Here is an 84644-nt window from a genome sequence, read left to right as displayed (position 1 = left end):
CAATAAATTTATACAACCAAATAAGATTACATTTATCTTTAGACTTTAAAACACCAAATATGGTATATAAATTATCAGCTTAAATTAATTATTAACCTGTAGCCATATTTCAGGACGAGACATTATCAGAAACCGCTAATCAATGATAAAATTCTTTAGAAAAATTAGACAAAACTTGCTTTTAGAAGGCAAAATTGGAAAATACCTTAAATATGCAATCGGTGAAATTATACTTGTTGTTCTAGGGATTTTAATTGCCCTACAACTTAACAACCTCAATGATGAACGGAAAACTGAAAATTTAAGGCAAGTTTATTATAAACAATTACTACAAGATTTTGAGAACGACAAAGCATATATAAAAGAGCATTCTTCAAGAATAGATTCTAATATGGTAAAATTTAGAACTTTTAAAGACATCTATAATCAGCCAAACTTACCAATAAACAAAATAATTTCTAAAGTTAGAAATTTAGCTTGGCCACTTTATAATGTTCAATTCAAATCTAACACGATACATACTTTGCAAAATACAGGTGACATCAAATTAATGCCACCTATCATTAGAGAACAATTAATCAGTTTAGAAAAATATATAGAAGAAACAGAAAAAGTTTCTAAATACAACAATGATAAATCTGGTGAAGGGACATCTGCGGCAGCTAATAAATTTGGAAGTGAAGAGTTTGCCTTTAAAAATATACAAAATCAGCCCAAACTATTGGAATATGTATTTGAAGAAAAAAACTTAATAGAGCTTCTTATTAAATTAGAGTTTAGTCAATATATGAAGGTGGAATCGGAACAAGGAAGTCTTATAAGATTTAAGAATATTCTATCGGATATGGAAGAAATTGAAATTCTTATTAATAAGGAATTAAAAAAATAACGAAAGCCCAACAAAGAACTGAGGTAAAAACAAATAAAAAGTCTATTAATTTTTCACCAAAGTACTTTTGTAATTATCATCGTAAGAAATTCCATTTTTTACTATAGAAAATGCTTGTTTTAACATTTTGTTAGACACTCATTTTTTTTACATAAAAATTAGTATCTTTAAACCAATACTTATTTTTATGAAACAATTTTCATGGACAATTACACCTACAATTTTGTTTCCTAAAAAACTTAACTTAAATAAGTTACCTGTTGAAAAACTTTATTAAATCACTAAAACACCTTCCAAAAATATGGGCAGCGTTAAGCTATTCTGCTTTGTTGGTATTCTCATTATTTCTATTTTTTGGTAGAAGTATTCCTGAAATTAGAATAGCATCACTTTTAAAAGTATTTCCAGATTTCTATAAACATGTATCAAACTTTTCCTTAACTTTAATAGTTTTTGTATCCATAGGATATATTGGACTAATGGTAGGTTTAAAATTAAAACATATAACAATTATTGGAATTGTTTTTGGAATTATAAATATGATTTTCGAATTTTTTATTTCAATTTTAAATACACCTGACAAAACTGATGCCGTTTATGGAGTAAGTAGTGTAATTTTAGGATTACTATTTTTATATACCGTAAAGAAAAGTGGATTACAAAAAAATAAATTATAACAATAAAAACTACACAAGTACAACTATTTTTTAACAACTAAATAGCACTTTTTTTTGCCACTTTTGGTAATTGAATATAATCTTGAACTAGCTTCACTTAATGGTCTTAAGTGTTTAACTAGTATAACTTAGGCTAAAAAATAAAAAAAAGCAATAAATTTATATAATCAAATAAGATTACACTTATCTTTAAACTTTAAAACACCAAATAGGATATATAAATTAGCAACCTAAATTCAATTTTAACCTGTACATATTTCTGAAGACATTCAAATGAATTCATCAAATATTATCTATATAAAAAATATGGTTTGTCCACGTTGTATTGATGTGGTTAAAACTATTTATGAAGAATTGGATATTCCAATAAAACATATTCAATTGGGTAAAGTAGAAAGTTATAAAGAAATAAGTGATGATGTAAAATCTAAACTAGCCAATAACTTAATAGAAAGAGGGTTTGAATTACTTCAAGATAAAAACAAAAAAATTATAGAACAAATTAAAACCATAATTGTAACACAAATACACCATTCAAAAGAACAATTAACTTCTAATTTTTCAGTATATATTTCTGAAAAATTGCATCATGAATATTCATCACTTAGCCGACTCTTCTCATCTGTAGAAGGTATTACCATTGAGCGTTTTATACTCAAACAAAAAATTGAACGCGTAAAAGAACTCCTTTTCTATAAAGAATATACCCTTTCAGAAATAGCCTTTCAAATGAACTATAGTAGTGTAGCTCACCTTTCTGCCCAGTTCAAAAAAGAAACTGGAATGTCTCCTTCTGAGTTTAAAAAACTAAAAGATCCAAATTATCAAGCTATAGATTCTATTTAGATAAAAAAATTAGACGAATCATAATTCTATAACTAATAGTCATAATTATGTAATAGTGTCTGTAAACAGTTGCTATATCTTTGTTCTATCAAAAAATGGTATAGTATGAAAGAACAATATAAAATAGTAGGAATGACGTGTGCAACATGTGCCATTAGTGTAGAATCCTATTTAAAACCTCAAGAAGGTATTATTGATGTTACTGTGAATTATCCAAATCAAACTGTACTACTAGAATATGACCATAGTAAAGTAACACTTGAAAACATTCAACAAAAAATAAAAGAAATAGGTTATACAATTGTAGTAGGAAACACACAAGACAGCCAAAAGATATTTAAAAAATTAGAAGAAAACAGGTTACGTTCTCTTAAATTTAAGCTGATTTTCTCAACTTTATTTTCAATACCCATCTTTATTATGTCAATGTTTTTGATGGGAAAAATACCTTATGAAAATTGGATTATGATGGTACTTTCCATTCCCGTTATATTTGTTAGTGGTGCTGAATTTTACACTATTGCTTGGAAAAAGTTGAAGCACTTTTCTGCCAATATGGATACACTTGTAGCACTTAGTACAGGCATTGCGTTTTTATTTAGTGTATTTAACACAGTATATCCTCATTATTTTATAAGTAAAGGGATTAACCCACATGTTTATTTTGAATCTGCCGTAATTATTATTACTCTAATACTTTTGGGGCGTTTTTTAGAAGAAAAAGCAAAAAGTAAAACATCTTCTGCTATAAAAAAACTAATGAGTTTAACCCCTAAAAAGGTAACTGCTATTAGAAATGGAGAAGAAGTAATTATATCCTATGATGAAATTCTTAAAGGAGAACTTATTATTTTAAAACCCGGAGATAAAGTACCAGTTGATGGCAAAGTAAAAAAAGGAAATTCGTTTATTGACGAAAGTATGATTTCTGGAGAGCCTATTCCTGTAAAAAAAATAAAAGGAAGTAAAGTATTTGCAGGTACTATTAACCAAAAAGGAGCCTTAAGAATATTGGCAGATAAAATTGGTAACGACACCTTACTCTCTCAAATTATTAAATTGGTTGAACAAGCACAATCAAGCAAACCTACCATTCAAAAAATGGCAGATAAGATAGCTGGCATATTTGTTCCCGTTGTAATTGGACTTTCAGTCTTAGCTTTTATTATATGGTATTTACTAGGGCCAGAGCCCTCTTCAACTTACGCTACGCTTGCCTTAATAACAGTTTTAATCATTGCTTGTCCGTGTGCATTAGGTTTAGCAACACCAACCGCTTTAATGGTAGGTATTGGAAAGGGTGCTGAGCAAGGAATTCTTATTAAAGATGCTCAATCTCTTGAGACTGCTTATAAAATTGACACATTAATTCTTGATAAGACAGGGACTATAACAGAAGGAAAACCACAAGTGATCGATATTATTTGGGATAAAAATATAGTATCAACTACACTAGAAAAAGTAGTTTTAACGATAGAGTCTCAATCAGAACATCCTATTGCAGAAGCAATTGTTCAACATCTTAAAAAAATAACTACTGAACTTATTGCTATTCAATCGTTTCAGAGTATAACAGGTCTAGGAACTGAAGCTACAGTCAATAATAAACGCTATAGAATAGGTAATGAAAACTTAATGCTTCAAAATAAGATTAATATTCCTAATACATTACAGCAAAAAGCAAAATCATTAAAATTAGAAGCAAAAACAGTAGTTTATATTAGTGAACAAGACTCTGTGGTAGGAATTATTGCTGTAGCTGATAAAGTAAAAGAAACCACTATTTCCGCCATTAGAAAACTACAAAAATTAGGAATTGACATTCACATGTTAACTGGAGACAATGAACAAACTGCAAAAGCTATTGCCCAACAAGTTGGAATTAAACATTTTCAAGCCAATGTAATGCCTTCCGAAAAAGGAAAATTTGTGGAACAATTACAAAAGCAAGGAAAAATTGTTGCTATGGCTGGAGATGGCATAAATGATTCTCTGGCTCTAGCTCAAGCTGATGTAGGTATTGCAATGGGAAGCGGAACAGACATAGCCATGGAAAGTGCAGGAATTACCTTGATGCAATCTAATTTAAAACTAATTGTTAAAGCCATTCAATTGTCCAAAGCTACCATGAAAACAATTAAACAAAATTTATTTTGGGCTTTTATTTATAACCTAATTGCTATTCCTATTGCTGCAGGTATGCTCTACCCTATCAACGGCTTTTTATTAAATCCTATGATTGCTGGAGCAGCAATGTCTATGAGTTCAATATCTGTACTTGCCAATAGTTTACGATTAAAAAATAGTACCATTTAATTCATTTAAAATCACATAAAATATGAGAATAGTAAAATATAAAACAAACATAAAATGTACAGGGTGTATTAAATCTTTAACTCCCGTATTAAATGCAATAGATAATATTGATTCTTGGAAGGTAGATCTTAATAGTTCAGATAAAGTTTTAGAAGTGGAAATTGATGACGATAATAAAGAAACAGTATTCAATGCTGTAAAAGATTTAGGTTTTGAAATTGAAGAGATTCAATAATAATTAGAAATACCTACATTATTAACTAATAAATCTGTTTTGCTATAAATAGCTTCGGCATCACGCACTGCAGTTTCAAATTGTTCTTTATCAGTTACATTAACATTTTTACAATTAACATTTGATAAATTTAAAAAATTACAAACTTTATACCAACCTACCTGCCAGTAGGCAGATTCAACTTATATTTGTTAAATTAGGTGATTTAAACTCAATCTTGATAAATTAATTAGCGAAGTTTAACCATGTACAATCACTTTGTGTATTATTTATAAAACACTCAAAACAACAATGAACACTCCTATTCTAAAAACATTTTTAACTTCCAATCTTAATATTGATGAAAAAGAAATTATATCAATAGTAGAAAATTGCACAGTTAAAAAGGTTAAAAAAGAGGAATTCTTATTAAGAAGTGGTGAACATTGTAAACACACTTTTTTTGTTGAAAGTGGATTGTTAAGACAATTTTCTATTGATCAAAAAGGCAAAGAACACATACTTTCTTTTGCTCCTGAAAATTGGTTTGTAACAGACAGAGAAAGTGCTTTTTTTAATAAACCTTCTGTATATTTTATTCAAGCCTTAGAAAATAGTGAAGTTGTTCTGATAGATGAAAATTTTGTAAAATTACTTTCTAAAAAAGTTGAAAACTTTACTGATTTTAATAACAAACTACTACATAATCATATACGACATTTACAAAACAGAATTAATTTATTATTAAGTGCAGTTGCAGAAGATAGATACTTAGAGTTTATAAAAATGTATCCAGACATACTACTGAGAGTTCCACAAACAATGGTTGCTTCTTATTTAGGTATTACACCTGAAAGTTTAAGTCGCGTTCGAAAAGAATTGGCATCTAAAAATTTTAAAAAGTAAGTTCTTATCATACATCAATGCACAGCTTTTTTTCTCGAGGTACATTTGTGCTATAAAATTATAAATTATGAAAACAAGAACTGTAGAATTAGTAGCAAGTCCAAGAGAGCCTCATTTTGTTGGTGATGGTTTTAGAGTACATAATTTTATTCCAAGTGGATATAGAATGGATATGAAGCGTATGGATCCATTTATTTTAATGGATTATAATTCAACGTATTCGTTCCCTCCTTCAGAAAAACCAAAAGGTGTTGGTGTTCATCCACATAGAGGTTTTGAAACCGTAACAATTGCTTACAAAGGCAAAGTGGCACATCATGACAGTAGTGGCGGCGGTGGCGTTATTGGAGAAGGTGATGTACAATGGATGACCGCAGCTAGTGGCGTGTTACATAAAGAGTATCACGAAAAAGAATGGAGCAAAAAAGGTGGCGATTTTCAAATGGTTCAACTTTGGGTAAACCTACCTAAAAAATATAAAATGAGTGCTCCAAAATATCAAGCAATTCAATATAAAGACATTAACCATTATATACTAAAAGATAATTCGGGTCATATAGAAGTAATTGCAGGAAATTATAAAAACACAAATGGTGTTGCTTCAACTTTTACACCTATAAACATGTTAAACGCAAAATTGAACAAAGGTAGAAAAGCCGATTTTCAATTTCCATCACATTACAATACCACGCTTCTTGTTTTAGAAGGTAATATTATAATCAATGGAAGTGAAAAAGTACCCACAGATCATTTGGCTCTTATGGCAAACGATGGTGAAGCTTTTGAAATAGAAGCAACAGACGATGCTCTTGTATTGGTATTAAGTGGAGAACCTATCAACGAACCCATTGCGGCTCACGGACCTTTTGTAATGAATACTAAAGAAGAATTGAAAGAAGCTTTTAATGATTTTAATAATGGAAAATTTGGTTATCTAGAAGATTAAACTTTATATTTATTTTAAAAAACTATGAAGTATTAACTCTACTAATTTCCGGACTTGGTATTACTTTTTTACCTGATTTTTTTGTTAGTGATTGGACTGGATTTAAAGTAAAAAAACATGATGGCCCTGTAAATTTTAGAGAAATAGGATTATCTTATGCTCCAAAAAGCTTAGAAAATTCAAAAATTTCTGAATTGATAGATTACTTTTCTAAAAACATGGATGCTTTTTTTTAATAAAAAAACTAGCTATATCAATTTATTATACTTCGTTTTTACTCACTATTTAAAAGTACTTATACCAATCTACAAACACCTAAAAAAATCAATTAGAATAGATAGGTGAGTAAAATTAAATGAGCTTACCTTTTCCCAACGCTGATTGAAAATAATACTAAAAGTTGATACAAAAATCGCAATTTATTTCTACATTTGCTAAAAATGGATCAAATGACAAGTTTCGGAAATTATATTAAGACTGAAAGAGAAAAACGAGAATGGACACAAACCGAACTCGGAACTAAAATCGGAATCAATACAAGTGCTATTTGTAGAATTGAAAATGGAAGTCAAAAATTCAGTAAATCTAAATTGAAAAAGCTTGCAGAATTATTTCAAACTGATTTACAAATTGTTACCGATTTATTTTTTGCTGACAAATTTGTAAAAGAAGCTCTAAAATATAAATGCTCTGAATCCATTTTTTCTGTAGCAGAAGATACTGCTAACTATTACAGAAATGTCAATGTAAAACAAGGAAAATTAGAATTATGAAAAAACCATTAACATATATTAGCCTATTCAGTAGTGCTGGTGTTGGATGCTATGGCTTCAAACTTAATGGTTTTGAATGCATTGCTACTAACGAACTACTTACTAAAAGACTTAAAATACAAGCTTTTAACAACAAATGTAAATACGAAAGTGGATACATTGATGGAGATATTACTAAGCAAGAAGTTAAACAAAAACTTCTTAATGAATTAAAGTTTTGGCAAGAGAAACATAAAATTAAAACGCCAGATGTTTTAATAGCAACGCCACCTTGTCAAGGTATGTCTGTTGCTAATCACAAAAAGAATGATGAAATATCAAGGAATTCTTTAGTTGTTGAATCAATAAAATTAACAAATAAGATTCTTCCAAAATATTTTGTTTTTGAGAATGTACGAGCATTTTTAAACACTACGTGTACAGACATTGATGGTGTTGTAAAACCAATAAAAGAAGCTATTAAATATAATCTTGGAGGCAATTATAATATTTTATATAAAATTGTAAACTTCAAAGAATATGGTTCCAATTCAAGCAGAACAAGAACATTAGTTATTGGAGTAAGAAAAGATATTCCAAACATAACACCTTATGATATATTTCCTAAAAAGCAAAAATCAAAAACTTTACGTCAGCTAATTGGAGATTTACCATCATTAACAGAAATGGGAGAAATTTCAAATGACATTTTTCATTCTTATCGCGAATTTGACCAAAGAATGCTTCCTTGGATTGAAAATTTAGAAGAAGGTCAATCAGCATTTGAAAATTCCGAACCTGAAAGAATTCCTCACAGAATTATTAACGGCGAAATTGTCAATAATAAGAGTAAGAATGGAGATAAATATGCTCGATGGTATTGGGATAAAGAAGGTCCTTGTGTCCATACAAGAAATGACATTTTAGCAAGTCAAAATACGGTTCATCCATCAGATAATAGAGTATTTTCAATAAGAGAATTAATGAGAATGTTATCTATTCCAGAATCTTTTGAATGGTCTCATATTAAAACTGATAAACTTAATAAGTTAACAGAATTAGAAAAAAAGGCTTTCTTAAAAAAGGAAGAACTTAATATTAGACATTGTTTAGGGGAAGCAGTGCCAACAGGAGTTTTTAAAAATATTGCTTCTAATATTAAAAAAGCAAACAAAAATGAAAGTTTGTCTTTATCTCAAATAAAATCTCTTGAAGAAGAATTCAAGCTAAACAAAACAGAGAATATCGTAAGTTTCATCAAGAATAACTTCAAAAACTATTCTTTAGATAATATTTTTTTAATAGCAGAGCATTCTAACTCGGAAAGATTAAAAACAAGTGCCTATTTTACAAGAAAAGATATTGCTTATTCTGTAATAAAAGATTTACCAGAACTAAAAAAGAAAAAGAAAATAAGAATTCTTGAACCATCTGTAGGAGTTGGTAATTTCATTCCAATGTTGTTTGAAAAATATGAAAAAAAAGACGAAGTAATTCTTGATGTTTGTGATATTGACAACAATTCATTGCAAATTTTAAAGACAATTTTGTCAAAAATTAAAGTTCCGAAAAACTTTAAAATCAACTTTAAACATACAGATTTTCTACTTTGGAATTGTAAAACAAAATACGACATCGTTGTTGGTAATCCACCATATGGAAAAGTAACAAAGAACAAAGAATTATTAGATATATATAAGTTTAAAGCACATAATTCCGACACTAATAATATATTTTCTTTTTTTATTGAAAAGTCATTGCGTTTAGGAAACTATGTTTCTTTAATTGTTCCTAAAAGCTTATTAAATGCACCTGAATTTAATAAAACAAGAGACCTTTTAAAAAGTTGTGATTTACAGAAAATATGTGACTATGGAGAAAAAGCTTTTAAGGGTGTAAAAATTGAAACTGTAAGTTTTTTATGCTCTTCTTCCGTTTCAACAAAAGATAGTGTAATAATTGAAAGTTACATCAAAAACTCGTATAAGGAAGAAAGCAAAGAATATATTTTTTCTGATGATTTTCCTTATTGGCTAATTTACAGAGATGCAAGTTTCGATAATGTCGTTTCTAAAATGAAACTTGATATTTTTAATAGTTTCAGAGATAGGCAAATCACAAAATCAATTACACAAGACAAAGGCAAAGTAAGAGTTTTAAAATCGAGAAACATTGGCAACAATGAAATAAAAAAAATTGATGGCTATGATTGTTACGTTGATGAAATTGAGGAACTTGCTGTTTCTAAATTCTACAACGAATCTGATGTAGTAATGGTTCCAAATCTAACTTATTATCCAAGAGCAAGTTTTTTACCAAAGAATACAATTACTGATGGTTCAGTTGCTTTATTGACTTTAAAAAATGGAAGTCGTTTACCTACGGAACAAGATTTAGAATTTTATAGCACAGAAGAATTTGAAAACTATTATAGAGTTGCAAGAAACTACGGAACAAGGTCTTTAAATATTGACAACAATTCCGTATTTTTCTTTGGCTTATTAAAAGAAATAACTGAATGATAGAACAACTTAACGAGCACTTTGCAAATTTTGATTTTGACGTTAGAAAATCTAAAGATGCAAGATTTATGGACCAAAAAGTTACGCCAGATGTACTTTGCATTATGGCTGACTGTGTTTTAAACTATACAGCAGACAGAGATATTGAATTTACGAAAGATGATATTTGGAACGACAGCTACTTTAATACAAACGTAAAGGCAATTTTCAATAAACCTGATGCAAAAAATGAAACAACTCGTCAAGAATATGACAAGTTTACTTCTCAACCATTAAGAACATTAGCTTATTCAGGCGTTTTGGCAATGCGAAAAGATGGAAATAAAAATCTTTATCACATAACCAATAAACCAATTCTTGAGTTCATAGCAATGAAAGAAAGAAATGCGTATTTATTTCTTTACCATTACTTGATAAAAGTATTATCAGATAGCAACGAATTAAGATATTTTGAAGAATTTAAAAGTAAATGTATTAATGGTTCAGTTGATAATGCTGACTTTCAAGATTTAAAAACTCGCTTTCAAAGATTTATTATTGGCAATACAGCTATAAATGGAACTACAGAGGTAAACAGGATTTTCCCTAAAATTCTAAATGTTTATGCTTGTCAAAATAATATTCAAGGTACTGTAAAAGGTAGACTTTCAGCTAACCAATTTTACTATACAGATTTAATGTACAATCGTCCTAATTGGAGAGATGTTGGAAAAAACAAGAATGTATCAAGAAATGAAGCTGTAGAAGAACACGAAACTTTAATGATGGCTCAAAATGAAGCATATTCAGATTATCAAGTTCAAAAAGCAATGAATATGATTCGAAAAATGTATAAAGAAAGTGAAATTAAAGACCAATGGGCAAATGGTGAAGCAACACAAATTCATCACATTTTTCCAAAATCAGAATTTCCTCAATTAGCACATTATCTTGAAAATTTAATCAAACTAACACCAACTCAACATTACGCAAAAGCTCATCCAAGTAATAAAACAGACGCTATAAATAAAGATTATCAATTAGTTTGCCTACTTGCAAAATCTGACAACATCGAAAATTCTTTGAGAAAAGGCGAATATATTTACAGAAAGGAGTCTTTTGTTTATGTTATAAACACAGGTTTATCCGAAACGTTGGAAATTGACCTTGACTTTATAGACATTAAACGAGAATTGAGTAGAATTTATAACGAAGCTTAAAAATATCAAATGGAAGTTGTATTCTAAAAAAGTACTACCCCTAAAATTTAATTAAAACAAAAAAAGTGATTCTACAATATGCACTCTTAGGGTTTTTAAATGGAATATCTATGTCGGTTATTTCATGGATTGTAGGAATGATACTCAATAGCTTATTTATGAAAACTAAGTATTATAAAAAAGCATCACACCTCAACTTTATTACTAGTAAAAAACGTAATACTATTATTGGCCTAAACTATTTTAAATGGATTGTTAAAAACACTTTTTTTAAATACTTAAATCAGAAACTTAAAGTAGAACATAAAAAAACAGATTTAACTGAAATACGAAAAGAAATGACCTTTTCTGAAATAAGTCATTTAATCGGATTTATTTTTGTAACAATTATCGCAATCTATAACTGTTTTAGTGAGCATATCGTTTTTGCACTCACCATGATGCTCGCTAATATTTTATTGAATTTATATCCCGCATTATTACAACAACAAAATAAAAGAAGAATTGATGTACTATTAAAAAAACATGTACAACCGTTGTAAATCAAGTTTATAAACTTACAATACGTTCTTCAAAAAGTAGTCCACCTTTATACATTCCTTTTAAAACTGGATGAATATCTTTACCTAATGCTGTTAAACTATATTCAACTCGTGGTGGCACTTCAGGAAAAACAGTTCTTTTAATTAAACCATCATGTTCTAATTCTTTTAGCTGTTTGGTAAGCATGCGTTCACTTATGTCAGGCATCAGTTTTACCAACTCATTATATCTTTTAGTCCCTTGAAAAAGATGTAAAATAATAGTGCCTTTTCGTTTCCCTTTTATAGCATTTATAAATGTATCTATCGGACAATAACTTTTTTTCATTTTTTTTTATGCTTTTACCCTTTGTAAACAGACAATACAGCACAAAATGTTCGTATCTGTATAAATTGTAAGTTCTTGTATACCAGTATATTTTTATCGAAATTTGATGTAAAAATAAGCAAAACAAATAAAATAACGATTATGAGTAAGCAAGCAACATACAAAGCTTTTAGAGTTGAAGAAATTGATAATACTTATGTTTCTACTATTAAAGAAATGCCATTTTCTAATGTAACCGAAGATGAACTACTTATAAAAGTAAGTTATAGTTCATTAAATTATAAAGATGCCTTATCTGCATCAGGAAATAAAGGAGTTACCAAAAAATATCCTCATACACCCGGTATTGATGCTGTAGGAACTGTTGTAGCTTCTAAGTCGCCCAAATTTAAAGTTTCAGAGCACGTAATTGTTACCAGTTATGACTTAGGTATGAATACAGATGGAGGCTTTGCAGAATACATAAAAGTACCTGCAAGTTGGGCAGTAAAACTCCCTAAAAATCTTTCAATAAAAGAAGCTATGGTTATTGGCACAGCAGGGTTAACTGCAGGTATATCTGTATTAAAATTAAGTGAGCTTGTTAAACCTGAAGATGGTCCAATAATTGTTTCTGGAGCCACTGGAGGTGTTGGTTCTATGAGTTTAAAAATTTTAAAAAAAATGGGGTATAAAACTGTTGCAATAACCGGTAAAGAAGTAGAAATTAATTTTTTAAAAGATTTAGGTGCCGATGAAATAATTATGCGAAAAGATGTTGAAAATATGGATAAAAGACCGTTACTAAAATCTATTTATGCTGGTGGTATAGATACCGTTGGAGGTGTAATTCTTGAAAATATTATAAAATCAATACAACCAATGGGTGTTGTTACTTGTTGCGGAAATGTTGCTTCTCCAAAACTAGACGTAACCGTTTTTCCGTTTATATTAAGAGGAATAACTTTAATTGGGATAGATTCTCAAAATTACCCTATGAAGTATCGAGAAAAAGTATGGGAAAAATTCGCTAGTCAATGGAAATTAGACCAATTATCTGATACAGCTACAGAAATAACGTTAGCACAATTAAAAGAAAAAATTGATTTAATGTTACAAGGCAAATTAAAAGGAAGAACTGTAGTTAATGTAAATTAATAAGGCATACTATAAAGAGTACGCTCTGCTCATGTTAGAATTAAAGCTTATAAAAAACAATTAGAATTCGTATCCAAATAAGCTGTTTTATGAACTAGTTTTTCATAAAAATCAACATAAATATCATTAAAAAAAGTTGAGACATTTTATGCTTTTATAAAATCAAAATGCTTAAATAAAAGCCGTAAAAGTACAATTATTAGTACCTTTGTAGCTGTTAAAATAGACTATAGTTTATTTTAATTTACAAACAACAATAGTTTAATGAGTTACAAACATTTAGTTGAAGAAATTAAAGAAAATAGTAAACTTTTCAAAAATAAAAATGCCGTTTACTACAAAAATAATGAATGCAATACCTGGGAAGGAATTTCTTGGATAGATTTTGATTCGAGGATAGAATTACTATCTAAAGCTCTTATAAATTACGGAATAAAAGAACAGCAAAATATTGCTATTTTTTCTGAAAACATGCCTAATTGGATTATTGCAGATTGTGCAATTATGCGTATTAGAGCTGTTACAATACCAATTTTTGCAACAAATTCAAAAAAAGAAGTTGAATATGTAATAAATGATGCCGAAGTAAGTTTACTCTTTGTTGGTGATCAAAATGAATATGATAAAGCGTATGAACTTTTAGAGTCTTCTAACTATTTAAAATGTATAGTAGCATTAACAAAAACAATTAAACTTCACCCTTCAAATAATGCTTTATATTTAGAAGATTTTATGGCATTTGAACCTTCTAAAGAAATTAATACAGAACTTCAAAAGAGATATTACGAACGAAATTTTGAAGATATTGCAAGTATTATTTATACCTCCGGAACTACTGGAGAGCCTAAAGGTGTTATGTTAGATTATACCAATTTTGGTGCTTCATTAGTTGCTCATGATTATGAATTAGATGTTACTGAAAAAGATTCATCATTAAGTTTTTTACCTTTAAGTCATATTTACGAACGCAGTTGGGTATTTTTTTGTTTAAAAAAAGGAATAGAAGTTTATTTTAATCAAAATCCTAAAAAAATTGTAGAGGTTATTAAAGAGGTAAAACCTACTTTAATGTGTACAGTACCTCGAATATTTGAGAAAATTTTTGCCGCTATTCAAGACAAAAGAAAAGAAGCTTCGCCTACTAAAATGAAATTGGCAAGTTGGGCATTAGGTATTGGGAATAATTATTATAACAAACACAAACGTTTAGAAAAGAAAATACCAATAGGCTTAAAGCTAAAATATAAAATTGCTGACAAATTGGTATTGAGTAAACTACGAGATGTTTTTGGTGGACGCATAAAATTTATGCCATGTGGAGGAGCTCCTTTAGCTGCAGATTTTGTTTCGTTTTTTCACTCTTTTGGACTCAATATTAAGTGTGGATATGGATTAACTGAAACAACAGCTACAGCTACTCTTTTTGGAGATACTCATTTTGAGTTTAATACTGCTGGTAAACCATTAAAAGGAACTGAAATTAAAATTGGTGAAAATGACGAAATTTTAATAAAAGGGCCTGGCGTAATGAAAGGCTATTATAAAAAACCAGAAGCTACTGCTGCCGTTTTTGAAGATGGATGGTTTAAAACTGGAGATGCTGGTAAAATAGATCAAAAAGGAAATTTGATAATAACAGACAGAATTAAAGATTTAATGAAAACGTCTGGAGGAAAATATATTGCACCTCAAAAATTAGAAAATGCACTAATTACAGATTCTTTTATTGAACAAATTGCTGTTATTGGAGATCAACAAAAATATGTTACAGCTTTGGCTGTTCCTAGTTTTGAGAATTTAAAGAAATATGCTTTAGAACACAAAATTCATTTTAAAGATATAGAAGATTTAATTGCAAATAATCAAATTATAGAGCTTTTTGAAAAACGATTTGAAGAACTTCAAAAGGAATTTTCTAAATTTGAAAAAATCCAAAAATTCACCTTATTACCTAAAGAATTTAGTATTGTAGCTGGTGAAATTACAGCAACTTTAAAATTAAAACGAAAAGTAATTGCAAAAAAATACAAAGAACTAATTGATAAAATGTACTCAGATTAGTTCCTTGTATAATAATCCAAATGTCTTAAAAAAACTAAATAAAACTATTTTTTAGTTTTAATACTATTATTACTTTGGTTCCCATAAACATATGTAATCTACCAACATAGATGTAGGGAAATGTTCTGGATTTGGCGGACCTGGATAGTTGCCACCAACAGCAATGTTAATAATCGGATACATTTCAATCTGACTAACAATTTCAGGATCACAAATACTCGCTACCATAACTCCGTCAAAATACCATTTTATAAACTCATCAGTTTTCCAAACACCATATCGGTGCCATTCTCCTGCTATATCTCCACCTTCAGGAAGTGTTACAGGACCTATACCTGAGGACTGATTTAACGGAGTACCATCACACTGTACAGATGTTCCTGAAGTATTATTTGGTCCTCGATATCCAGATCTTGATATTGACCATTCACCATCATTGTAATGATAAGCTATAGTAGCTTGGTCCGTATCATAAGGTCCTCCTAAAAACTCTCCACCTGGTCCTCGTACAAATTCCCAGTCAATCTCAGTTCTACTTATACCATTGGCACCTGTATCTTCAGGAGAACTATAGTATTTGTGCAATAACCAAAAAGCTCCCCAAAAGCCGTCAACATCTGGTTCATACCAAATTTTAGCTTCTATATAACCATCACGATATGGAGTAGATTCAGCACCACTTAGTACTCCTGAATAATAATCTTGTCCTGTGGCTTCTGCTTGCTCTGGTGTGTTTAAACCTGCAGTAATAATTAAATGCTCTCCATCAAAATTAAAAGGATTAGGTGCTTTATTATCTCCGTTTAAAACATCCGTATAATATTGACGTTCCTTATTTATAATTACATCTGGCCCCCAAGGAAGTCTGCTCTTCCACTTATTAGCATCTGGTAAAGTGCCTGCCGCTTGGTTAAAATTATCTTCAAATGTTATGGTATAAGTAGAATCAATATCAGCTGGAAGCCTAGGGTCTAAAGTTACAGGTTCCTCATCTGGCGTATCAGGATTATTACCCTCATTCTCTTCTATATCACCGATATGCTGATCCGTATTAAATTTATCATTAGAACAGCTGGTAAAAACTAACAAAATTGATAGCATAAATATGCTGACTACTAAAGGATGTTTTTTCATACAAATACGTTATTTGGGTTAAGCTTATCATATAAGGCGAATTGTTAATATATAGCTATCTACTCTACCTTTATATACTATTTGAAGCAAATTTAAAGAATCTAATTAATATTAAGTGTATTTTTAACAATTATTTTTATATTTAGAGGTTTACAACCAAAATTTTCTATACTACCTCAAAATATAGTTAGAAAGATGTTTCTTAATTTTATAACACCATAGATCTAAAAAGTCAAAACCCTACTTACCTATTCAGTGCCCATAAGAAATTAAGTTCGTATAAATATGACTTTTTTTAAACCTATGTTATAAGTTTAACTATAGGCATTTTAGTTTCTATAAAAAAAATATTTTTTAAAAAGCAATTAAGAAATAGCGAAAATTACTAGGAAAATTTCTAAAAGAGTAAATTAATCAAAAAAGAAAAATAGCCTTTAATTAATAATTAATTGTAAAAAAAATACCAGTAGAGCTACTTACTCTACTGGTATTTTGAACTAACCTATTAACCAATTACTAAAACTCAAATTTATAACCAACTGACAATTGATTGTTGTCTAACAAATTACGTGTTGAAAAATCAACGTAAAAATTTTTAAGTAACACTGGCAATTCAGCACCAACTATTATAGTAGAAAAAACATCTGATTGGTCATTTATTTTACCATATCCACCTCCAACACCTAAATAAGGTTTTACCTTATTATTATGTTTAGCAATTTGGTAAATAACATTTGCAGACAAGCCATAAGAAGTATCTTTTCCAATGCCAACAAATACTTCAGGCATCAATTGAAAATTTGACGACTTAACATCATAATACATTCTTGCTCCAAAATTAGCTGTTGTAACATCACCAAAACTAACACCTCCAAAAGCGGAAGTACTATTGTAATTTAAAAATGAAATAGTACTTTCTTCCTCTATTTTTTTGTTTTCAAGTACTACATTCTCAACTTTATTTTTAGTAGCAGTAATTGAATCGTTAGACTGTATATTTTCTACTTCAACAGCCACATTCTCTTTCTCAGATTCTTGAGTATTTTCAGAAACTCTTTTGGTTGATTGTTCTACAACAACAGTATCCCTAACAATTATACGTTCTTCAACGTTATTATTTTTTACCTCAACATCTATTTTATGTTCAGTAGGTTTTACTTCCTTATTTTCTAATTTTGTACTGGTTTTAGTATCTTTTATTGGAAAATGCTCATCTACATTGTTAGTTTTACCTTCAATCTTATTATTTAATTCTTCTAATTTATTTAAAATTTTAATTGACATGTCATCTTCAACAAACCCATTGTTTTCTATATCTTCATTAGATTTTTTTCTAACATTTACATCTAACAATAGTTTTTCTAACGTATCAATTCTATTATTCAAATACTTAAATTGTTCTTGCTGATTTGTACTATCAAATTGAATAATATCATTAGATTTTGTTTTAGGAGTTTCATCTAAATTATTAAGAATTCTCTCAATAAGAGATTCAAATTCTTTTGGTGTCATTTGAATTAATTTCTCTTGAGTAGTGTCAATTAAAACTCCATTATCTGAATTAGTTTTTACTTGTTCTTCTTGTATTCCCTCAACTTGTTCAACTTGTTTTAAAGATTCTGTCACCTCTTTTTTCTCTTCTAATATTTCAATTACTTTATCAACATCTTTACTTTCGTAGGCCTTTTCTAGTTCTATTTCAAGTGATTTTACCTGATTTTGATACTCACTTTTTAAGTGTTGTATTTTATCATTATTAACTGCTTGTTGAGCTTCTAATTCTTTATTTAAATTGTCTTGATATATTTTTTCTGTACTGTCAGATTTTTTACCTAAATTAAATTTTACCCCAACATTATACATTAAATGTGATTGCAAATCTTTAGGCTCATTAATATCTGTAATATCCGTACCTGAAGTTACAAGTGCTCTGGCTCCACCAGTAATAGAAACATTACTACCTAATGGAATGGTTAACCCTAACCCTGCAGATGCAAACTCTGTACCTGAAACAAATAAACTGTCTTTTCCTAAATAGTTAGAATCAGGATTTAGATATCCACCTCCTAAAATTAAATAAGGTACTACTCCATTGCCATCATTTAAGTTAGCTCTAAATTCTAAACCATACATTGATAATTTATCAAAACTAGTAGATAACTCATCATCTTCAGTTGCTTGAAAATAAAACGCTCTAAGACCAACATATTCATTGAAATCAATACCTGCATAACCACCTAACATCCAAGTGTCTCTAAATAATGAGTTGTCATCAAAAGTTAATCGATTTGCACTTGGCTCTAATACAAACTGTAGCCCTTTAAAGCCTCCTTTAAATTTATTTAAATAAGCTTGGTCTAAAGGAGACAATGTTCCAGGTTTACGTCCGCCTAAATAAAACTGTAATGACCCCATTACTGACCAGTTCATTAATCTTTCATTAGAAAAATCAGCATCTGTAACTCCAAAAAGGGTTTTATCTTCATTAGCAAGAAGGTTTTTTGCTGCATTAAATTTATATGTAGTTCCTCTACCTTCTAACGTAAATACCAACCTCTTTGCTATATTAAATTTAATTCCTAACCCTAACCCGGCATAAATCTGTTCCAATTTATCTGCATTGTCTAATTCTATAGCTTGTATACCTGTTCCAATAGTTAGATAAGGACTTAATTTTTTTGTTCCAATATTTGCTTTAAACTCTCCTCCCCATCTTGTTAATTTAACCTCTTGTTTCGTAAAAAGATTAGTATCATAATTTGCTAGCCCAAAATTTTCAAAATTTGTATTTAAATCTAAAGATTGTTGATAGATACCACGTAACTCTAAATATTCACCAAAACCAAAACCTATTTTACCTCCTACCAATACACCATCAGCCATTCCCGCTTTTTTATCCCAAAATGTATATGCTCCTGTGGGCGAAAATGTAAAACTAATGTCTTTTACTTGGGCTTTTGCTGTGAGATTATATAAAACTGCCAACAATACTACTATCTTTATTCTTTTCATTTTAACAATTTTGATTATACCTGTATAACACATGAAATTCAATAAGGTCACATCAAAAAAGAAAATATTTTATAAGATTTCTTGTGACTTTCTAACTATTGTTGTGTTACTAAGATAAATGGGAGAAGAAGAGCCAAATAATTAAAAAATACAAAATGATTAAATTTTTAACCGCATTACTTTTAATAATATTTGGATTATTAAATACTAGAACTGTTAATAGCCAAACAGTTGATAGTAGCAGTAAAATTATAATGTCTGAAGCAGATATTACTTCTTTAATTAAAACTTTAAACAAATATAAAAAAACAAATACTCAAAGCAATAAAAGTAACGAAACAAAACCATTAACTCAATCTGAAAATTTTTATAAAATTGAATATTTACGTCAACAATTAGCACAATTGGAAAAACAGCCAACCACTATAGAAGTAAATAGATATTCTGATTCTATAGTAGATTTAAAAATTCAGACAATACAAAATGAAATAGCTGAATTGAAATATTTAATAACAAACATAAAATTAAATTTAGCAACTACTAACGCCAATACTACCAATTCTGAACATCCTATTTTTGAAAGAAACAATACTGATAAAATTATTTACATAGATAGAGTTAGCCAACCTATAAATAGAGATACTTATACTAATAGTCTTAAAGAAAGAGACGATAAAATTAGAACATTAGAAAATAAATTATCTCAATTACAGTCTTTATTAGACAATCAAAAGACAACTACTACAAAAAAGGATGAAATAAAAACTGTACATACCGAAAATCCAAAAAAAGAAAATAAACCAAACATACAATACACAGTTGATGGCACTGATTATGAGTTAAAAATGGCTGAATTGACTGAATTATCAAAAACTTTAAAAGAGCAGCAGTTAAATGCTTCTAATACTACTTATATCGATTCTATTCAAAGACAACTCGCAGATTTAAAAAATTCTATGATTGCTAAAGATACTTTAGTAACGGTAACAGAACAACCCTTAAAAAAATATGATTCCTTAGCATCTGACTATGCCAATTATAGGAAACAACTTTTTTTTAAAACCAATAAAAAAGACTTGGATTTAAATCAGGTAGCTTCATTAGATGAAATTGTTTCTATTTTAGCAAACAATGATCATATTGATGTATTTATAAAAGGATTTGCCAGTAACAGTGGGAATCCTGTTTATAACGAGAACTTATCCTTACAACGAACTGAATCAGTAAAAAAAATATTAGTAGCAAAAGGGGTTCACCCTACTAGAATACTAACACAATATCATGGAATTGATTACGAGTCTAAATCTAATGATAAAGCAAGACGTGTAGACATTGATTTATTAATTAGAAAATAGTATAAAAATTAAAATTTTAGTTTTTTACACCACACATTTTAAACCTTTTTATTGAAGTTAAGTCAAATTTGAGGGTAACTCAAATAATTGAATTAATGAATAAGTTTTTTTTCTTTCTTATACTTGTTAGTATTCAATCTTGCTCTACTAGCAATAACCATATTGAATTAGAAAATAACACCCCTATTTATAAACCCACAGGATTATATACAAGTTCTTTTGGAAATGAAACAGCTTTAGCCCACCCTCAAGCAAAAGGTTCGTTAATTAGAGTAACTTGGAAAGATTTAGAACCAGCGAAAGGTCTTTATGATTTTACAGCTTTAGAAGAAAAAATATCAATAGTAAAATCATATAATAAAAAGTGGAGTTTAGCAATTATTGCTGGTAATGACAGTCCTGAATGGTTACTTACTGATATAAAAGCTGATTTCTTTGAAATTGTTGATATCAATAACACATTAAAAAAAATTCCTAAAATTTGGGACCCAAAGGTTAATGAAAGATTAGACTTATTAGCAAGACAACTTGCAGAAACCTACAATAATGATATTGATTTAACTTTAGTTTATGTGCCTCAAATGACTGTTAATGGAATAGAAGGTCATTTTAATGGCGTCACTTCATCAGAATTAATAAATGCTGGATTAACTGCTAATAGATGGGTTAGTTCAGTCAAAGAAACTGCTAAAATATTTGCGAATTACTTTTCTAATAAAGCGATAGCTGTAGAAGTTCACGATATTATGGGAGATACTTCTATTCCCAATCGAATTATTAATGATTTATGGAATGATTATTCGTTAAATAAGCGTGTAGGAGCTGCCATTTGGTGGATTTCAGGGAAAAATTCTTATCAACCCAATCTCATAGATGCTCTAACTGATTTTGAAGGAGATATATATGCACAAGCTATTGGAAGGTCTGATCAAATTGAAAGGTTCGAAAATAACGATTACCGTACACTATTTAGTCAATCAGAAACAATAGGTGTTCGATATTTAGAGCTTTGGGAATATGAATTTGTAAACAATACTTTTCCTACAACATTTGAAAGTTTTAATAAGTACACTGATTCTAATTTTAATAAACTTAAAAAATAAACACATGTTAAGGCGTTACTTATTTATATGCTCTATTTATTTAAAAAAAGTAGAATAAATAATTGAATTAACATAAATTTGAGATTCATTAGCTTATAAGATTATAAATGACCGAAGCACTAAAGAATTACGAAAAATCAATAAAGAAAAAGCATAGTTTTAATTTTACTCCAAAATTTGAACAAGAAATAAAAACTGATTTAAATGAAAAGGTAATTATTCCAATTGTCGTAAAAACTTTTGAAAAATTAGGTTGGGATTTGGTATATCATGATCAAAAAAGTGCTGAAGCAAAACGAAAAGGCGATTGGAATAGATGGACTGAAAAAATTACAGTTTCTTTTAATTATGGAAAATTAAAAATAAAAAGTAGTTCTCTAGGAAATGAGTTTTGGGACAATGGTAGAAATTCTAAAAGAGTATTATTGTTTATCCATGCTTTTTATCAAACTGAAAAAGAATTTGATAAAGAATCTTTGACCAAACTAGAACAAGAAGTTGAAAAATCAAACGATTGGGATGATTATGTAATTCCTGAAAGTTTACCTCAACCAAAAAACAGAAAAGAGCCTCAATTTTGGATTCCTATTGTTGGAGGCATAATTACTGCACTTCTATTAGGCTATAGCCTTGCTTATATATCAATTAATGGAAGGTATGTAATTGGTCTTTTTGAAATTGGTGTAGCCTTTATGATGTCATTTGCTCTTATTCAACTAGTAAAATTAAGCAACTACACACTCTATAAAAATTTACATTACTTACTCATAGGTATGGTCGTAATCACCTATGTTTCAAATCAATATTTTCAATTTCGTTTAGTATTAACTAAAAATATCTATGAAGCGTTTAGTTTCTGGAATTTTATCCAAGCAAGATTTGACGCAGGATTAACCATAAAAAGTTTAAATACTGGATGGATAGGTTTGGTACTCAGTTGGATACTACAATTGCTTTTAACTTATTTTATTACAACCTCTAGACTAGCTACAGGATTAATAGCTTATCAATTGGAAAAAGTACCTATTGAAGTAGTTGATTTTGCTTGTTATCATTTTATAAAAGATAAAACCGAGAGCCAAGTAAGATCTGAATTGGCTAAAATGGGTTGGACTAAAAAAGAAGATCAAGACGATGTTTTTGAATCTATTGGAGCAATGCAAGGAGCTTCTGAATTAAATAGAATGGGATAACTACAGTTCTCTTTAAGCACTATAACAACTCAATATTTTTAGTGGCTATTCCATTTTTATTTGTTAAATTTAGTGTCCTAAATTTTTCTGTCTTATGAAGACAAAAGTAGGAATCATTTATTCTTCCGTTGACGGGCATACACTAAAAATTTGTAAAAAATTAAATGGCTTATTTAATGAAAATCAAATAGAAACAGAACTCTTTTCTATAGATACTTTTACTGAAGAAATATCTAAATATCATACCTTAATTATTGGAGCAAGTATTAGATATGGTAACCATAAAACTAATGTTACTCAATTTATACAGACTAATAAAAATGAACTTAATAAGATAACTACAGCATTTTTTTCTGTGAATCTTGTAGCTCGAAAAAAGGAAAAAAACAGCATAAATACCAACCCTTATTTTATTAAATTTATAAAAAAAGTAAATTGGAATGCTGATTTCCAAGAAGTATTTGCGGGAAAGTTAGATTATAATTCATATTCATTTTTTGATAAGATAATGATTAAACTAATTATGAAACTAACCCATGGACCAACAAAATCAGACGTTCCAATAGAATATACAGATTGGAATAAAGTAGAACAATTTGGATTAAAAATAATTGCAAACTATAAAAATACGAATCAAAAATAGCATTTATCTTTACCCAAACAGCTCTTCACTATCTACATTCAAATTTTGAATAAAAGCAATACTATTAGCAATTGAATCATGTAATACTTCGTCTTCTTTTATAAATTGTACATCTTGTTTGTACATACTTAGAAAAGATTCTAAAAAATCAGATGTTTTTAACGGCCTTCTAAACTCAATAGCTTGAGAAGCATTTAACAACTCAATGGCTAAAATGGTTTCTAAATTATCTACAATTCTTTTGGTTTTTGTTGCCGCATTTGCTCCCATACTTACATGATCTTCTTGTCCATTACTTGAAACTATAGAATCTACAGAAGCTGGTGTTGCCAATTGCTTATTTTGACTAACAATACTGGCGGCAGTATATTGAGGAATCATCAATCCTGAATTTAATCCTGGATTAGAAACTAAAAATGCTGGCAAGCCACGCAACCCAGAAACTAACTGAAAAGTACGACGTTCAGAAATATTACCTAATTCAGACAAAGCGATTCCTAAATAATCTAAACCTAATGCCAATGGTTGACCATGAAAATTACCTCCTGAAATAATTGCATCAGATTCTACAAAAATATTAGGATTGTCTGTTACCGAATTTATTTCGGTTTCTATTGTTTTTTTTACAAAATTTAATGTGTCTCTACTGGCTCCATGCACTTGAGGAATACACCTAAATGAATAAGGGTCTTGAACGTGTTTTTTCTTTTGATTTAAAATTTCGCTTCCTTCTAAAAATTCTTCTATTTTTTTTGCTGTATGTAATTGACCGTTATGAGGTCTAATTAAATGTATTAATGCATTAAAAGGTTCTATTCTTCCATCAAAAGCATCTAAAGAAATGGCTCCAATAACATTGGCTAAATACAATAGTTTGTAGCTTTTTAATAAAATAGAAACACCATAAGCACTCATAAACTGAGTGCCATTTAACAAAGCCAACCCTTCTTTTGATTGCAATTGAATTTTACTCCACCCAAATTTTTGTAAAATTTCTTCACCAGAAAATAGCTCTCCATTATATAAAACCTCTCCTTTTCCAATCAGAGGCAATGCTAAATGAGCAAGTGGAGCTAAATCTCCCGAAGCACCTAAAGATCCTTGAGTATAAACAACTGGTAAAATATTATTATTATAAAAGTCAATTAACCTATTTACAGTTGCCAATTGAACTCCTGAATATCCATAACTTAACGACTGTATTTTTAAAAATAGCATTAGTTTTACAATGGACTCAGGTACCCTTTCACCTGTTCCACAAGCATGAGACATTACTAAATTTTCTTGGAGAACGGTTAAATTTTTATTGGAGATTTTAATATTATGCAACGCACCAAACCCCGTATTAATACCATAAATAGGATTTTTATTTTTAGCTAATTTTTGATCTAAATACGCTCTACACCTATTAATTTTATTAATAGCCGTTTGAGATAAAAATAAGTTTTTATGAGAGTTTACAATAGTGTCTATTGTAAACAAGCTTAAATATGAACCATCTATGCTATGCATTTCTACCATATCAAAAATTTAATTTTCAAATGTAAAGAAATATTTTATATGAACTTTGGGTATATCTTTATTCAAAGAAAACACACTCTCTTAACTAAATTTTAAGTATTTAATGTATAAAATATAGTATTTTTACGACCGATATAAAAAAAAATAAAAAATGCAAAAAATAGCAACTGTCTTTACAATTTTAATTCTTTTAGTTTCTTGTAAAAAAGAAATAACATCTAACAAAAATTATGCTCAACTTTCTGGTAAAATTACAAATGCACAAGATTCTATCTTAACATTAAGTAGCCAAACTTCTCAAAAAACCCTAACTCTTAACGACGATGGAACTTTTTCAGATACACTGGTTGCAAAAGAAGAGTTTTATATGCTAACCCATGGTGATACTAGAACCTTTCTAAACTTAAAAAATGGGTATAATTTAGATTTTAATTTTGATGCTAACGATTTAATTAATTCTATTAAGTTTTCAGGTCTTGGTGCTGGAACAAATAATTATATGGCAGAAAAAATGAAGTTAGAAAATGAATTTAATTTAAGTAATCCTGGAAGTTTTTTTGAATTAGAAAAAGAAGAATTTGATAAAAAATTAAATGCTGTTACAACCAAAATGGAATCGTTACTTGATAATGCTCAAGATTTAGATTCTACATTTACAGCTATGGAAAAAGATGGAAACAGTCGTTTTATTGAATATTTAACCACAAATTACGATGCACAACATGCCATTTTAGCTCCAATTGCTAAAGGAAAACCCTCTCCTACTTTCAAATATCCAAATACAAAAGGAGAACTTATTTCTTTAGAAGATTTTAAAGGAAAATATGTTTATGTTGATGTTTGGGCTACTTGGTGTGCTCCTTGCATTCAACAAATACCTGCATTAAAACAATTACATAAAGATTATGAAGGTAAAAATTTAGAAATTGTTAGTCTTTCTATTGATAAAATGGAAGATAAAGAAAAATGGAAAAACATGGTTGCGGAAAAAAACTTAACTGGAACACAAATAATGGCTGACAATGAATGGCATTCTGATTTTGTAAAAAGTTATGGAATTACAGGCATTCCTAGATTTATATTGATAGATCCAGAAGGTAATATCGTAGATAATAATGCTCCAAGACCTACTGACCCAGCATTAAGAACTCTTTTATCTGAATTAGAATTATAACATTTAAAAGTGTATTAAAGTACAAAACAATAGCTTATCGCTCCAGTAATAAACAGGTAAAATCAAAACCTCAAAGTAAAATTACTTTGAGGTTTTTTATTTAGCTATAATATCATTATTAACTATATTTACAGCTATGAATTCAAAAATTATAGCTAACGGAATCTTAAGAGCTCTTGCAATTATAATAGGCGTAGCTCTGCTACTCTATTTTTTCTATTTGATACAATCAGTTATTGTATATATTATAATCGCTGCAGTATTATCATTAATTGCTCGCCCAGTAATTTTATTTCTACGTAACAAATTAAAATTTCCTAATACGCTTGCTGTTGTTGTAACCATGATTCTTTTTTTAACATTAACCTTTGGGTTAATTTCCATGTTTATTCCATTACTCTATAAACAAGGTCAAAATTTATCACTATTAGATATAGATGCTCTCGAACGCAATATTGAACAACTACTAGTTGAAGTAAACTCTTACTTTTCAGAAATTGGTGTCAATATATTTGAACAACTAAAAAGTGTAGATGTTTTTAAAAATTTTAAAGCTGTTCCTTATTTATTAAACACATTGGTTAGTGCCGTTGGAAACATAAGTATAGGTCTGTTTTCAGTATTATTTATTTCATTCTTTTTAATGAAAGATAGTCGCTTGTTAAATAGAGGGTTACTTACATTAGTTCCTAGAAATAAAGAAAAACGCTTTCAAAAATCAATAGAAAAGATAAAAGATTTATTGTCTCGTTATTTTTTAGGCTTACTCCTACAAATTTCTATTCTTTTTATAATTTATACAACAGTATTACTAATTATTGGTGTAAACAATGCCATAGTTATAGCTTTTTTGTGTGCATTATTAAACCTAATACCATATATAGGACCTTTAATTGGGGGTGTATTAATGCTAACACTTACTATGACTAGTGATATTACCCTAGATTTTAAAACAGAAATAATTCCGAATACGGTATATGTACTAATTGGATATTTAATTGCTCAATTAATTGATAACTTTTTTAGTCAACCAAAAATTTTCTCTGAAGCTACAAAAGCACATCCTTTAGAAATTTTTTTAGTAATTATAATTGGAGGATTATTATTTGGTGTTGTAGGAATGATAGTAGCCGTGCCTGGATATACAGCAATTAAAGTTATTTTAAAAGAATTTTTATCTGATAATAAAATTGTAAAATCTCTTACAAAGGATTTATAAACAGTGAATAAAAACATATTAAATACTGAGGTACAGAGTTTTATATCAAAAAACTTAAATACAGACATTGCCAAGTTAATTTTTAAAGGTAGTCCATTTACTAATATTTCTATTCAAGAATTAGCAACCCAAATTGAGTCTAAAAAAAAAGCACAACATAAATTACCAACATGGTTTAAGACTGAAAACATTTATTATCCTAATAAATTAAATATTGAACAGACGTCATCTGAAATTACTGCCCAATACAAAGCTAATCTTATAAAAGGAAACTCACTTATTGACCTTACAGGTGGTTTTGGTGTTGATATTTGTGCTTTTGCAAATGTATTTAAGCAAGTAGTACATTGTGAAATCAATCAAAAGCTTTCCGAAATTGCAAAACATAATTTTGAAACTTTTGGCATTAAAAACATTAACATTATAACAGCGGACGGTATTACCTATTTAAATGAAACCCAACAGCAATTTGACTGGATTTATATAGATCCTTCTCGTAGAAATGATGTAAAAGGCAAAGTATTTTTACTAGAAGACTGTGAACCTAACGTTCCAAAAGATTTAGATACTTTATTCAAAAACAGTTCTCAAATTATGCTTAAGGTTTCGCCAATGTTAGATATTACATCGGCCATATCTGAATTAAATTTTGTAAAAGAAGTACATGTAATTGCTATAAAGAACGAAGTAAAAGAATTACTTTTTTTATTGGAAAAAGATTACAAAAATGAAATTGAAATTAAAACCATAAACATAAAAAATAATTCTGTTGAACGCTTTAATGCTATAAAGTATAAAAACAATGGAAATGCCAAACTAGCACCTCCATTAAATTATGTGTATGAGCCAAATTCAGCCATTTTAAAAGCTGGTCTTTTTAATGAAGTATCACATCAATTAAACATAGATAAACTTAATATTAATAGCCATTTATATACCACAAAAGAATTAATAGAATTTCCAGGAAGATGCTTTAAAATAAAAAATATTATTCCTTATAATCTTAAGCTATTAAAAAAGGATTTAAACTTAAAACAAGCAAATATTACCACTAGAAATTTTCCTGAAACTGTAGCTCAAATTCGAAAAAAAACAAAACTTAAAGAAGGTGGTAATCATTATTTATTTTTTACAAAAAATCATAAAGACCAGCTTATCGTATTAATATCTCTAAAAGTTTAACACTCACACTTTTAATTGATCTAATATTTTAGTATTTTAGTGCTGTTATGGCAAATAAGAATATCAGATCATTATCCTATAGAAAAGAATTAGACGATAACCTTTTCGAAAATATAACTGCTTTATCTAAGAAAAAAGTAAGTAGTAAAGAATTTCACAACTTAGCCAAACGATTTATGATAGATGATTCTGTTGTGATTGGTACTGCATCATTCTATGATTTTTTACGTCCAGAAAATCAAGAAAAAAAAGTTCATGTTTGTAATGGCACCGCTTGTATGGTTGCGGGTACTCAAGACCAATTAACAGAAAAACTTAGTACACTTGTAGATGCTGATAAAATAGGACATGTGCCATGTCTTGGCCATTGTCATAAAAATAATGCCTTTTTATATAATAATCATACGTACTCAGCTCATTCAATCGAAGCTCTAGAAAAAATAATTTCCGATACACCTGCTTTAGAAAACACCTACTATATTGGCTCTAGCTCCACACCTATTTTAACTTCAAAAATTGAAAATATTACAGAATTTTATACATTATTTGAATCCTATATCAAACATCCTGAAAAAGTAATAGAACAGTTAAAACAGTCTAACTTAAGAGGTCGTGGTGGTGCTGGATTTCCTTTCTACTTTAAATTAGATGCCGTTTTAAAAGAGAATGAAACTCAAAAATATATTGTTTGTAATGCGGATGAAGGTGATCCTGGAGCCTATTCTGATATGTATTTAATGGAACATCAAGCTCATAAAGTATTATTTGGAATGCTAATAGCTGGTAAAACCGTTGGAGCAAATACAGGTGTACTTTACATTAGAGGTGAATATCCTAATTCTATTAGAAAAATAAAACAAGCAATTAAACAATTAGAAGATTTAAACCTACTTCAACATTTTAGATTTAAAATTATACGCGGACAAGGAGCTTATGTTTGTGGAGAAGAAACTGCATTGTTAAATTCTATAGAAGGATTACGTCCTGAAGTACGAGTACGCCCACCCTATCCCGCTCAATATGGTCTTTTTGGAAAACCTACTGTTTTAAGTAATGTAGAAACTTTTGCAAACATCCATTGGATACTAAAACATGGAGGAGCGGCTTACGCTGCTTTAGGAAATGGAAAATCTACAGGTACAAAAATGGTTTCTTTAGATAGTTATTTTAATCGCCCAGGCATGTATGAAATTGAAATGGGAACCCCTTTAAAATCAGTAATTGAAGAATATGGAAAAGGATTTAAATCTGAGATTAAAGCCTTACAAATTGGAGGTCCTTTAGGTGGCATAGTTCCTATTCATAAAGTTAAAGACTTAACATTAGATTTTGAATCGTTTACCAATCACGGTTTTTTATTAGGACACGCAAGTATAGTTTCTATTCCTAACCATTTTCCCATAATAAAATTTATTGAACACCTATTAGAATTCACTGCAGACGAATCTTGTGGAAAATGCTATCCATGCAGAATTGGATCGCACCGAGGTTATGAAATGCTAAAAAAAGCACAAAATGAATCGTATAAAATTGACAGACAATTATTTAATGACCTTATAGAAACCTTAGAACTCGGTTCATTATGTGCTTTAGGAGGTGGTGTGCCGTTGCCTATTAAAAATGCACTACAATATTTTGAAGACGAATTAAAGGAATATTTTAAGTAGTTTACTAAAGAGTGTAAAATTATCACTAACTACCTTTACCAAACTTGTGGTTAAATAAACATATTATGAAAGCATACATAAATGACACAGCACATAGCATAATAAAAGGAGAAACCATTCTTGACTTTGTTAGAAGAGTTGAAAATAGAGAGGCTATACCCACAATGTGCCAAGACGATAGGCTTGACAATTTTGGTTCTTGTCGTGTATGCTCTGTAGAAGTTGCAAAAGAAAAAAATGGTAGTACAAAAACTTTAGCTTCATGCCACACCCCTGTTACAGAAGGTCTTTACATCTATCACAACACAGATAAAATAAAACGCTTGCGTAAAAATATTGTAGAGTTAGTTTTAACAGATTATCCTACTGATAAATTAGTTGCTCCAGAAAACAAAGCTCCAACTGAATTCCAAAAAACAATAGCTCAAATAGGAATTCCAACCATACGTTATCCTAAAGGAGATAATCATTTAACAATAGAACCTGACCGAGCACATCCTTATATCAAATCTGACTTATCACAATGTATTAACTGTTATCGTTGTGTACGAGCCTGTGAAGAAATTCAAGGTGAAATGATTTTAAACATGTCAGGGCGAGGTTTCGCAACTCGTATTATTAAAGGATTTGATACTACTTTTGATGAGTCCGCTTGCGTTTCTTGTGGTGCTTGTGTGCAAACTTGTCCTACAGAAGCTTTAACAGATAAATTTGAAACAAAAACCCTAATACCTGATAAAACTGTTCAAACAACATGTACCTATTGTGGTGTAGGATGTCAACTAGAAGTTGCTGTAATTGATAGAAAAATTAGAGGCATTCAGGCTCCTAAAACAGCAGAAGTAAATGAAGGGCACACCTGTTTAAAAGGTCGTTTCGCTTTTCAATTTTACAATCATCCTGACCGTTTACGTGAACCAATGATTAAAAAAAATGGAACTTTTGAAGTTGTAACCTGGGAAGAAGCCTATGATTTTGTAGCCAAAAAATTATTATATATAAAAAACAAATATGGTGCGAATGCAATTGGCGGTTTTTCATCATCTAGAGCTACAAACGAAGAAAATTATTTAATGCAAAAAATGATAAGAGTTGCAATTGGCACTAACAATATAGATGGTTGTGCCAGAGTTTGCCATGCACCTACTGCATTTGGCATGCAACAATCTTTTGGTACTGGAGCAGCTACTAATTCAATTGAAGACTTAAAAGAAGCAGACGCTATATTTTTATTTGGTGCCAATCCTTTAAAAGGACATCCTGTGACAGGAGCTAAATTAAAACAAGCATTTATGAAAGGGGTAACTTCTATTGTAGTAGACCCTGTAAAAACAACATTGGCAAAATTAGCTACACATTTTTTACAAATTAGACCAGGTACAAATGTGGCTATTTTAAATATGATGGCTTATTATATTATCACTGAAAATCTGGTAAAACAAGATTTTATTGATACCTATACTGAAATGTATGACGATTTTAAAAATCATGTATTAGCATTAGATATGGATGCTCTGTCTGAACTTACAGGAGTAGCCAAAACATTAGTAAAAAATGCTGCTATTGCCTATGCCAATGCAAATAGAGCTATGGAGTTTCATGGGTTGGGTGTTACAGAACATTTTCAAGGTAGTAAAACGGTTATGCTACTTTCAAATATCGCTATGATGACTGGAAATGTTGGTAGAAAAGGAGTAGGATTAAATCCGTTACGGGGTCAAAACAATGTACAAGGAGCTGCTGATATGGGGGTTCAACCACATCAAGGAGCTGGATATTTAGATGTAAATGACCCTGAAATTCAACACTATTATGCAAAAAAATATAGAATCAATAAAATGCCAGAAAAAGAAGGGTTAAAAATTCCTGATATGTTAAATGCAGCTATTGAAGGAAAACTGAAAGCCTTATACATTATGGGTGAAGACACTATAATGACTGATCCAAACACAAATCACAGTATTAAAGCATTTGAAAATTTAGAATTGATTGTGGTTCAAGAATTATTTATGACAGCTACATCAAAAATGGCAGATGTAATTTTACCTGCTTCTTCTTATTTTGAAAAAAATGGAACATTTACTAATGGCGAACGTCGTGTACAACGCGTTAATAAAGTAATTGAACCTATTGGAAATACCAAACCTGATGGTCAAATTATTATTGACATGATGCATAAATTAGGTTATACACAACCCACAGGTTTAACTTATGATGCAGCAAAAATTATTGAAGAAATTGCAGATGTTATTCCTTTTATGAAGGGATTAACTTGGGAAAGGTTAGGCACCAATGGGTTGCAATGGCCTATAAATGCCGATGGAACGGACACTAAAACACTACATGTAAATGGAGCATTTAAAAAAGGAAAAGGAACCTTCCATCATTTTGATTTTGAAGAATCTCCAGAAATTGTTGAACATGGTACAAATTATCCTTTTATTTTAACAACGGGTAGAGAGTTAGAGCATTACAATTCTGGAACCATGACCCGAAGAACCGACAATCAATATCTTTTAGCTAAAGATTATTTAGAAGTACATCCGAAAGATGCAAAAAGAAAAGGAGTTACTAATGATGATATGGTAAAAATATTTTCTGATCGTGGTAGTGTTACTATACCTGTAAAAATTTCTAAAAATGTAAAAAAAGGTGTGTTAAGAACTACTTTTCATCAACCTGAAGTATTTATAAACATAATAACTGGAAGTGTTGGAGACAAAGAAACTTTAACTCCTGAATACAAAGTGGTTGCAGTTGATTTTGAAAAAATATAACCTCACATCTATGTCCACTTTTAATTACGAAGCCTATAAAGCATTAGAAAATGATTTAAAAAAAATCAGTGACACGCTTGTTATTGAAGCTCCTTTACAAATAAATATCAATAGCGAAGCATATACTGTAGTTATGAGAACTCCAGGAAATGATTACGAGCTTATAAGAGGACTTTTATTTGCAGAAGACATCTATAAAAAACCTCAAAATTTTGATTATGAAATTTTAGAAGCCTCTACAAATGGTTTTAGTATTATAAATGTAAGCATACCGAAAAACAATTTAGGAAATGGATATTTAAACAAACGTACTTTACTATCAGTATCGTCTTGTGGCATTTGTGGAAAACAAAAAATTGATGATATTAAAGTAACGGGAAATAAAATGAGAGATGAAATTACAATAAAACCATCTCAATTACAAAGATTATTTTTTGAAATGAAACAAAAACAAGTACTTTTTAAAAAAACAGGAGGCTCACATGCTGCTGCTATTTTTAATAAAGAACATCAATTACTAACTGTAAAAGAAGATATTGGAAGACATAATGCTGTTGACAAGAGTATTGGAAACCTTTTAACAAATAATAAAATAAAAGCCGCTTCTATTTTAATAGTAAGCGGCCGTGTTTCTTACGAAATTATTTCAAAAGCTTTTATTGCAAATATTCCTGTGGTAGCTTCAGTTTCTGCAAGTTCTTCATTAGCTATTGATTTTGCAAAAGAATTTGGAATGAAACTTATTAGTTTTTGTCGTGACAAAAAAGCTACTTATTACACTTAAATACAGTTAGCTAAATAACTTTACTTAATCATTGTAAACTCCCATAGCTTCGTACTTTTCCATACGTTCTTTAATTAACTTTTTAATAGTTAATTTACTTAATTCGTTATAGGTTTTAACAATTTGTTTTTCTACAATAGCAAAAGCTTCTTCTCTATTACTATGAGCTCCACCAAAAGGTTCTTTAATAATACCATCAATTAACCCTTGTTTTTTCATGTCTTTTGCGGTTAACTTTAAGGCTTCTGCCGCCTCTTCTTTATGATCCCAGCTACGCCATAAAATTGACGAACACGACTCTGGAGAAATAACAGTATACCATGTATTTTCCATCATATATACCCTATCTCCTACTCCAATTCCAACAGCTCCACCAGAAGCACCTTCTCCAATAATAATAGAAATAATAGGAGTTTTTAAAATACTCATTTCAAAGATATTTCTAGCAATAGCTTCACCTTGCCCACGCTCTTCAGCTTCCAATCCTGGATATGCACCAGGAGTATCAATAAAAGTTACAACTGGAATACCAAATTTTTCAGCCATTTTCATCAATCGTAATGCTTTACGATATCCTTCTGGATTTGCCATTCCAAAATTTCTATATTGGCGTGTTTTGGTATTATACCCTTTTTGTTGACCGATAAACATAAAAGACTGGTCTCCAATTTTACCTAAACCACCAATCATGGCTTTATCATCTTTCACAGTTCTATCTCCATGCAATTCCATAAATGTTCCTTTGGTAATTGCTTCTATAAAATCTAAAGTGTATGGTCTAGAAGGGTGTCTTGATAATTGTACACGTTGCCAAGCCGTAAGATTCTTATATATATCGGTACGAGTTTTTTCTAACTTCTTTTCTATTTGCTCACAGGTCTCAGTAACGTCTACTTCACTCTCTTTACCAATTATCAAACATTTAGATAACTGCTCTTCTAATTCTTGTATCGGTTTTTCAAAATCTAAATACTCCATAAAATAGTTTTGGTTGATATTACAAATATATATAAACTATTTAATCATCTACAAAAGTATTAACAAATAGTTAAGATTATACAAAATTAAGTAATGCAGGACTAACAATCAGGCTATTTGTTCATTTAAAAAAGAAACTTATCCTTATCTTTGATGCTCATTAAAATAGAATTCAATGAAGCGTTCAATAATACTGAATAACACAGAAATACAACATAAAATTAGAAGAATGGCATTTCAAATTTATGAAACTAATGCCAATCAAAAAGAAGTTATTATTGCTGGTATTGCCAAAAATGGATTTGTTATAGCCCAAGAATTAAAATCTATTGTTGAAGAAATTTCTCCACTAAAAGCTACTGTTTGCGAAGTTATTATTGACAAAAAAAATCCTTTAAATGCTATTGAAACTTCATTAGATAAAAATGAATATAAAAATAAATCTCTAGTATTGGTAGATGACGTTTTAAATTCTGGCACCACTCTAATGTATGCCGTTAAGCATTTTTTAGAAGTTCCTTTAAAACAGTTTAAAACTGCTGTACTGGTTAATAGAAATCATAAAAAATATCCAATTAAGGCAGATTTTAAAGGATTGTCATTGTCTACATCTATACAAGAACATATTGCATTAGAAATAAAAGGCTCTAAAATGGTTGCGTATTTAGATTAAGTTTATGTCACTACCAACAATATTTCTTCAGCAATCTGATCCATTTTCTTATTGTCAATTAAAACATGATGCATTGCTTTCTCATAATATGGAGCCCGTTCAAACAAATGTTTGGCAATAAATTCTTTTAGGTCATCATTAGAAATTGATGCAATTAACGGTCTTGATTTTTTATTTTCTTCTTTAGATAAGGTTAAAAATGTCTGTTGCAAAGAAGATTTTAAATATATTGACGCATCAAATTGATTAACTAAATCCATATTATTGCCATAACAAGGTGTGCCTCCACCTAATGATAATATAAAATCACCATCTTTTTTTAACAATTTTTGTAAATAATAGGTTTCTTTTTTTCTAAAATAGATTTCTCCTTTCGTTTTAAATAACTCTGAAATACTTAAATTTTCCTTTTTTTCGATGTAATTATCCAAATCGATGAATAAAATATCTAGCTTTTGTGCCAAAATTTTGCCAATTGACGACTTGCCACTTGCCATATACCCTAGTAAAACTAATTTCATAAAAACTTATTTGTCTTATAATATGAGGGTTACAAATATCGTAGAAAATTTTTTAAAAAATACCTTGCAAAATAAATATTTGATATTATATTTGCAACCGCAATAACGAAGACCTGGTAGCTCAGTTGGTAGAGCATCTCCCTTTTAAGGAGAGGGTCCTGGGTTCGAGCCCCAGCCCGGTCACAACAAATATTGCTAAGCCTATCATTTTTTGATAGGCTTTTTTATTTTTAAATAATATTTTTTTCTCTTTAAAAAGTAGCTTCCACTACTCTAATTTCTATATTTTAATTTATAAAATCCCTTTATTCCAATCACTACTTTTTATAGTTTTTTGTTGGTTATTTCCTTTTGCAACTATTTCATATTTCATTAAATTTGCGAACCATTGTTTTTGTATTTATAAATTAATAATGAAAAGAGGGTGTTATTTTTTAAGACAACACCCTCTTTATTTTTTAAAACACTACATAAAATAAATTTTACTCATTTATTAGATAGTTTACAACGGTAAAGAATCCTTTTATGAGCATTAAAATAAATAAATTTGTACTTGCAATTATTACAACTATTATAATTGCATATTTTTTTCCATTATGGGGAACAGAACATAGTAATATTCCCATGAACTTGATTAGTTCTATTGGAATTTCACTTATCTTTTTCTTCTACGGACTTAAACTCAGTCCTGAAAAATTAAAAACCGGATTAAGCAATTGGAAATTGCACGTTTTAGTACAAACTTCAACATTTTTAATGTTTCCATTACTAGTTTTGTTAGTACATCCATTACTTCAACATAAAGAACAAGAACTTATTTGGCTGGCCTTCTTTTTTTTAGCCGCGTTACCGTCAACTGTATCTTCTTCGGTGGTAATGGTATCTATGGCAAAAGGTAATGTGCCTGCAGCTATTTTTAATGCCAGCATATCAGGTATTATTGGCATTGCTATTACTCCGCTATGGATGGGCTTATTTATTAATACCTCAACTGCCGATTTTAATTTTATTGAAATTTATAGCAATCTTATTATTCAAATTATTGTACCTGTAATATTAGGTTTACTATTACAACGTTATTTTGGTGAATTTGCTCGTAAACACAGCAGTAAACTAACTCTGTTTGATAAGTCTATTATTTTATTAATTATTTATAAAAGCTTTGCCAATTCTTTTTATAATGATATTTTTAGTACCGTTTCGTTTTTAGATTTACTATTACTTTTTATTGGAGTGCTAATTTTATTTGGTGTAGTATATTATTTGACTGGTTTTATTTCTAAAAAATTACATTTTAATAAAGAAGATCAAATTACAGCTCAATTTTGTGGAACTAAAAAATCTTTAGTACACGGTACTGTTTTTTCTAAAATACTTTTTGGCAATATGGCTTCTATAGGGTTATTATTATTACCCTTAATGTTATTTCATGCCATACAAATACTAATTATTAGTGTAATTGCCTCAAAAAAAGGAAGGTTAACAGAATAGTAAAATGTTTACAAAAAAATCCTAACAGAAATTGATATATAATACAATAACTGTTAGGATATTTATAAGGTTACAAGATGTGTTATTCTAAAATTTCTAACACTTCAAGTTCAAAAATAAGATCTTTACCAGCTAATGGATGATTTCCATCAACAACAATACTATCTTCACTAACTTCAACTACACGCAAATTCATTTCTCTACCATCTGGTGCTTTTGAAACTAAGCCCATACCTACTTCAGGTGTAATATCTTGAGGCAATTGTGTTCTTTCAACTTTTTGAATCAATTCTTCAATAACATCTCCGTATGCTTCTTCTTTAGCAATGGTAATGGTTTTCTTTTCATTGACTTTCATATCAATCAATCCTTTTTCAAAACCAGGTATTAGTTGTCCTTGCCCTAATGTAATTTGTAAAGGTTCTCTTCCTATTGACGTGTCAAAAACCTGACCGTCGGTTAATTTTCCAGTGTAATTTACTTTTACTGTGTTGTTTTCTTTTACTTGACTCATTCTATATTCTTTAATTTTTAAAATACCCTTTACATAATTTTTATGCAACAACTATTTTAATTTAACTTATTTTTCAAATTGCATCTAAAATCAAGCCAAAGGTTAAAATATAGAAATTATATTATAAATTAATAACCTAGCTTTTTAAAAACAAGATGTAGCCCTTTATACGTAACAAATACAACAAAAATATTCCGTTTAAAAATTTCACAAAATTCACTCTTATTTACGCCAATATGTCAGGTCATGTATCTAATCAATAAAAAATAATAATAGTTAACTTTACAAAAGTATATCATGAAATTATAATTTAATTAAAAAAACTAAAATGTTTATATTTGCAGCCAATCTAAGTTATTTTGACATCGTTTATATTAAAATAAGGTTCATAAACCGTGAGTTTTTAGTTGGTGAACTTTATAAAATTACTAAAATAGATTTGCTTTTAACCCCCAACATTTTAGTTTAATCTATTGCTAATATTTTAAAAAGTTAAGCTGTCTATGCTTGGCTTTTTTTTGATTTTTGCACATGTGGCGGAATTGGTAGACGCGTTAGCTTGAGGGGCTAATATCCACTAGGATGTGCAGGTTCAAGTCCTGTCATGTGCACATATTTCAAATTCAAAATGGCAAATTATTTATAATTTTTTTTGAAATTTGAAAATTATAAATTAATATTTTTATCATTTGGTATTCTTTTTGTAATCATTTAACAAAAATTTTACTGAATTATTAGTATCATTGCCATATGCAAAAATTAATACCCACTTTACTTGCTCTCTTTTTATGTTTCAGTGTTGTACATGGTCAAACTGAGACTGACATTACTAGAAATCAAGATTCTATTAAAATTTTAAAGGGAAGAATTATTGATGTGAATGATAAAATGCCTTTACAAAGTGCTCATATTTTTAATATGAATACGGCAGAAGGTACCATTACTAATAGCAATGGTGATTTTGAAATTCCTGCACAATCTAATGACACCTTACACATTTCGTATATTGGTTATCAATCAATAAAATTAAAAATTACCAATGACTTATTAAGAGGTAATGAATTAGAAATTGCCATACATGAAAAGACTGTAGAGATTGAAGAAGTTACAGTAAAAGTTCATAACTTAATTGGAGTTTTAGAGATTGACGCTAAAAATGTTCCTATGGACAAATTCTCTAGAATTCATATTGAAGGCTTGCCTCAAACTTATGAAATTGGTAGACCTAAAGCTAGAGAATATACTGGAGTTGGTGCGGCATTATTTAATCCTGTTGATTTTTGGTATACTAAATTTGGTAAAAAACCAAAAGAACTTAAAAAACTTAAAAAGCTTAAAGAGCAAGACAACTCCAGAGATATGATGGAAGAAAAATTCAGTAGAGAAATTCTAATGGATTATATGGATATGAGTAGAAAAGAATTGGACGATTTACTTAAGGAATGTAATTATTCAGATAGTTTTGTTAAAAAAGCCAGTGATTTACAAATTATTGAGGCTGTTTTAGAATGTTACGAAAACTATAAAGCTATAAAAGAAGGTACTGTTAGTAAAGAAAAAGTTAGAGTAAACAACGAAAACAAAAATTAAAAATATAGTTATAAAAAAGGAGGTCTGTTGACCTCCTTTTTTATAATAAATTATATCGTATTTAAAATCAATTGTTTCCTAAAATAAGAGGCAATCCATCTTTACTACTTCCAACAATAACTACTTTTGCATTAGGTGAATTAGACAATTCTAATGTAGCCTCAATACCTTTATCTTGTAATATTTTATCGGTTAAAGATGCACTTAAAATTCTATTAGCATCTGCTTTACCTTGAGCTTCAATAATTTGACGTTGAGCTTCTTTATCAGCTTTTTCTAATCTAAATTCATATTCTAAAGACTCTTGTTCTTGTCTTAATTTTCGCTCTATAGCATCTTTAATAGAAGTTGGTAATGTAACATCTCTTACTAAAATTTCATTTAGTAAAATATGTTGATCGTCGATTATTTTTTTACTTTCTTCATAAATTTCAGTCTGTATAGCATCTCTTTTACTAGAATACAACTGTTCTGGAGTATATCTACCAACAACACTTCTTGCAGCAGAACGAATTGTAGGTAATAAAATTCTATTTAAATAATCAGTTCCAATTTGTTGGTGCAATTTTCCTAATTCAGGCACTTCTGGTTGATACCAGATAGAAGTTTCTAATAAAATATCTAATCCGTTAGAAGATAAAACTTTCATTTTTTCAAATGCTTCTTGTCTTCTAATTTCATAAACATACACTTTATTCCATGGAGCTACAATATGAAACCCTTCGCCCATTGCAGGTTCATCGGTTACTACACCTCCTCCAAAGCGTTTCCATAATACCCCCGCTTCACCAGCGTCAATAGTTACAAAAGCTTTAGAAAAAAAAACAATAAATATTATTATTAAAAATAAAATTGGCAAGACTGCCTTCGGTAATTGTAATTGGTTGCTACTCATATTAATTGGTATTAGTGTTAACTACAAATTTACGATTAAAATATCATATATGCTGTACCTTTAACAACCATCTTTATATTCACAATCTTCATTACAAGATTCTATTTCTAGGGTTACATGTTCTATATCAAAATGATCATGAAGTAACTTTCGTAGTTGTTGTTTTATCTCAACAATATCATTTATAAGTACTGACGATTTTTTAAGTGAAACATGTACAGTTGCTAAATTATATTCACCATCCAAACTCCAAACATGACAATCATGTATTTCCTCTATTTCAGGTAAACTTTTCATTTCTTTACGAATAGCATCAACCGATATTTCTTTAGGAATACCTTGTAAAATTATTCGTAATGTTTCTCTAATATTCTTAAAGACATTAAATAAAATAAAAGCGGCAATTAAAAGCGATAAAATAGGGTCTAAAATAGGCACATTCCAAAATTGCATTACAATACTAGCAATTAAAACAGCTAACCAACCTAAAACGTCTTCCATTAAATGTAGTGATACAACACGTTCATTCATTGAAGTACCCTGTTTTAGTTTAAACACAGCAGCTCCATTTACAAGTACTCCTAAAATTGCCAACCACATCATCCCTTTAGCATCTGCCTGATGTGGATTTAATAATCCTGGAATAGCTTCCTTAATTATAAAAATAGAACCTACTACTAAAATTATTGAATTTATAATTGCTCCTAATAAAGAAAATCTTCGGTATCCGTATGAGTAGTTTTTTGTTGCCCCTTTATTTGATAATTTCTGAAAATACCAAGATAATCCTAAACTTAAACTATCTCCTAAATCGTGTAAAGCATCTGACATAATTGCCAAACTATTGGTATAAAGCCCTCCTATTAGCTCTATAATGGTAAAAAATAAGTTTAAAAAAAAGGCGACTTTTATATTGCCTGTACTGTGGTGATGTGAATGATTGTGTGCCATGATGTCTAATTATAGTAATACGTAACTTATTGCAAATAGATGCAATAGTTTAAATAAAAATATCAACTATGAAATAACTAGATTTTACCATAATATTTTCTTATAAACCACTCTAGTGTCAACAAAAACAACGTTAATGCTAACAACCATTGCCAATCTATTAATGCTTGTAAATGTCGTTTACTTGTCTGAATAATGCGGTATTGATTATCTTCAATTAATTGGGTAATTAATGGTTCAGTGTTGTCAATAGCAGTAGAAATACCTCCAGAAGCTTTTGCTAATAATTTCAAATCTTTCACATTAGCAGTTGCTAATTGTTGTTCAACATCATAGGTTAACACCGAAAAACTTCCATATTTTCTAATGCTTTTGTCTTTCGTTTGAACTGAAAAACTATAATCACCAGCCTCTAAATCAGAATAAACCACTTCGTAATAATTATTTTTTAAGGTAAACGGAAATATTGACTGTTCTTTTGTTGTTTTATTAGTTAATGACAATGTTAAGCTAGCATTTGTATCAAACACATAATTGGCATCAAAATATTGTGCTTTAATAATTACATTTTCATTAGCATAAACAAAAGGATTGTACTCAACTTCTAAACGGTCATACTTTTTTGTTGAAGATAAATATTGAATCAGTTTATTAAAAAACTGATCAAATTGCTGAAAAGTATTTTGTGTAACTTTACTTTGCATTCTCCATTTCCAACTATCGCTACCAGATAAAAGTGCTCCTCTCCGATTGTCTAATGTAAAGGTTGCTAACAACGGATTTTTTGTTTCAAAACTTAAAACGCGTTGATACAATACGGTTTTAAAAGGAACATTGAATACCAGTTCTCCAAAATATCCTGTTAACGGTGTAAACTCAGAAAATTGAATGTCTTCAGTAATAAACTCATTAAAATCAGGGTTGTATACAGGAAAATAACTTTCTTTTTTAGATATCGCTTTTTTAGTAAAAAATGGTTGAGCTTTATTTAAAAATCTCCAATCTGTTTTAGGTCCTGTAATAATAAAAACATTCGCTTGTTCTAACTCTATATCTTCAAAAATTTTAGCAAACTCACTTGTTGGCTGATATAATATAACCAACTGATAATCTTTATATTGATACTTTTTATTTAAATCATTGTGTAGTTCTACTTTATGTTGTTTATTAGAGAAAATAGATCTACGTATCATTCCAATATCTGGATGATTAACTGCACTTAAAATTAAAATTTTTGCTTGCTCATCAACAACTTCTATACTAAAACTTTTGGAATTATTTATAGTGTTTTTCTCATTTTCAAGTGAAGCAACCTGCACATGATAATTTTGTATTCCAATAGCATGAGCCTTTAAATTAAATTGAATTCTTTGAGATAATTTTTCTCTACTAAAAGTGAGGTTCTTTTTAAATACTACTGTATTATTTTGAGTTACAGAAATGCTTTTATTGATACTTTCCTTTCCTTTATACTGAATAAAAATTTCAACAGGAAAGTTATTATTTAAATTGGTATATGAATTTACATTTATTTGACTAATTTTTAAATCGTCGTATTGCAATGTATCTCCCACTACCACAGAATAAATAGGGTTTTTAGCTTTATAGTATGCATAACTTACCCCTTGTGTTTGATTACCATCTGTTATTAAAAGTGTTGGAGCCATTCTGTCTTTATAGAGTTCTTGAAGCTCTTGAAGGGGGGTAATAATAGTAGTTTTATGAGCATTAAAGGCAAGTGTATCTTGTACAGAAAGACGATCTGAAAAGGTATAATAATTGATGTCAAATTTCTGATTAAGAGCTGAATTCACCTTTAGGTTAGTAACAAAATTAGAAACTTTATCTTGCTCATTGGCATAAGCTATTGAAGCAGAATTATCTACCAATACATTTAAAACAGGACGAACATTTTCAATTTTATTCGATTCAATTTTTGGGTTTATTATTAAAACTAACAATGAAAAAATTGATAAAAATCGCAAAAAGAACAATAAAATATTCGTTTTACTACGGTCTTTACTTTTATAATAATACTGAAAAAAAGCCATCAGCAAAGCGATGATGGCAGCTACTACGATTAGTAAAATTACAGTTGAAGACAATTGTGTTTATTAAGTTAAAATTAATAGATAATAATAGTATTGATTTATAAACCATCAATTAGCAACTGAAATTTAGGTTAGCATACCTCCATCTACATTAATTGTTTGACCTGTAATGTAGGTTGCCATGTCAGAAGCTAAAAACACACAAGCATTTGCAATATCTTCAGGAGTTCCTCCTCGTTTTAATGGTATAGCACTACGCCATTCATTTACCGTTTCTTCTGGTAAAGCACCAGTCATTTCTGTTTCTATAAATCCAGGAGCTATAGCATTACAACGAATATTTCTAGACCCCAATTCTAAAGCTACAGACTTTGTAAACCCTAATATTCCTGCTTTTGAGGCGGCATAATTAGCTTGTCCTGCATTTCCTTTTACCCCTACTACTGAACTCATATTTATAATAGAGCCCGAACGTTGTTTCATCATAGGTTTTATAACTGCTTTGGTAAGATTAAAAACCGATTTTAAATTGACTTCTATTACTTTATCAAAATCTTCTTCTGAAATACGCAATAATAGATTGTCTTTTGTAATTCCAGCATTATTTATTAGTACGTCTATAGCTCCAAATTCATTAATAACATCAGCAGCTAATTGTTGTGCAGCTTTAAAATCTGCTGCATTGGACTGAAAACCTTTTACTTTTACTCCATAAGATTGCAATTCTTTCTCTAATGCATTAGCCGCTTCTGCTGATGCATTGTAGGTAAATGCAATATTAGAACCTTGTTTTGCAAATACTTCTGCAATTCCTTTACCAATTCCTCTAGATGCTCCTGTTATTAATGTGGTTTTATTTTCTAGTAGTTTCATTTAATAAAATTTTTAATAGCCAAATATAAGGAATTTGTTTAGCTTGAAATAAAAAAACCACCATCTAATCTCTTAGATACTGGTTTCTATAATTAGAACTTCTATTACTAAAAATAATTTCTTCAAAATAAAAAAAGCCTGTTTAAAGTTTTAAACAGGCTTCTTTCTAGTTAAACTAATACTATATAATCTAAAAAAATCTATTTTCCTAAAACTTCTGCAACTTTAAGTCCTATTTCTGCTGGAGAATCCACCACATGAATTCCATTTTCTGCTAATATTTTCATTTTTGCTTGTGCAGTATCATCACTTCCTCCAACAATAGCACCTGCATGTCCCATAGTTCTTCCTTTTGGAGCTGTTTGTCCAGCAATAAAACCAACTACAGGTTTTCTATTTCCATCTGCTTTTATCCATCTAGCCGCATCAGCCTCTAACTGACCACCTATTTCACCAATCATTACGATACATTCAGTTTCATCATCATTCATTAATAATTCTACAGCTTCTTTAGTAGTAGTTCCAATAATTGGGTCTCCACCAATACCAATAGCTGTAGTAATACCTAATCCTTGTTTTACAACTTGATCAGCAGCTTCATACGTTAATGTACCTGATTTAGAAATAATACCAACTTTCCCCTTTTTGAAAACAAAACCTGGCATAATACCAACTTTAGCTTCTCCTGGTGTTATTACACCTGGACAGTTAGGGCCAATTAATCTACAATCTCTATCCGAAATATAAGATTTTACTTTTACCATATCAGCAACCGGAATACCTTCTGTGATACATATAATCACTTTAATTCCAGCTTCAGCAGCTTCCATAATTGCATCTGCAGCAAATGCTGGTGGTACAAATATAATACTTGTATCTGCTTTTGCTTTTTCAACAGCTTCTGCAACCGTATTAAAAACAGGTCTATCTAAATGTTTTTGACCTCCTTTTCCAGGCGTTACACCACCAACGACATTGGTACCATATTCAATCATTTGAGTAGCGTGGAAAGTACCTTCACTACCTGTAAAACCTTGGACAATTATTTTCGAATCTTTATTTACTAAAACACTCATTTTTAGTTATTGGTTATTTGTTATTTTATTTATTTTTTTCGTATTTATTGTACACAAAAGTAATTCTTACAACTAACTTTAAAAAATAATTACGATTAAATCTTATTTACTTTATTAATTATTTCAGGTAAAACTTTAATTCCTGCCAATTCTCTATATTTTTTTCTAGCAACATCGCATGGTGAACCAAAATAAGCTTGCCCTCCTTCTAATGAGTTAGAAACCCCAGATTGTGCATATACTACAGCTTTTCTACCAATAGTAACTCCACTAATAACACCAACTTGCCCCCAAAGAGTTACCTCATCTTCAAGCACGGTACATCCCGCAATACCAACCTGAGAAGCTATTAAACATTTTTTACCAATAATGGTATCATGTCCAATTTGTACTTGATTGTCTATTTTAGTTCCCTCTTTAATTAGTGTATTACCAGTAACACCTCTATCAATAGTACATGCGGCACCAATATCTACATTATCTTCAATAATAATACTCCCGCATGATATGAGTTTATCAAACCCTGTTTCTCTATTTTTGTAATAGAATGCATCTGATCCTAAAGTGGTTCCTGCATGGATGGTCACATTATTTCCAATTGTACAGCCATCGTAAATAACTACATTAGGATGAATTAGACAATTTTTACCAATTGTAACATTATTACCTAAAAATACGTTTGGCTGAATAATGGTACCTTCACCTATTTCAGCAGATTCTGAAATGGATTTATCAGCTTTATTAAAAGGATTAAAATAAGTTGCCAATTTACTAAAATCCCTAAACGGATCATCTGAAATTAATAAAGTCTTGCCTTCAGGACAAGCTACTTTTTTATTAATTAAAACTACAGAAGCATCAGAATTTAAAGCTTTATCATAATACTTTGGATGATCTACAAATACGATATCTCCTTTTTCCACAACATGAATTTCATTCATTCCATAAACAGGAAAATTTTCATCACCAACAAACTCACTATCAATAAGTTGTGCTATATCTTTTAAAGTATATATTTTAGGAAATTTCATTTGCAAATAATTATTCAATTGTAAAGAATCAATTACAATTTATTATTGGATTAATAAGCTTACTTCTATTATTATGATAAATCAATCAAGTTATACTTAGTTGTTCACTTAAAAAATCCAATAGAATTGACCCTTTACAATTAAAAATATAGATTAATTAAGAGTAATGTATGTAAAATTAATCTGATATTCTTTCCTGATAAGTTCCTTTATCAGTTTCAATTCGTATTTTATCTCCTTCATTAATAAACAGTGGTACATTTACATTAGCTCCTGTTTCTACAATAGCCGGTTTTGTAGCATTGGTAGCGGTATTTCCTTTTACACCAGGTTCTGTTTTTGTTACTTCTAAAATAACACTTGCTGGCATTTCTACTGAAAGAGGCAATTCATCCTCTGCACGTACTATAATAGTAACAGTTTCTCCCTCTTTCATTAACTCTGGGCTATCTAAAATATCATGTTGAAGAGCAATTTGAGAATAATCTTCATTATTCATAAAATGATATGTTGACTCACCTTCTTTATACAAATATTGATATTTACGTGTTTCTACACGTACTTCATCAATTTTATGTCCAGCCGAAAATGTATTATCCAAGGTTCTGCCAGTAGTTAAACTTTTTAATTTTGTTCGAACAAAAGCAGGACCTTTACCTGGTTTTACATGTTGAAAATCTGTTATTTTATAAGTATCATTATTAAAAACAATACATAATCCTTTTTTAATATCTGAAGTAGTTGCCATAAAATCTATTAATTATTACTAAAATATCCTTTCATAATACCTCGTTGAGAATCTCTTATAAATTGAAGAATTTCGTCACGTTCTGGAGTTGCTTCCATTTCAGCTTCAATTATTTGACAAGCCTGTGAGTTATTATAATTCTTTTGATATAAAATTCTATATATATTTTGTATTTCTCTAATTTTTTCTGAAGAAAATCCTCTTCTACGTAAGCCTACAGAATTAATACCTACATAAGATAAAGGTTCTCTTGCTGCTTTAACAAACGGAGGTACATCTTTACGCACTAAAGACCCACCTGTTACAAAAGCATGTTGCCCAATAGAAACAAATTGATGCACAGCCACTAGACCAGCTAATATTACATTGTCACCAATAGTTACATGACCTGCTAACGTTGAATTATTAGAAAAAATACAGTTGTTTCCAACAAAACAGTCATGAGCCACATGACAATAAGCCATAATTAAACAATTTTCACCAATTACAGTTTTTAATCGGTCTGCCGTTCCTTTATTAATAGTAGCACATTCTCTAATTGTAGTATTATCTCCTATTTCAACTGTAGTTTCTTCACCTTGATATTTTAAATCTTGTGGAATTGCAGAAATAACAGCACCTGGAAAAATATTACAATTTTTCCCTATTCTGGCTCCTTCCATGATTGTAACATTAGAACCAATCCAAGTACCAGAACCAATTGTTACGTTGTTGTGAATTGTTGTAAAAGGCTCAACAACTACGTTTTTAGCAATTTTAGCCCCTGGATGAATATAAGCAAGTGGTTGGTTCATAATTAATCTGTTCTTTTTACAATTTGTGCCATTAGTTGTGCTTCAACTACTAATTTATTATTGGCATACCCATAAGCTTGCATATGGCAAATTCCTCTTCTTATAGGCTCTATCAATTCTGCTTTAAAAATTAGTGTATCACCAGGCAATACCTTTCTTTTAAATTTAACATTATCCATTTTCATGAAATAAGTTAAATAATTTTCAGGGTCTGGTACTGTACTTAACACTAAAATACCTCCTGTCTGTGCCATAGCTTCTACTTGTAAAACACCAGGCATTACAGGAGCTCCAGGAAAATGACCAACAAAAAACTTTTCGTTCATGGTCACATTCTTTACGCCAACTACGGTTTTGTCTGTTAACTCTAAAATTTTATCAATTAACAAAAACGGAGGCCTATGAGGTAAAATATTCATAATTTGATGAATATCCATAAGTGGAGGTTCATTCAAATCAAATTGAGGAACATTATTCCGTTTTTCTATTTTTATCATTTTTGCTAATTTCTTAGCAAACTGTGTATTTACACTATGTCCCGGTTTATTAGCAATAACCTTACCTTTAATTTTTACACCTACCAACGCTAAGTCACCAATTACATCTAATAACTTATGACGTGCAGCTTCATTGGGATAGTGCAATGTTAAATTGTCTAATATACCATTAGGTTTAACCGAAATTTCTTCTTTATTAAAGGCTTTTCTCAACTTCTCCATGGTTTGCGGAGAAATCTCATTATCTACATAAACAATAGCATTATTTAAATCGCCTCCTTTAATTAAGTTATTGTCTAATAACATTTCTATTTCGTGCAAAAAACTAAATGTTCTTGCCGGGGCAATTTCTTTTTTAAAATCAGAAATCTGCTTTAAAGTTGCATTTTGAGTTCCTAAAACTTTAGTACCAAAATCAACCATTGCAGTAACTTCATAGTGATCTGAAGGCATTAAGATAATTTCACTTCCTGTACTTTCATCTTTATAGGAAACAATCTCTTTTACTACATACTCTTCAACTTCAGCTTCTTGTTCTTGTAACCCTGCTTTTTCTAAAGCTTCAACAAAAAATTTAGAAGAACCATCCATAATAGGTGGTTCTGGAGCGTCTAATTCTATACAAATATTATCAATTCCCAATCCAACAACAGCTGCTAATACATGTTCACTCGTTTGAATTTTTACTCCATTCTTTTCGATATTAGTTCCTCGTTGTGTATTTACAACATAGTCCGCTCGTGCTTCAATAACTGGACTTCCCTCTAAATCTATCCTAGTAAAAGCAAAACCATAATTCTCAGGTGCAGGTTTAAAAGTTAAATTAACTTGTTTTCCTGTATGAAGCCCAACACCGGAAAGTGAAACTTCCTTTTTAATTGTTTTTTGTTTATTGCTCATTTACTTCTTTTTGTGCATTTAACATTTTTTCTAACAAATCAATTTTATCAACTAATTTCGATAAATTTTTAAAATGTACATATGATTTATTAAAGTCTGCATAAGGCAATGCAGGACTTCCTTGAACCACTTCATTATCTTTAAGGTTTCTGCTTATACCAGATTGAGCTTGAATGCTGACATTATCACCTATTTTTAGATGTCCCACAATTCCTACTTGACCTCCTATTCTACAATTTTTTCCAATTTTTGTAGAACCTGCAACACCTGTTTGAGCTGCAATTACTGTATTTTTACCTATTTCAACATTGTGAGCAATTTGAATTTGATTATCCAATTTCACTCCTTTTTTAAGAATTGTTGAGCCTAAAGTAGCTCTATCTATTGTAGTACCGGCTCCAACTTCTACATTATCTTCTAAAACAACGTTACCCGTTTGGGGCACCTTACTATATATTCCATTTTCATCAGGTACAAAACCAAAACCATCACATCCTATAGATACGCTTGGATGAATAATACATGATTTTCCAATTACACTTTCTGAATTAATTTTAACACCTGCAAAAAGAGTAGTTCCATCTCCAATGATAACATTATCACCTATATAAACATTCGGATATATTTTAACATTATCACCTATAACCACATTATTTCCTATATAAGCAAAAGCACCAACATAAACATCTTTACCTAATTTAGCAGAGTCACTTATAAAATTAGGACGTTCAATACCTGTTTTATTTAATTTTACTTGATTATAAAATTCTAATAATTTTGAGAATGCTTTATATGAATCTTCTACCTTTATTAAAGTAGCTTCAATATCTTTTTCTGGTGTAAAACTTTTATTTACAATAGCTACAGAAGCATTTGTAGAATATAAAAATGATGTATATTTAGGATTTGACAAAAAAGTTAATGACCCTTTTTCACCTTCTTCAATCTTAGAAAGTTTATAAACTTCCACTGAAGGATTACCTTCAATCTCCCCTTGGAGTATATCAGAGATTTGTTGTGCTGTAAATTTCATTGGTGCAAAAATATAAAAAAAGAATAACCTAAGGAGATTTAAAAATTACGATTTATAATATTTTGAGATTTTTTTATAAAAGATTTAGATAATAAATTAGTTTTTATTCAAATACAGTTTTTTTTATTTTAAAAAAAATACTGAATTAAGCGATTTAATTTTATACTACAACAATGAATACAAACTTTTTGGATAATAAACAAAATGCTTGACCACAGGTTTAGTTAAAGCCAATAAATTCATATGATCAGAAGCTTTCGTCAAATCTTTTATCTCTCCATTTTTATATAAAATACTAATAGAATTGTGGTGTAAATCATACGCTTGATTTTTAATAACGCCTGTATCAACAAAATATTCAATTTCTCCCTTTTTATCTGTAATGTTTAATTCTACTTTCTCAGTAATTTTCTGAAGTTGCTCTTTAGAAAATTCATTATCTTGAATTATAATTTTTGGCAATTTTCTATCTAAAATAGAGGTACACAAAGAAGCTAAGATAAAATCATCATTATTTTTCCATTGTTTAAGAGCCATTATTATGTCGTAATCATCAATTTGAGAAAAATTAGAAAACTGAATGCTGTTAAAATTTATATCATGATTATAATCTAAGAAAAATCTCAGCGGATTGCTACAAGGTAAATCCGCACCATTTAAAAATAAACTTTTAGCTCTTTTTAATATTTTAACTAACAAATAATCAGCCACTAAACTAGTTTTATGTAAATAAACCATCCAATACATTAAACGTCTGGCTACAATAAATTTTTCTACAGAATAAATTCCTTTTTCTTCAACGACTAAATTATCATCAACAACAGCAAGCATAGAAATTATACGTTCCGAATTAATATTTCCTTCAGTAACACCTGTATAGAAACTATCTCTTTTTAAATAATCCAATCGATCCATATCAAGTTGGCTTGAAATCAATTGAACTAAAAAATTTCTATGATAATCACCTTTAAATATTTTAATGGCTAAACTCAATTTTCCATTAAATTGATTATTCAGTTCCTCCATAAAAATTAGAGAAATATCTTCATGTTTAATTCCAGTAACCAAACTATGCTCTAACGTATGAGAAAAAGGCCCATGGCCAATATCATGCAATAAAATTGCAATTAAAAGTGCCTCTTCTTCTTCTTTTGATATTAAAACTCCTTTATTTTTTAATATATTTATGGTCTTTTGCATTAAATGCATAGCTCCAATGGCATGTTCAAAACGAGAATGATGTGCTCCTGGATATACGAATGACGATAATCCCATTTGGCAAATACGCCTTAACCGTTGAAAATAAGGATGTTCAATAATATCAAAAATTAATTCGCTCGGAATGTTTATAAATCCGTAAATTGGGTCGTTAAAAATTTTAAATTTGTTCAATCGAATATTTTTAAAATTACACTACAAAAATAGATGTTTAATATTTAATCAGTAAATAAAAGGAATGAATGCAATCAAAATACTTTGGGTGGACGATGAAATTGAATTACTAAAACCTCACTTATTATTTTTAAAAAAGAAAAATTATGATGTTAGCACTTGCAACAATGGTGCAGAAGCCATTGAAAGTATTGATGAGGAGAATTATGATGTTGTTTTTTTAGATGAAAATATGCCAGGCTTATCTGGTATTGAAACCTTAACAAAGATTAAAGCAAAACAACCTAATCTTCCTATTGTAATGATTACAAAAAGCGAAGAAGAATATATTATGGAAGAAGCTATTGGTTCAAAAATAGCAGATTATTTGATTAAACCTGTAAATCCGAATCAAATATTATTAAGTCTTAAAAAGAATTTAGACCATTCAAGATTGGTTTCTGAAAAAACAACTTCTACATACCAACAAGAGTTTAGGCAAATTTCATTAGACTTGGCAATGGTTAGTAATTATGAAGAATGGGTTGAACTGTATAAAAAATTAGTTCACTGGGAAATTCAACTCGAATCAATTGCTGATCCTGGAATGATTGAAATATTAGAAAGCCAAAAAGAGGAAGCAAATTCACAATTTTTTAAATTTATTCAAAAAAACTATCAAGGATGGTTTGAAGGAGAAGACAAACCTTTACTATCTCAAGATTTATTTAAACAAGTTATTGCCCCTCAAGTAGAAAAAGAAAAGACGTTACTTATTGTAATAGACAATTTACGTTACGATCAATTACGCGTGTTAGAACCTATTATTAACAATTATTATAAAAAAGAAGAAGAAATATCTTTCTATAGTATTCTACCTACCGCCACTCAATATGCTAGAAATGCAATTTTTTCTGGTTTAACACCTTTAGAAATGTCAAAAAGGCATCCTGAATATTGGAAAAATGACACTGATGAAGGTGGTAAAAACCTACATGAAAATGATTTTTTAGAAGCTCAATTAAAACGCTTGAATTTAAACATAAAACACGAGTATTTTAAAATTACAAGCATGCCAAAAGGGCGTGATTTAGCGGCAAATTTCAAATCCGTAAAAGACAATGACCTTACTGTAATAGTTTATAATTTTGTTGATATGCTCTCTCATTCACGCACAGAAATGGAAATGATAAAAGAATTGGCTAGTGATGATAAAGCATACCGATCTTTAACCTTAAGCTGGTTTAAAAATTCGCCATTGTTAGAAATGATTCAAAAAGCCCAAGAATTTGGACTAAAATTAATAATTACTACCGACCATGGTACAATAAATACTAAAAAACCAACAAAAATTGTTGGAGAGAAAAGCATTAGTTCTAATTTACGTTATAAGACCGGTAGAAGTTTAACATATACAGAAAAAGAAGTATATGCAGTAAAAAATCCGGAAGACATACAATTGCCATCAATACATATGAGTAGTTCTTTTGTTTTTGCTAAAGAAGATTACTTTTTTGCATACCCAAATAACTATAATCACTATGTTAAATATTATAAAAACACCTATCAACATGGTGGTATAAGTTTAGAGGAAATGATTATACCATGTATTATAATGGAACCAAAATAAATTATTATCATTTTAGTAAACTAGCCATTAGTATAATTACACATTTTAATTCTTAAAATGCGTTTTAAATACTATTTAACATACCCAATTGTAGAATTCTTTAAACAAAGAAGCATGTTTATTAACAAATTCTTCAATTTTGTTATCAAATTTTAAATAATTCTTAATGATTATTTACTATAAAATGCTCAAATTTGTGCTCTAAATTTACAAGATGAAAAAGCATAATTTTAGTGCAGGACCAAGCATATTAACACAAGAAGTATTACAAAAAGCTTCAGAAGCCGTATTAAATTTTAATAATGATAATTTATCAATCCTTGAAATATCGCATAGAAGCCCAGCTTTTGTTGCGGTAATGGAAAAAGCAAGAAGTTTAGTATTAGAATTATTAGACCTTGAAAACAAAGGCTACTCTGTATTATTTTTACAGGGTGGTGCCAGTTTACAGTTTTTAATGACTCCATACAACTTAATGAAAGAAAATGGAAAAGCTGCTTATTTAGATACTGGAGCATGGAGTTCTAAAGCTATTAAAGAAGCTAAATTATTTGGAGAGGTAGAAGTTGTAGCGTCTTCAAAAGATAAAAATTACAATTATATTCCTAAAAATTATACCATACCAAGTGCGGTAGACTACATTCACTGCACAAGTAACAATACTATTTATGGTACTCAAATAAAAGAATTTCCAAAATCAGATAATGTTTTGGTATGTGATATGAGTTCTGATATTTTTTCTCGCCAATTAGATTTCACACAATTTGATGTGATTTATGCTGGAGCACAAAAAAATATGGGACCAGCTGGAACAACTTTAGCTGTTGTAAAAGAATCTATTTTAGGAAAAACTGGACGTACTATTCCTTCAATGTTAGATTATCAAGTACATATCTCTAAAGATAGTATGTTTAATACACCTCCAGTTTTTGCAGTATACACCTCAATGTTAACTCTACAATGGTTAAAAGAAAAAGGTGGTATTGCAGCTATTGAAAAAATTAATAATGCAAAAGCTGAATTATTATATTCTGAGATTGATAACAATCCGTTATTTAAAGGTGTGGCCGAAAAAGAAGATAGGTCTAACATGAATGTCACTTTTGTTTTAACTGACGACAGTTTAAAAGATAAGTTTGATAGTATGTGTAAAGAAGCAGACATTAGTGGAATTAATGGTCACAGATCTGTAGGCGGGTATAGAGCAAGTATATACAATGCATTACCTCTAGAAAGTGTTCAAGTTTTAGTTAATGTAATGAAAGCATTAAAATAACAATTTTAATTTCTAGTAAAAAGAATATTTAAAAAAGGCATATTATAATATTTTCTCATGCCAACGAATAACAAATAATAAAATAAAGTTTTAGAATGATAGTATTAGCAAATGATGGTATAGCAAAAAGTGGAGTTACAGCTCTTGAAAATGCTGGTTTTAAGGTTGACTTAACAACAGTAGCACAAGAGCAATTGATTGATTACATAAATAAAAATGAAATTTCTGTTTTATTAGTACGTAGTGCTACTAAAGTAAGAAAAGACCTTATAGACGCTTGCCCTTCTTTAAAAATAATAGGCCGTGGTGGTGTTGGTATGGATAATATTGATGTAGAATATGCAAAATCTAAAGGATTACATGTAATTAACACTCCTGCTGCCAGTTCACATTCCGTAGCTGAATTAGTATTTGCTCACTTATTTGGAATGGTTCGTTTTTTATATGATTCTAATAGAAATATGCCTTTAGAAGGTGATTCTAAATTCAAAGATTTAAAAAAGGCTTACGCCAAAGGTGTTGAACTAAAAGGAAAAACATTAGGTGTATTTGGCTTTGGACGCATTGGACAAGCTACTGCTAAAATTGCATTAGGAGTAGGAATGAAAGTTGTTGCTTTTGATCCTTTTATAGAATCTGCTAATGTGAAATTAGATTTTTATGACGGACAAAGTGTTAATTTTAAAATTGACACCATTTCAAAAGAAGATCTTTTAAAACAATCAGATTTTATATCATTACACGTTCCTGCTCAAAAAGAATATATAATCTCCTCGAAAGAGTTTGAACTTATGAAAGACGGAGCTTGTATAGTAAATGCTGCTCGTGGCGGTGTTTTAGATGAGATAGCTTTAGTTAAAGCCATTGAAAATGGAAAAATTGCACATGCCGCATTAGATGTTTTTGAAAAAGAGCCTACTCCAGAAATTCAACTATTAATGAATCCTAATATTTCATTAACACCACATATTGGTGCAGCAACAAGTGAAGCTCAGGATAGAATTGGTAGTGAATTGGCAGAGCAAATTGTTAAAATTTTAGGATAAATACTTACTAATTACCTATACTTTTAATAGATTGTAATTTAATGAGTAACAAGATACTGTTTCATTCATTTTAAGGAAGTAATCACTTCCTTAAAATGAATGAAGCTTGCTTAATAAATGTTTCAATAGCACTACCCTCTTTAATTGAAAACTTATAACCATGAGTATTTCTGAAAATCTTATCAAAATAAAAAAAAGTTTACCTTCTCATGTAACCTTGGTTGCCGTATCTAAAACAAAACCAGCTTCAGACATTTTAGAAGCTTATGATGCTGGACAACGTATTTTTGGAGAAAATAAAATTCAAGAAATGGTTGAGAAATACAACAACTTACCTCAAGATATAGAGTGGCACATGATTGGTCATTTACAGCGTAATAAGGTAAAATATATGGCTCATTTTGTTAGCCTTGTTCATGGTGTAGACAGTTTAAAAACGCTAAAAGAAATTAACAAACAAGCAAAAAAACACGATCGAGTTATCAATTGCTTATTACAAGCCAAAATAGCTGAAGAAGACACCAAGTTTGGGCTTTCATTTACAGAAATAGAATCCATTTTAACTTCAGAAAATTTAAATGAATTAAGCAACATTAACATAGTTGGATTAATGGGAATGGCCACCTTTACTAGCGATACCACTCAGGTACAAGAAGAATTCTCAAAAATTAATACTTTCTTTGAAAAGATTAAATCACAAAACAAAGGTATTACTACACTGTCAATTGGCATGAGCGGAGACTATAAAATTGCTATTGAAAATGGAAGCACTATGGTAAGAGTAGGAAGTGCTATTTTTGGAAGCAGATAATTTCTGTTTTACACTTTTTTTTCTTCTCAAAACACTTTTTTTTTACAAGAAATTCAATCAACTATTTTTACTTAAAAAAAAATAACTGATTTTACATTAACCTAGTTGTTTGAAACCTTCTACTTATTAATTTACACAGACCATAAAGGTTTAAACTTTACGCAATACACTAGGTATCTTAATATTACATATTGTTAATAACTACAAACCCACTTCTTAATAACATTGTTAAAAACTTTGAGCGTACTTCTAAAACCACAAAACTAATAACTTTACAAACAACCACACAATCAACTAATTTACAATGACTTAAATACATTTTCGCTGTTTTTAAATTTTATTTATATTTTTTTTACAATACTATATACTAAAATTAATTTTTTAGAGTTATTAACAAAAACAAACACCATTTACTATATGTAGCATAAATTACTTCTAACAACCCTAATAGTTTTTTCTAAAAAAATGAAGAAGTTTAATTTATGTATTATAAGTTGCATTCTAACAATTCAACTTGGTTTTTCTCAAAACGCTACAAATAACAATCAAATTATTTCTGCAATTTTAGCACCCGACGTTGTAGTGAGTTACAACAATTGTAACCACGTTGGTTTTGGCGGACATTATAATGAAATAATGGACGATGAACTAAACAGAACAGTTAGTCAATTTCAATTACATAAAACATCTGACAAAGAAGCTTGCGAAAACTTTGGCACAAGGTTTAATGAGTTTGAAAGCATCGAAGATGCTCCTAAAAATTTATTAGGTGTACAAGGAGAAACAATAACTTACTCATGGAAGTTTAAACTAACTAATGATTTTACTGTACGTAAATTTAACATGGACTTGCATCAATTGAAAGCAATTGGTGGTTCTGAGGCTGATGTTCCATTATTTACATTAACAACCATTAGAAAAGGAAGATTTGAATATTTAGAGTTACGTTATGCAGAAATGGATTCTCAAACCACTGTAGAATCTATTGATATTACCAATTTAAAAGGACAATGGCTTGAAGTTGTTGAAACAATCACATACAATGAAATAGGTGCTTACGACATAACTATTAAAACCGTTAACGGTGATAAAGTCTTATTAGATTATAATGATGATGCTATAAGAACTTGGAAAACAGATGCTGATTTTATTCGTCCAAAATGGGGAATATTTAAAGAGACAGCAGAAACTGAAACTGAAATTGAAAAAAGAGTGTTATTTACCGATTTTAATATCGAAGAAAATTCCAATATCAATGTCTTTCAATCTTCATTAGATAATAAATCTATTTCTATATTTCCAAATCCTACTTCATCAAAAGTAACTATGAAAGGAAATAATTTAGATAAGTATGATGCAATAGTATTACACGATAGTTTTGGAAGAGAAGTTTCTCTAAAACAACCAATGACCAACAATTCTTTTAATGTTTCTAATTTAAAAAATGGAATTTACTTTGTGGTATTTAAAAAAAATAATGAAATAAGTGCTGTAAAAAAATTGCTAAAGTTTTAGTGTAATTAGCAAGTAAAAAGGATATATTTTAAGTAATATCAGTGCATTATCTTAAAGATTAATTCTTTTAAAAGATCTCTAGTGTCAGCTGCATTTGCCCCTACACCTTTACTCTTTACATCAGTATCGCGTAAATAGGAAATAATTTGCGATACTTTACGCATTGGATAGTTTCTAGCTGCAATTACATAGTCATCATAAAAATAAGCACTAATACCTAATGCTTTAACTACATTTCCTTTAGACTTATTAGTTAACCCATGATAAATTAATAATTTGGTAAAATATTTATTTAATAATGTAATGGTAAGAACCAATGAATTATTTTTAGGATTATCTGCAAAATAATTAATTATCTGATTTGCTTTGACTAACTTTTTTTCTCCAATAGCGTTTTGTAATTCAAAATTGTTAAAATCTTTACTTATCCCAATATTTACTTCAACATCAACAGGTCTTATGGTACTCTCTTTTGGCAAAATACTCATTAGTTTTTCCAACTCATTAGCAATCTTAGAAAGATCGGTTCCTAAAAACTCAACCAACATTATAGCAGCTTTTGGTTCAATTTGAAATCCTTTACCAGCCAACACTCTTCTAATCCAATCACCTACTTGATTATCATAAAGTTTTTTACTCTCAAACAACAATCCATTTTTACTTATACTCTTACTAAGTTTTTTACGCTTGTCTAATAGTTTATATTTATAACAAATTACAAGAACTGTAGTTGGTTGCGGGTTCTCAACATAACTCAAAAGATTTTCTATAGTACGCGATAAATCTTGAGCTTCTTTAACAATTACCACTTGCCTATCTGCCATCATTGGGTAACGTTTGGCATTAGACACTATATCATCTATAGTAACATCTCTACCATACAATACAACCTGATTAAATTCTTTTTCTTCTTCTGATAATACGTTTTGCTCTATATAATCAGAAATTTTATCAATATAATAGGGCTCCTCACCCATTAAAAAATAAATAGGTTTTATATTTCCCGATTTTATATCAGAAACTATTTCATTGATGCGTTTCATTTCTAAGAAAAAAGGTTCATTTTTGTAGTATGATTGTATTGAATTTACCCAAAACCCAACTAAACGTCAAAAGTAAAGAAAATAAGCAATTAATTTTTGATATTATCAGAAAAAAATATGTGGTGTTAACCCCTGAAGAATGGGTAAGACAACATATTATCCATTATTTAATTTCGTATAAAAACTATCCAAAATCAATTATAGCAGTTGAAAAGCAGCTAACAATTAACTCTTTAAAAAAAAGATTTGATGTATTGGTTTTTAATACTAAAGGTTTGCCTGAACTAATTGTAGAATGCAAAGCCCCTAAAGTAAAAATTACACAAGATACTTTTGATCAAATAGCTCGTTACAATTTAAAATTAAATGCTCAATACTTAATGGTTACAAATGGATTAAACCATTATTTCTGCAAAATGGACACAGAAAATGAAAAGTATATTTTTTTAGAAGATTTACCAAACTACATTCGTTAACCTTTACTTTTTATCAATAAATATAGTTACACTTTTCTATATAATAAGTATCATTATTAATTGTTAAGTTTGCAACTTAAAAAAAATCCTTGAAAGTAGCCGTAATCATATTAAATTGGAATGGTAAACAACTATTAGAACAGTTTTTACCAGCAATGCTAAAATATAGTAGTAATGATGCCGATATTTATGTTGCAGATAACAACTCGCCTGACGACTCAGTAAAATTTGTAAAAGAAACTTTTCCTTCTGTAAAAATTATAGAAAACAGTATTAATGGAGGCTATGCCAAAGGTTATAATGATGCTTTACAACATATAGATGCGGATATTTACGCATTAGTAAATTCAGATATAGAAGTTACTGAAAATTGGTTAAAACCTATTATTTCAGAATTTGAATCGTCTAAAGATACAGTTGCTATTCAACCTAAAATAAAAGACTTTAAAGATAAAACCAAATTTGAATATGCTGGTGCAGCTGGAGGTTTTATTGATTTATATGGTTATCCATATTGCCGTGGACGTTTATTTTCTAATTTAGAAAAAGACACAGCTCAATACAATGATACTACCGATATTTTCTGGGCTTCTGGAGCGTGTTTTTTTATTCGTAAAGAAATTTTTCATCAATTAGATGGTTTTGATGAGGATTATTTTGCTCATTATGAAGAAATAGATTTGTGTTGGAGAATAAAAAATGAAGGATACAACATAAAATATGTAGGCGAATCAACAGTATACCATGTTGGAGGTGCTACACTGAATGAAGCTAACCCTAGAAAAACCTATTTAAATTTTAGAAATAGTTTATTTTCTATACTTAAAAATGTACCTAGCAATTATTTATTCTTTGTATTATTAATCCGATTATTATTGGATGGTGTTGCTGGAATTAAATTTTTGTTTGAATTACGCCCTAGGCATTGTTTTGCCATTTTAAAAGCTCATTTTAATTTTTATTATAACATTCCAAAATACCTTAAAAAAAGAAAAAGAATTACTGATAAAAAGAACAATTACTACCAGTGTAAAAGTATTGTTTGGCAGCATTTTGTATTAGGTAAAAAAAACTTTAGTGAGATTACGTAATACTAAAATTTACTTGATACTAATTTTACCTTTCTATAAAAGTTGTAAAAGTGCCCGTCACATAATAAAAACAATCTAGATAAGTCCTTTGGCTTTAAACTCTAAATACTTATTAATCACATTAACTGATAAATTTTGAGGTTTAGTTAAAATTGCATGAACTCCTTTACTCTCTAGTTCTTTAACTATCAACCTTTTTTCGTAAGCAAATTTTTCAGCAATGGTTTTATGATAAATACTTTGCAAATCTTCTACATTTTCTGTAATTAACTCTTCTAATTCTGTATTTTCAAAAAATACTGTCACCAATAAATGTTGCCTAGAAATAGCTTTTAAATAAGGTAATTGACGCTGCAAGGCTGAAATATGCTCAAAATTGGTATATAAAATTATTAAACTACGTTGATTTATCTTTCTTTTAATAGTTGCATATAAATACCCAAAATCTGAATCAGTGAACTGTGTATCAATATTATACAATGCCTCATTAATGGTGTTAATATGAGTACGTTTATTACTGGCAGCAACTATTTTTTCCACCTTTTTAGAAAAAGTAAGCATGCCTGCTTTATCGTTTTTTAATAATGCAATATTAGAGAAAGCCAATGTAGAATTAATTGCATAATCTAATAGTTTTAACTCTTCAAAAGGCATTTTCATAACTCTACCTGTATCAATGATAGAATAGATAGGTTGTGACTTTTCATCTTGATATTGGTTGACCATTAATTGCCCTCTTTTAGCAGTAGCTTTCCAATTAACAGTTCTAACATCATCACCTGCAATATAATTTTTAATCTGTTCAAATTCCATAGTATGACCAATTCTACGAATCTTTTTAAGACCAAACTCAGTTAACCTATTACTAAATGCCAAAAATTCATATTTACGCATTTGAATATAAGAGGGATATACTGCCACCATTTGTTTGGCATTAAAACGGTATCTTCTGGCAACTATTTGCAATGGCGATGAAACAAATAAATTTAAATTTCCAAAATAATATTCACCCCGTTCTACTGGCCGTACCCGATATTCAAAATTATGATATCCATTATCGTTTATTTCAGTAAAATATTCAAAATCTCTTTTTTGAAACTGCGTAGGAAGCTCATCAATTACTTTTAAAAAGATTTTTATAGGATATTTATTTTCAATGGTAATAGGAATGGGATTTTCGTCTGAATTAGAGAATTTTTCTGGCAATAAACGTCTGGCTTTTAATCCATTTTTAAATCGAAATAAGATTATAATATCCACTAAAAATAAAACGGCCAAAGTAAAAAGTAAAAACCAAGCTATTTGATATACCATCTCTACCCAATAAGATACCAAAAACAAACCTGATACAATGCTAATATAAACAAAGAAGCCTTGGTGAATGTAAAGATTTTTAAAGAGGTTAATCATATAAGCGTTAGTCTGCCAAATTATTTAGCTAAAATAAGTGATTTTAAATTGTTAGTGAAAATTTACATATTAAAAAACAGAACAATTTAATTTATCTTAGAAGGTTTAAGTTTCTTTAAAAGCAGTTTTCAGTTATAATTCCAAAAAATTCTTTAATAAAATCTCACCTGCAGTGCTACTTTTTTCAGGATGAAACTGCACTCCATAAAAATTATCTTTTTTTAAGGCAGACGAATATTCAATATCATAATTGGTTATCGCAATAGTATCATCACATAGCGGAGCGTAATAACTATGCACCAAATACATATATTCTTCATTTTTTATTCCACTAAATAATTCTGATTTTAAATTAGTAAGTGTATTCCAACCTATTTGAGGTACTTTTACCTTATTGCTAAACTTTAGAACATCAACATCAAAAATACCAAGTCCTTTAGTATGCCCTTCTTGACTGTAATTACACATCAACTGCATGCCTAAACAAATACCAAGTACGGGTTGTTTTAATTGAGGAATTACTTTATCTAAGCCGGTTGCTATCAATTTTTCCATAGCACTACTTGCCTCGCCAACTCCAGGGAAGATTACTTTATCTGCTGCTTTAATTATTTCTGCATCATTACTTAGTAGTGCTTGAGCTCCTAATCGTTGAATGGCAAATTTTATACTTTGTATGTTTCCAGCACCATAATCTATAATAACAATAGAAATGTCCTTTTTTTCTCTATTATCAGAGCTTTTTAAATTGTTTGTGTTTGCTAGTGTATCTGACATTAAAGTGAAATCTTTATTTATATTATACTTTATACATTTTTCTTTATGAAAAATTAGAATGACTAATATTTATAACATTCCTTTAGTACTAGGTAAAATCATTTTTTCTACATCACGTTTTACGGCTGCTTTTATAGCTTTGGCAAAAGCTTTAAAAATGGCTTCAATTTTATGATGTTCATTTTCACCTTCAACTTTCACATTTAAATTAGCTTTGGCTCCATCAGTAAAAGATTTGAAGAAATGAGAAAACATTTCTGTTGGCATTTTACCAATCATTTCTCGTTTAAAGTCGGCATCCCAGACCAACCAATTTCTACCACCAAAATCTATACTAACCTGAGCTAAACAATCGTCCATTGGCAAAGAAAAACCATAACGTTCTATGCCCAATTTACTACCAATAGCTTTACTAAACACTTCACCTAAGGCAATACCTGTATCTTCAATAGTATGGTGTTCATCAACTTCTAAATCGCCCTTTACATTAATTTCTAAGTCCATTTGCCCATGACGAGAAATCTGATCTAACATGTGATCAAAAAAAGCAATACCAGTATTAATTTTACTTTTTCCGGTTCCATCAAGATTTAGTTTAATAAAAATATCTGTTTCATTTGTTTTTCTCTTAATTTCAGCTGTGCGATTTTCTAACTTTAAGAATTCATAAATACGCTGCCAATCATTTGTTTCTAAAGCTATATATGTATTTAACTCATCACGTTTAACAGTAATTTCATCGGTACCTAAATTGGTATTGTCATTAATAAAAATTCCTTTTGATCCTAAATTTTTAGCCAATTCAACATCGGTTAAACGATCTCCGATTACAAATGAATTTTTCAAATCATATTGTTCAGAAAAATACTTAGTCAACAAACCTGTATTGGGTTTACGTGTAGGTGCATTATCTTTAGCAAACGTTTTGTCAATAACAACTTCATCAAATAGTACACCTTCATTTTTAAAAGTATTTATCACAAAATTATGTACAGGCCAAAAAGTTTCTTCAGGATAAATCGATGTTCCTAATCCATCTTGATTAGTAATCATTACCAATTTATAATCTAATTCTTGAGCTATTTTAGATAAATATGCTAATGCTTTAGGATAAAACACCAACTTTTCAAAACTATCAATTTGTTCATCAGCTGGCTCTCTGATTAATGTCCCATCACGATCTATAAACAATACTTTAGTTGGTAGTTTTAGCTTTGATAAAGATGTTACACTTTCTGTGTTATTTGTATCTTTCTCACCCATTTTACAATTCGTTTAATGCTTTTATTAATTTTTCATTCTCTTGTGGTAAACCTATGGTAAATCGCAAACAATGTTCACATAAGGGTTGATTCGTTCTGTTTCTAACCACAATCCCCTTTTCTAATAATTGAGCATATCTATGATTAGCATCATCTACTTTTACCAAAACAAAATTACCGTCTGTGGGATACACTTCTTTTACAAATTTTATTTGATGTAATTGTTTAAGTAATTCATTCTTTTGAATTAATATAGTATTAATTTCACTCTCTACAATATTAAAATCAACTAATCGTTTTAAAGCTCTTTGCTGCGTGAGTTCATTCACATTATAAGGAGGTTTAATTTTATTTAAAATTGCAATAATTTCTGCAGATGCATAACAAATTCCTAGTCTTATTCCTGCCAAACCATATGCTTTAGACAAGGTTTGTGTAACAACCAAATTTGGATATGTATTCAGTTTATTCAACCAAGTTTCTTGTGAAGAAAAATCGATATACGCTTCGTCAATAACAACCAATCCATCAAAGTTTTTAAGAATTTGTTCTATTAATTCACTGTTAAAAGCATTACCTGTAGGATTATTAGGAGAGCAAATAAATATAAGTTTTGTACGTTTATCAACATGTTTTAAAATAGCCTCTACATTAGGCTGAAAATTATCAGTTAATAACACTTCTCTATTGTCTATAGTATTAATAGCTGCCAATACATTATACATTCCATATGTAGGAGGTAATGTAATTACATTGTCAACTTTAGGTTCACAAAAAGCACGATAAAGTAAATCTAAAACCTCATCACTTCCATTACCTAACAAGATTTGTTCAATTGAAACACCTTTTTGCTCAGCTAATACTTTTTTAACAGTTAGTTGTTGTGGATCTGGATAACGATTAACCCCATTATTAATAGGATTTTCATTCGCATCCAAAAAAACCATATCCTGATTAAAATCTTTAAATTCATCACGTGCAGATGAATATGGTTTTAACCGTTTTACGTTATCACGTATTAAATTGTCGAGATTAAAATTATTCATCTTTTAAACTATTTAATCGCAATGTTACAGCATTTTTATGAGCTTGTAACCCTTCAGCTTCAGCCATAATTTCAATAGCATTACCGATAGTTGCTATCCCTTCTTTACTTGCTTTTTGAAATGTCATACTTTTTAAGAAACTATCTAAATTAACACCACTATATTGTTTGGCATACCCATTTGTAGGTAACGTATGGTTTGTACCCGAAGCATAATCGCCAGCACTTTCAGGAGTATAATTTCCTATAAATATAGAGCCTGCATTTTGAATACCATTAACATAAAAATCCTCATTTTCAGTACATATAATAAAATGTTCTGGACCATATTCATTAATCAAATCTAATGCTATATGTTCATTTTCAACATAAATCAATTTAGAATTAGCTATAGCTTTTTCGGCAATGGCTTTTCTCTCCAATTTATGAAGTTGCACGTCTAGCTCCTGCTCTACTGCTTCAATTTGCTTTTTTGAAGTAGAAACCAAAATTACCTGACTATCAGCACCATGCTCTGCTTGACTTAGCAAGTCAGAAGCTACAAAACTGGCATTGGCAGTATTATCTGCTACCACCAGTAACTCTGAAGGACCTGCAGGCATATCAATAGCAACATTATATTTTGTTGCCAATTGTTTAGCTACTGTAACAAATTGGTTTCCGGGTCCAAATATTTTATAAACCTGCGGAATTGTCTCAGTACCAAAAGTCATCCCTGCAATAGCTTGAATTCCTCCAACTTTATAAATTTTAGTAACACCACATAGCTTTGCTGAATATAAAATTGCTGGATGAATATTTCCTTCTTTATTAGGTGGAGAACACAATACAATTTCTGAGCAACCAGCCAACTTTGCAGGTATAGCCAACATTAATACCGTTGAAAATAAAGGAGCTGTACCACCAGGAATATAAATTCCAACTTTTTGAATAGGTCTTTTTTCTTGCCAACATTTTACTCCTTGTGCAGTTTCTACCTCTATTTTTGGCGTTTTTTGTGCACTATGAAACTTTTCTATATTGTTTTTTGCTAACTGAATTGCTTGTTTCAACTCATAATCTATTGAATTATCAATTTTTGAAATTTCAACTTCAGTAACTTGCATATTTTTAATAATGGTACCATCAAAAAAACTTGTATATTTTTCAATGGCACTATCCCCGTTGCTTTTCACTTCATTAAATATTTGGAGTACTGTAGCTTCAATATCTTCAACCGTTTGAGTAGGTCTAGCCAAAATAGTTTTCCAATCATTTTTATGTGGATTGTATATTTTATTCATTTTACGATTAATTTCAAGGATAAATGTTTAATCTATTTTATAAAGGTTACTAATTTTATATTCTTTTAGAAAAAAATTTACAAGACCATCTTTTCTATAGGGCAAACCAAAATACCTTCTGCTCCATTCGATTTAAGCTCATCTATAACTTCCCAGAACTTATCTTTATTAATAACGGTATGTATAGAGCTCCATCCTTCTTCTGCTAAGGGTAATACTGTTGGACTTTTCATTCCTGGTAATATTTTTATAATATCTTTTACTTTTTCATTAGGAGCATTTAATAATACATATTTATTATTTCTAGCTTTTAAAACTGATTGAATTCTGAATTGTAATTTATCTAAAATTATTTTCTTTTCTTCAGACAAAGATGGAGATACCGTTAGCACGGCTTCACTTTTTAATAACTCTTCTACTTCTTTAAGATTATTTTTAAATAATGTACTTCCACTAGAAACAATATCTACAATTGCATCTGCTAAACCAATATTTGGAGCAATTTCTACAGATCCGTTAATTACATGAATATCTGAATTAATTCCTTTTTGTTCTAAAAATTGATTTACAGTATTAGGATAAGAAGTAGCTATTCTCTTCCCTTCTAAATCAGCAATTGATTTGTACTCAACCTCTTTTGGTACCGCTATGGATACTTTACATTTAGAAAACCCTAACTTTTCAATTATAGGTAAGGTATCGCCTTTTTCTATCAATGTATTTTCTCCTAAAATAGCAACATCAACCACTCCATCAAGTAAATATTGTGGAATATCTCCATTTCTTAAGTATAAAACTTCTAACGGAAAATTTCTAGCAAAAGCTTTTAATTGATCTTTACCATTGTCAATAGAAATACCACAATTTTTAAGTAATTCTAATGATTCTTCATTTAACCTGCCCGATTTTTGGATGGCAATTTTTAATTTGGTCATTGTAATTATTTTTTTTTATGCTTAATTTTAATTAAGACACGATTATTAGTATATCGATTCTGCTTTCTCTCAATAATTTAATCTAATAAAAAACCCGTTTGAAAATATCAAACGGGCTTTTATATTGTTTTATAGAGACACACAACACATTCAGCTCGCTTGAAAGCAAGTAGCAAAATGATGACGATGTGTATTAAAATTCTTCATTTGTTTATAATAATGCACAAATTTAAAGGATATATTTTTTATAATGCAACTATTTTAAAGTTTTTTTACCAGTATATATAAATAATTTCTATTTATCTTTTAATTTATTAGATTTCAATTCTTCTTGTTTTTTTGCATATCTAAATCCATATTCCCACCATTTAGCCATAAGTTTTTTATTGAAAACCAATGAGTTTGTAGTTAATACTGTTGGTGTATAGTATAAATTAAGCTTTACATTATCGTGTGTTGCTTGTAATTTTCCAATAGTTACATTATGTCGCTCTATTTGATCCATCATAAATTGCACGGTAGTAGTAATTAAAGAAAAAGGATTCTTAGAAGGCATTCTATTAACTTGACTTACTTCTGTTTCTAAAATAATTACATCTACTTCGGTTGCTCCTCTTAAAATAGCTTCTCTTATGGGCACCAAAGCACCAAAACCACCATCTGCATATTCACAACCATCTTTACGCAACAAACTCATAAAAGGTACATAATTGCACGAAGCCCAAATCCAATCACAAAAATCTAAATAAGAACATTCTTTTAACGCCTTATATTCCACTACATTATTTGTTAAATTAGAAACAGTTACTACTACGTCTTTATCAGATTTTTTTATTCTATCGTAATAATTTTCAGTGATATACTTTTTTATCAACTTTCTTAAATTTTTACTTTCTCCAAAAGTTCTTCTTCCATTAATAAAATTCCAAACTGTATTTAAATGATTTACTGAAACTACTTTTTCTCCATGTACAGTTCTTACAACAAATGGATTATTACTGAATATTTTTCGCTGGTTAATGGTTGTATAAATAGCCTTTAACTCATACAATTTCCCTAATGCTAAATGAGAAACCATTAAACTTCCCGTGGATGTACCCAAAAATAAATCGTATTTATTATTTTTTTCATCTATTAAATATTGAGCAACACCTCCTGCAAATGCTCCTTTACTTCCTCCTCCTGAAATTACCAATGCTCTCATAATTTATACGAACCTATAATTGCTTATTATTTTAGACAAAAAATATTATTTTTAGGTTTAAACTTTAAAATATCGAAATTTTAATGAAATTTTTTTAGTTAAATTAAAAAATCCAACTGAGAACTTCATTATTTCAATTTAAGAAATATTGTATTTTTTTAGCTAATTTCGATATAAGTTTTACTTTTGGTAAATCTAATACAATTTAAATAAAATTGAAAAAAGCAATTCTCCTAATTTTATTAATAGTTCTTTCTATTTCTTGTGATAAAATAGAAAATCCTCGAACTATTGAAAAAGTAAACATAGAAAAAATTCCTGTTGATAGTTCAAGTATAAGAGCCATTTATGCCATGAAAGATTCTAGTTTATTTTATGCTACCTCTGATGGGTATTTAGGGCTAATGTTACCTAACAATCAAAACTTAAAAGATAAACGGGTTTTTTACGACACAATTGTACCTCATTTTAGGGCAATTGCTTCAAATACAGAACATATATTTATGCTAAGTATTGGCAATCCCGCTTTATTGTACCAATATAATGAGGGTGACTTAGAAATTGTTTATAAAGAAAACCACCCTAAAGTATTTTATGATGCTATGGCTTTTTTTGATGCTAAAAATGGAATTGCCATGGGAGACCCTACAGATGATTGTTTATCTGTAATTTTAACGTCAGATGGTGGCAAAACTTGGAAAAAAATATCTTGTGATAAATTACCAAAAATTAATGAAGGCGAAGCTGCTTTTGCCGCTAGCAATACTAATATTGCTATTTATGGTAAAAATGTATGGATGGTTACTGGCGGAAAATCAGCACGTGTTTTTCACTCTTCAGATATGGGTAATTCATGGAATGTATACAACACTCCTATAATTCAAGGTGAACAGATGACAGGAATTTATAGTGTTGATTTCTACGATGCTAAAAATGGAATTATTTTCGGAGGAAACTGGAACGATAAAGATAATAATAAGAACAATAAAGCCGTTACTACAGATGGAGGTAAAACTTGGAAATTGGTTGCTGAAGGTAAAGAGCCAGGGTATAAAAGTTGTGTACAATATGTCCCTGACACAAATGGAAAAGAGTTATTTGCTGTTGGTTCCACTGGTATTTCATTCTCTAATGATAGAGGAAATACGTGGAAAAAAGTAAGTAATGAAGGGTATTATACCATTAAATTTGTGAACAAAAACTTTGCTTGGTTAGCAGGTGATAAAAAAATCGGGAAAATGATTTTAAAATAAGTCCACTTATAATCGTGTAAAATTAACCTAATAATTAATATTTCAAATCACATATATATAGTTGTAACCTCCAAATCTTAAATATTGCAATATCATAACAATAAAGAATAGAACACCCCCTACTATGAAAAAAATTATAATAATTATTTTAGCTATCACCTTTACTAGTTGTAATAGCAATTCTTTAAAAAAGGAATTTGATTGTGTTACAAATACCAATTTTTCAGAACTAAAAGAACATAGAGATTTTCTAAAAAACTTTAGAATCAAGGTTCCAAAAAGCTGGAAAACAACACATTACTATGATGAATATTCTTCTGAAATTTATTCTGCCGATACTACCAAGCAATTAACTGAAACTATTATCCTTGAAATGGCTTGGAGACAAGGAGAATTAAATTTAGATACCGATTTTGCGAAAAAAATAAACGATACAATCCAACAAAGAGAACTTTTAAAATTAACTAAAGAAGGATATGGAACTTTTAAAGAAAAACCAATGTATTATAATCTTTCAGAAGGATATCGATCAGGAATTAGTTATCACTATTTACAAGTATATCTTAAAACAAATATTGATGAATATATAATGCTAACTTCTAAAATTTTTGGCAATAAACTAACTGAAGAAAGAATTTGCGAATCTGTAGAATTATTTGAAACATTAGAATTGATTGAATAGTTTTAATTCACCTTACTAAGCAATATTATTTGTAGCAACAATAGAAATAAAATAAAACAATACCATGCAACACATTATAGATAGATTTACAAAATACATAACTATAGACACACAATCTGATCCAGAAAATAAAGCATTTCCAAGTACTGAAAAACAATGGGATTTGGCTAAAGTCTTAGTTGAAGATTTAAAACAAATAGGATTAAAAGATGTAACCCTTGATGATAATTGTTATATCATGGCAACTCTACCTAGCAATGTAGATTATAAAGTGCCAACCATTGGTTTTATAGCTCATATAGATACCAGTCCTGATTATTCTGGCACGAATGTAAATCCACAAATTCATAAAAATTATGATGGTAAAGACATTGTTTTAAACAAAGAAGAGAACATTATCTTATCTCCAGATTATTTCGAAGATTTACTCCAATATAAAGGGCAAACATTAATTACAACTGACGGAACTACTCTATTAGGGGCAGACGACAAAGCAGGTGTTACAGAAATTGTAACTGCAATGGAATACCTCATTCAACATCCAGAAATAAAACATGGAGAAATTAAAATAGGCTTTACACCTGATGAAGAAGTTGGTAAAGGTGCTCATCTTTTTGATGTAGATAAATTTGGAGCCGAATGGGCGTATACTATGGACGGTAGTCAGATTGGAGAATTGGAATATGAAAATTTTAATGCTGCTGGAGCTAAAGTAATCATCAATGGAAAAATTGTACATCCTGGTTATGCTAAAGGAAAAATGATTAATTCAATACTAATAGCTAATGAATTTGTAAATGCTTTACCAAAAAATGAAATTCCGGAACAAACAGAAGGTTATCAAGGTTTTTATCATTTACATACTTTTAATGGCGAAGTAGAAAAGACCGAATTGGGTTATATTATTCGTGATCATGATATGGATTTATTTCAACAACGAAAAGCTACATTTCAAAAAGTAGCTGATGATTTAAACACAAAACTTGGTAAAGATTTGGTTCATGTTGAAATTACAGACCAATACTTTAACATGAAAGAAAAAGTAGAACCCGTAATGCATATTGTTGATATTGCTGAAGAAGCTATGAAAGCTGTAGGTGTAACCCCTATTATTAAAGCTATTCGTGGCGGTACAGATGGATCACAATTGTCATATAAAGGACTTCCATGCCCTAATATATTTGCTGGAGGACATAATTTTCATGGACGTTACGAATATGTTCCTGTAGAATCTATGTTAAAAGCCGTAGAAGTTATTGTTAAAATTGCAGAGATTACCGCATCAAAAGAACTGAACAAATAGCTTAATATTGTAATTATTCAAACAAAATATAAATCCTCTCAATTAGTTCCTTATTTTTACGCCCTTTAAATTTTAACCATGGATAGAAAATTATTATTATCACTTGCTAAAAAATATGATACACCTTTGTATGTTTACGATGCAGACAAGATTATTTCGCAATATGAGCGTATGACCAATGCTTTTTCAGGAGTTAAAAATCTGAAAATAAATTATGCTGTCAAAGCACTTTCTAACATAAATATTCTAAAGGTTTTTAAACAATTAAATTCTGGTATAGACACAGTATCTGTACAAGAAGTTCAATTAGGATTAAAAGCAGGTTTTGCACCAGAAGATATTATTTTTACTCCAAATGGTGTTTCTCTAGAAGAAATAGAACAAGCCAGAGATTTAGGTGTACATATAAATATTGATAATATTTCAATTTTAGAACAATTTGGACAAAAATATCCAGAAACACCTGTTTGTATTCGAATTAATCCACATGTTATGGCAGGGGGAAATTCTAAAATTTCTGTAGGTCATATCGATTCAAAATTTGGTATTTCCGTACATCAATTGCCACACATACATCGTGTTGTTGAAAATACAGGGATGAAAATTAATGGAATACACATGCATACTGGATCTGATATTTATGATGTTGATGCATTTTTACGTGCTACTGAAATCCTATTTAATGCAGCAGAGTCTTTTAAAGACCTAGATTCTATCGATTTTGGTAGTGGATTCAAGGTTCCATATAAAGAAAATGACATTTCAACAGATATAGAAGAACTAGGTAAAAAACTAAGTAAGCGTTTTAATGAATTCTGTAAAAGTTATGGGAAAGATTTAACCTTAATGTTTGAACCTGGTAAATTTTTGGTAAGTGAAGCTGGTAAATTTTTAGCTCATGTGAACGTGGTAAAACAAACCACTTCTACTGTTTTTGCAGGTATTGATAGTGGATTAAATCATTTTATTAGACCTATGTTTTACGAGGCTTATCACCATATAGAAAACATTTCTAACCCAAAAGGGAAAGAGCGTTTTTATACTGTTGTTGGTTATATTTGCGAAACAGATACCTTAGGAGCCAACAGAAGAATTACTGAAATAACTGAAGGTAATATTTTAAGTTTTAGTAATGCTGGTGCCTATTGTTTCTCAATGGCATCAAATTACAACTCCAGATATAGACCTGCCGAAGTTTTAGTAAAAGATGGCAAAGATTATTTAATCAGAGAACGGGAGACTATTGACGATTTATTAAAAGGTCAGAACTTAGAATTAAGTTTTTAAAAGAAATAAAATTAATTTTTAACATTACAAACCCTAAAAGGAGTTAAGTTCTTTTAGGGTTATTTTTTAATACTACTTATCGTTCTCTACCCTGGGTAAATCAAAATATTCGTTATTGGATACATCTAATGTTTTTGAAAACATATTAAAATTTTTTTCTGTAGGTTTTAAATTAATATACTTATCTATAACAATACTTCGCTTGTAAATCAAAAATGTGTTCTCTACATCTGCATTAATTTCATTTAAATAAACCTCAGATTTTATATCTGTAAAAGAAGGTACAAATGTAAGTGCTACATTATTTAAATTTAACTTTCTTCCAATGTTTTCTAACAAGTTATTCACTTTAATTTTGTTATAGTTAGTTTTATTACCATAGATAAAGTAGGCTTTTAAATAAGCTTTTCTTTTTTGACTTTCGTTTTCTAAAAAAATTAACCATTGTTCTATTTCATTCCAATTAGGATTATCACCTACAAAATATAGTATTCCATTATACCAACCATATTTACAAATGGGGCATGTTTTTGTTCCTTTATCAGGTCCCCAAGCATGTGTTGGTGTAAAAGAAATTATATCTTCACCTATACTTTTTCCTGATTTAATGTTAGCAACTTCTTTTTTAGCATAATCAGGAATATTAAGACCTAAAATAATATTGCGTTCGCCTATATATACATCCTTTTTTTGCACTAACCTTAAAATACCACTTCCTCCTCTATTTTCTAACTTTCGTCTGCGTTTTGATGTCAATAGTTTAGCATTATCAAACACAAAATCATCAACGTAATAAGGCTTTTCAATAGTAGGTTCTTTTATACTTAAATGCACATGTGCAGGTTCTGTACCACTAGGATAGCTTCCTGGTTTATGAGTATAAATTGCATATCTTCCATTAACATCTGTTTTAACCCACCCCCTAATATAACCATGAGTTTGCCCTAATTTATTAGGTGGCATACTTCTACTTTCAACCTTTTTATGAACATATTTACCATTAGCATCTGTTTGATAATAATATAAAATAACATTTGACACTGGCGTTTTTCCATCCAATTTATACACAGTTCCTGTAAGTAACAATTTTTGCCCTTTATTATCAAAAATAGGATTTACATCTTTATAACTAAGTGAATCTGGCATTCCGTAATAAAAAGGTGGTTGGGTATCAAAATTATCACTTAATACCGTTTTTAAATTATCAGGTTGCCCTTTACAATTAGTTAAACAAAAAAGGACTAAAAACAGGAAGTACATATTAATTTTCATTATCTTTTTTGAAAGACAATTTAATAGGAATTACTTATTGAGTAAAAGAAATGGTGCTTAAAATAGCTGTATGGAGTGTATTTTAGGCTAAATGGTTAATTAATTTTTTCCAATTTTGTCTATAATGTCTACTCATTCTAACGCACTGTCCATTAGATAATGTAACATCATAATCTCCATTTTTTCTCGATTGCAATTTAATAACAAAATTTTTATTAATAATAGCTTTACGATGTACTCTTAAAAAAACAGTAGGATCCAATAAACGTTCAAAGGCTTTAAGACTATTAGAATGTAAAAATTTACGATCTTCAGTTCTTAAAACAGAATAAGGTCTATCTGTTTCAATACTTTGAATTGTATTCACTTCTAATTTAATAATAGTTGTATTCTGTTTAATATCAATAAAAGATATAAAACTTGAATTACGATTTAAAATTGATTTTTCTTTTTGACTTTTCACAATTGTATAAAACGTAAAAGGAACAAAAACATATACTAGTATGGTAATAAATAATTGATTAGATATTGCAGATTTAAAAATACCTAAAAAGCGATGCGGAGTATTATAAAGCATCAAACTTATCAAAATAAAAAAACTGGTAAATACTAAAATATGTAGCAGACTTATGCTTATTCCTATAAACAGGTGGTATTTTATTATTTTGTCAATAGACCATAAGTTGGTTTTATTATAAAAAAGAAGTATACCAAATAAAAAAGGTAGAAAAAACAACCAGTATATATTATAAAGCATAGATTCTGACAAGTAAAATCTTGTTGCATAAAATTCAGAAAACAAATAATCTTGTAAAATTGCCAAACCATAAACAGTGCATAATAACATAAAAAACACTCCAAAATTATGGTAAAAGAAAGTTCTTATTTTTGTATTTAATAGTTTTTGCTGCATTTTATTAGACTTCCACTGTATATAAGACCATTTTAAATATGCTGATCAATAAGAATAGTATTTCCATCTGGATCTTTCAAAACAATACTTCCAGGACCTTCAGAGTTTTTATCAACCTTATTTTCTAACACTAATCCCTCTTTTAAAAGCTTTTCTTGAATAACTCTAACATCATCATAGGTTTCTAAAGTATTTGCATTTGCATCCCATCCCGGATTAAAAGTTAAAATAGTATTCTTAAACATGTCTTGAAATAAACCTATCAAAGTATTATCATTTTTCATGATAAGATAATTTTGTTCTAACGCCCCTCCAAAAACTTCAAAACCCAATTTTTCATAAAAAATTTTGGAAGTAGAAATATCTTTTACGCTTAAACTTATTGAAAATACACCTAGTTTCATAACTGTTTGATTTTAAAAATTAATTATTTATTCTACCCCCTTTTATTCCATCATTAAGACTAGAAAAATTAAATTTATTTTAAACAACTAAAATCAATTTAACTCATCCAATTTCCGCAGTTTAAAATTGTTTAAACACTTGTTCTATCATTAATTTTTCAATCTCATTTCTATTTTATGGAGCTGCAGCAGATAAATTATCAGCCCCTTCATTTGTAATAAAAAATTATCTTCAATCCGAATTGTAATTCCACACCATTATAGATTATGTATAAAAATACAATTATATTTTTAACAACAACAGAGCTTAATACTAAAAATTTAAAAAAATTAAACCCAAAAGAATAAATATTTGATAAAAATGATAAACATTGCTTGTTTTTAAAACAATATCTAGTACCTTTGAACCATGCAATTAACAGTACCATATATCATTTCAGCTACTCGCATAAAAAGTACTATTTTTAATGCATATACTACCATTACAACCCTTAGGGGTTAATCATGTACTTATTCCTAGTTTTTTGGCCTATTTTTTAAAAATGGCACTTAATCTTTTATCAAATTCAATAGTTAAACCATGAAAGTTTTAAAATTTGGAGGAACATCGGTGGGTTCTTCAGAAAACATTAAAAAAATTATTAATATAATTTCTTCTAATGGAGAAGAAAAGCAAATTATAGTAGTTTCGGCTTTTGCAAAAGTTACCAATTTATTGTTAGAAGCAGCACAACTAGCATCAATAAAAAAAACTGCTTACGCTTCTGTTGTCGATGAAATTACCTCTATTCATCATCAAATTATCTATAAATTATTAACAGATAAAGCAAAAAATGATGCGTTAAGATTTGTAAATGAAAAACTGACTAATCTAAAATCGGTATTGGATAGTATTTCATTAATTAGTGAACTTTCTCCTAAAAGTGAAGCCAATATTGTAAGTCATGGAGAATTACTTTCTTCATTTATTATTACTAAAGCATTACAAGAAAATGCTATTGAAGCAACACGAAAAGATACTAGAGAATTAATAACAACTAATACAAATTACACCAATGCTTCGGTAAACTTTGAAATAAGCAATAAAAATATTCAAAAGTATTTCAAATCAAATGAGGCTAATGTTACTGTTTTACCAGGTTTTATAGCTTCCTCTGAACATAAAGACACTACTGTTTTAGGGCGTGGTGGTTCTGATTATACTGCTGCAATTATAGCTGCCGCTTTGAATGCTGATGTGTTAGAAATATGGACAGATGTAAGTGGAATGTTTACGGCAAACCCTTCAATAGTTAGTCAAGCAATGCCTATTGAGCAAATTTCTTATGTAGAAGCAATGGAGTTGTCTCATTTTGGAGCAAAAGTTATCTACCCTCCAACAATACATCCTATATTAAAAAAAGAAATTCCTATAAAGATTAAAAACACACTAAAACCTGAAGATCAAGGAACCTTAATTGGTAAAACCAGTAAGGGTAAAAAAAATCCTGTTAAAGGTATTAGTCATATAGATAATGTTACTTTAATTACATTAGAAGGTTCTGGAATGGTTGGAATACCAGGATTTTCGAAACGTTTATTTGAAACCTTAGCTGTTGAAAAAATTAATGTAAAATTAATTACACAAGCCTCTTCTGAACATTCAATTTGTATTGCTATTGATGATTGTAATGCCGACTTAGCAAAAATTGCTATTGACAATGCCTTTGAATTTGAAATTTTAAAAGGAAGAATTAAGCCATTAGAAGTTGAAAAAAACTTGTCTATTATTGCTATTGTTGGCGATAAAATGAAAAGCCATCAAGGTATTAGCGGAAAAATGTTTGGTACCTTAGGGAAAAATAATGTCAATATTAGAGCCATTGCTCAAGGAGCTTCTGAACGGAATATTTCAGCAGTAATAGCCGCTAAAGATGTTAAAAAAGGCATCAATAGTCTTCATGAAAGCTTTTTCAAAAACAACAACAAACAATTAAATTTATTTATTACCGGTGTTGGTAATGTTGGGGCAAAACTTATTGAACAAATAGCACAACAACATCAATTTTTATTAGATAATTTAAATATAAATATTCGTATTATAGGCTTATCCAATTCTAAAAAAATGGTTTTTGATGATGAAGGAATACATCTCTCTTCTTGGAAAAAACAGTTGAAAAATGGAGAAAAAGCTTCGCTAGGTGGATTTTTAGATCAAGTAAAAAAGCTTAACTTAAGAAACAGTGTTTTTGTTGATATTACTGCCAATGCAGATGTTGCTTCAATGTATTCAAAATATTTAAAAAATAGCACTGCCGTTGTAGCTTGCAATAAAATTGCCAGTTCTGCCAATTATAAAAATTACAAAGAACTTAAAGAGTTGTCAAGAGAATACAATGTACCTTACTTATTTGAAACCAATGTTGGTGCAGGTTTACCTATAATAGATACATTAAACAACCTAATAACATCTGGAGATCAAGTTGTTAAAATACAAGCAGTTCTATCTGGTAGCTTAAATTTTATATTTAATAATTTTAAAGAGAATACTTCCTTTTATACAATTGTAAAACAAGCTCAAGAAGAAGGCTATACTGAACCTGACCCTCGAATAGATTTAAGCGGTGTTGATGTAGCTAGAAAAATTCTTATTTTGGCTAGAGAAAGTGGTTTAAAAATTAACTTAGAAGACATAGAAAATAATTCTTTTTTAACTAAAAACAATAACAAAGCAGAAAGCGTTGACGATTTTTTCAATTCACTAAAAACCGATGCGAATCATTTTAATGACTTGTTAAAATCTGCTAATAACAATAATTGTCAATTAAAATATGTAGCCGAATTAAGTAATGGTAAGGCTAAGGTTGGTTTAAAAGAAATACCTTTAGGACATCCATTTTACAATTTAGAAGGTAAGGATAATATTGTAATGTTTTATACTAAAAGATATCCAGAACAACCAATGATTATAAAAGGTGCTGGAGCTGGAGCTGATGTAACAGCTTCTGGGCTTTTTGCTGATATTATTAAAATTGCAAATAATTAATTATGGATTCAATAAAAATTTTTGCTCCAGCTACTGTTGCTAATGTTTCATGCGGATTTGATGCTTTAGGGTTAGCCATTAATGCTGTAGGCGACGAAATGATTTTTACCAAAACCGAAACAAAGGGCGTAAGCATAAGTAAAATTGAAGGAGCTGAGTTAACTTTTGATTCCCATAAGAATGCTGCTAGTGTAGTTGCTTGGGCTATGCTAGACAAAATTAAACCAGATTTTGGTGTTACTATTGCCCTTTATAAAAAGGTAAAACCAGGAAGCGGATTAGGTAGTAGTGCTTCTAGTTCTGCAGGAGCAGCTTTTGCAATGAATAAATTATTGGGAAATCCTTTTTCAAACCTTGAATTAACGGAATTTGCTCGTTTGGGAGAAAAAGCAGCTTGTGGCTCTCCAATTGCCGATAATGTGGCTGCTGCTATATATGGCGGATTTATCCTTGTAAAAAGTTATGATCCTTTAGAAATTGTAAAATTACCCGTTCCTGAAGAATTGTGGGTAACCGTTATCCATCCACAAATAGAAATAAAAACTGAAGATGCTCGTAATGTTTTACAACCTACTGTAACTGTTGCCAATGCCGTAAAACAAAGTGCTAATTTAGCCGGATTAATAAGTGGCCTTTATACTGATAATTATAAACTTATAAGCCGATCTTTAGAAGATGTTATTGCTGAACCTTATCGTAAAAAACTAATTCCTCATTTTGACGATATAAAGAATGACGGATTAAAAGCAGGTGCTTTAGGCGTAGGTATATCTGGTTCTGGACCAACATTATTTGCCTTATCTAAAGGTGAAAAAATAGCCAAAAATGTGGCAGAATCAATGAGAACTATTTATAGTAAAACTACTATTGATTTTAACATATATGTTTCAAAAGTTAATTTAAATGGTTGTGAAATAATTGAGTAGTAATTAAGATAACCAATCTTTAAAATCTCTAACACGCTCTCTACTTACAATAATATCTTGATGTTGGTAAGAATTTAACTTGATTTGAAGTCGAGAATTGGTATATGAAATAATATCTTTTATTGCATTTATATTGACATAAAACTTACGGCTGGTTCTAAAAAAAGTCTGTGGTTCTAACTCTGATTCTAATTGATCTAAAGTCATGTCTAGTAAATAATCTCTACCTTCAGTGGTATGAATATAAGTACCTTTATTTTCACTATAAAAACATTCAATAGCATCAACTGTAACCATTTTTATATGTTGCCCTACTTTTATAGTAAATCGTTTTTTATACTCACGTTCTAACGGATTTACTAACAACTTTTTAATATCATCAAAATCTATAGAGACTTTTTCTTTTTGAGGAATTCTATCTTTAAACTTTAATACAGCTTGTTCTAAATCTTCTGAATCAATTGGTTTTAAAAGGTAATCGATACTATTTAACTTAAACGCTTGTAATGCATACTCATCATAAGCTGTGGTAAAGATTACTGCACTTTTAATAGTAACTTTTTCAAAAATTTCAAAAGATAATCCATCTGACAATTGTATGTCTAAAAAAATAAGATCAGGATGTTTGTTTTCTTGAAACCACTGTAAAGATTCTTCTACGGAATGCAACATAGCAGCTGCATTAACATCAATTTTTTGCAGCATTCTATTTAATCTTCGAGCAGCTGGTTTTTCGTCTTCTATAATAATTACATTCATAAATAATTCTTAGTAGTTTTAAAAGTAAACTATTAGCAGTTTAAAATAAGTACATTAGATAAAATTATTTTCTAAATAATTTAGATTGCTCTTCTTCTTTTTCCATAAGTTTTTTGATTTTACATTCTTCCCAATCTTTACCTAAAATTAAAGGATAACCAAAAATATTTATAGCGTGAAAAGCAATTCCAACACCCCAGAAAATCCAAACGGAAAAGGTATCAAAATTCCAAATGGCTTCGCTCCATGATTCGGATTGTCCATTGTAATAATTACTAATCACTTTATTTATAGTTATAAAAAGGTTTATTAAAACGTAAATTGCCAAATGCCAATAAAACCCTTTTAACTCTTTTACTCGTTTTCTCGCTTGTCTATATTTTATAGTATTTGTTTGTTCTAATTCCATAATTAAAAGTTTATTCCCAATGCTGTGTCTTTTTATAATCACTATCACCCTTACTCATATATTCCTTAATTTTACGTTCTTCCCATTCTTTTCCAAAAAAGGGATTCCAATCGAAAGCTTTTATTGCATGAAAAAACAATCCAATTCCCCAGCCAAAAGCAGCCCACAAAAACCAAGGATAATTCCAATGATCAATATAATAATTTAACCCTGCCAAAAGCCCAATAAAAATTACATACGACAATAAATTATTATAAAACTTTTTAATTTTTTCTACACGTTCTTTAGCCTTTATATATTTATTTTCTTTATCTAAATTTTCCATGATATTATTATTTACTTATGCTCCTAATTATTTAAAGTTTCCTTCATGTTTTAATCTTTATTCATAAATTCTTTAATCTTACGCTCTTCCCAATCTTTACCTAAAAGAGGATTGTACCCATACGCTTCCATACCATGCATTATAAGTCCAAACCCCCAACCTACAACAGGAAACATAATCCAAGGAAAACTTGTGGTTTTGTAATTTAAATAGGCCAAAAATGGAATAATTATTAGGTATGAAATTAAATTAGCATAAAAACCTTTAATTTTTTCTACCTTTTCTTTAGCCTTTAAATATCGCTTATCTTCTAAATAATCTTCTTGTGTTTTCATAACTGAAATTTGTTTTGTTAACATGGGTATTTTTACAATAAAAGTGGTGGCTGATTTTTGAATAGATACTTTTCTATTTGTTACCAATTGATAACGTTGCTGTATATTAGCAAGTCCTACTCCACTACTCTTTTTTAATACTTCTTTGGTTTGTAAATTATTTTCTACAATCAAGTAACCTTCTTGTTCGTAAATTTTAATATGCAACGGATTTTTAGAGTTTACTACATTATGCTTTACTGCATTTTCTAATAGCAATTGCAAGGCCAACGGAACAACTTTTGCTTCTGGATTACTAGCTTTTTCAGGAATATTAAAAACAATACTGTCTTCAAAACGCATTTTTAATAAGCTCACATAAGTTCTAGCAAATTTTAATTCTTCGTCAACATTAATTAACTCTTTGTTTTTCTGCTCTAATACATAACGATATACTTTAGATAACGACGTTGTAAAATTTTGAGCCGCATCAGGATTTTCATCAATTAAACTTGTAAGTACATTTAAACTATTAAATAAAAAATGAGGATCTAATTGATTTTTTAGTGCATCAAATTTAGCAGAAGCCGTACCAGCAATTATTTTTTGTTCGGTAACTTTATTTTTCTGAGATTCTCTATAAAAATAAACAGCATGAAAAAACAATGAGATTACCAAAGTAATTAATAAAGAAATTAAATAGTAAATTGGCTTTTCATTAGCAACAAACTCCGTAAAACTTAATTTATGAATACCAACAGAAACGAACATTCTAATTAAAAATATACTAAACATAGTTACCGCAACGGAACCTAAAGCCCCTATAAGCAACCTGTATTTTGCATATTTTTCCCATTTTACATGGGTATTTAAATAATAGAAATAATAACTATTGGCAAAAGTTAATACAATAGCATACAATTGATAGTATCCGAAATTTATTAGCAAATTGTTATCAAATACAACAGACCCACCACCTACATAACGAATAACTAAAAACACTATAAATACTAAAATACCTATTACAGAACCTAGCAGTATGGTTTTTATAAAATTTTGCATTTTTTAATATTGAATTGTAATCACTGTTTCTTTTTTCTCTAGTTTAAATTTTGCATCTTCAAATTTTGGCGGACCAAAACTTCCTGTTGCATTATTACTAGTTGCATGTGGCTCTTTAGGTATTCCCATAAGATTAGTATCTAATTTACCATTGTTATTTTTATCGTAAAATGAAGAAACCGCATAAACCCCTTGTGGTAAATCTTTAAAAACTGCAATAGCTTTTCCATTATCTATTTCAAGAATTTCTCCTTTAAAAGGCGATTTAAGAAAACTCTCTTTAGTATTGTATACAGCAACATACAGTTTCCCTTTTTTAGAATCTAGCCCAGTTAATGTAACCGTTAAATTACAAGTTGATTGTGACCAAGTTACCAATGAGCTGAATAGTAAGAATACGAAAGCTAATTTTCTAAAAATCATGTCTTAAAATTTAATAGTTAAATCTACTGATTTATTTTCAACTATAAATTTAGAACTATTAAAAGATGGTGGTCCCATTAAAATAGGGTTATTAGACATTCCCCAATCTTCACTTGGTATACCAGAAGTAGAAAAGTCTAATTTTTTATTCTCATTACTATCATGATAACATATAATTGAATATTCACCAGGTATTACATTTTCAAATTTAACCTCTGTAGCTTTATTTGTAATTTTACCTTCTACCCCTTGTAATGGCTCTTTCATAAATGTTTCTTTATTGTATAAAGCGAAAACTACAGACCCTTTATCACTAGTAAGATTAGGTATTTGTACCGTTACTGTAACTCCTTCTGTATTTTTAGATATTTCTACAGTTTCACCACATTCTTTTAACACTTCTAAAACTCTTTCTATTCCCCAATTTGGATGAAACTCAGATTCTGGTTTAAAATTTTGATACAATGCTACGGTTTCTTTTAACCTTTTACAATATGGCGATAAATCTTGTTTAAAATAACGAGCACCACCCATTTCAAACTCTATTAAACCACTATGGGCTCTAGGATTATTTTTATTTAATGCTATTGCTTTTTGATATAGGCTGGTTGTTGCTGGCGATAAACTTGCACCATAAGTCATAGGATCCATAGCAATTTTAGCTACATTAATTAATGCTTTTAACACATATATTTCTGAGTTATCTGGAGAGATTATAGCTGCTTTATCTGCCAATTCTTCGGCTTGTTTTAGTTGAGCTTTTACTTTTATTTTGTCTTCCATTTCAAAAGTTGTCCATGTTTTTAATAAAGCTAAGTGATAGTAAGGCAACCAATTGTCGGTTTCTACTTGAGCAATACGTTCAAAGGTATTTGCAGCCTCTTTAAACTTATTTTCTGACATTAATACAAACCCTTGTTTCATACTTTTTTCAAAATTTGTTTGCGATAAAATTACTTGACTTACTAAAAAAACTAAGAGTGCTGTTACAATTCTAATCATGAGTGTTTATTTTTAGTTAATAATTAATTACACTTCAAAAGTCTATAAAAGCAAGGGTGTTAAAAAAAAGTAAGTACTGAATTGTATTATTTTAAGGATGAATTGTTAAATTGGTTAGAAATAGAACCTAAAAGCAAAGAACCAAAAATAGTTGTTGTTGAAAATGATATGTCAAGTCATTAACATTTAAAACCTATACGTACAGTCAATTTTATAATTTTAAAAAATTAATTATATTTAATGCCATAACGGATATAAACACAATGCGTTTATACAATTGTTAGGAGTTATTAATACGGATGTTCGTAAAATCCAATGATTATGGAGAGAAATAAGAAGTAAAATAACCGAGACATTGTATTAGATAAAGGGTATTACTTTCACTCTAATCGACT

Annotated in this window: 74 protein-coding genes and 2 tRNA genes; 41 read left to right on the top strand and 35 right to left on the bottom strand. The window is 29.4% G+C overall.

What is annotated here, in order from left to right:
- Positions 1–142: 142 nt before the first annotated feature.
- From EGM88_RS13950 to EGM88_RS13895, 11 genes are all read left to right on the top strand, one after another.
- Complete coding sequence (locus tag EGM88_RS13950) at positions 143–889, top strand: DUF6090 family protein (RefSeq protein WP_123899041.1); 747 nt, start codon at positions 143–145, stop codon at positions 887–889.
- Between the two features lie 260 nt (positions 890–1149).
- Positions 1150–1566: a hypothetical protein gene (locus tag EGM88_RS13945; protein WP_123899040.1), complete on the top strand. Its 417-nt coding sequence runs from the start codon at positions 1150–1152 to the stop codon at positions 1564–1566.
- Positions 1567–1839: 273 nt separating this feature from the next.
- Positions 1840–2412 (top strand): helix-turn-helix domain-containing protein, encoded by a 573-nt coding sequence (locus EGM88_RS13940; RefSeq protein ID WP_123899039.1) that lies wholly within the window; start codon positions 1840–1842, stop codon positions 2410–2412.
- Positions 2413–2517: 105 nt separating this feature from the next.
- Complete coding sequence (locus tag EGM88_RS13935; protein ID WP_123899038.1) at positions 2518–4728, top strand: heavy metal translocating P-type ATPase; 2211 nt, start codon at positions 2518–2520, stop codon at positions 4726–4728.
- 22 nt (positions 4729–4750) lie between these two features.
- On the top strand, positions 4751–4963 hold the full coding sequence (locus EGM88_RS13930) for a heavy-metal-associated domain-containing protein (RefSeq protein WP_123899037.1): 213 nt from the start codon (positions 4751–4753) through the stop codon (positions 4961–4963).
- Between the two features lie 291 nt (positions 4964–5254).
- Positions 5255–5848 (top strand): Crp/Fnr family transcriptional regulator, encoded by a 594-nt coding sequence (locus EGM88_RS13920; protein WP_123899036.1) that lies wholly within the window; start codon positions 5255–5257, stop codon positions 5846–5848.
- A gap of 67 nt (positions 5849–5915) precedes the next feature.
- Positions 5916–6794 carry a pirin family protein gene (locus EGM88_RS13915; protein WP_123899035.1) on the top strand — a complete coding sequence of 293 codons (879 nt, stop codon included), beginning with the start codon at positions 5916–5918 and terminating at the stop codon, positions 6792–6794.
- A gap of 440 nt (positions 6795–7234) precedes the next feature.
- A complete protein-coding gene (locus EGM88_RS13910) occupies positions 7235–7567 on the top strand; it encodes a helix-turn-helix domain-containing protein (protein ID WP_238988451.1) in 333 nt (110 codons plus the stop codon).
- Entirely contained in the window at positions 7564–10068 is a 2505-nt protein-coding gene (locus tag EGM88_RS13905) for a DNA cytosine methyltransferase (RefSeq protein WP_123899034.1), read from the top strand. Before EGM88_RS13910 ends, EGM88_RS13905 begins: the two co-directional genes overlap by 4 nt.
- A complete protein-coding gene (locus EGM88_RS13900; protein ID WP_123899033.1) occupies positions 10065–11267 on the top strand; it encodes a hypothetical protein in 1203 nt (400 codons plus the stop codon). The genes EGM88_RS13905 and EGM88_RS13900 overlap by 4 nt, the downstream gene beginning before the upstream one ends.
- A gap of 65 nt (positions 11268–11332) precedes the next feature.
- Positions 11333–11809 carry a glycosyl-4,4'-diaponeurosporenoate acyltransferase CrtO family protein gene (locus EGM88_RS13895; protein ID WP_238988450.1) on the top strand — a complete coding sequence of 159 codons (477 nt, stop codon included), beginning with the start codon at positions 11333–11335 and terminating at the stop codon, positions 11807–11809.
- A 7-nt stretch (positions 11810–11816) separates the two neighbouring features.
- Here EGM88_RS13895 and EGM88_RS13890 read toward each other — a convergent pair whose 3' ends face one another.
- Positions 11817–12137, bottom strand: coding sequence for a winged helix-turn-helix transcriptional regulator (locus tag EGM88_RS13890; protein ID WP_123899031.1), 321 nt, complete (start codon positions 12135–12137; stop codon positions 11817–11819).
- Between the two features lie 141 nt (positions 12138–12278).
- Between EGM88_RS13890 and EGM88_RS13885 the strand changes: the two genes are divergently transcribed.
- Complete coding sequence (locus EGM88_RS13885; RefSeq protein WP_123899030.1) at positions 12279–13274, top strand: YhdH/YhfP family quinone oxidoreductase; 996 nt, start codon at positions 12279–12281, stop codon at positions 13272–13274.
- A gap of 264 nt (positions 13275–13538) precedes the next feature.
- Positions 13539–15335 (top strand): AMP-dependent synthetase/ligase, encoded by a 1797-nt coding sequence (locus EGM88_RS13880; RefSeq protein WP_123899029.1) that lies wholly within the window; start codon positions 13539–13541, stop codon positions 15333–15335.
- 69 nt (positions 15336–15404) lie between these two features.
- Here the strand turns inward: EGM88_RS13880 and EGM88_RS13875 are convergent, their stop codons facing one another.
- Positions 15405–16469 carry a glycoside hydrolase family 16 protein gene (locus EGM88_RS13875; RefSeq protein ID WP_123899028.1) on the bottom strand — a complete coding sequence of 355 codons (1065 nt, stop codon included), beginning with the start codon at positions 16467–16469 and terminating at the stop codon, positions 15405–15407.
- A 516-nt stretch (positions 16470–16985) separates the two neighbouring features.
- Positions 16986–19481, bottom strand: a complete 2496-nt coding sequence (locus tag EGM88_RS13870) for a hypothetical protein (RefSeq protein ID WP_123899027.1) — start codon at positions 19479–19481, stop codon at positions 16986–16988.
- A 155-nt stretch (positions 19482–19636) separates the two neighbouring features.
- Between EGM88_RS13870 and EGM88_RS13865 the strand changes: the two genes are divergently transcribed.
- The 4 genes from EGM88_RS13865 to hemG all read left to right on the top strand — a co-directional run bounded on the left by EGM88_RS13865 (position 19637) and on the right by hemG (position 23775).
- Positions 19637–20836, top strand: coding sequence for an OmpA family protein (locus EGM88_RS13865; protein WP_123899026.1), 1200 nt, complete (start codon positions 19637–19639; stop codon positions 20834–20836).
- A 95-nt stretch (positions 20837–20931) separates the two neighbouring features.
- Entirely contained in the window at positions 20932–21939 is a 1008-nt protein-coding gene (locus EGM88_RS13860; RefSeq protein ID WP_123899025.1) for a hypothetical protein, read from the top strand.
- 107 nt (positions 21940–22046) lie between these two features.
- Positions 22047–23132: a hypothetical protein gene (locus EGM88_RS13855; RefSeq protein WP_123899024.1), complete on the top strand. Its 1086-nt coding sequence runs from the start codon at positions 22047–22049 to the stop codon at positions 23130–23132.
- Between the two features lie 94 nt (positions 23133–23226).
- Positions 23227–23775, top strand: coding sequence for a menaquinone-dependent protoporphyrinogen IX dehydrogenase (hemG, locus tag EGM88_RS13850; protein ID WP_123899023.1), 549 nt, complete (start codon positions 23227–23229; stop codon positions 23773–23775).
- Between the two features lie 9 nt (positions 23776–23784).
- Here hemG and hutH read toward each other — a convergent pair whose 3' ends face one another.
- A complete protein-coding gene (hutH, locus tag EGM88_RS13845) occupies positions 23785–25296 on the bottom strand; it encodes a histidine ammonia-lyase (RefSeq protein ID WP_123899022.1) in 1512 nt (503 codons plus the stop codon).
- Between the two features lie 151 nt (positions 25297–25447).
- Between hutH and EGM88_RS13840 the strand changes: the two genes are divergently transcribed.
- The 6 genes from EGM88_RS13840 (at position 25448) to fdhD (ending at position 34099) form a co-directional block, all read left to right on the top strand.
- Complete coding sequence (locus EGM88_RS13840) at positions 25448–26470, top strand: TlpA family protein disulfide reductase (RefSeq protein ID WP_123899021.1); 1023 nt, start codon at positions 25448–25450, stop codon at positions 26468–26470.
- A 136-nt stretch (positions 26471–26606) separates the two neighbouring features.
- Complete coding sequence (locus EGM88_RS13835; RefSeq protein WP_123899020.1) at positions 26607–27689, top strand: AI-2E family transporter; 1083 nt, start codon at positions 26607–26609, stop codon at positions 27687–27689.
- 3 nt (positions 27690–27692) lie between these two features.
- The gene (locus EGM88_RS13830) at positions 27693–28871 is read left to right on the top strand and encodes a class I SAM-dependent methyltransferase (protein ID WP_123899019.1); all 1179 of its coding nucleotides are present in this window, start codon (positions 27693–27695) and stop codon (positions 28869–28871) included.
- Positions 28872–28918: 47 nt separating this feature from the next.
- Positions 28919–30538, top strand: a complete 1620-nt coding sequence (locus EGM88_RS13825; RefSeq protein WP_123899018.1) for an NADH-ubiquinone oxidoreductase-F iron-sulfur binding region domain-containing protein — start codon at positions 28919–28921, stop codon at positions 30536–30538.
- Between the two features lie 65 nt (positions 30539–30603).
- Complete coding sequence (fdhF, locus tag EGM88_RS13820; RefSeq protein WP_123899017.1) at positions 30604–33315, top strand: formate dehydrogenase subunit alpha; 2712 nt, start codon at positions 30604–30606, stop codon at positions 33313–33315.
- A gap of 10 nt (positions 33316–33325) precedes the next feature.
- Complete coding sequence (gene fdhD / locus EGM88_RS13815) at positions 33326–34099, top strand: formate dehydrogenase accessory sulfurtransferase FdhD (RefSeq protein WP_123899016.1); 774 nt, start codon at positions 33326–33328, stop codon at positions 34097–34099.
- Between the two features lie 24 nt (positions 34100–34123).
- Here the strand turns inward: fdhD and EGM88_RS13810 are convergent, their stop codons facing one another.
- Positions 34124–35077, bottom strand: a complete 954-nt coding sequence (locus EGM88_RS13810) for an acetyl-CoA carboxylase carboxyltransferase subunit alpha (protein ID WP_123899015.1) — start codon at positions 35075–35077, stop codon at positions 34124–34126.
- A 175-nt stretch (positions 35078–35252) separates the two neighbouring features.
- On the opposite strand from EGM88_RS13810, the gene EGM88_RS13805 reads away from it, so the two are divergent.
- On the top strand, positions 35253–35750 hold the full coding sequence (locus EGM88_RS13805) for a phosphoribosyltransferase domain-containing protein (RefSeq protein ID WP_123899014.1): 498 nt from the start codon (positions 35253–35255) through the stop codon (positions 35748–35750).
- Between the two features lie 2 nt (positions 35751–35752).
- Here the strand turns inward: EGM88_RS13805 and EGM88_RS13800 are convergent, their stop codons facing one another.
- Positions 35753–36271: a shikimate kinase gene (locus tag EGM88_RS13800; RefSeq protein WP_123899013.1), complete on the bottom strand. Its 519-nt coding sequence runs from the start codon at positions 36269–36271 to the stop codon at positions 35753–35755.
- 110 nt (positions 36272–36381) lie between these two features.
- Between EGM88_RS13800 and EGM88_RS13795 the strand changes: the two genes are divergently transcribed.
- Positions 36382–36454, top strand: a tRNA-Lys gene (locus tag EGM88_RS13795).
- 342 nt (positions 36455–36796) lie between these two features.
- Entirely contained in the window at positions 36797–37762 is a 966-nt protein-coding gene (locus EGM88_RS13790) for a bile acid:sodium symporter family protein (protein ID WP_123899012.1), read from the top strand.
- An 82-nt stretch (positions 37763–37844) separates the two neighbouring features.
- Here EGM88_RS13790 and EGM88_RS13785 read toward each other — a convergent pair whose 3' ends face one another.
- A complete protein-coding gene (locus EGM88_RS13785) occupies positions 37845–38276 on the bottom strand; it encodes an FKBP-type peptidyl-prolyl cis-trans isomerase (protein ID WP_123899011.1) in 432 nt (143 codons plus the stop codon).
- Positions 38277–38803: 527 nt separating this feature from the next.
- Between EGM88_RS13785 and EGM88_RS13780 the strand changes: the two genes are divergently transcribed.
- A tRNA-Leu gene (locus EGM88_RS13780) sits at positions 38804–38887 on the top strand.
- A 139-nt stretch (positions 38888–39026) separates the two neighbouring features.
- Entirely contained in the window at positions 39027–39866 is an 840-nt protein-coding gene (locus EGM88_RS13775) for a carboxypeptidase-like regulatory domain-containing protein (RefSeq protein ID WP_123899010.1), read from the top strand.
- A 67-nt stretch (positions 39867–39933) separates the two neighbouring features.
- Here the strand turns inward: EGM88_RS13775 and EGM88_RS13770 are convergent, their stop codons facing one another.
- The 11 genes from EGM88_RS13770 to EGM88_RS13720 all read right to left on the bottom strand — a co-directional run bounded on the left by EGM88_RS13770 (position 39934) and on the right by EGM88_RS13720 (position 52107).
- Positions 39934–40761, bottom strand: a complete 828-nt coding sequence (locus tag EGM88_RS13770) for a prohibitin family protein (protein WP_123899009.1) — start codon at positions 40759–40761, stop codon at positions 39934–39936.
- Positions 40762–40821: 60 nt separating this feature from the next.
- On the bottom strand, positions 40822–41712 hold the full coding sequence (locus EGM88_RS13765; RefSeq protein ID WP_123899008.1) for a cation diffusion facilitator family transporter: 891 nt from the start codon (positions 41710–41712) through the stop codon (positions 40822–40824).
- 77 nt (positions 41713–41789) lie between these two features.
- Positions 41790–43817, bottom strand: coding sequence for a VWA domain-containing protein (locus EGM88_RS13760; RefSeq protein WP_123899007.1), 2028 nt, complete (start codon positions 43815–43817; stop codon positions 41790–41792).
- Between the two features lie 72 nt (positions 43818–43889).
- Positions 43890–44636, bottom strand: a complete 747-nt coding sequence (gene fabG / locus EGM88_RS13755; RefSeq protein WP_123899006.1) for a 3-oxoacyl-[acyl-carrier-protein] reductase — start codon at positions 44634–44636, stop codon at positions 43890–43892.
- Between the two features lie 200 nt (positions 44637–44836).
- Positions 44837–45712 carry a succinate--CoA ligase subunit alpha gene (sucD, locus tag EGM88_RS13750; RefSeq protein ID WP_123899005.1) on the bottom strand — a complete coding sequence of 292 codons (876 nt, stop codon included), beginning with the start codon at positions 45710–45712 and terminating at the stop codon, positions 44837–44839.
- Positions 45713–45807: 95 nt separating this feature from the next.
- Positions 45808–46743 (bottom strand): UDP-3-O-(3-hydroxymyristoyl)glucosamine N-acyltransferase, encoded by a 936-nt coding sequence (locus EGM88_RS13745; RefSeq protein ID WP_123899004.1) that lies wholly within the window; start codon positions 46741–46743, stop codon positions 45808–45810.
- 178 nt (positions 46744–46921) lie between these two features.
- Positions 46922–47491, bottom strand: coding sequence for an elongation factor P (efp, locus tag EGM88_RS13740; RefSeq protein ID WP_123899003.1), 570 nt, complete (start codon positions 47489–47491; stop codon positions 46922–46924).
- A gap of 8 nt (positions 47492–47499) precedes the next feature.
- Positions 47500–48285 (bottom strand): acyl-ACP--UDP-N-acetylglucosamine O-acyltransferase, encoded by a 786-nt coding sequence (gene lpxA, locus EGM88_RS13735; protein WP_123899002.1) that lies wholly within the window; start codon positions 48283–48285, stop codon positions 47500–47502.
- Positions 48286–48287: 2 nt separating this feature from the next.
- Positions 48288–49682, bottom strand: a complete 1395-nt coding sequence (locus EGM88_RS13730) for a bifunctional UDP-3-O-[3-hydroxymyristoyl] N-acetylglucosamine deacetylase/3-hydroxyacyl-ACP dehydratase (RefSeq protein ID WP_123899001.1) — start codon at positions 49680–49682, stop codon at positions 48288–48290.
- On the bottom strand, positions 49672–50715 hold the full coding sequence (gene lpxD, locus EGM88_RS13725; RefSeq protein ID WP_123899000.1) for a UDP-3-O-(3-hydroxymyristoyl)glucosamine N-acyltransferase: 1044 nt from the start codon (positions 50713–50715) through the stop codon (positions 49672–49674). The genes EGM88_RS13730 and lpxD overlap by 11 nt, the downstream gene beginning before the upstream one ends.
- A 165-nt stretch (positions 50716–50880) precedes the next feature.
- Positions 50881–52107 carry an HD domain-containing protein gene (locus tag EGM88_RS13720; RefSeq protein WP_123898999.1) on the bottom strand — a complete coding sequence of 409 codons (1227 nt, stop codon included), beginning with the start codon at positions 52105–52107 and terminating at the stop codon, positions 50881–50883.
- 64 nt (positions 52108–52171) lie between these two features.
- On the opposite strand from EGM88_RS13720, the gene porX reads away from it, so the two are divergent.
- From porX to EGM88_RS13695, 5 genes are all read left to right on the top strand, one after another.
- On the top strand, positions 52172–53716 hold the full coding sequence (gene porX, locus EGM88_RS13715) for a T9SS response regulator signal transducer PorX (protein ID WP_123898998.1): 1545 nt from the start codon (positions 52172–52174) through the stop codon (positions 53714–53716).
- Between the two features lie 214 nt (positions 53717–53930).
- Positions 53931–54992, top strand: a complete 1062-nt coding sequence (serC, locus tag EGM88_RS13710) for a 3-phosphoserine/phosphohydroxythreonine transaminase (protein ID WP_123898997.1) — start codon at positions 53931–53933, stop codon at positions 54990–54992.
- Between the two features lie 95 nt (positions 54993–55087).
- Positions 55088–56038 carry a D-2-hydroxyacid dehydrogenase gene (locus tag EGM88_RS13705; RefSeq protein WP_123898996.1) on the top strand — a complete coding sequence of 317 codons (951 nt, stop codon included), beginning with the start codon at positions 55088–55090 and terminating at the stop codon, positions 56036–56038.
- Positions 56039–56198: 160 nt separating this feature from the next.
- Positions 56199–56849 carry a YggS family pyridoxal phosphate-dependent enzyme gene (locus tag EGM88_RS13700; protein ID WP_123898995.1) on the top strand — a complete coding sequence of 217 codons (651 nt, stop codon included), beginning with the start codon at positions 56199–56201 and terminating at the stop codon, positions 56847–56849.
- A 465-nt stretch (positions 56850–57314) separates the two neighbouring features.
- Positions 57315–58364: a T9SS type A sorting domain-containing protein gene (locus EGM88_RS13695; RefSeq protein ID WP_123898994.1), complete on the top strand. Its 1050-nt coding sequence runs from the start codon at positions 57315–57317 to the stop codon at positions 58362–58364.
- Positions 58365–58402: 38 nt separating this feature from the next.
- Here the strand turns inward: EGM88_RS13695 and holA are convergent, their stop codons facing one another.
- The gene (gene holA / locus EGM88_RS13690; RefSeq protein ID WP_123898993.1) at positions 58403–59407 is read right to left on the bottom strand and encodes a DNA polymerase III subunit delta; all 1005 of its coding nucleotides are present in this window, start codon (positions 59405–59407) and stop codon (positions 58403–58405) included.
- A gap of 29 nt (positions 59408–59436) precedes the next feature.
- On the opposite strand from holA, the gene EGM88_RS13685 reads away from it, so the two are divergent.
- Both EGM88_RS13685 and EGM88_RS13680 read left to right on the top strand, forming a co-directional pair.
- The gene (locus EGM88_RS13685; RefSeq protein WP_123898992.1) at positions 59437–59883 is read left to right on the top strand and encodes a type I restriction enzyme HsdR N-terminal domain-containing protein; all 447 of its coding nucleotides are present in this window, start codon (positions 59437–59439) and stop codon (positions 59881–59883) included.
- A gap of 89 nt (positions 59884–59972) precedes the next feature.
- Complete coding sequence (locus EGM88_RS13680; RefSeq protein ID WP_123898991.1) at positions 59973–60974, top strand: glycosyltransferase; 1002 nt, start codon at positions 59973–59975, stop codon at positions 60972–60974.
- A gap of 75 nt (positions 60975–61049) precedes the next feature.
- On the opposite strand, the gene EGM88_RS13675 is transcribed toward EGM88_RS13680, so the two are convergent.
- The 7 genes from EGM88_RS13675 to EGM88_RS13645 all read right to left on the bottom strand — a co-directional run bounded on the left by EGM88_RS13675 (position 61050) and on the right by EGM88_RS13645 (position 68890).
- Complete coding sequence (locus tag EGM88_RS13675; protein WP_123899044.1) at positions 61050–62381, bottom strand: DUF58 domain-containing protein; 1332 nt, start codon at positions 62379–62381, stop codon at positions 61050–61052.
- A gap of 135 nt (positions 62382–62516) precedes the next feature.
- Positions 62517–63098 carry an imidazole glycerol phosphate synthase subunit HisH gene (hisH, locus tag EGM88_RS13670; protein WP_123899043.1) on the bottom strand — a complete coding sequence of 194 codons (582 nt, stop codon included), beginning with the start codon at positions 63096–63098 and terminating at the stop codon, positions 62517–62519.
- 132 nt (positions 63099–63230) lie between these two features.
- Positions 63231–64424 carry a bifunctional histidinol-phosphatase/imidazoleglycerol-phosphate dehydratase HisB gene (hisB, locus tag EGM88_RS13665; protein WP_123898990.1) on the bottom strand — a complete coding sequence of 398 codons (1194 nt, stop codon included), beginning with the start codon at positions 64422–64424 and terminating at the stop codon, positions 63231–63233.
- 1 nt (position 64425) lies between these two features.
- A complete protein-coding gene (hisC, locus tag EGM88_RS13660) occupies positions 64426–65469 on the bottom strand; it encodes a histidinol-phosphate transaminase (protein WP_123898989.1) in 1044 nt (347 codons plus the stop codon).
- Positions 65462–66751: a histidinol dehydrogenase gene (gene hisD / locus EGM88_RS13655; RefSeq protein ID WP_123898988.1), complete on the bottom strand. Its 1290-nt coding sequence runs from the start codon at positions 66749–66751 to the stop codon at positions 65462–65464. The genes hisC and hisD overlap by 8 nt, the downstream gene beginning before the upstream one ends.
- 77 nt (positions 66752–66828) lie before the next feature.
- Complete coding sequence (gene hisG, locus EGM88_RS13650; RefSeq protein ID WP_123898987.1) at positions 66829–67686, bottom strand: ATP phosphoribosyltransferase; 858 nt, start codon at positions 67684–67686, stop codon at positions 66829–66831.
- A gap of 295 nt (positions 67687–67981) precedes the next feature.
- Positions 67982–68890, bottom strand: a complete 909-nt coding sequence (locus EGM88_RS13645; protein WP_203229470.1) for a patatin-like phospholipase family protein — start codon at positions 68888–68890, stop codon at positions 67982–67984.
- Between the two features lie 215 nt (positions 68891–69105).
- On the opposite strand from EGM88_RS13645, the gene EGM88_RS13640 reads away from it, so the two are divergent.
- The 4 genes from EGM88_RS13640 to lysA all read left to right on the top strand — a co-directional run bounded on the left by EGM88_RS13640 (position 69106) and on the right by lysA (position 73415).
- On the top strand, positions 69106–70143 hold the full coding sequence (locus tag EGM88_RS13640; protein WP_123898985.1) for a WD40/YVTN/BNR-like repeat-containing protein: 1038 nt from the start codon (positions 69106–69108) through the stop codon (positions 70141–70143).
- Positions 70144–70267: 124 nt separating this feature from the next.
- Complete coding sequence (locus EGM88_RS13635) at positions 70268–70825, top strand: hypothetical protein (protein ID WP_123898984.1); 558 nt, start codon at positions 70268–70270, stop codon at positions 70823–70825.
- Between the two features lie 64 nt (positions 70826–70889).
- Positions 70890–72128, top strand: a complete 1239-nt coding sequence (gene pepT, locus EGM88_RS13630) for a peptidase T (protein WP_123898983.1) — start codon at positions 70890–70892, stop codon at positions 72126–72128.
- 78 nt (positions 72129–72206) lie between these two features.
- On the top strand, positions 72207–73415 hold the full coding sequence (gene lysA / locus EGM88_RS13625) for a diaminopimelate decarboxylase (protein ID WP_123898982.1): 1209 nt from the start codon (positions 72207–72209) through the stop codon (positions 73413–73415).
- A gap of 72 nt (positions 73416–73487) precedes the next feature.
- On the opposite strand, the gene EGM88_RS13620 is transcribed toward lysA, so the two are convergent.
- From EGM88_RS13620 to EGM88_RS13610, 3 genes are all read right to left on the bottom strand, one after another.
- Positions 73488–74687 carry a dioxygenase family protein gene (locus EGM88_RS13620; protein ID WP_123898981.1) on the bottom strand — a complete coding sequence of 400 codons (1200 nt, stop codon included), beginning with the start codon at positions 74685–74687 and terminating at the stop codon, positions 73488–73490.
- Positions 74688–74769: 82 nt separating this feature from the next.
- Entirely contained in the window at positions 74770–75264 is a 495-nt protein-coding gene (locus EGM88_RS15830; protein ID WP_162497587.1) for a LytR/AlgR family response regulator transcription factor, read from the bottom strand.
- 368 nt (positions 75265–75632) lie between these two features.
- On the bottom strand, positions 75633–76004 hold the full coding sequence (locus tag EGM88_RS13610) for a VOC family protein (RefSeq protein WP_123898979.1): 372 nt from the start codon (positions 76002–76004) through the stop codon (positions 75633–75635).
- 580 nt (positions 76005–76584) lie between these two features.
- Between EGM88_RS13610 and thrA the strand changes: the two genes are divergently transcribed.
- Together thrA and EGM88_RS13600 are read left to right on the top strand one after the other, a co-directional pair.
- Positions 76585–79029 (top strand): bifunctional aspartate kinase/homoserine dehydrogenase I, encoded by a 2445-nt coding sequence (gene thrA, locus EGM88_RS13605; RefSeq protein WP_123898978.1) that lies wholly within the window; start codon positions 76585–76587, stop codon positions 79027–79029.
- Positions 79030–79031: 2 nt separating this feature from the next.
- On the top strand, positions 79032–79955 hold the full coding sequence (locus EGM88_RS13600) for a homoserine kinase (protein WP_123898977.1): 924 nt from the start codon (positions 79032–79034) through the stop codon (positions 79953–79955).
- 3 nt (positions 79956–79958) lie between these two features.
- Here the strand turns inward: EGM88_RS13600 and EGM88_RS13595 are convergent, their stop codons facing one another.
- The 6 genes from EGM88_RS13595 to EGM88_RS16060 form a co-directional block, all read right to left on the bottom strand.
- Complete coding sequence (locus tag EGM88_RS13595; RefSeq protein WP_123898976.1) at positions 79959–80714, bottom strand: LytR/AlgR family response regulator transcription factor; 756 nt, start codon at positions 80712–80714, stop codon at positions 79959–79961.
- Between the two features lie 64 nt (positions 80715–80778).
- Positions 80779–81123 (bottom strand): 2TM domain-containing protein, encoded by a 345-nt coding sequence (locus tag EGM88_RS13590; protein WP_123898975.1) that lies wholly within the window; start codon positions 81121–81123, stop codon positions 80779–80781.
- A gap of 10 nt (positions 81124–81133) precedes the next feature.
- Positions 81134–81448 (bottom strand): 2TM domain-containing protein, encoded by a 315-nt coding sequence (locus EGM88_RS13585; RefSeq protein ID WP_123898974.1) that lies wholly within the window; start codon positions 81446–81448, stop codon positions 81134–81136.
- A 50-nt stretch (positions 81449–81498) separates the two neighbouring features.
- Complete coding sequence (locus tag EGM88_RS13580; protein WP_123898973.1) at positions 81499–82824, bottom strand: 2TM domain-containing protein; 1326 nt, start codon at positions 82822–82824, stop codon at positions 81499–81501.
- A gap of 3 nt (positions 82825–82827) precedes the next feature.
- Positions 82828–83247 carry a DUF2141 domain-containing protein gene (locus EGM88_RS13575; protein WP_123898972.1) on the bottom strand — a complete coding sequence of 140 codons (420 nt, stop codon included), beginning with the start codon at positions 83245–83247 and terminating at the stop codon, positions 82828–82830.
- Between the two features lie 3 nt (positions 83248–83250).
- Complete coding sequence (locus tag EGM88_RS16060; protein WP_238988449.1) at positions 83251–84249, bottom strand: DUF2141 domain-containing protein; 999 nt, start codon at positions 84247–84249, stop codon at positions 83251–83253.
- Positions 84250–84644: the final 395 nt, after the last annotated feature.

Source organism: Aureibaculum marinum (assembly GCF_003813905.1).
GTDB lineage: Bacteria > Bacteroidota > Bacteroidia > Flavobacteriales > Flavobacteriaceae > Aureibaculum > Aureibaculum marinum.
This window is presented reverse-complemented; position numbering and strand designations above follow the sequence as displayed.

Bases quoted from the DNA above. Each gene is read 5' to 3' on its own strand.
- EGM88_RS13870 (WP_123899027.1), bottom strand. From the start codon at position 19,481: ATGAAAAGAATAAAGATAGTAGTATTGTTGGCAGTTTTATATAATCTC.
- EGM88_RS13645 (WP_203229470.1), bottom strand. From the start codon at position 68,890: ATGAGAGCATTGGTAATTTCAGGAGGAGGAAGTAAAGGAGCATTTGCA.
- EGM88_RS13915 (WP_123899035.1), top strand. From the start codon at position 5,916: ATGAAAACAAGAACTGTAGAATTAGTAGCAAGTCCAAGAGAGCCTCAT.
- sucD (WP_123899005.1), bottom strand. From the start codon at position 45,712: ATGAGTGTTTTAGTAAATAAAGATTCGAAAATAATTGTCCAAGGTTTT.
- fdhD (WP_123899016.1), top strand. From the start codon at position 33,326: ATGTCCACTTTTAATTACGAAGCCTATAAAGCATTAGAAAATGATTTA.
- efp (WP_123899003.1), bottom strand. From the start codon at position 47,491: ATGGCAACTACTTCAGATATTAAAAAAGGATTATGTATTGTTTTTAAT.
- hutH (WP_123899022.1), bottom strand. From the start codon at position 25,296: ATGGTAGAAATGCATAGCATAGATGGTTCATATTTAAGCTTGTTTACA.
- EGM88_RS13930 (WP_123899037.1), top strand. From the start codon at position 4,751: ATGAGAATAGTAAAATATAAAACAAACATAAAATGTACAGGGTGTATT.
- hisB (WP_123898990.1), bottom strand. From the start codon at position 64,424: ATGGGTGAGAAAGATACAAATAACACAGAAAGTGTAACATCTTTATCA.
- hisC (WP_123898989.1), bottom strand. From the start codon at position 65,469: ATGAATAATTTTAATCTCGACAATTTAATACGTGATAACGTAAAACGG.
- EGM88_RS13935 (WP_123899038.1), top strand. From the start codon at position 2,518: ATGAAAGAACAATATAAAATAGTAGGAATGACGTGTGCAACATGTGCC.
- EGM88_RS13790 (WP_123899012.1), top strand. From the start codon at position 36,797: ATGAGCATTAAAATAAATAAATTTGTACTTGCAATTATTACAACTATT.
- hemG (WP_123899023.1), top strand. From the start codon at position 23,227: ATGAAGACAAAAGTAGGAATCATTTATTCTTCCGTTGACGGGCATACA.
- EGM88_RS13950 (WP_123899041.1), top strand. From the start codon at position 143: ATGATAAAATTCTTTAGAAAAATTAGACAAAACTTGCTTTTAGAAGGC.
- EGM88_RS13865 (WP_123899026.1), top strand. From the start codon at position 19,637: ATGATTAAATTTTTAACCGCATTACTTTTAATAATATTTGGATTATTA.
- EGM88_RS13745 (WP_123899004.1), bottom strand. From the start codon at position 46,743: ATGAAATTTCCTAAAATATATACTTTAAAAGATATAGCACAACTTATT.
- holA (WP_123898993.1), bottom strand. From the start codon at position 59,407: ATGAAACGCATCAATGAAATAGTTTCTGATATAAAATCGGGAAATATA.
- lpxA (WP_123899002.1), bottom strand. From the start codon at position 48,285: ATGAACCAACCACTTGCTTATATTCATCCAGGGGCTAAAATTGCTAAA.
- EGM88_RS13575 (WP_123898972.1), bottom strand. From the start codon at position 83,247: ATGATTTTTAGAAAATTAGCTTTCGTATTCTTACTATTCAGCTCATTG.
- EGM88_RS13875 (WP_123899028.1), bottom strand. From the start codon at position 16,469: ATGAAAAAACATCCTTTAGTAGTCAGCATATTTATGCTATCAATTTTG.
- fabG (WP_123899006.1), bottom strand. From the start codon at position 44,636: ATGAAACTACTAGAAAATAAAACCACATTAATAACAGGAGCATCTAGA.
- EGM88_RS13770 (WP_123899009.1), bottom strand. From the start codon at position 40,761: ATGAGTAGCAACCAATTACAATTACCGAAGGCAGTCTTGCCAATTTTA.
- hisG (WP_123898987.1), bottom strand. From the start codon at position 67,686: ATGACCAAATTAAAAATTGCCATCCAAAAATCGGGCAGGTTAAATGAA.
- EGM88_RS13825 (WP_123899018.1), top strand. From the start codon at position 28,919: ATGGCAAATAAGAATATCAGATCATTATCCTATAGAAAAGAATTAGAC.
- EGM88_RS13880 (WP_123899029.1), top strand. From the start codon at position 13,539: ATGAGTTACAAACATTTAGTTGAAGAAATTAAAGAAAATAGTAAACTT.
- EGM88_RS13585 (WP_123898974.1), bottom strand. From the start codon at position 81,448: ATGGAAAATTTAGATAAAGAAAATAAATATATAAAGGCTAAAGAACGT.
- EGM88_RS16060 (WP_238988449.1), bottom strand. From the start codon at position 84,249: ATGATTAGAATTGTAACAGCACTCTTAGTTTTTTTAGTAAGTCAAGTA.
- EGM88_RS13635 (WP_123898984.1), top strand. From the start codon at position 70,268: ATGAAAAAAATTATAATAATTATTTTAGCTATCACCTTTACTAGTTGT.
- EGM88_RS13885 (WP_123899030.1), top strand. From the start codon at position 12,279: ATGAGTAAGCAAGCAACATACAAAGCTTTTAGAGTTGAAGAAATTGAT.
- EGM88_RS13910 (WP_238988451.1), top strand. From the start codon at position 7,235: ATGGATCAAATGACAAGTTTCGGAAATTATATTAAGACTGAAAGAGAA.
- EGM88_RS13890 (WP_123899031.1), bottom strand. From the start codon at position 12,137: ATGAAAAAAAGTTATTGTCCGATAGATACATTTATAAATGCTATAAAA.
- pepT (WP_123898983.1), top strand. From the start codon at position 70,890: ATGCAACACATTATAGATAGATTTACAAAATACATAACTATAGACACA.
- EGM88_RS13595 (WP_123898976.1), bottom strand. From the start codon at position 80,714: ATGAATGTAATTATTATAGAAGACGAAAAACCAGCTGCTCGAAGATTA.
- hisD (WP_123898988.1), bottom strand. From the start codon at position 66,751: ATGAATAAAATATACAATCCACATAAAAATGATTGGAAAACTATTTTG.
- EGM88_RS13695 (WP_123898994.1), top strand. From the start codon at position 57,315: ATGAAGAAGTTTAATTTATGTATTATAAGTTGCATTCTAACAATTCAA.
- EGM88_RS13800 (WP_123899013.1), bottom strand. From the start codon at position 36,271: ATGAAATTAGTTTTACTAGGGTATATGGCAAGTGGCAAGTCGTCAATT.
- EGM88_RS13600 (WP_123898977.1), top strand. From the start codon at position 79,032: ATGGATTCAATAAAAATTTTTGCTCCAGCTACTGTTGCTAATGTTTCA.
- porX (WP_123898998.1), top strand. From the start codon at position 52,172: ATGAATGCAATCAAAATACTTTGGGTGGACGATGAAATTGAATTACTA.
- EGM88_RS13765 (WP_123899008.1), bottom strand. From the start codon at position 41,712: ATGGCACACAATCATTCACATCACCACAGTACAGGCAATATAAAAGTC.
- EGM88_RS13940 (WP_123899039.1), top strand. From the start codon at position 1,840: ATGAATTCATCAAATATTATCTATATAAAAAATATGGTTTGTCCACGT.
- EGM88_RS13860 (WP_123899025.1), top strand. From the start codon at position 20,932: ATGAATAAGTTTTTTTTCTTTCTTATACTTGTTAGTATTCAATCTTGC.
- EGM88_RS13775 (WP_123899010.1), top strand. From the start codon at position 39,027: ATGCAAAAATTAATACCCACTTTACTTGCTCTCTTTTTATGTTTCAGT.
- EGM88_RS13920 (WP_123899036.1), top strand. From the start codon at position 5,255: ATGAACACTCCTATTCTAAAAACATTTTTAACTTCCAATCTTAATATT.
- EGM88_RS13700 (WP_123898995.1), top strand. From the start codon at position 56,199: ATGAGTATTTCTGAAAATCTTATCAAAATAAAAAAAAGTTTACCTTCT.
- thrA (WP_123898978.1), top strand. From the start codon at position 76,585: ATGAAAGTTTTAAAATTTGGAGGAACATCGGTGGGTTCTTCAGAAAAC.
- EGM88_RS13810 (WP_123899015.1), bottom strand. From the start codon at position 35,077: ATGGAGTATTTAGATTTTGAAAAACCGATACAAGAATTAGAAGAGCAG.
- EGM88_RS13620 (WP_123898981.1), bottom strand. From the start codon at position 74,687: ATGAAAATTAATATGTACTTCCTGTTTTTAGTCCTTTTTTGTTTAACT.
- EGM88_RS13905 (WP_123899034.1), top strand. From the start codon at position 7,564: ATGAAAAAACCATTAACATATATTAGCCTATTCAGTAGTGCTGGTGTT.
- EGM88_RS13805 (WP_123899014.1), top strand. From the start codon at position 35,253: ATGAAGCGTTCAATAATACTGAATAACACAGAAATACAACATAAAATT.
- EGM88_RS13580 (WP_123898973.1), bottom strand. From the start codon at position 82,824: ATGCAAAATTTTATAAAAACCATACTGCTAGGTTCTGTAATAGGTATT.
- EGM88_RS13785 (WP_123899011.1), bottom strand. From the start codon at position 38,276: ATGAGTCAAGTAAAAGAAAACAACACAGTAAAAGTAAATTACACTGGA.
- EGM88_RS13705 (WP_123898996.1), top strand. From the start codon at position 55,088: ATGATAGTATTAGCAAATGATGGTATAGCAAAAAGTGGAGTTACAGCT.
- lysA (WP_123898982.1), top strand. From the start codon at position 72,207: ATGGATAGAAAATTATTATTATCACTTGCTAAAAAATATGATACACCT.
- EGM88_RS13840 (WP_123899021.1), top strand. From the start codon at position 25,448: ATGCAAAAAATAGCAACTGTCTTTACAATTTTAATTCTTTTAGTTTCT.
- fdhF (WP_123899017.1), top strand. From the start codon at position 30,604: ATGAAAGCATACATAAATGACACAGCACATAGCATAATAAAAGGAGAA.
- EGM88_RS13685 (WP_123898992.1), top strand. From the start codon at position 59,437: ATGATTGTATTGAATTTACCCAAAACCCAACTAAACGTCAAAAGTAAA.
- EGM88_RS15830 (WP_162497587.1), bottom strand. From the start codon at position 75,264: ATGCTTTATAATACTCCGCATCGCTTTTTAGGTATTTTTAAATCTGCA.
- EGM88_RS13590 (WP_123898975.1), bottom strand. From the start codon at position 81,123: ATGGAATTAGAACAAACAAATACTATAAAATATAGACAAGCGAGAAAA.
- EGM88_RS13610 (WP_123898979.1), bottom strand. From the start codon at position 76,004: ATGAAACTAGGTGTATTTTCAATAAGTTTAAGCGTAAAAGATATTTCT.
- EGM88_RS13900 (WP_123899033.1), top strand. From the start codon at position 10,065: ATGATAGAACAACTTAACGAGCACTTTGCAAATTTTGATTTTGACGTT.
- lpxD (WP_123899000.1), bottom strand. From the start codon at position 50,715: ATGAAATTTACAGCACAACAAATCTCTGATATACTCCAAGGGGAGATT.
- EGM88_RS13835 (WP_123899020.1), top strand. From the start codon at position 26,607: ATGAATTCAAAAATTATAGCTAACGGAATCTTAAGAGCTCTTGCAATT.
- EGM88_RS13855 (WP_123899024.1), top strand. From the start codon at position 22,047: ATGACCGAAGCACTAAAGAATTACGAAAAATCAATAAAGAAAAAGCAT.
- EGM88_RS13730 (WP_123899001.1), bottom strand. From the start codon at position 49,682: ATGAGCAATAAACAAAAAACAATTAAAAAGGAAGTTTCACTTTCCGGT.
- serC (WP_123898997.1), top strand. From the start codon at position 53,931: ATGAAAAAGCATAATTTTAGTGCAGGACCAAGCATATTAACACAAGAA.